This window comes from Acidovorax sp. FG60, from assembly GCF_057808995.1.
The window spans coordinates 1-85,656 of record NZ_JBMDJC010000023.1 but is presented as its reverse complement, the minus strand read 5'-3'; the positions used below and the strand labels follow the sequence as shown (position 1 = coordinate 85,656).

Below are 85,656 nucleotides of genomic sequence, written 5' to 3'. Positions count from 1 at the left end.
CTCATAGCTCAATCCTCTCAGAGAAAAGAGCCTCCTCAAAACCCGGGGCGGTTCAGGGCATAGAAGTAAGTCAGAACTAGCTATCGCGAGAGCGTACTTGTCCCACGGAAGAGAGACATGGAGTGGCTAGTCGCTCAATCGAGCACTGTAGCCTGGGGAGTTAAAAAGATGAGAAAGAAGATCACTGGAAATAGCAATCTGGATGCGTTTTCTCCCGTGTTTGTCAAGGACAAGGGGAAGAGGCTGAGGGTTTATGGATCTGATGAGAGCGAGGCGTTACGCCTGATGAAGGATCTGGAGAAAACCTGCGTTGCACTTTTCAAAGATAAAGATGTCGTCTTCACCTGTACGAAGGGGAAGCGACTGGCCTGCAGTCAGGCGGGGAGAGACCTTTACCGAATTGCCCGTAGCAATTTGCTCGCGCGCATTGAGGAAATATTTCCAGAGTTTCACTTCAACCCGTTTGTGAGGGCTGCCATCGAATCAATAAAAGCAGAGACGGGTGGCTTACAGCCCTATCCAGTAGAGGTTTACGAGTCATTCGGTGAGACGCAATCGATTGCTGACAGGATGAACAGAATCGTGGATCGTCTGCGCAAAACATTGAGCAACGAGAACTTCAAGGACACAATCCAGAACTATGAGAGAGCAGTTAATCAGAACAGAAGGTCCCTTTCACGTTTCGTTGATGCAATCTTTCGGCGGTATGCAAAAGTCTTGGTCATCAGATTGGACCTTTCCTATCTCAAATCCTCCTTGAGACCATTGGATGAGCAGAATCTCAGTTTTGAGGATGTTGCACGGCACCGTGAGAAACTCTTGGTTGATCTGCGAAAGATGTTCAGGGGAAAGATGATCAGTTATGTTTGGAAGCTGGAGTATGGTCCCATGAGGGGTTATCACTACCACACAGTCTTCTTCTTTGATGGGTCGCAATGTATGCAAGACATTGTGATTGCCAAACTCATCGGTGAACACTGGGAGAATGTGGTAACCGAGGGTGGTGGTGCATACTGTAACTGCAACTTAAAAAAGGAGCATTACCGGGTCGTAGGTATAGGAATGATTGAGTACGACAATTGGGACAAGATTAACAATCTTAAAAGCAGAACGCTGGAATACCTTGTAAAGGCTGACTACTACGTCAAATCAATAGCATGCACAAAAATGCGAACGCTAGGAAAGGGCGCTGCACCTAAGCCTGCCACCACACTCAGGGGGAGGCCGAGAGGGCGTGCTCGACCTGAGTTTGGGGTACGCTTCCCAATGCCTGCGTCGCTTGCAACCCTTCGACAACGTTAGTTAATAAAGAGCATCGAAATTGTCTGGGGCGGAGTGCTCCATGTACAGAGAACCCAGTTTTGTATCATTTTTTAGCCATCGACGAACATTTTCCTCGAGATTTTCGTACTTCGGCAGGGCTGTATATTTGGAATTTTTGTAGATTTCCTCAAAGACAGGTTCGGCATGCTTGAGGAGTTGTTTTATGTTTTTCCATCCATCGGGCGCGGGTTTCTTGTCAACAATGGTCGCGAATAAAGCCTCTATTAGAGGTAGCGTAGCGTCTTGATTTTTGGCCTTACCACCTTTTGCGCGATGATATCGTTCCACATCTTTGTGTGCAAGGTGGTCCTGTACCAATTCCCACGAATCGTAACATCCCAAGTAATATTGAGCTTGAGAGTAGTAGAGCAAAGCAGCATCCATTTTTTGTTTTTCATACCAGTAGAGGGTTAATCCCATGTACTTGATGTAAGCCTCAAATTGGTATTTCCTGTCGTACGCTTTGGCCTTCGTTAGGGCTGGGAAGTAGCCGAAGTCATCCGGTGTATTTCCTTTTTCAAAGGTGGCGACGATGCTTGTTACCCTTTCAAAGAGGTCTTCGCCGAATTTGGCTTTAAATTTTTCTGGAAATTCCTCTATTATCTTTTCAAGGGCGTCCGGCATTTGAGGGTTTCTTGTAACAGTCGGATGGAGTAGTTTGGAGATGGATTGCTTTGGATCTTTGGTCATAGCCGCTCCCGGAAAACAGACGCCACTTTCATTTTTGAGGAAGCCGGTGAACTACGAACGCCTCCCAAGCATTCATGAGTTCCCGTCTCTGCTCTAAGAGGTCAGTCCTATGGTAGGCTGCCTCCACCTTGTCTTTGATAGTGTGAGCCAATGACCGCTCCGCAAGGTCACGTGCAACCCCCTTCTCACTACACCAGTCCCGAAAGCTAGATCGGAAACCATGGGCCGTCGCCACCCTTCCAGGGGTGTCGCTGTGAGCCTTGAGCCTGCGCAGAAGCGACGTGATCGCCATGTCGGAGAGTTCGACTTGATCCCGTACCGAAGGAAACACCAGGGTTTCGTGCAGGCCCTTTTGTTCTTCAAGGATGGCCATCACCCGTGGAGACAGCGGGACGCGATGGGGAAACTTTGCCTTCATGCGCTCGGCAGGGATCGTCCAGACTTTGTTCTTGAGATCGACCTCGTTCCAAGTCATCCCACGCGCCTCGCCCGAGCGGCAGGCGGTCAGAATCACAAATTCAAGCAATGTGCGTGTCACCTCAGGTCGGTTGCCCGGCCTGAGGTGTTTCTGCGCGAATTCTGGAATGTCTTTCCAGGGCATGGCGGGATGGTGTTGCGTCCGCACTGCCTTGCCTGGCTGCTGCGCGAGCAGGTGTCCAACGACATCAACGGGGTTTGACTGGCAGTAACCGTGGGCCCAACCCCAGCCAATCACGGCATGGATGCGCTGTTTGACTCGGCTGGCTGTTTCTGCCTTGGTGAGCCAGATGGGCTTAAGTACCTCTGCAACGTCGCCTGGTTGGATCTCTTGCAGAAGTTTGCTCCCCAGCTTTGGGAAGACGTATTCCTGCAAGGTGTTGATCCATTGCTGACCATGCTTGGGGTTCTTCCAGCCAGGAAGAAGGTCTCCATGGAGTGTATGTGCGGCTTCTTTGAAGGTAGGGACCCGTGGTTTGTCTTCGATCTTTGCCTTCTCTTCCAACGGATCCTTGCCTTCGGCCAGTTCAATGCGCATAGCGGTCGCACGCTTGCCCACTTCCGCGATGCTTATCTCTGGGTATGTGCCAAGGCCCGCGTTTCGACGTTTGCCCGAAACGGGGCTGACGTATCGCAGGACCCACTTACCGTGGCCTTTGGTTTTGGAAGGGTGCAGAGCCAGGCCAGTGATGCCGCCGTGGGGAATTGCCGGATCGGTTGGCTTAATGCTCCGGGCTCTGGTGTCAGTGATCGTGGCCATTGGTGATGCTGAATAGTATGCCATTCAGTATGCCATCACATGCCTTTCTTTGTCGGTGGTTTTTGAACTCCGTTGGACGCTAGTTCCATAAAAAACAAAGACTTAGAGTTATTTTTTGTATGCCTCTGGTCATCCTTGAATGCCATCATGGCAGACTCCGTTTCCGCCAAGATAAAGCCCAAGTGATTCATTCACTTGGGCTTTTTTCTTGTGATGCATTCGTCTTGGCGCCTTGTCTGCCGCGCCTGGCGAATTCGCCTGACTCACGCTGCGCTCATTCGTCGATAGACGCGCTCCAGCGGCTGCCCCAATCGCCCCCCTTGTTGCTCACCTTGTCGATCTCGCGCCGATCCCGTTTGGTAGGGCGGCCTTCGTGCAGCGTGGCGGCGGGTTCTGGTGCCAGGCGGCGCAACTCCGCAGCCTTTTCGCGGGTGGCGATGCTATCGGGCGTTTCCTGGTACAGCTGTTGGGCGACAGGTGCCGGGCCGCGCGCTCCGCTCAGGCCCATCACCAGCACCGTACGGGCGACCGGCCCCTGGCGCAGCGCGACGGTATCGCCGCAGCGCAGGTCCCGCGCGGGTTTGGCCAGTTGGCCATTGACGGTGACGCGGCCTTTGCCGATTTCTTCGGTGGCCAGGCTGCGGGTTTTGTAAAAGCGCGCGCACCAGAGCCATTTGTCCAGCCGCATTGTCTCCAGGGTGTTCATGCCGGGGATTGTGCCGCGTGTGCGGGGTTGCCCATGTCAGCCGATGGCGCGGCCAGTGGCAGGCGCACCACGGCGTCCAGCCCTGTCAGTCTGCTGCCCACCATGCGGTTGGTTAAGGCGATGCTGCCACCGAGGGCTTGCACGATCTCATGGCAGATCGCCAGGCCCAGGCCGCTGCCCGCGCGCACGTCGCCGGCCGAAAAGGGCTGAAAGAGGCGTGTCGCCAGTTCGTCGTCGATGCCGGGGCCGTGGTCGCTGATGGTCAGCGCCACATGGTGGCTGTCGGTGCGCAGATCCACCGTGAGTTCACTGCCCTGTGGGGCGTGGCGCACAGCGTTGTGCAACAGGTTGCGGCTCAGCTCGCGCAGCATCCACTCATGAGCCTGCACCCGGGCGGGCTCGGTGTGTATGCCGAAATCCAGGTCGCGCTGGGCGATCAGTGGCGAGATTTCTAGCGCCACGGTACGCAGCATTTCGTCCAGCCGTGTGGTTGGTGGGGTGCTTTGCTGGCGCAGTTGCTCTACCTTGGCGAGGGCCAGCATCTGGTTGGCCAGCTGCGTTGCACGGTCCACGGTGTCGCTGATTTCATGCAGGGCCTGCTGGGGCTCCACGTCGCCGCGCAGGGCGGACTGCACCTGGGTCTTGAGCACTGCCAGCGGCGTGCGCAGTTGGTGCGAGGCATCCCGCACAAAGCGCTTCTGGTGTCGCAGCAGGTGGCGCAGGCGCTGCATGACCTCGTTGGTGGCATCGATGAGCGGCTGCAGTTCGCGCGGGGTGGAGGGAGCCGCGATGGGGCTCAGGTCGCCCTCCCTGCGCCCTTGTAGCTGCAGGCTCAGCTGCCGCACAGGGTGGATGGCCCGCTGCACCACCAGCACCACGGTCAACGCGATCACGGCGACGAGCAGGGCCTGGCGCAGCAGGGTGTTGCGCAGAATCTGCAAGGCCAGGGTTTCGCGCACCTCCAGGGTTTCGGCCACCTGGATCACGGCCATGGTGCGGCCTTCCGAGCTGGCCACGGGCTGCAGCAGCACGGCCACGCGCACATCGCGCTCCCGAAAGCGGTCGTCATAGAAATCCACCAATGCCGCATACGGCGGGCGGGCCGGTATCTGGCCGCGCCATACCGGCAGTTCGGCAAATCCAGAAACCAGGTCGCCTTGCAAGGTGGACACGCGGTAGAACATCTGGCTCTGGTTGTCCGCCTCAAAGGCTTCCAGCGCGGAGTAGGGCACCGTGGCGCGCAACTCTGCCGCTTCGTCGTAGCCCCGCACATCGAGTTGCTCGCTGATGCTTTTGGCCGATGCCAGCAGGGTGCGGTCATAGGCCGTATTGAGCGAGGCCAGGGTCTGCTGGTAGAGGCTGTAGGTGTTGAACCCGATGAACAGCACCACCGGCAGCAGAATGCCCAGCAGCAGGCGCCTGCGCAACGAAGGGTGGCGGCCAGAGTCCGTTGCAGCGCTCATGTGTCGGCCCGTAGCAGGTAGCCCAGCCCGCGCAGGGTCATCAGCGTGAGGCTCGTGCCTGCCAGCTTCTTGCGCAGGCGGTACACCACGACCTCAATGGCCTCGTACTGCACATCCAGCTGGCCGGGGAACACCAGTTCGTACAGCCGCTCCTTCGTTACAGCGTGGCCGGGCTGGGCGAGCAGAGCGTGCATCAGTGCCAGTTCGCGCGGTGTCAGCTCCATCACTTCGCCATTCAGGTAGAGCGCGCCGCTGTCCTTGTCGTAACGGATGGCGCCGATCTGCACGGTGCTGGGCGCCAGCGGCGCCACGGTGGGATCTGCGCTGCGCCGCACCAGGGCGCGCAGGCGCGCCTCCAGCTCGTCCAGGTCAAAGGGTTTGGGCAGGTAGTCATCGGCACCCGCGTTCAGGCCCATCACGCGGTCGCCCACAGTGCCGCGTGCAGTGAGGATGAGCACGGGGGTGCGCAGCCCGCGCGAGCGCGCCTGCTGCAGCACCTGCAGGCCGTCGAGCCCGGGCAGGGTCAGGTCCAGGATCACCGCGTCGGGCTGCCGTGCGGCCCACTGGCTGAGCGCCGCGCGGCCGTCGCCCACGGCGGTGACTTCCATGCCACGGCGTGTCAGGGCGCGGTGCAGCGTGGCTTGCATGGTGGGGTCGTCTTCAACAAGAAGCAATTGCATGCGCGGCACCATAGCACCGTCTCATCGGCCCGGTCGCATGAGTGTTTTCCCTGAGTTCATGGACAGCCGTTTGACAGGCAGGGCGCGCATCATCGAGCGGTTCGCAAACCTTACAAGGAGACACCATGCGTCGCGATACCTTCCTCAAATCAATGGCTGCCATGGCCGCCGCAGGCGTGTTGCCTGTGTCGGCCCAGAGCGCTCCGGCCCTCAAGATGATGATTCCCGCCAACCCCGGCGGTGGCTGGGATTCCACCGGCCGTGCCCTGGGCAAGGCCATGCAGGATGCGGGCGCAGCGGCGTCGGTGTCCTATGACAACAAGGGTGGCGCCGCTGGTGCGATCGGTCTGGCCCAGTTCGTCAATGCCAGCAAGGGCGATCCCAACGCGATGATGGTGATGGGCGCCGTGATGCTGGGCGGCATCATCACCGGCAAGCCGCCGGTCGGCCTGGACAAGGTCACGCCCCTGGCGCGCCTGACCAGCGAATACAACGTGTTCGTGCTGCCCGCCAACTCGCCTTTCAAGACCATGAAGGATGTGGTGGACCAACTCAAGAAGGACCCCGGCAGCGTGAAGTGGGGCGGTGGTTCGCGCGGCTCTACCGAGCACATTGCGGCAGCCATGATTGCGCGCGAAGTGGGCGTGGACCCCGCCAAGATCAACTACGTGGCGTTCCGTGGGGGTGGTGAGGCCACCGCCGCCATCCTGGGCGGCAACGTCACCGTGGGCGGCAGCGGCTACAGCGAGTTTGCCGAGTACATCTCTGCGGGCAAGATGCGTGCGGTGGGTGTCACCTCGGGCTCGCGCCTTAAGGGCGTGAACGTGGCCACGCTCAAGGAGCAGGGCATCAACGTGGAAATCGGCAACTGGCGTGGCGTGTATGGCGCGCCCGGCATCACGGCCGAGCAGCGCAAGGCACTGATCGACGCCCTGTCCAAGACCTTCAAGCACAAGGCCTGGCAGGATGCCATGGAGAAGAACGGCTGGACCCCTGCATGGATGGCGGGTGACGAGTTTGCCAACTTTGTGGACGCCGAGTTCGCCAGCATGCGCGCCACGATGGCCAAGTCTGGAATGATCTGATCTGAGACAAGCAAGCAGGTCAAGGCGCTGGCTGCGCGCCCCTGACAGGGGTGTGCGGCCATGCCGCCGACCGCTCGGTGCGAAAGAAAAACATGACACAACAACATTCATCGCGCTCCAAGCCTTTGCAGACCCTGATCGGTGCGGGGCTGGTGGTGCTGGCGCTGTGCCTGGCCTGGGGGGCCAGTTCGGTCAGCTCTGAGGCTGGCTATGGCGGTGTAGGCCCCAATTTCTTTCCCTGGGTGGTCAGCATTGCCATCCTGATTTGTGGTGTGCTTTGCGTGGTGCACGCGCTGACAGGCGGGTTTCGCGACCTGGAAGAAGGGTCCGGCGACACGCACGCCCACTGGAAGGGCTTCATCTGGGTGTCGGCCGGGCTGCTGCTCAATGCCTTGCTCATCACCACGCTGGGCTTCATCCTGAGTTGCGCACTGTGCTTTGTGCTGTCGGTGCGGGGCTTCAGGAGTTCGGAAGGCGAGTTGGACCTGCGCCTGCAGGCCTGGATCAAAGACTCCGCCATCGGCGTGGCCGTGTCTGCGCCCGTGTTCTGGATGTTTACGCAATTGCTGGCCATCAACCTGCCCGGCCTGACCAATACGGGGTGGCTGTAAAGCCTGCATGTTATGGATACCTTAAACCTTTTGATGCAGGGTTTTGCGACCGCTGCAACACCCATTAACCTGATGTGGGCCTTTGTGGGCTGCATCATCGGCACCGCCGTGGGCGTGTTGCCTGGCATTGGCCCGGCCGTGGCCGTGGCCATGTTGCTGCCCATCACCGTCAAGGTCGAGGCCACGGCCTCCATGATCTTCTTTGCGGGCATCTACTACGGCGCCATGTACGGCGGCTCCACCACGTCCATTTTGCTCAATACGCCCGGTGAGGCCGGGTCCATGGTCACGGCCATGGAGGGCAACAAGATGGCCAAAAGCGGCCGCGCCGGTGCGGCGCTGGCCACCGCTGCCATTGGCTCGTTTGTGGCGGGCACCATTGCCACCATCCTGGTCACGTTCTTTGCGCCCCTGGTCGCGGAATACGCTGTGCGCCTTGGTCCGCCCGAATACTTCATGCTGATGGTGCTGGCCTTCACCACCGTGAGCGCGGTGCTGGGCAAGAGCACGCTGCGTGGCATGGTCGCGCTGTTCGTTGGCCTGGCCATGGGCCTCATTGGTATCGACCAGCTCACCGGGCAAGCCCGCTACACCGGCGGTGTGCCAGAGTTGATGGACGGCATCGAGGTCGTGCTGATCGCCGTGGGCCTGTTTGCCGTGGGCGAAGCCCTGTACAACGTGATGTACGAGGGCCGCACCGACGAAACGCAGAACCGCCTGACCAGCACGCACATGACCAAGGAGGAGTGGAAGCGCTCTTGGCCTGCGTGGATTCGCGCCACGTTCATCGGTTTTCCGTTTGGCACCGTGCCCGCTGGCGGTAGCGAGATCCCGACCTTCCTGAGCTACGCCGCTGAAAAAAAGCTGAGCAAGAACCCCGAAGAGTTCGGCACCACCGGCGCCATCGAAGGTGTGGCCGGCCCCGAAGCCGCCAACAACGCGGCCATCACGGCCACGCTGATCCCGCTGCTCACGCTGGGCATTCCCACATCGAATACCACGGCCATCCTGCTTGGCGCGTTCCAGAACTACGGCATCCAGCCCGGCCCCCAGCTGTTTGACACCAACGGTGCGCTGGTGTGGGCGCTGATCGCGTCGATGTACATCGGCAACGTGATGCTGCTCATCCTGAACCTGCCTTTGGTGGGCCTGTGGGTCAAGCTGCTGAACATTCCCAAGTCATACCTGTACGCGGGCATTCTGGTGTTCTCCACGCTCGGTGTGTATGGCATGCGCCAAAGCGCGTTCGACCTGGTGCTGCTGTACGCCATTGGCCTGCTGGGCGTGGTGATGCGCCGCTTTGACTTCCCGGCTGCGCCGGTGGTGGTGGGCATGATCCTGGGTCCCTTGGCGGAAGCCCAGATGCGCAATGCCGTGGCCATTGGCGAAGGCAAGTGGAGCATCTTCGTGGAGCGTCCAGGCTCGCTGACCCTGATCGTCATCGTGCTGGCCGTGCTGATCGTGCCGCGCCTGCTGCGGCGCTGGGCGGCGCGCAAGCTGGCATTGGTGCAGACCTGACCGGCGCGCAGCGCGCGCCCTTCACCCAAAAAAAACCGCGCTGCAATGGCGCGGTTTTTTGTTTCTTGGGGCACCCGTTGGCACGAATGTTTTTTCAGCATCTGCGCAAGCCAGACACCGGGGGCTGGACGCCCCCGGTGCCCTCCCCACCAAGGTGACTTGCGTGCTCACAAGCCGTGGATCGTACCATAAAATGCGAATAGTTCTTATTTGCAAAGGTGGCGCATGCATTCACTTCCGCAAGAGTTTCTGGCACTTTGCCGCCAATTGGGCGATGTGCAAAAGCGCTGCAGTGCCACGGTGGCAGCCCAGGCGGCACAGATCGATGCCCTCCAGGCCCAGGTGCTGCGGCTGCGTGCCGAGGTGATCGTGCGGGACACGCGCATGGCCATGGCGCAGGATGCGCTGGCGCAGTGGAAAGCGGCCCACCCCAGCCTGCCGCGCCGCAAGGCGATGGCCCGCCACATCAGCATGCTGGCCGAGCGCATTGCCAGTCTGTCGCGCGAATGCCTGCGCTGGCGGCTGGCGGCCGAGGCGCCCGCCCAGCCCGTGCAGCCCGAAGGTAGTCTGGGCGTGGCAGGCCATCCTTCTGCGGCCAAGGGCAAAGGCTGCGCCGAGCCCGATGCCGCGCCGGACGGCACCCTGGACGCCAATCTGGCCGCTGCCGACCTGGTGATCTGCCAGACGGGCTGCATCAGCCATGACGAGTACTGGCGCGTGCAGGACCACTGCCGCCGCACGGGCAAGCCCTGCATCCTGGTGGACCAACCCCTGGCCGTGCGCGAGGCTGAGGCGCTGGCCGCCGTTCAGCCCATGGTGGTTCTGCGCATGACGCGCGCGCAGAGCCCGGTGGGCAATGCACAGGCGACCGACGGGTATGTGGTTCTGGATAAAAATAGCCTCTAGCGCTTGATGATATTGTGCTCATAGCTATAAAAATAGTAGCATCTGGATTTGCAGGTAAATGCGCGGCAGCTGCGCGGTGACAGCGGCGTGACTGTTCTTCGGCCCACCCCGCCGCGCTACCATCCGCAGATGCCTTTGCTCACCGATGACGCCCCCGCACTGCCGCTGGATGCCCAGGGCATCCTGGAACTGGCGGCACGCTCCATGTTTCAGCTGTTCTCCAGCGTCAGCCAGGGCATGTTCCTGGTGGACCGCAGCGGGCGCATCGTGTGGGTGAACGAGGGCTACCAGCGTTTTCTGCCCGACCTTGGGTTCTCTTCGGTGGACCAGTTTGTCGGCCGCACGGTGGAAGAGGTGATCCCCAACACCCAGATGCGCCGCGTGCTGGAGACCGGCCAGCCCGTGCTGATTGACCTGCTCACCAACAAGGCTGGCACCTTCGTGGTCAGCCGCATCCCGCTGCGCGACGATGCGGACCGCGTGATCGGCGCCATCGGCATCGTGCTGTTCGACCACCCCGAGACCACGCTGCAGCCGCTGATCAGCAAGTTTGCCCTGCTGCAGCGCGACCTGGACGATGCCCGGCGCGAGCTGGCCAGCCAGCGGCGGCGCAGCCTGACGGTGGCGGGTGACGGCGAGCGGCGGTCCAAATACACCTTTGCCAGCTTCATCGGGTCGAGCCCCGCTGCGGCCGAGGTCAAGCGCCAGGCACGCCGTGCAGCGCAGTCCACCAGCCCGGTGCTGCTGCTGGGCGAGACAGGCACCGGCAAAGAGCTGCTGGCCCACGCCATCCACGCTGCATCCAGCCGTGCAAGCGGCCCGTTTGTCAGCGTCAACATCGCTGCCGTGCCCGACACGCTGCTGGAGGCCGAGTTCTTTGGCGTGGCGCCCGGCGCCTACACCGGCGCGTCGGCCAAGGGGCGCGATGGCAAGTTCAAGCTGGCCGATGGCGGCACGCTGTTCCTCGACGAAATCGGCGATATGCCCCAAAGCCTGCAGGCCAAGCTGCTGCGCGCGCTGCAGGAAGGGGAGATCGAGCCGCTGGGCAGCAACAAGCTCGTGCCCTTCAACGTACGCATCCTGGCCGCCACCTCGCGCGATCTGGCTGGCCTGGTGCGTGAAGGCAGGTTCCGCGAAGACCTGTTTTACCGCCTGCACGTGCTGCCGGTGCGCGTGCCACCACTGCGTGCGCGGCGCAGTGACATTCCGGCACTGGTCGAGGCTCTGGGCGATGACCTGGCGCTGCGCAACGGCACGCCACCGCCCGAGCTGCTGCCCGAGGCCATGGCCTTGCTCGCTGGCCAGCCCTGGCGCGGCAACATCCGCGAGCTGCGCAACGTGCTGGAGCAGGCCGTGATGCGCAGCGAGGGCCAGTCCATCGACGCGGCGCAGCTCGAACGCATCCTGCGCGAAGCGGGCGTGGAGCCCGCCGCGCCGGTGCAGGACACCACCGCCGTGGTGGTCGAGGCCGAGGACGAGTCGCGCTACCTGCGGCCCCTGGCCGAGCAGGTGGCCGAACTGGAGCAGCGGGCCATCCATGCCGCCATGAAGGCCCATGGTGGCAACAAGCTGGCCACGGCGCGGCAGCTCGGTATCTCACGCGCCACGCTCTATGGACGCCTGGAAAACCCTGAATAAATTTCAGGCAATTGTCTGAAATTTAGACATTTATTGTGTATTGAATTCAGGCATTGCCTCCAGTGTGTGAGGAAAAGCTTCTTTGAAATCAAGCACTTGGCTGTTGGCACAGACTGTGCAATAAAGAAGCATCACAACAGGAGACATCGCCATGCACCGTCGCACTCTGGTCGCCCTCGCTTCCGCAGCCGTTACCGCCGCCACACTTTCCGCCCCCGCATTCGCACAGACCGGCGAAATCCGCATTGCCCACGTGTACAGCAAGACCGGCCCTCTGGAGGCCTATGGCAAGCAGACCCAGACTGGCCTGATGATGGGACTGAACTACGCCACCGGCGGCAGCATGACGGTCAATGGCAAGAAGCTGGTGGTGATCGAGAAAGACGACCAGGGCAAGCCCGACCTGGGCAAGAGCCTGCTGGCCACCGCGTACTCTGACGACAAGGCCGACATCGCCGTCGGCCCCACCGCATCGGGCGTGGCCCTGGCCATGCTGCCGGTGGCCGAGGAATACAAAAAGATCCTGCTGGTCGAGCCCGCCGTGGCCGACTCGATCACCGGCGACAAGTGGAACAAGTACATCTTCCGCACGGGCCGCAACAGCAGCCAGGATGCCATCTCCAACGCCGTGGCGGTGGACAAGGAAGGCGTGACCATTGCCACCCTCGCGCAAGACAACGCGTTTGGCCGCGATGGCGTGAAAGCCTTCAAGGACTCGGTCAAGAAGGCCAAGCTTGCCCACGAGGAATACCTGCCCGCTGCCACCACCGACTTCACCGCCGGTGCCCAGCGCCTGATCGACAAGCTCAAGGACCAGCCCGGCCGCAAGATCATCTGGGTGGTCTGGGCCGGTGCAGGCAACCCCTTCAAGATCGCCGACATGGACTTGAAGCGCTATGGCATCGAGATCTCCACGGGCGGCAACATCCTGCCCGCCATGGCCGCGTACAAGAACTTCCCCGGCATGGAAGGCGCTACGTACTACTACTTCGGCATCCCCAAGAACCCCGTGAACGAAGCCCTGGTGGCTGCGCATTACAAGGAGTTCAAGACTCCGCCAGACTTCTTCACCGCCGGTGGTTTCAGCTCGGCCATGGCGCTGGTCACGGCGCTCAAGGCCACGGGTGGCGACACCAACACCAACAAGCTCATCAAGACCATGGAGGGCATGAGCTTTGACACCCCCAAGGGCAAGATGACTTTCCGCAAGGAAGACCACCAGGCCATGCAGAGCATGTACCACTTCAAGATCAAGGTGGACCCGGCCTTTGCCTGGGGCGTGCCCGAACTGGTGCGCGAGATCAAGCCTGAAGAAATGAACGTGCCGATTCGCAACAAGCGATAAGCCGGTCTTTTCGATGCGTTAGCGAGGCCCGTCGGACAGGATCACCGTCCTGCTCCTTCGGGGTTCATCCCGCAGGGGCGGCCGCCCCTCTTTTTCCAGTGAATTGATGCATGAACCCCCGGATTACACGGGGGCTGGGTCAGACTTTCTCAAAATTATTTGGAGACAAGACAACATGGCTTTCAATTTCATCCGGGCGGCAGCAGCAGGGGCAGCCTTGGCACTGTGCGCCTCGGGCGGCGCGTACGCAGCGGTCAACCTCCCCGCCCTCAAGATCGACAAGACGCAGACCACCGTTTCCGGCCTGTCCTCGGGCGGCTTCATGGCCGTGCAGCTGCATGTGGCGTACTCGGCCACGTTTGCCAAAGGCGTGGGGGTGGTGGCGGGCGGCCCGTTCTATTGCGCTGAGGGCTCAGTCGTCAATGCCACGGGGCGCTGCATGGCCAGCCCCACGGGTATTCCCACCAGCACGCTGGTGAACACCACCAACACCTGGGCCGGCCAGGGCGTGATCGACCCCGTGGCCAACCTGCAGAACTCCAAGGTCTACCTGTTCTCGGGCACGCTCGACAGCGTGGTCAAGACGGGGGTGATGGATGCACTGCGCACCTACTACAACAGCTTCGTGCCAGCGGCCAACGTGGTCTACAAGAAGGACATCGCATCAGAGCACGCGATGGTGACGGACGACTATGGCAACGGCTGCTCCACCAAGGGTGCTCCCTACATCAGCGACTGCAACTTCGACTTGGCAGGCGCCATGCTGCAGCACCTGTACGGCACGCTGAACGCACGCAACAACGCCACGCTGCCCAGCGGCAATTTCATCGAGTTCAACCAGAGCGAATTCATCACCAACCACGGCATGGCCACCACCGGCTGGGCCTATGTGCCCCAGGCCTGCCAGGCGGGTGGCACGGCCACCTGCAAGCTGCATGTGGTGCTGCATGGCTGCAAGCAGAACGTGAACGACGTGCAGCAGCAGTACGTGCGCAACACGGGCTACAACCGCTGGGCCGACAGTAACAACATCGTGATGCTGTACCCGCAGACCAGCCTGGCCGCCACCAACAGCTGCTGGGACTGGTGGGGCTATGACAGCGCCAACTATTCCAAGAAGTCCGGCCCGCAGATGGCTGCCATCAAGGCCATGGTGGACCGCGTGGGAAGCGGCGGAACCACCAACCCGCCGGTGGACCTGCCAGCCCCCACGGGCGTGAGCACCTCGGGCGCCACGGCCAGCAGCATGGCGATTGGCTGGAACGCCGTGAGCGGAGCGGCCAGCTACAACGTGTACCGCAATGGCAACAAGACCAATGCGCTGCCCGTGACTGCCACGAACTTCACCGACACCGGCCTGGCCGCATCCACCACCTACAGCTGGACGGTGCGTGCCGCTGATGGCAACGGCGCCGAGGGCGCCTTGTCCGCCGCTGCATCCGGCACCACGCTGGCCGCATCGGGCGGCGGCACGGGCACCTGCACCACGGCCAGCAACTACGCCCACACCATGGCGGGCCGTGCCTACGTGTATGGCGGCTACACCTTCGCGCTGGGTTCCAACCAGAGCATGGGGCTGTGGAACATCTTTGTGAACAACACGCTGAAACAAACCAGCCCCAACTACTACGTCATCGGAACTTGCCCTTGACGTGAAAAAGGGGGCGGCCGCCCCCTCGACCAACGATGACTACCGTGAAAGTGAACCACCACCCATGAGCACCTTGGCCACCAAGGACTTGACCATCCGCTTTGGCGGCCACGTGGCGGTCAATGCCGTGACCTGCTCTTTCGAGCCCGGCACGCTGACCGCCATCGTGGGCCCCAATGGCGCGGGCAAGACCACGTACTTCAACCTCATCTCGGGGCAACTCAAGGCCACCAGCGGCAGCGTCACGCTGGGCGGGCAGGACCTGACCGGGCAGTCCGTCTCGGCACGCACGCATGCGGGCCTGGGCCGGGCGTTCCAGCTCACCAACCTGTTCCCCAACCTCAGCGTGCTGGAGAACGTGCGCCTGGCCGTGCAGGCCACGCAAGAGGGCAAGCACCGCCGGGGCCTGAACCTGTGGAGCATCTGGAGCGACCACCGTGCGCTGACCGAGCGTGCTGAATCCATCCTGCAGACGGTGGCCATGTACGAGCGTCGCGACACGCCCGTGGCCAGCCTGCCGCATGGCGACCAGCGCAAGCTCGAAGTGGCGCTGCTCATGGCGCTGGAGCCGCAGGTCTACATGTTCGACGAGCCCACGGCCGGCATGAGCCACGACGAGGCGCCCGTGATCCTGAACCTGATCCGCGCGCTGAAGAAGGACAAGACCAAGATCATCCTGCTGGTGGAGCACAAGATGGACGTGGTGCGCGAGCTGGCCGACCGCATCATCGTGCTGACCAACGGCACGCTGGTGGCCGACGGCCCACCGGCCGAGGTGATCGCATCGCCCGTGGTGCAGGAAGCCTACCTCGGTGTGACGAAGGAGGCCGCCGTATGACCACCACCAGCAACAACACGGGCAACCTGCTCGAACTCCAGGGCGTGCACACGCACATCGGCGCGTACCACATCCTGCACGGCGTGGATCTGGCCGTGCCCAAGGGCCAGCTCACCATGCTGCTGGGCCGCAACGGCGCGGGCAAGACGACCACGCTGCGCACCATCATGGGCCTGTGGCATGCGTCCAAAGGCTCGGTCCACTTTGCAGGCAAAGACATCACGGCGCTGAACACCCCGCAGATCGCGGGCATGAACATCGCCTACGTGCCCGAGAACATGGGCATCTTTGCCGACCTCACGGTGAAGGAAAACATGCTGCTGGCCGCCCGCAGCGCGCGCAATGCCGCGCAGATGGACGAGGCACGGCTGCAGTGGATCTTCAAGCTCTTCCCCGCCGTGGAGAAGTTCTGGAACCACCCGGCCGGCAAGCTCAGCGGCGGGCAAAAGCAGATGGTGGCCGTGAGCCGCGCCATCGTCGAGCCGCGCGACCTGCTCATCGTGGACGAGCCCAGCAAGGGCCTGGCGCCCGCCATCATCAACAACATGATCGAGGCGTTCGACCAGCTCAAAAAGAGCGGCGTGACCATCCTGCTGGTCGAGCAGAACATCAACTTTGCCAAGCGGCTCGGCGACACCGTGGCCGTGATGGACAACGGCCAGGTGGTGCATGCAGGCAGCATGGCTGCGCTGGCCGAAGACGAAGCACTGCAGCGCTCGCTGCTGGGGTTGGCACTATGAGTTTTGCACCAGATTTCAAGCCTTTTGGGCTGCTAGCGCTTGATGGTAAAGCGCAATCAGCTATTAAAAATGTAGCAAATGCGCAGATGTCGCCTGCCATGCAAGGAGGCCGCGTATGAGCGCCATCACCCGTGACTTCGACTGGAAGCCCCTGGCCCTGGTGCCCGCGCTCGCGCTGCTGGTGCTGCCCTTCATCGGCTCACCCAGCACCTGGCTCACGCTAACCGTGGCGGGCCTGGCCATGGGCATGATCATCTTCATCATCGCCTCGGGCCTCACGCTGGTGTTCGGCCTGATGGACGTGCTCAACTTCGGCCACGGCGTGTTCATCGCCTTGGGCGCCTTCGTGGCCACCAGCGTGCTGGGCGCCATGGGCGACTACACCCAAAGCGCTGACCTGTGGCGCAACCTGATGGCGGTGCTGCCCGCCATGCTGGTGGCCATGGCCGTCGCCGGGGCGGTGGGCCTGGCGTTCGAGCGCTTCATCGTGCGGCCCGTGTACGGCCAGCACCTGAAGCAGATCCTCATCACCATGGGCGGCATGATCATCGGCGAAGAACTCATCAAGGTCATCTGGGGCCCCGCGCAGATCCCGCTGCCGCTGCCCGAAGCCATGCGCGGTTCGCTGCTGGTGGGCGACGCCGCCATCGAAAAATACCGCCTGATCGCCGTGGCGGTGGGCCTGGTGGTCTTCGGCGTACTGGCCTGGACGCTGTCGCGCACCAAGGTCGGCCTGCTCATCCGCGCTGGCGTGCAAGACCGCGAGATGGTGGAGAGCCTGGGCTACCGCATCCGCCGCCTGTTCGTGGGCGTGTTCGTGGTGGGCTCGGCCCTGGCGGGCCTGGGCGGCGTGATGTGGGGGCTTTACCAGCAGAACGTGATCCCGCAGATGGGCGCACAGGTCAATGTGCTGATCTTCATCGTGATCATCATCGGAGGCCTCGGCAGCACGGGTGGCGCGCTCATTGGCGCGCTGCTGGTGGGGCTGATGGCCAACTACACCGGCTTCCTGGTGCCCAAAGTGGCGCTGTTCTCCAACATCGCGTTGATGGTGGCCATCTTGCTCTGGCGTCCCCAGGGTTTCTATCCAGTTGCCAACCGCTGATGAGGAGTTTCTAGAAATGTTGAACCGACTTCTCTCTGGCGACTACCCGCGCAGCAAGGTGCTGGCGGTGATCCTGGTGGCTATCCTCATCGGGCTGGCGTTTGCCCCGTTCCTATTCCCGGGCGTCAAGGCGCTGTCGGTGGCGGCCAAGGTGCTGATCTTTGTGGTGCTGGTCGCCAGTTTTGACCTGCTGCTGGGCTACACCGGCATCGTGAGCTTTGCGCACACCATGTTCTTTGGCATCGGGGCCTATGGCATCGCAGTGGCCACCACGCGCCTGGGTCCCACCTGGACGGCGCTGGGCGTGGGCATTGGTGGCGCGCTGCTGCTGTCCCTGCTGCTGTCGCTGGCGGTGGGGCTGTTCTCGCTGCGCGTGCGAGCCATCTTCTTTGCCATGATCACGCTGGCGGTGGCGGCGGCGTTCCAGACGCTGGCCTCGCAGCTGTCCGACATCACCGGCGGTGAAGACGGTCTGACCTTCAAGGTGCCCGAATTCCTGTCGCCAAGTTTCGAGCCCTTCGAAGAGCCCTTTCTGGGCGTGACCATCGACGGGCGCCTGATCTGCTACTACCTTCTGTTCGTCACCGCGGTGGCGCTGGTGCTGGCCCTGCTGCGCATCGTCAACTCGCCGTTTGGCCGCGTGCTGCAGGCCATCCGCGAGAACGAATTCCGTGCAGAGGCCATTGGCTACCGCGTGGTGGTGTACCGCACTACATCGAGCGTGCTGTCGGCCCTGTTCGCCACGCTGGCAGGCTGCATGCTGGCGCTCTGGCTGCGCTACAACGGGCCGGACACTTCGCTGAGCTTCGAAATCATGATGGACTGCCTGCTCATCGTGGTGATCGGTGGCATGGGCACCATCTATGGCTCTGCCATCGGGGCGGTGCTCTTCCTGGTGGCGCAAAGCTACCTGCAAGACTTGCTGCGGCTAGGCAGCGAGGCTGCCACGGGTCTGCCCTGGCTGTCGGCATTGCTCTCGCCTGACCGCTGGCTGCTGTGGCTGGGAGTGCTCTTTGTTCTTTCGGTCTATTACTTCCCTACCGGTGTGGTGGGGCGCCTGCGCGCGGCAGCTGCGCGCAAGGCGGGGTGAGTGGCCCCGGCCGCGCCAGACGACCGGCGTGGCCTGGGTGTGTGGGTGAGCTGTGCAACCAGAAGCAAAGAAAAACTCCAGGAGACAAGCACATGAAGATGAACATCAAGAACCCGCGTTTCCGTCCCCTTTCTCGTCCCCTTTCTCGTCCGTTCCTGCCCGCAGCGCTGGCCGCTGCGGTGCTGGCTGCCTGCGGTGGCAGCAGTGGCGACAGTGACGCCCCCAACACCAAGCCCGGCTACCTCGGCACCATCAGCGAGACCACGTACGACGGCGCCAGCAATGACCTGCTCACGGCGGGCCTGGGAGCCACGGGCCTGGCCGCTGCCGCGCCCCCTGCGTTTGCTGATCCCCTCAAGCCCACGGCGGCCGAGCTGCGCCGCACGGCCATCCACACCAACTACCGCGCCATGCTCGACATGACGGCGGCCGGCGGCTACGGCACGCTTTATGGTCCCAATGTGGATGCGCAGGGCAAGGTCACCACGGGCGAAGGCAAGGTTGCGGGCACCGAATACATCGCGTTTGCCGACGACGGCACGGGCCGCAAGAACGTCACCCTCATGGTGCAGGTGCCCGCCAGCTTCGACCCCAAGAAGCCCTGCATGATCACCGCCACCACCTCGGGCTCGCGCGGCGTGTACGGCGGCATTTCCACCGGAGAGTGGGGCCTCAAGAAGGGCTGCGCCGTGGCCTACTCGGACAAGGGCACGGGCGGCGCGCCGCACGACCTCATGAACGACACCGTGCCGCTGATCGACGGCACACGCACCACGGCCGCCGCAGCGGGCAAGGCCGCAGCCTTCAACGCAGGCCTCACGGCCACCGAGCTGGCCGCCTTCAACACCGCCACCCCCAATCGCTTTGCGTTCAAGCACGCGCATTCGGGCCAGAACTCTGAAAAGGATTGGGGCACCACCACCTTGCAGGCCGTGGAGTTTGGCTACTACGTGCTCAACCAGCGCTACGGCGCCACCGACGCAGCGGGCCAGCGCCTCAAGACGCTGACCCCGGCCAACACCATCGTGATCGCATCGAGCATCTCCAACGGCGGTGGCGCGGCCATTGCGGCGGCCGAGCTGGACACGCAGGGCCTGATCAGCGGCGTGGCCGTGTCCGAGCCCGCCATCGAGATGCCCACCAACCCCGGCGTCACGGTGCGCCGTGGCAGCGCCGATGTGGCTGTCACCGGCAAGACGCTGGTGGACTTCACCACCTACGCCAACCTCTACCAGGCCTGCGCGTCGCTTGCGCCCTCGGTCAGCACCAGTCCGTTTGCCGCCGCGTTTGCGGCCGGGTTTGCCAGCGCTGCGTTGCCCATAGCGCCCAACCGCTGCGCGTCGCTCAAGGCGGCAGGACTGCTCGCTGCCAGCACCATGCCCGCGCAGGCCGAAGAGGCATTGCAAAAGCTGCGCGCCTACGGTTGGGAGCCCGAGTCCAACGACCTGCATGCCTCCATGGCCGCGTTTGAAGTGTCCCCCGCCGTGGCCGTGACCTTTGCCAACGGCCTCTCGCGTGCCAGCGTGCAGGACAACCTCTGCGGCTTCAGCTACGCTGCCACGGCGGCAACCGGCGGGGTCACCCCGCTGGCCGCCGCTGCATTGCCAGGCATGTTTGCCACCGGCAACGGCGTGCCTCCCTCGGGCGGCATCAACCTGGTCAACAACCTCGGCAAGCTGGGCCCGGCGCGCGACTTCCTCTCGGTGTCGGACGCCGGTGTCGCCGACTGGAACCTGAGCGGCGCGCTGTGCCTGCGCAACCTCGTCACCGGCAATGACGCCGCTGCCAAGAAGCTGCAGGCTGGTGTGGACGAAACCCGCCGCAACGGCAACCTGCGCGGCAAGCCCGCTGTGATCGTGCATGGCCGTGCCGATGCGCTGCTGCCGGTGAGCCACACCTCGCGCCCATACGCCGCGCTGAACAAGAAGGTCGAAGGCGCCGCCAGCAAGCTCAGCTATATGGAAGTGGTCAACGCCCAGCACTTCGACAGCTTCATCGGCCTGCCCACGGTGCTGCCGGGCTATGACAGCCGCTACGTGCCGCTGCATGTGTACCTGAACCACGCGCTCGACGCCGTGTACGACCACCTCGCCAGCGGCAAGGCGCTGCCCGCCAGCCAGGTGGTGCGCACCGTGCCACGCGGTGGCGCACCGGGCGGCGCCCCGGCCATCACCGCCGCCAACGTGCCGCCGCTGGCTACCACGCCTGCTGCCGCCAACGCCATCGCCATCACGGCGGGCGCCATTGCCATCCCCGACTGACCCAAGGAGCTTTGCCCGACGACACACCGTCACCGCCGCCCACCGGGCACGCGTGGGGGCCATCGGCCCTTGCGCCGCCCGTGGGCGCGGCTGCAAGCAACACAAACAGGGGATGAACCGAATGGACAAGGTCAAGACATGGAGCCGCCGTGCGGCGGCAGCACTGGCGGTGCTGTGGGGCGGGGCCACGGCGCCCTCGCTGCACGCCGCCGAGATTGTGGTGGGGCAGGTGGCACCGCTCACCGGCGTGCTGGCCAGCACTGGCGCACAGATGGTGCTGGGCGGCAAGATCTACTTTGACTGGGTGAACGCCCAGGGCGGCGTGCACGGCGCGACCATCCGCCAGGAGGTGGCCGACGACGCTTACAAGGTGGCCGACACCGTGAAGCTCACCCGCGAGATGCTGGCCAAGCCCGAGGTGGTGGCGCTGTATGGCTTTGCGGGCACGGCCAACATCACCCAGCTGCTGGCAGACGGCGTGTTGCAAGAGGGCGGTGCGGCGCTGGTGGCGCCTTACACGGGGGGCGAATCGCTGCGCAACCCGTTCAACCCCTGGATCTTTCATGTGCGCGCAGGCTATGTCGATGAGACCGAGCACATGGTGCAGCAGCTCACCACCCTGGGCATGAACCGTGTGGCCGTGATGTACCAGGACGACGGTTTTGGCAAGGCGGGCCTGGCGGGGGTGGAGGCTGCCTTGGCCAAGCGCAACCTCAAGCTCGTGGTAGCAGCAGGCTACGAACGCAATACCGACAAGGTCGATGAAGCCGTCAAAGCCATCAAGGCCGCCGATGTGCACGCGGTCATCATGATCGCGGTGAACAAGCCTTCGGCGGCCTTTATCCAGCGCTACCGCGAGCAGGGCGGTGGCGCGCAGCTCTACAACATCTCGGTGGTGGACCCGACCGAGCTGGTCAAGCTCGCGGGCCTTAAGAACGCGCACGGCCTGGGCATCAGCCAGGTGGTGCCGTACCCCTACCGGCCCCAGTTGCCAGTGGTGCGTGAATACCAGTCGCTGCTCAAGAAATACGCCCCCGAGGCCGAGGTCAACTACACCAGCTTCGAGCAGTTTCTGGGCGCCAAGGTGCTGGTCGAGGCCCTGCGCCGTGCCGGGCCCGCGCCCACGCGCGCCAAGGTCGTCAAGGCGCTGGAGTCTCTGCAGAGCTTTGACCTCGGCGGCATCACGCTGGGCTACTCCCCCACCAACCGCATCGGCTCACGGTATGTCGAGGTCACTGTCATTGGCAGCAATGGCCGCCTCATGAAGTGAGCCACCGATCCTTTTTTATTCTTTGTTCCACAAGGTCGCCATCATGTCCCCCACCTCGCGCTACCTCACCTGCGCTGGCTATGAAATCCACACCACGGAGTGGGGTGCGCCCGACGCGCCGGTGGTGATTGCCTGGCACGGCTTGGCGCGCACCGGGCGCGACATGGACCCCCTGGCCGCCCACCTGGCGTCACGCTACCGCGTGATCTGCCCCGACACCCTGGGCCGAGGCCTGAGCCAGTGGGCGCGTGCACCGCAGGACGAATACCGGCTCTCGTTCTACGCGCGCATTGCGGCCGATCTGTTCGACCAACTAGGTGTCGAGAAAGCGCACTGGGTGGGCACTTCGATGGGCGGGGCCATCGGCACCGTGTGCGCCTCGGGTTTGTTCGAGCCGCAGCTCAAGGGCCGCATCCAGAGCCTGCTTCTCAACGACAACGCCCCGCGCCTGGCCGACGCCGCGCTGGAGCGCATCAAGGCCTACGCAGGCCACCCGCCCGCGTTCGACACGGTGCGGGAGCTGGAGGCGTTCTTCCGGCAGGTCTACACGCCCTACGGCTGGCTCAGCGATGCGCAGTGGCGCCTGCTGACCGAGAGCAGCACCCGCCGCCTGCCCGACGGCCGCGTGACGCCGCATTACGACCCGGCCATGGTGCAGCAGTTCACCCACCACACCAACGACTACCTGATCTGGGACCACTACGACGCGCTCGACATCCCCGTGTTGTGCCTGCGTGGCGAAGAGTCGGACCTGGTGCTGCGCGACACCACCGCCGAGATGCTGACCCGGGGCCCCGGCGCACGTGGCCTGGCGCAGGTGGTGGAGGTGCCCGGCTGCGGCCACGCGCCCGCGCTCAATGTGCCGGAGCACTACGCACTGGTGGATGGCTTTCTGGCCCGCGCATCCTGAGCGGACAGCGGGGAGCTGCGCAGCGTTGAACGGGAGGGCGCGGCGCAGTACATTGGGCTCAGTCCACTGAACCCGTTGCCATGAAACCTCTGCTGCTCATCGCCTCGCACCTGCTCACCCTGGTCATCGGGTTTGCGCTGGGTGTGTATGTGCTGCCGATCCTGATCGCGCCCGACGCCCCCACGCTGCAGCAAATCCAGTCAAGCCAGCCCGCTGCGCAATGGACTGCCACGTTCCGCCGTGACCTGAAAGACAGCGACGCCCTGCACTGGGGCGAAGGCGCCGTGTCCATCAGCCCGCAGGCCATCAGCCTAGTGGGCAAGCTGGCCCCGGGGCCGGACTACAAGCTCTACCTGTCGCCCGAGTTTGTCGAGACCGAGGCCGACTTCAAACGCCTCAAGCCCCAGATGCTGCGCGTGGGCGATGTGAAGACGTTCAACAACTTCATCGTCCCGCTGCCGCAGGGCGTGGACCCGGCCAAGTTCAACACGGTGATTGTGTGGTGCGAAACCTTCAGCGAGTTCATCACCGCTGCGAAGTACCAATAACCAGGGGACGGACGAAAGCGGGTGTCACTGGCCGATCTGCGCCAGCGCAGCCTGCAGCCCCGCCAGCCCGCCCACGCGCTGGTTGTTGATGAAGATCTGCGGCATCTGCCGCACCGAAGGCCCGCACTTGGCATAAAACGCCAGGCGCTCGGCCTCGTCGTCGATCTTGATTTCCTCAAAAGGCAGGGAGCGCGACTGCAGCAGCTTCTTGGCCGAATCGCATTGGGGGCAGGCGGATTTGGAGTAAACGGTGATTTGAAAAGTCATGGCCGGAGTTTACGGGTGGGCCATGGCAAGCGCCCGCGCCGGGCTTTCGCCACAACAGCGTTTGTGATGGCAGAATACCAACTGGTTTGTTTTGTGACCAATTGGTAATTTATGCCCTTCTTCCTATCCTGCTTCCGCCGCTGCGCCTGGTTGGGGCTTGCTGTGGCGTTGCTTGCCTTGAGTGGCTGCTCGTCCACCCGCCCGCCCGAGGGCATCACCCCCGTCACCCCATTTGACCTGGCCCGATACGAGGGCCGCTGGTATGAGGTGGCCCGGCTGGATCATTCGTTTGAACGTGGCATGACGGACGTGAGCGCCACCTACCAGCGCCAAGCCGACGGCAGCGTGCGCGTGCTCAACCGGGGTTTTGACACCGGCAAAAACGACTGGCGCCAGGCCGAGGGCAGGGCCCTGTTCACGGGCGATGCCAACACGGCCTCGCTCAAGGTGTCGTTCTTTGGCCCGTTCTACGGCGGCTACCACGTGGCCGCGCTGGATGCCAACTACCAGTGGGCGCTGGTGGTGGGGCCGGACCGCAGCTACTGCTGGATCCTGTCGCGCACCAAGCAGCTGCCCCCTGACGTACGCGAACAACTCATCGCCCGTGCACAGGCGCTGGGTATCGACACCCAGACGCTGATCTGGGTGACCCACGAACGAACCGACCCACAACCATGAGCCTTGCTACGCCACACACCATCGCCGTCATTGGCGCAGGCCTGGCGGGCCTGTCGTGCGCACAGGCGCTGCTGCAGGCGGGTCATACGGTGCATGTGTTCGACAAGTCCCGTGGCCCCTCGGGCCGCATGAGCACCCGCCGCGCTGAAGACGACAACGGCCCCTGGCAGTGCGACCACGGCGCCCAATATTTCACCGCCCGCGACCCGGCCTTTCGCGCCGAGGTGGCCCGCTGGCAGCAGGCCGGTGTTGCGGCTTTGTGGAATGCCCGGCTGGCCAGCTTTGACGGCACCGCCTGGACCACCCCGGCCACCCCGCTAGAACGATTTGTGGGTACCCCGCGTATGACGTCGCCCGCCACATGGCTGGTACAGCACCTGGGCGATCCTGCGCTGGCGCAGTGGCAAACCACCGTGCAGCGGCTGGACCACAGCGAGGGCGGGTGGACCATCACCTCGGCAGAACATGGCCTGCACAGCCCGCGTTACAGCGCAGTGCTGCTGGCCGTGCCCGCCCCGCAGGCCGTGCCCTTGCTGGCCGCCGTGGCACCTGCGGGCGCCGCCTTGGCCGCCAGCGCACGCATGCGTGGCAGCTGGGCTGTGATGCTGCGCTACGCAAGCCCTGTGGCCCTGCCCTGGGAGGGGGCGTTCATCAACACCGGCCCACTGCGCTGGGTGGCGCGCGACAGCAGCAAACCCGGCCGCACGGGGCAAGAAACCTGGCTGCTGCACGCCAGCCCTGAATGGAGCGAAGCCCACATCGAAGACAGCGCCGAGGCGGTCACCACCGCATTGCTCACTGCCTTTGCCGCCCTGGGTGGCCCCGCACCTTTGGCCGCCACCGCCCACCGCTGGCGCTATGCCGACACCGAACCCGCGCTCACGCAGGGCAGCTGGTGGGATGCGCAAATGCGCCTGGGCCTGTGTGGCGACTGGTTGCACGGCGGCAAGGTCGATGGCGCGTGGCTCAGCGGGCGTGCGCTGGCGCAGCAGGTGTTGAAGCCTGCGTAACCAACCCACAGGTCCGCCATGCGCATGCGCAAAAAATCAGACCTTCCGCAAAAGCAGTGCTTGCAATGCGGCCTGCCCTTCTTCTGGCGCAAGAAGTGGGAGAAGGTGTGGGACGAGGTGAAGTACTGCTCGGACCGCTGCCGCAGCGAACGCAAACGCACCGGCAAGGGCGCGGGGGAGGGCGCCACATGAGTACGGTGCTGTTCTGGTTTCGTAACGACCTGCGCCTGCATGATCAGCCCGCGCTGCACGCAGCGCTCACCAGCGGTGCCACCCACCTGCTGCCCGTGGTGTGCCTGCCTGCCTCTGATGAGACCACACCCTGGGGCTTTGCCCGCGTAGGCCCCCACCGCCGCGCCTTCACCGCCGCAGCACTGCGCGGTCTGCATCAGCAGACGCGTGCATTGGGCAACCCGCTGCTCATCTGCCAGGCCCCGCCCACTACCACCCTGCCGCACTTGGCCCAGGCCTTGGGTGCCACCACCGTGGTGTGCGAAGACATTGCCGCCGCCTACGAACAGGCCGAGGTCGCCGCTCTGCGCGCGGCAGGCCTGCAAGTGCGTACCGCATGGCACAGCAGCCTGCTGCACCCGGCCGACATGCCCTGGCCTGCCTCTGGCCTGCCCGGTGTGTTCACTTCGTTTCGCCAAAAGATCGAGCGCGCAGGCATTACCCCCGCTGCACCACTGCCCGCACCCACCAAACTGCTGCCGCCGCCCCAAGTGCCTGCGCCCGTGCTGCAAGCCGTGGGCGCAGAGCAGGGCGCTGCCAGCATCCAGCCACCCGCACCGCCCCAGGGCACCGATGCGCGCTCGTCCTTCCCCTACGGCATGCCTGCTTGCGATGGCAGCGAGGCCGCCGCGCTGGCCCACCTGGCGCAGTACCTGGCCCGCAAGCTGCCGCACAGCTACAAGGCCACGCGCAACGGACTCACGGGGCTGGACTACTCCAGCAAGTTCTCACCCTGGCTGGCCACGGGGGCACTCTCGCCGCGCCAGATCTATGCCGATCTAAAAACCTTTGAGCGCAACCACGGTGCCAACGATGGCACCTATTGGCTGTGGTTTGAGCTGCTGTGGCGCGACTACTTCCGGCTGCTGCACCTGCAATACGGCGCAGCCCTGTATCGGGCGCGTGGGCTGTCTGAACTGCCGCCCACCCGACACAACCTGCGCGGCTTTGACCACTGGTGCAGGGGCGAGACCGGCGAGCCGCTGGTCGATGCCGCCATGCGCGAGCTGGCTGCCACCGGGTATCTGAGCAACCGACTGCGCCAGGTGGTGGCCAGCTACCTGATCTATGACCTGCACAGCGACTGGCGCGCAGGCGCCGCGTGGTTCGAATCGCAACTGGTGGACTACGATGTGTACAGCAACCAGGCCAACTGGCTCTACATTGCCGGGCGCGGCACCGACCCGCGCGGGGGGCGCCGCTTCAACCCCATCAAGCAGGCGCAAGACCACGATGCCGACGGCAGCTACCGCCGCATGTGGGGCACGGCATGACCACGCCTCAGCCCCGCACCCCACAGGGCGCTCATACCTTGCGACTGCTGCTGGGCGACCAGCTCAACCCCGAGCATTCATGGTTTGCCACGCACGACGAAGGCGTGGTCTACGTGCTGATGGAAGTGCGGCAAGAGACCGACTATGTGCTGCACCACTCGCAAAAAATCCTCGCCATCTTTGCCGCCATGCGCGACCTGGCCCGCCACCTGCGCGAGGCGGGGCACCGCGTGCGCTATGTGGCGATTGACGACGCCAGCAACCGCCAGTCCATCCCCGCCAACCTGGCCGCCCTCATGGCCCACTACGGCGCGCGCACGCTGCAGTACCAGCACCCGGACGAATGGCGGCTGGACGAGCAACTGCGCACCTGGGGTGCAGAGCAAGCCTTTGCCGTGCAGGCCGTCAGCAGCGAGCACTTCTACACCACCCGCATCGAAATGGCCGAGGTGTTCCAAGGCCGCAAGCAGTGGCTCATGGAGCACTTCTACCGCCGCATGCGCCAGCGCCACAGCGTGTTGATCGACGAGGCTGGCGAGCCCGAAGGTGGCCAATGGAACTACGACCACGACAACCGCAAGCCCTGGCCCGGCACACCCGCACTGCCGCCCGACGCCCGCCCCACGCACGACCACAGCGCCCTGTGGGCCACCATCCAGGCCGCAGGCGTGCAGAGCTTTGGCAACCCGCAGGCCCATGCACTGCGCTGGCCGCTGAACCGGGCCGAGGCGTTGGCGTGGCTCGACCACTTCGTCACCACCACGCTGCCGCACTTTGGCGCGTATGAGGACGCCATGAGCACACACAGCACGCGGCTCTTTCACTCCCTGCTGTCCTTCGCACTCAACACCAAAATGCTGCGCCCGCACGAGGTGGTGCAGCGCGCCCAAGCCGCTTACCACGCAGGCACTGCGCCCCTGCCTGCCGTGGAGGGCTTTGTCCGCCAGATCCTGGGCTGGCGCGAATATGTGCGCGGCATCTACTGGGCCCACATGCCTGGCTACGACGAGCGCAACGCCCTGGGCCACAGCACGCCACTGCCAGCGTGGTTCTGGACGGGCAAGACCCAGATGCGCTGCATGCAGCACGCCGTGGGCCAGTCGCTGGAGCATGCGTATGCCCACCACATCCAGCGCCTCATGGTCATCGGCAACTTTGCGCTGCTGGCGGGGCTGGACCCTGCCGCCGTGCACCGCTGGTATCTGGGCGTGTACATCGACGCCTTTGAATGGGTGGAAGTACCCAACACTGTGGGCATGAGCCAGTTTGCCGACTGCGGCCTGCTGGCCACCAAACCCTATGTGAGCAGCGCCGCGTACATCGACCGCATGAGCGACTACTGCAAGGGTTGCCACTACGACAAGAATCAAAAAGTGGGTGAGCGGGCCTGCCCCTACAACGCGCTGTATTGGGATTTTTTTGCGCGCAACGAAGGCACGCTGGGTAGCAAATTCCGCCTCGGCATGGTGTACCGCCAGCTGCAAAAGATGCAGGGCCCGCAGCTGGATGCGCTGCGCGAGCATGCGGCCAGCTTGCGCACGCGGCTGGATGCGCTGTAGCCCGCCTGCCGAATCACCCAACGACACCTTCACCGCAGAACCGCGCCATGTCTCAAGCACAACCCGCCGCAATGCCGTTCACTTCTTTGCAATCGCTGCCTGATGGCTACCGCGCCCTCGTCATCGGCTCCACCGGTGCCATCGGCAGCGCCTTCCTCGCCCACCTGCAGGCCGACCCACGCTGCGCCCTGGTCGTGGGCCTGGGCCGCCACACCCACCCGGCGGTCGATCTGGACGACGAAGCCACCATTGCCGCCGCCGCCCAGCAACTCAGGGCCCAGGGCCCGTGGCACTGCATCATTCACGCCGCTGGCCTGCTGCACGGCCCCCACGGCATGCCAGAAAAGCGCCTGGGCCAGTTGAACTACGCGCAGATGGAAGCCACCTTCCGCACCAACACCTTTGGCCCCGCGCTGGTGCTGGCCCACTTTGCACCGCTGCTGCCCAATCAGGGGCGCGGCGTGCTGGCTGTGCTCTCGGCCAAGGTGGGGAGTATTGGCGACAACCGCCTGGGTGGCTGGTACAGCTACCGCGCCAGCAAGGCCGCGCTCAACATGCTGGTCAAAACGGCGTCCATCGAAGTGGCCCGCACCCACCCGCAGGCCGTGCTGGTGGCGCTGCACCCCGGCACCGTCAACTCGGCCTTGTCGGCCCCGTTCAATGGCGCAGAAATCGGCCGTCCCGCTGCAGATGCGGCGGGCGACATGCTGCGGGTGCTGGATGGGTTGCCGGTGGAGGAAACGGGGTGCTTTTACGCCTACAGCGGCGACAAGCTGCCGTGGTGATGGCGACGTGGAGTGCTATGGTTTTGATACCGATGGTGCAATACCAGCGGGCGGTAGCAGCCATTTCAAGCAGTTTCTCGTGATGTAGCTGTTTTCCCGCTAGTACCAGCCTGGGAGGCAGCGACAACGTCTGGGTGCAAGCCCATCGAACCACGTCGCACGGGTGTTTCATGCTTCATCCATGGAGAATGCCGCATGCTTTCACCCACCTCCCGTGACCTCAAGCTGGTCGTCTCCCACACCACAGCCGCTGCCTCTGCCGTGAGTGTGTGGGTGGCGCAGCACTACGGCCTGCCAGTGCAGCAGTGCTACCTGATCCGCCGCAACCTCAATGACAACTACGCCGTGCGGGCCACGGACGGCAGCCGCTATGTGGCGCGGCTTTGTGCCATCCGGCCGCGCGGTGCGTTCAATGTGGATTTTGAAGTTGCGCTGCTGGCCCACCTGCACGCACAGGGTGTGGGCGTGGCCACGCCGGTCCTGGCTGCGAATGGTGCTGCCAGCGTTACCCTGCCGTTCCCTGAGGGGCCGCGTGCGCTGGTTCTGTTTCGCCACTGCGACGGCGTCGTGCCCGATACGCCAGAAGAGCTGCACCTGACTGGCGCCACGCTGGCCCAGATTCACAGTGCTGCGCAAAGCTACGCAGGCCCCGCAAGCCGCTATGTGCTGGACGGCCACCATCTGGCAGGCCGCACGCTGGACTACCTTGCCGCCCATCCTGATCTGTCCCCCACCGTGCTGGATGCCTACCGGCAACTGGTTGGGCGCCTTCTGAGCGAGTTGGCTGATGTTGAGGGCACCCTGACCCGCGTGATGTGCCACGGCGACACGCATGGCTTCAACAACCATGTGACCACCGATGCCGATGGTGTGCAACGCGCAGCCTTCTTTGACTTTGACGACGCCGGGCCAGGGTTCCTGGCTTATGACCTGTGTGTGTGGCTGTGGTCGAACCTGCCGCGCAAGGCCACCATGGAGCCCGACGACGCCTTGCTCAAGCGCTGGCAGCAGTACCTGGCCGGCTACCGCGCAGGGGGCGGCCGTGTCACGGATGCCGACCTCGCCGCCCTGCCGCTCTTCGTGCAATTGAGGCACCTGTGGAACATGGGGGAGGGCGTGGCGCGTATCCACCACTGGGGCGCCAACATGATGTCGGCCGACTGGATCAAGAAGCAGCTCGATGTGATGGCCGCTTGGGCCCGTCTGGAGCTGCCACCCGGCTGATGCGGCAATCTCCTCGTGCAGGCCATCCCTAAATCGCCGGGTAGCTGCCCGTGCCCCCCGGCCACGCTGTCAGCACCTCAAAGCCGCTGTCTGTCACAGCCACCATGTGCTCCCACTGGGCCGAGAGCGACCGGTCCTTCGTCACCACCGTCCAGCCATCGGCCAGCTCCTTGGTCTCGCGCTGGCCTGCGTTCAGCATGGGCTCGATGGTGAAGACCATGCCCGCCTCCAGCCGCAGCCCCTGGCCGCGCCGCCCGTAGTGCAGCACCTGGGGCTCATCGTGGTACACGGTGCCAATGCCGTGGCCGCAGTACTCGCGCACCACGCTGAAGTTCTCGCGCTGCGCCACGGTGGCAATCGCATAGCCCACATCGCCCAGTGTGGCGCCGGGCTTTACCTCGCGGATGCCCGCGCACAGCGCCTCGTATGTGGTGCGCACCAGCCGCTGGGCCAGCACGCTGGGCGTGCCCACGCAGAACATGCGGCTGGTGTCGCCGTACCAGCCGCCTTTTTCCACCGCCACGTCAATGTTCACGATGTCGCCCTTCTTCAGCACCTGCTGGGGCGAGGGGATGCCGTGGCACACCACATGGTTCACCGAGGTCAGCACCGTTTTGGGGTATCCCAGGTAGCCCACATTGGCAGGCCGCGCGCCCTGCATGTTCACGATGTGGTCGTGGCACAGGCGGTCCAGCGCGTCGGTGGTCACGCCCGGCACCACATGCGGCTCGATCATCGCCAGCACCTCGGCCGCCAGCTGCGCGGCCCGCCGCGCCATCACCAGTTCTTCAGCCGAGCGGATCGGCACCCCACGGTCAGCGCGTGCCATCAGTGCGGCTGCTTTCTGGCGCGTGCGGTGGGAGCGTCTGCAGCAGGCTTGCTGTCCAGCTCACCCCGCGCCGCCAGCGCCACGTCCAGCCCACCCGCCAGCTCGGCCCGCACCAGCATCTGGCAAATCTCGCGGTGGTCCAGGTCGGGGTACATCTCGGCCAGCATGCCCACGCGCATCCAGTGCTCGGCCTGGGAGTTGATGGAACGGCTCAGCGCCGTGCTGGCCAGACGCAGGTTTTCGTGCATCTGGTCGGAAATTTTTACTATGCCCATGGGGTGCTGCCTTTAAGCGAAACGTATTTGAATTGTATATGTTTCGCATAATTTGAGAGTGTGCGGCACCCAGGTACCGTCAGTTCAACTTTTGCAACCCTGGTCAACGGTGCCGAGATTGGTCGCCCGACTGCCGGTGCCGCTGGAACAAGCTGCAGATGCGGGAAGGGTTGCCAGTGAGAAGAGTGGGCAGCTTCTACGTTTACACCGATGACCGGCTGCTATCGTGAATGCGGCGTGGTTTGCTATGATTTTGATACTGCATACGCCGATCTATCAAGCGCTAGCAGGCATTTTGGCCAGAACTCCAATGCTGGCTTCGTCAGACATGACTACCGCAGCGTGGAGAGATTGCTGCAAGTACGAGAAGGCGTATTACTCCGTTCCTTCAGATTTCTTGGCACACCATTCAGAGTATGGGAGTTTGGACTTGCTGCTGCGGTACTCGGCCATGAGGTCGAGCTGTCGATCAAAGCCGACTTCTTTACGTTGCAACGACAAGAAGCGGTCCTCTTTCTGCTCTCTGGTTTGAAGATAGGCGACTGAGCGAAAGCCGTTCATCTTCCACTCCCCTTTTCTCAAGGGATAGGGGCCCGGAGTGCCTTTTCGTCTGGGCATGTGGCCAAGTTGAATGAAGGACATCTCGATCATGGTTCCAGCCAGTACCCCAACGATCTCATCTATCGAATCTGCCAGATCCAGATCCTCTTTGCCGTTTTGTAAACATCGAGACACCTCCTGCATCCATTCGTCGTCATAGATCTCTACGGAGTCTCTTACGGATAGCTCAACCGCTTTTAATGTCCGGCCTGCATATTTACGCCAAGTTCCGAGGTGATTGGATTCTTTCAGTGCGTACCACGCACCACTTCCAAAAAGATCTTCGAGCGCAGATTTCACGGAGAGATATTTGGTGTATTCGTTCATGACGAGGCTGCAATGGTTGGTTAGTTCTCTCAACACGCCATTCGACGGGTCGACCCATCGTTCAAGTCGAGCAGTTGTACCGCTAGTTGTTCTGAAGGCAGATGCGACCTTTTTGGACCGTTGAAGATGGGTTCTCGCAGTCGCACTTGTGCAGCCCGACTTCGCGTCATCGCCACCCAATCCCAAACTTCTTAACCCGATAAGCCATCGTCGCCCGGCTAATCCCCAACAACCGCCCCGCCAGCGCCACATTCCCCCCCGCACTCTGCAGCGCCTGCCGCAGCATCTGCTCCTCCGCCTGGTGCAGCGGAGCCACCACGGGCGCAGCGGCTGGCGCTAGCGCCGCACCAGCCCGCGCACTCGCCGCCACAGCCGCCTGTGGGGTTTGCACCGCAGCCCCCACACCCGCCACCCCCTGCGCATGCAACGTCCCCCCGCTGTTGCCCTGCAAGTGCAGCGACATCACTCCGCCGCCGCTTTGTTCACCCCCCGCAAACAGGTGGTGCGGCTCAATCGGCTCGCCATCCGTCGCCAAGATCACCGCCCGCTCAATCAGGTTCTGCAACTCGCGGATGTTGCCGGGGAAGGGGTAGTGAAACATCGCCTTCACCGCCGCCTGGCTAAAGCCCGGCACCTGGCGCTGGTGCTTGCGCTGGTAGTGGGCCAAGAAGTGGCTCATCAGCAGGGGGATGTCGTCGCGCCGGTCGCGCAGCGGGGGCAGGTGGATGGGGAAGACGTTGAGGCGGTAGAACAGATCCTCGCGGAACGTGCCTTCGCGGACGGCCTGGCGCAGGTCCACGTTGGTGGCGGCCACCAGGCGCACGTCCACGCGCACGGTGCGGGTGCCGCCCACACGTTCTACCTCGCCTTCTTGCAGGGCGCGCAGCAGCTTGCCCTGGGCCACCAGGCTGAGCGTGCCGATTTCGTCGAGGAAGAGGGTGCCGCCGTCCGCGCGCTCAAACCGGCCGGGGCGCGATGTGCCTGCGCCGGTGTAGGCGCCGCGCTCCACGCCAAACAGTTCGGATTCGACCAGCGTCTCAGGGATGGCCGCGCAGTTGATGGCTACAAAGGGCTGGCTGCTGCGCGGGCTGATGCGGTGGAGCATGCTGGCAAACATCTCCTTGCCCACGCCCGATTCGCCGGTGAACAGCACGGTGGCGGCGGTGGGGGCCACGCGCTGCAGCATGTGGCAGGCGGCGTTGAAGGCGGATGAGGCGCCGACCATGGTGGCGTGCGCCGTGGCCTCGGCGGCGGTGCCTGCATCGCTGGATGCCGTCGCCTTGCCCGGTGGCACGCCCAGGTAGGTTGTGCGGGCCTTGCCCTGCGCACCTGCAGGCATCGAGGTGGGCAGTGTGGCGGGCGGGGTGCCCACAAAGTCCTGGGCGTTCAGGTAGAACAGGTCTTGCTCGGGGTCATCCCACAGTTCGGCCGATTTGCCCACCACGCGGCAGTGCGCGGCGCCGGAGGAGCGGCAGTCCACCTCGCGGAAGACGATCATGCGGCCAAACAAGGTGCTGACGTAGCCGGTGGCGTAGCCCACCTGCATCCAGCACGCGGGCGATCCGCCCACGCCGTAGGCGGCGATGTGCTCGTCGTCTTCGCTGGAGTTGTGCCAGATGAACTCGCCGTCGTATTCGCCCAGCTCGGCGTTGTAGCGGGCGTGCACCACCTCCACCTGCACCACGCCCTCCAGCGCGTGCAGGCGCGTGCCGGCCATGGCGGCGGCGGTGGGCTCGGCATCGGGCCATTGCTGGCGCACCAGGCGGGCGTCGCGCGCGCCGCTGACGTAGCCCGCGCGGGTGAGCAGGCCACGGGCCTTGTCCAGGCCAATGCTGTCGATCAGCTCGCGCCGCAGCGAGCCCAGGGCCTCGGAGTGCAGCAGGATCATGCGCTGGTCTTGCAGCCAGATGCGCCCGTCGCCGGGCGAGAAGAACAGGCATTCGCTGATGTCGGCCACCGTGGGGTGGGTGTGCTGGCTGATGCCATGGGTGTCGAACCCACCCAGGGCGCGGGGGGCTTCGGCAGGCACGGTGCCCAGCAATGCCTGGCCTTGGCCCACGGCGGTGCGGTGCAGGTCGGCCAGAGAGACGCGGCGCTTCGGCATGGGGGCCTCCGGTTGTGGATCAGAAAGTGATCAAAAAGTGATCATTTGATCAATCTTTGCAGTGCTATTTGTTTATGGATGGTAACTATTTGGTGGCAAAAAGTCGCCCGTGCCAGCCATGTTTTGGCCTAGGGAAAGTCCGTAGCGCTCCCTCTCACAAAGCTCGTTTTTCAAGCGTTTTGGGGCTTGGTGGCAGGCGGGGCTGGTACGCCCGTTGCAATTTGAGGTCACACCGCCGCAGCCATGCGGTGGGTTTTGATTTCAACCAAGGAGCAATGCAATGGGTGTTTCAGAAAAACCAGGCCTGCTGGACAACCGCCTGTGGGCGGGCAAGGCCTTTGATGGTGCGTGGTCCACCGCGCTGAGCACGGCGCGTGATGCGGTGGAGCCCGCTACGGGCCAGGTGTTCAGCCGCGTGGGCATTGCCAGTGCGGCAGACATGCAGGCCGCCATTGGCCGTGCGCAGCAGGCGCAGGCCGCGTGGGCGGCCACGGGGCCGCGCGAGCGTGCAGCCGTGTTCCACCGTGCGGCCAGCATTTTTGAGCAGCACTTTGACGAGCTGGCCATGACAGTCGCCCGCGAAACCGGCGGCATCGTGCCCAAGGGCCAGCACGAGGTGCGCGAGGCCATCACGCTGTGCCACCTGGCCGCAGCCTTGCCCATGCAGGCCCAGGGCCAGGTGCTGCCCAGCACGCCGGGGCGCCTGTCGATTGCGCGGCGCGTGCCGCACGGGGTGGTGGGGGTGATCTCGCCATTCAACTTCCCGCTCATCTTGGGCCTGCGCTCGGTGGCCCCGGCGCTGGCGCTGGGCAATGCGGTGGTGCTCAAGCCCGACACGCGCACGCCAGTGAGCGGTGGCTTCATCATGGCCCGCGTGTTTGAAGAAGCGGGCCTGCCCAAGGGCCTGCTGCAGGTGGTGCCCGGCGATGCCGAGGCGGGCGAGGCGCTGGTGGTGGACGAGCGCGTGCCCATGATCGCCTTCACCGGCTCGCCCACGGTGGGCCGCCGCATTGGCGCGTTGGCCGGGCAGCATCTCAAGAAGGTGTCGCTGGAGCTGGGCGGCGCCAACAACCTCATCATTCTGGAAGACGCCGACCTGGACGCCGCCGCCAGCGCCGCCGCGTTTGGCGCGTGGTTCCACCAGGGGCAGATCTGCATGGCATCCAACCGCATCCTGGTGCACGAGTCGATTGCCGAAGGCATCGTGCAACGCATGGTGGGTAAGGCCACGCACCTGCCCGTGGGCGATGGCGCCAGCGGCCAGGTGGCCCTGGGGCCGATGATCGACGCCAAACAGCTGCAACGCTTCGACAAGCTCATCAAAGACAGCGTGGCCCAGGGCGCCAAGCTCGAAGCGGGTGGCACCTACGAAGGCCTTGGCTACAAGCCCACGGTGCTCTCGGGCGTCAAGCCCGGCATCCGTTCGTTTGACGAAGAGCCTTTTGGCCCGGTGGCCAACCTCGTCACCTTCCGCACCGACGACGAGGCCGTGCAACTGGCCAACACCAGCCAGGGCGGCCTGGCGGCTGCCGTCATCAGCCCTAGCGTGGGTCGCGCCATGGCCATCGGCCAGCGCCTGCGCGCAGGCATGGTCCACATCAACGACCAGACGGTGAACGACGAGTGCACCAACCCCTTTGGGGGCCCTGGCGTGGGTGGCAACGGGGGCAGCGTGGGCGGGCCTGCCGACATTGATGAATACACGCAGTGGCAGTGGATCACCGTGAAGGACGCGCCACCTGCATTCCCGTTCTGACATCGCAAGCCCTCGGTGCGGTTGGGCCGCTCCGAGGGCTTGTGCCCCCCACAAAAATCAGGAGACAACTTTCATGACCCTACACAACAAAACCATCGTCGTCACCGGCTGCTGCTCCGGCATCGGCGCAGACTTTGCCAAGCTTGCCCGCCAGCAGGGCGCCCGCGTGATCGGTGTGGACCGCAATGCGCCCACGCTCACGCTCGACGGCTTTGTGCAGGTGGACCTGGGCGACCCGGCCGCCATCAACGATGCTGTGGCGCAACTGCCTGCCAAGGTGGATGCGCTGGCCAACATTGCGGGCGTGCCCGGCACATCGCCCGCCGAGCTGGTCGGCCGCGTCAACTACCTGGGCCTGCGGCACTTCACACACCGCGTGCTGGAACGCATGGGCGAGGGCGGCTCCATCGTCAATATCTCTTCCATCCTGGGGGCCGAGTGGCCCCAGCGCCTGGAGCTGCACCGCGCACTGGGCGCCACCACCAGCTTTGATGAGGGCGCGAAGTGGCTGGCCGCTCACCCCGTGGCGCAAGACACCTGCTACCAGTACTTCAAGGAAGCGCTGATCGTGTGGACCTACACCCAGTCGCAAAAGATCTTCCTGGAGCGCGGCGTGCGCATGAACTGCGTGGCCCCCGGCCCGGTGTTCACGCCCATCCTGGGCGACTTTGTGCAGATGCTGGGCCAGGAGCGGGTGGAGAAAGACGCCCACCGCATGAAGCGCCCGGCTTTCAGTGACGAAGTGGCGCCGGTGATCGCCTTCCTGTGCAGCGACGCGGCACGCTGGGTGAGCGGCATCAACCTGCCGGTGGATGGCGGGCTCGCCTCCACCTACCTCTGAGCGAAGGGGCCACACATGTCCGCACAACAGCTTGAGGCCATCTTGCAGATGGCCGCGCAAAACCCGCCGCCACCACAAGCCACCCCCGCGCAGCTGCGTGCGTGGTTTGACGCCAGCAACTCGCGAATGCCCCTGGCCCAGGGGCTTCCCATCCAGACGCTGCGCATCCCCAACGGGGCGGGCGGCACCATGGCGGCGGAGCTGCTGAGCACGCCGCAGGCGGACCCCCGCAGGCTGGTCATCTACTACCACGCGGGTGGCTTTGTGTTCGGCTCGCTCACATCACACCGGGCGCTGTGCTCGTACCTGGCGCAGTTCAGCGGCGCACAGGTGCTGAACGTGGACTACCGCCTGGCACCAGAGCACCCGGCCCCCGCAGCACACGACGATGCGCTGGCGGCCTACCAGTGGGCGCTGGCCAACGGCTATGCCGCTTCGGCCATCGCGCTGATGGGTGACTCGGCGGGCGGTAACCTGGCCTTGTCCACGGCGGTGCGTGCCCGCAACCAGGGCCTGCCCCTGCCTGCGGCCATCGTGGCCTTGTCGCCCGCGCTGGACCTGGCGTCCGAAGGTGCGTCCCACCACACGGTGGACGACCCGTTCATCACGCGCGAGCTCATGGGCTTTTTCAACGCCATGTACGTGCCCGGTGGCGCTGTGCGTTCACCCACAGTCACGCCGTTCTACAGCGCCGATCTGCAAGGGTTGCCCCCTGTGCAACTGCAAGTGGGCGGCTGGGAACGCCTGCGCGACGACGCCGTGACCATGGCCGCCCGCTTGAAGGCAGCGGGTGTGGAGGCGGACTGCACCGTGTGGGACGGCATGGTGCATTGCTGGCAGCTGTTTGCGCCCGCGCTGGATGAAGCGCTGGCCTCGCTGGAGCAGGCGGGCCGGTTCATTGCCGCGCACCAGCGCACGGCGATGGCAGCTGCTGCATAGCGCAGCGGCGTCCTCCAACCCCAACCACCCCAAGGGCCGACGCATCGGCCGCGCCCCACCGGCACAGGCCGGGGCGCGAGCCTGCGCGCCACCCAGCCATGCCCTGCGCGGAGCCACAGAAAACCGATCGACATAACAACGAGGAGACAAACGACATGAAAACACTGCAGAGACTGAAAGCATCGCCCCCCAAAACAAGCCGCCTGGCGCTGCTGGCCCTGGCCAGCACGCTGTGCACAGCGGCCTTCGCCACCGAGGGCGGGGGCTCCACCTACCCGCTAGGCACTGAGAACTTCGTGGCAGGCGCTGCGCCGCCGCCCGGGCTGTATGTGCTGGAGTACGTCAACTACTACACCACCAGCCGCGTGAACGATGGCCAGGGCAACGCCGTGCCCATCCCCGGATTCAAGGTGCGGGCCGCCGCCGCTGCCACGCGCCTGATCTGGATCACCCCCCAGCAGGCGCTGGGCGGCCATGTGGCGGCCCACGCCATCTTCCCGCTGGTGGATCTGTCGGTGCGCGCCGGGGGCGCGAGCGATTCACGCACCGGCCTGGGCGATGTGACGGTGGGGGGCTCGGTGGCATGGCACCACTCGCCGCAGCTGCACAGCGTGTTGGGGCTCGATGCCGTGCTGCCCACCGGGGCGTACGACCGCACGCGCCAGGCCAACATTGGCCGCAACTACCTGTCGCTGCAGCCCCTGGGCGTGTTGACCTGGATGGACCCCAGCGGCTTCAACGGCGACGTGAAGGCCACCCTCAACTTCAACCGCACCAACAGCGACACCAACTACCGCTCGGGCCGCGAGCTGATCGTGGACTACGCCGCAGGCTGGGGCCTGGGCAATGGCTGGGTGGTGGGGGTGGGCGGCTACGTGTACCGGCAGTGGAGCGACGACAAGGTGGGCGGTGTGGCGCTGGCGGGCTCGCGTGGCCGCAGCCAGTCCATTGGCCCGTCGGTGCGCTACGCCAACGGCAAGGGCTGGCTCATCACCGCCAAGGTCGAGAAGGAGTTCGGCGTGCGCAACCGCGCCCAGGGCTCGCAGTTCTGGCTCAAGACCACCATCCCTTTCTGAAATTTCAACGAATCGCTGGAGACATATTCCATGACAACCAACATCCCTGAATCCACTGAGGCCGCCGCAGACATTGCGCAGGCCGCATCCCGCACCATCTCGCGCCGTGGGCTGATCGCTGCTGCAGGCGCTGGCAGCCTCGCGCTGGGTGCAAGCCCGCTGTGGGCCCAGGCCGCAGGCGCCGCGCCCGTGCTCAAGGTCGGCTTCATCAGCCCCCGCACCGGCCCGCTGGGCGCGCTGGGCGAAACCGACACCTTCATCCTGGCCCAGGTGCGCAAGACGCTGGCGGCGGGCCTGACCATTGGCGGCGTGAAGTACGCGGTGGAGATTCTGGACCGCGACACCCAGTCCGACCCGGCCCGTGCCAGCCAGCTGGCCAAGGCGTTGATCAACAGCGACAAGATCGACCTCATGCTGACCACCACCACACCCGAAACGGTGAACCCGGTGTCGGATGCGTGCGAGGCGGCGGGCGTGCCCTGCCTGTCTACGGTGATGCCGTGGGAGGCCTGGTACTTTGGCCGGGGCGCCAAGCCCGGCGCGCCATCGCCCTTCAAGTGGACGTACCACTTCTCGTTTGGCGGCGGCAGCTTCACCACGTCGTACACGTCGCAGTTCGCGGCGTTGCCCACCAACAAGAAGATTGGCGTGCTGTACCCCAACGATGCCGATGGCAACGCGATTCGCGCCACGTTGGCGCCTGAGCTGGCCAAGGCGGGCTTCACCGTGGTGGACGCCGGGCCGTATGAGAACGGCACCACCGACTACTCAGCACAGATCGCCAAGTTCAAGGCCGAGCGCTGCGAGATCTTCAACACCTTCCCCATTCCGCCAGACTTCGCCACCTTCTGGCGGCAGGCGGCGCAGCAGGGCTACACGCGCATGGTGAAGATTGCGCAGATCGCGAAGACGGGCCTGGTGCCCTCGCAGGTGGAGGCCCTGGGCCCGCTGGCGCTGAACCTAGGCGCTGGATGCTTCTGGCACAAGAGTTTTCCCTACGCGTCAGCGCTCACAGGCCTCACGGGCGTGCAGCTGGCCGATGCGTACGAGGCCAGCACCGGCAAGCAGTGGACACAGATGCTGGGCTCCACCATGTCGCTGTTCGATGCAGGCACCGAGGCGCTGAAAGCCAGCACCAACCCGCGCGACAAGGCGGCGCTGGCCAAGGCCATCAGCACGCTCAAGGCCACCACCATGCAAGGCCCGGTGGACTTTGCCAAGGGGCCTGTGCCCAACGTGTCGGTGACACCGGTGGTGGGCGCGCAGTGGGTCAAGCCCGCAGCGGGCAGCAAGTTCAAGCTCGACCTCCTCATCACCGAGAACGCCACCGACCGCAACATCCCCGTGGCGGCGGCGCTCAAGTCCTACAGCTGATCTCCATGCGACATCCACAACCCCTTGGGAGCCCGCCAGCGGGCGGGCCACAGCAGCAGCCGTTACTACTGCAGGCGCAGGGCATCGACATGCGATTTGGTGCGCTCAAAGTGCTGGATCAGCTCGATTTTTCAGTGGGCAGTGACGAGGCCGTGGGCATCGTCGGGCCCAACGGTGCGGGCAAGACCACGCTGCTGAACGTGTTGGCCGGGGCGTTTGCGCCAAGCCAGGGCACCGTCTGGTTCCAGGGGGTGGATGTGAGCGCCCGCAGTGCGGCAGACCGCTGCCGTGCAGGCATTGCGCGCACCCACCAGGTGCCTCGACCGTTCCTGGGCATGACGGTGTTTGAAAACGTGCTCACCGGCGCCACGCACGGCGCAGGCCTGCACGCCCGCGATGCGGGCGACCGCGCCATGGAGTGCCTGCGCCTGTGTGGCATGGAGGCGCTGGCCAACCGCCGTGCAGAGACGCTGGGCCTGCTGGGCCGCAAGCGGCTGGAGCTGGTGCGGGCGCTGGCCACCGGCCCCCAGGTGCTGCTGCTCGACGAGATCGGCGGCGGGCTGACCGATGCCGAGGCCAGTGAACTGGTGGACCTGGTGCGCACCCTTCGCAGCCAGCGCATCGCCATCGTCTGGATCGAACACATGGTGCATGTGCTGCTGCAAGTGGCAACGCGCCTGGTGTGCATGGACGGCGGACGGATCATTGCCAGCGGTGACCCGCAGGCCGTGCTGAGCGATGCGACCGTGGTCGAGGCCTATCTGGGCGGGGTGGTCGCATGAGCGCGTTGTTGAGCATTGAGGGCCTGAACGCCCACCACGGGCAGCTGCCTGCCGTGCGCAATGTGTCGCTGCAGGTGCACCAGGGCGACGTCCTGGCCCTGGTGGGGGCCAACGGCGCGGGCAAGACCACGCTGCTGCGCACGCTGGCCGGCGCCCACCGCGCCAGCAGCGGCACGGTGCGGTGGGAGGGCGTGGACATCACCCGCCTGCCCGCTCACCAGCGGGTGGCCGAAGGCCTGGCCCTGGTGCCCGAGGGGCGGCGCCTGTTTGCGGGTATGACGGTGCGCGAAAACCTGCTGGTGGCCCGCGCGGCGGGCCGGCGCGGGCAGTGGAGTTTTGACACCGTGCTGGACGCCTTCCCGCAGCTGGCCCCCAAGCTGAATGCCAAAGCGGGCGAGCTGTCGGGCGGGCAACAACAGGCCGTGGCCATTGGCCGCGCGCTCATGACCAACCCGCGCGTGCTGCTGCTCGACGAGGTCTCGCTGGGCCTGTCGCCCCTGGCCGTGCAGGGCGTGTACGACGCGCTGCGTGGCGTGGTGGGGCAGGGCACTACGCTGGTATTGGTAGAGCAGGATTTGCAGCGCGTGCAGGCCGTGGCCAGCCGCATTGTCTGCATGCTCGAAGGCAGCGTGGTGGCCGATGCGCCCGCCAACCAGCTCACCCGCGCGCAGATCACCGCGTTTTACTTTGGCGCGCAGCGGCCTGAAGCTGCGCCCGGCAGCCACGCCACTGGCAATGCCGATGGCGAAGCTGCCAACAACGCGATCCACTTCCACCTCGCCCACAAGGAGGCCGCATGAACCTTCTCAACCAGATCATCCAGGGCGTTTTGCTCGGTGGTTATTACGCCTTGCTGGCCTGCGGGCTGTCGTTCATGTTCGGGGTGATGCGCATCATCAACCTGGCCCACGGTAGCCTGACCGTGGTGGCCGCCTACCTGTTGTGGCTGCTGGCCGAGCCGCTGGGCTGGCACCCGCTGCTGGCCCTGCTGGCCGTGGTGCCTGCCATGGCACTGCTGGGCTGGCTGCTGCACAAGCTGGTGCTGGAGCGCAGCGCGCGCCTGGGCGCGCTGGTGCCGCTGCTGGCCACGTTCGGCCTGGCCAGCGTGATCGACAACGTGCTGTTCCAGCACTTTGGCGCCGACACGCGGTCGCTGGCCACGTCCATCGGCACGCTGGCGTACGACAGCTGGGAGCTGCCCGGCGGCCTGTATGTGGGGCAGCTGCCTACCATGGTGCTGGTGCTGGCCATCGTGCTGCTGGGCGGCCTGCACGCGATGCTGGCGCACACGGCGCTGGGGCGGCAGATCCGCGCCGCGTCGGAAGATGCCGACACCGCGCGCCTGTTGGGCGTGCGCACCGGCACGGTGTTCGCGGCGGCCTCGGCCATCACCATGGTCACCGTCACGCTGGCGGGCGCATCCCTGGCGCTGCGTGCCACGTTCGATCCGTTCTCGGGCCCGCAGCAGCTGATCTTCGCGTTTGAGGCCGTGATCATTGGCGGCGCCGGGTCGCTGTGGGGCACCTTGCTGGGCGGCGTGGTGCTGGGCGTGGCGCAGAACCTGGGGGCGCAGGTGCATCCCCAGGGGTTTCTGATCGCCGGGCACGCCACCTTTTTGGTCATCCTGCTGGCCCGGCTCTACGCGAGCGGCGCACTGCGCAGGTTCTTTTCCACCCGCCGCAGGGCTGCGCCATGACTGTTCCAACGATCACTATTGTTCCCAACGCACCCACCGGCCAACCCACGTGGGCCATCGAGCGCTGGACGCGCTCGTCCATCGCCTTCGCCAGCGCCACCGTGCTGCCGCTGGCCGTGCTCTGCCTGGGGCCGCTGTGGCTGCAGGCGGGCACGGTAGACCGGCTCACCACGCTGTTCATCTACGTGATCCTGGCCGTGATGTGGAACGCCCTGGCGGGCTACGCCGGGCTGGTGTCGATTGGCCACCAGGCGTTCTTTGGCCTGGGCGCCTACGCCATGGTGCGGCTGGCCGACGCGGGCCTGGGCCCATACCCCGCACTGCTGGTGGGGGCCGTGCTGGTGGCGCTGGCAGCGGTGCCGCTGGCGGCCTTCATGCTGCGGCTGCAGGGCGGCGAATTCGCCATCGGCATGTGGGTAGTGGCCGCGCTGGCGCACCTGTGCGTCAACCTCGACAGCCTGGTGCAGGGCGAGACGGGCACCTCGATGATTGCGCTGCAGCAGTACGCGGCCGACGACCGGCGTGCCTACACCTACTGGGCGGCTCTCGCTGCGATGGCGGGGCTGTGCTGGGCGGTCTTCCTGCTTTTGCGCAGCAAGGTGGGCACGGCCGCGCAGGCGATTCGTGACAACGAGGTGGCAGCCATCTCGCTCGGCGTGCGCGTGGTCGCCATCAAGCGGCTGGTGTTCGTGCTGTCGGCGTTTGGCTGCGCCCTGGCCGGCGGCCTGTGGCTCGCCACGTCCATCAGCTTTCAGCCCAAGACCTATTTCAGCGTGCAGTGGACGGCCTACATGATCTTCATGGTGTTGGTGGGGGGGATAGGCACCATGGAAGGCCCCATCCTCGGCGCGCTGCTTTTCTTTGCGGTAGAGACCGTGTGGGGCGGGCAGGGCGTGCTCTACCTCATCGGCCTGGGCGCCATTGCCATGCTGTTTGCGCTGTTTTTGCCCAAGGGCATATGGGGGGCGGTACAGCAGCGCTGGGATGTGCACCTGCTGTCGGCGGGGTACCGGGTGCGTCTAGGCACGTCGCACACGGTGGATGGAGGTTAGGGCCTCTTCGCACTGGCGAAAAATAGTGTGAACAGAGGCCCTAGTCCACGGCAGGGCCGGGCGCGCGAAGGGCCGCGCAGAGGCGCAACGGCGCGCCCTCAGTCCTCGCCCTGCAAACCCTCGGCGAGCGCCTCAAACACCACCCGGATCCGCCGCGAGGTGCGCAGCTCGCGATGGGACACCAGCCAGATGGGAAAGCGCACTGGCGGCAGGTCGTCCAGCACCCGGACCATGCCCGGCGTCTTGCGCGCGATCTCGGTCATCATGGCGCCGATGCCCATGCCCTGGCACACCAGCGCCCAGTGGGCCACGGTGTGGTCGGAGTAGCAGCTGAAGTTGTCCTCGCTCAGGTTTAGCCCGTGCTGGCGCAGGTACGCCAGGTATTGGCCATTGCGGTCTGAGCCCACAAAGGGCAAGCGTGCGGCCTCCTGTGCGTTGCGTGGATGGCCGTGGGCCCGGACCCAGTCCTCTGAGGCGTAGAAGTAGGCCTGTGCCTCACGGATCAGGCGAGCGATCAGGTCGGGCTGCTCCGGCTTGACGTGGCGGATTGCAATGTCGGCCTCGCGGCGCAGCAGGTCGCTCAGCGCGTTGGACGAGATCACCTCGACGGCAATGCCTGGCTCCCGCGCGCGCAGGCGCTGCACGATGGGCGGCAGCAGGTAGGCGGCCACGGCGTCGGTGGCCGACACCGACACCACGCCCCCTACCGCTTGCGACCGCCCGCTAGCCGCCAAGCCCAGCGCCTCGGCGGCAGCGCCCATGGCGCGGGCGTGTTCCAACAGGTCCAGCCCCGTGGGCGTGAGCACCATGGCCTTGCCCACGCGCTCGAACAGCGTCACCCCCATCTGCTGCTCAATGGCGGCCACTTGCCGGCTCAGGGTGGGCTGGGTCAGGCCCAGCTTGCGCGCGGCGGCAGACAGTGAGCCGGTCTGGGCCGTTTGCAGAAAGGCTTTTAGCTGATTCCAGTCGAGGTTATCCATGCGTAAACGTATATGTTCACTGCAATTTACCGCAGTTTCCTGCGCTTCAATGCATGGATAGCATCCGGGTGTTGCTCCTTCCTGCATTCCACCGCGTCAGCACTTCCCCCGAACCGTATCCATGTCTTTGCCCGCCATTGCTCCCGCCTCCAGCGCTTCTCCCTCTGCGGTCCGTTCGGCTGCGGCGTCCCAAGCGCGGTTTTGGGACCGCATCGCGCCCAAGTACGCAGCCGACCCCATTGCCGACCTGGCGGGGTATGAGGCCACACTGCAGCGCGTGCAGGGCCTGCTGTCCACCCAGCATGACGTGCTGGAGATTGGCTGCGGCACGGGCAGCACGGCGCTGCGCCTGGCGCCTTTCACCCGCAGCTTGCTGGCCACCGATGTCTCGCCCCAGATGATTGCCATTGCCCACCAGCGGCTGGCCGCGCAGCCCTCGCCACAGCTGAGTTTTGCCGTGGCCGACGCCGAGGCCGCGGCCTTTGGGCAGGCGGCGTACGACGCGGTGCTGGCCTTCAACGTGCTGCACCTGACGAGCGACCTCGACGGTGCGCTCAAGCAGGTGGTGCAGGTGCTGCGGCCGGGTGGGTTGCTAATCTCCAAGACGGCTTGCCTTGCCGAGATGAACCCGCTGATTCCCTACCTGGCCGTGCCGCTGATGCGCGCCATTGGCAAGGCCCCGCCCGTGCTGTGTTTTGGCGAACAGCGGCTGCAGTCGGCCATGGTGCAGCAGGGCCTGCAGATCGTCTGCGCCGAGCGGCATGGCACGCGGGGCAAGGACATCCGCGCCTTTGTCGTGGCCCGCAAACCGGGCTGATTTTTCCTCCTCCTTTCACCGCAACGCATGCGGCCCTTTTGGGGACGCAGGGAGTTGTTTTGCCTGCTGGTTCTTGCCGAGCCGTTTTGTTCATTCCCCATTGATCCCAAGGAGCCTGTCATGTCTGTTTCTTCCCATTCATCGCACCGCACCCGCTTTGTTCGCTGGTCTGCGGGGGCGCTGACCCTGGCGCTCTTCGCCGGTTGCGCTTCCACCCTCGACCAGTCGGGCCTGGAGCAGCGTACGGCGCAAGCCATCGGGCGGACTGCCGACCAGTTCACCATCACCGATCGCCAGGAGGAAACCGGTGGCCGGGTCAACTACACCGTCAACACCCGCGACGGCGCCACCTACCGGTGTTACGTGTACGGCGCCACAGGCTTTCAGAAGGCCATGAGCTTTGGGCAAACACCCCATTCCGACGCCATCTGCACAGCCATGGTGGGCAGCAAGAGCGGTAGCAGCAGCCCTGCAGCCGCAGCGCCAGCAGCATCCCCGGCGCCTGCCGCCCGTGGCCGCAATGCCAGCCCCGAGTGCAACGCCTTGCTGAAAGCGGCCGGGCGGTGCTGATGTTTGCGCTCCCACCTTCCACGCAGCCCCGTACGCAGAACGCCATGAGGGGGATCCACACCACCTTGTTGATGGCTGCGGCCTGGCTGCCCCTGGCGGCCAGCGCGGCGGACCTGCGGGTTGCCGTGACCGACGGCCCCGCTGCGCCAGCCACGCTCTACCTGGCCGTGTTTGACTCGGCCGATGCATTTGCCAGCAACCAGGCCGTGGTCTCGCAAAAGATCGAACTGCGCGACGGTGCCGCGCAACTGGTGTTCAGTGGCTTGCCCGCCGGGCGCTACGTGGTCAAGTCGTTTGCCGACGAAAACGGCAACGCCAAGCTGGACACCAACCTGCTGGGCCTGCCCACAGAGCGGTATGGCTTCTCCAACGACGCCCGGGGCCGCATGGGCCCGCCCGGTTTCGACGCGGCAGCCGTGCCGCTGGATGCCGACCACAGCATCACCATCCGCCTGCGCTGAACCCCCTGGAGGCGTCCTCATGTCCATCCATCGCCGTGATCTGGTGCTGCGGCTCATGGCCGCTGGCGGCGGCCCCTTGCTTGCGTCCATGGCATCCCAGGTGCCCCGCACGGCGCATGCGCAAGCGTCGTCCCCCAGCTGGCACGCCCAGTTCGAAGCGTCCCACGCGCCGTGGAAGCCGGCGTTTGCCACTGCGGCGGCAGACATTCCTCTGACAGCAGCCAGGGTGCGCGGGCGCTTCCCGGATGCCGTGGCGGGCACGTTGTACCGCGTGGGCCCGGCGGGCCACGACCTGGGCGGAGAGCGTTACCAGCACTGGTTTGACGGCGACGGGATGGCCCACCGTTTTGTGATCGGCGGCAACACGGTGCACCACCAGGGCCGCTATGTGGCCACCGCCAAGCGGCTGGCTGAAGTCCAGGCGGGCCGCAGGCTGACCGAAGGCTTTGGCACCGTGTTCCCGGGCCGCGAGCCACCCAGCTCGCCCGACAGCATGAACACCGCCAACATCAGCATGCTGCCTGTGGGCGACGATGTGCTGGCGCTGTGGGAGGGCGGATCGGCCACGCGCCTGGACTCCCGCACGCTGGAGACCCGGGGCCTCAAGACCTGGCGCGCAGACCTGGCAGGCGTGCCCTTCTCGGCCCACCCTCGGGTGGAGCCCGACGGCACGATCTGGAACTTTGGCGTGGACGCCCACCACGGCCTGTTGCTGCTGTACGAAATCACGCCTGCAGGGGCGCTGCGCCGCGCCGATGCGTTCCCGCTCAGCCACATGCCCATGGTGCATGACTTTGCGGTCACGGCCGGGCACCTCGTCTTTCTGCTGCCTCCGCTGGTGTACGACGCGCAGCGCCGCGTGGCCGGGGCGAGCGTGCTGGACGCGCACCAATGGCGCCCCGAGCTGGGCATGCGTGTGCTGGTGGTCAACAAGCAGGACTGGAAGCGGCAGCAGATGTTCCACCTGCCTGCGGGCTTCCTGTTCCACCTGGGCAACGCCTGGGAGGAGCAAACCGCCAGCGGCACGGTGATTCATCTCGATTACGCGCGCGCCGCCGACGCATCCGGCGTCCTCACCGACACGCGCGAGGTGATGCGCGCCCGGCTGGCGGGCTCGGCAGGCCCGGTGCTGACGGTGGCCCGCTTGGACTTGCGCACCGGCAAGGCCACGCAGGCCAGCCTGGGTGTGGAGGCGGAGTTTCCGCGCATCGACCCCCGGCGGGTCGGGCAGCGGCACCGCCAGGTCGTCCATGCCACCGGCACCCAGGGCGGCCTGCCGCTGTGGGGCGCCATTGCCTCCACCAACGTAGAGAGCGGCGTGTCGCAGCGCTACCGCTACGGCCCCCACACCATCGTGGAAGAACATGTCTGGGTGCCCGACGCGCGCGGCCCCGGCTGGGTGGTGGGCACCGCGCTGGACTACGCCCGCAAGCAAACCCTGCTGTCGTGTTTTGCCGCCGACGCGCTGGCCGACGGCCCCGTGGCGCAGGCCACGCTGCCGTATGCGCTGCCGCTGGGGCTGCACGGCGTGTTTGTGGCGGCCTGATGCGCCCCCGTGGCGTGCCCCCAGCAGGTTTTTAAAGGCCCTGGCTTGCACCGGCAGGTGGGTCGACTTCACTCAACAAAATGGTCACGGCGAAATGAAAAGATGGCGGTGGGCGGGCTTGTGGTTGTCCGTGTGTCTGGCGGGCTGTGCCACCGTGCCGGGCGTGGTCACCGACATGGCGGGCGGCCGCACGGTGGAACATGCCCTGGCCGGGCAGGGCGCACCGGTGGTGGTGTTCGAGAACGGGCTGGGGGCAAGCCTCGATTGGTGGGCCAAGGTCTGGCCAGACGCCGTGCAGGAGACCACCGCGCTGGCCTACAACCGCGCAGGCTACGGCCACAGCGAGGCATCGCCAGGCCCCCGCGACGGCGCCCATGTGGTGGAGGAACTGCGGGCGCTGCTCAAGTCCCGCAAGCTGCCGCCACCCTACGTGCTGGTGGGCCATTCGCTGGGCGGCTTGTACATGCAGCTCTTTGCGCGCCAATACCCCGGCGAGGTGGCCGCGCTGGTGCTGGTGGACTCCACCCACCCCGACCAGATGCGAGGGGCTGGCAACCCAGACCTGTGGCCGACATGGCTGAAAGTGGCGTTCCGCCTGAGCACCTCTGACGTAGTCAAGCAGGAGTTGGCAGCGCTGGATGCCACGGGGCAACTCGTTGCCAGCCTGCCGGTGGACCCCGCTGTGCCCGTGTTTGTGCTCAGCGCGCTGCGCACCCCGGGGGCTTCACCTGCGCTGGCCGACGATGTGCACCGAAAACGCGCCGACATCGCGCACCTCTATCCTGGCTCCACCCAGGTGTGGGTGGACAGCGGGCACGGCATCCCCCTGGAGAAGCCCGAGGCGGTGGTGCAGGCGATTCGCGATGCGGTGCAGGCCGCCCGCGCGCCCCGCGCTACTGCGCCGGGATGCGCGCCTGCGGCAGGAGGGTTGCCGGGTGCGTGCACACAGGGCGTGCAATTTGGTGGGTAATTGATTGCTATAAATTAGATAGCTAACAATGAATACAGACGGGCGGTAAGCCCCTTTTTGACTCAAAAAACCCGCGTTGCCTGCCCCAAGCCGGTGGTTAGGGCGCACAGGCAAGGGCAGGCCGTGGGCCGTCACTGGCCCCAGAACGCGTCTTCCTGCGCCGGATTGCTGGAGAACAGGCGGACTTCAACGATCTTTCCATCGGCGATACGCAGCAGGTCCACGCCAGCCTGCTGGAGCGTGAGGCCGTCGCGCTCGCCCGCAAACTCAATGCTCACGGCCACCCACTCACCGTTGGCCATGTAGTGGTCGGCCCGGGTGATCGCAAACGTCCCTTTCGACACGGCCATCATCTGGCCGAGCATCTGGCCCACGGCGGCCATGCCACGGTGCGTGCCTGAGAACTGGTTGTGGCCCGGCTGGTGCCAAACCACGTCGGGCGAGATGACGCGGCCGAGGGTGGCCTGGTCGCCGGTTTGTGCGGCTTGGATGTAGGTCTTGGCGATTTCAATGGCGTGCATGGGGATTCCTTGGTGAATTTAGGGCAACGCCCAGTGGGCGCTGTGAGGTCATTGTTGGACAATCAAAGCCCCAGCAGGCTGTGAAAACCGGGCGATTTACTGTCACTTCAGGACAAACCTCTGCACCCCGCCGTTGCTGACCCATGACCGCACGCCACCACAAACCCGCCGCAGCCCGCCACCCCGACATCCAGCACCTGAGCTACCAGCCCGAGGGGCTGTACCCGCTCGACCTGGAGATATTCCGGGTATCGGACCTGCGGCAAAGGGTGGGCGGCGAGGCGCTGGCGTCCACCTACCGCTACGCCTTTCCGACCCTGATCTTTGTGACGCAGGGAACCTGCCTCCACATGGTGGACTTCGAGCATGTGCGCTGCGGCCCGGGGTCGGTGCTGGTCCTGCGGCCCGGCAAAACCCACAGTTTTGGAGACACCCAGGACTGGGACGGGTGGATGGTGCTGTTCCGCCCCGAATTTCTGTGGGCAGCGGCCCCCGCCGCGCAGGCGCAGGCCCCGGTCGACGGGCTGGACGGCCTGCCCACCGCGTGGGCGCTGGGCAGCGACAGCGCGCCGGTGATTGCCCACGCCATTGCGCAGATGCACCAAGACACGCAGACCCACGCCGCATCGCTGCATGCCCATGCCCTGTTGCGCTATCAGCTCTATGCCTTGCTGACGCGGCTGCGCATGGCGCACGAGCAGCAGTCAGCGCAGCGCGTACCGCAGGGGCGCGCGCTGCAGAGATTCAAGGCGTTTGAATTGCTGGTGGAGAAGCACTTTGCCACCTGGCACCAACTGCCCCGGTACGCACAGCAGCTGGGCTGCTCCGAGAAAAGCCTGGTGCGCGCGTCGCTGGAAGCAGCCGGGGTCACGCCCAAGGCCTTCATTTCCGCCCGCATCGTTCTGGAGGCCAAGCGCTTGCTGGCCCACACCACCTGGCCGGTGGCGCGCGTTGCCGAAAACCTGGGCTACAGCGACCTGGCGAACTTCGCCAAGTTCTTCAAGCGCGAGGCCGGGTGCACCCCGACCGAATTTCGCTGCAGGCAGACGGCCCATCAGCAGGGGATGGCGGGGCGCCTGCAGGCAACGGCTTCGCACCCGATTCCCCCACGGCCCACAGCCTGAACGGCCCGGCCGCCGCGCCGGGGCATGCCCTGCCCGAGACACACGGTGCCCGCAGCTGCGCAGCCAGCAAGCAGCAAGCTACCCAAGCAGTTGGATCGTGCGCGGGTCTTTTTCCCCGCCGAAATACTTTTGCAGCACCGCCTCGAACACGCTGCCCGGCGCAGAAGCTTCGCCAAACAGCGTCATGCTGGAGCGCAGCTTGAGGTCGTCTGGCGAGCCCAACACATCCAGCGCAGAAGACGTCTCCAGGTCCAGCAGGATCTGGCAGCACTCACGCAAACGGCCTGCGAGCACCGGGTGCGCCAGGTAAGCCTGCGCCTCGGCCATCGACTGGATGGCATAGCGCTGGGCCATGTCGCTGTGCCCCAGACCATTGATCTGCGGAAACACAAACCACATCCAATGCGTGCGCTTTTTGCCCGCCCGCAGCTCGGCGATCACGCGGGGCCAGACGGGCTCCTGGGCTTGGAGGAAACGGTCGAGAACTGGGGGGAGCGGCATGCTGGATTGGGTGGTGGGCTGGTTGCAGTGGATGGTGACTGCGAACCCGTGGCAGGGCAAGAATTGAATGGTGATGGCAGTGCAGGGGAGGGGGCGCGTGCGCGTGACACGCAGTCAGACCCCATGCCAGAATGAACCGATGAGCACCACCACCACCTCCTTCCAATCCAACGCAGACGGCACCCAGGTCACCACCTACACCTGGGCCCAAACCCCGGGCCAACCAGTGGGCGTTGTTCAAATCTCTCACGGCCTTGCCGAGCATGGCGAGCGCTACGACCGCTTTGCGCGGGCCCTGAACGCCGCAGGCTTCATCGTCCACGCCGTGGACCATCGCGGACACGGGCGCACCGCCGGTGGCAAGCTGGGCGACTTTGGCAGCGCTGGTTTCGGCGGCCTCATTGCCGACGTGGCCCAGTTCGGCGCACTGCTGCGCGAGCAGCACGCCGGCCTGCCGCTCTTCCTGTTCGGCCACTCCATGGGCTCGTTCGCGGCGCAGGCGGCCATCCTGGACCATTCATCCACCTGGTCCGGCGTCATCCTGTCGGGCTCCACCGCCCTCGATCTGTTCGCCGCCGCCATGGCCAATGCCCCTGCCGACGCGCCCGCCGGGCTCGCGGCCTTCAACGCGGGTTTTGAGCACCGCACCGGCTACGAATGGCTGTCGCGCGATGCTGCGGAGGTGGACGCCTACGTGGCTGACCCGTGGTGCGGCTGGGACATGCCGGAGGATGTGATTCCTTCGCTCTTCGCCCCAGCGCCCCGGCTGGCCGATCCCGCGCTGCTCGCGCGCATTCGCAGCGACTTGCCCATCCTCATCGCATCCGGCGACGCAGACCCGCTGGCCACAGGCGGGGCTTTGCTTCAGCAACTGGGGCAGCGGTATCGGGATGCCGGTGTGGCCGATGTGACGGTCAAGCTGTACCCAGCGGCGCGGCATGAGATCTTGAATGAGACGAATCGGGATGAGGTGACGGGGGATATCGTGGCGTGGCTGCGGGCGCGTTCCCGCATTGCGTAGTCACGGCTCCCGTAGCAGCAGTCTGTTGAAGCGGCTCCCACGCCAGTTCATGCGAACAGCTCTGCCACCCTCTCCAGGAATGCCTGCATGTTCAGCTCGGCATCCAGCGTTTCGCGGGTGATAACGTCGGCGTTCCCGTGGCGCACGCCGTACTCAATGCGCAGCTGCATTTGGCCGTCGTCGTCCAGTCCGTTTTCGTAGCCCATGCGGAACATGCGTGATATGTCGCCGCGGCGAGCCAGTGCCAAGAATCGATGCTCGTCAAGGCCCGTGATGGGTGGAAAGCAAAGGCACACCACTTTGATCGCGCCCTCACCAGCCCTGCCGGGCAGAGTGGCCACATGGCATCCGAGGCCGTCCGGGGGGATGCGCGCGGAGCCTGGCAATGTGGAGGCCTTGTCTTGCCACACGCGAGTGAGCTCGGATGCACCATCCGGACCGGCGAACCTGGCCCAAAAGCCGCCTGGGTCTTTGCGCAGGTCCTGGTGCAAGGCTTCGGTCACTTCATAGTGGTGACAGCGCCGCCCACGCGGGTCGGGGGTGTGGGACTGCAGCGATGCAGGAATAGGGCGCAGTGCAGCCCGCCAGGCAGCCATGTCGTTCCAGTGGGCCAGTGGCGGCGTGTGGGCTAGCGTGGCGCGCACGGCCGCCAGGGCCTCGCGCTCCTGAGGGGCGCGCCAGTAGCTGCTGTGCTGCCAGTGGTCCTCCAACTCGCGGGCGATGGCGGCTGCCAGTGGGTTGCCATTGAGGTGGGCGATGACGAGGCGCTGCGCATGCGGGAAGACCTCTTCACGCAGGCTGCGCGAGCCGTCCGAGCCGTCAGGGCGGTCCGACCAGGTGTAGGCGTTGCGGTAGGGAGTACGCACTCTGTCGGCGCTGGCGTCGTTGAGCAGTTGGTCCAGCCCATGCAGGTCAGTGCACAGACCCGCCAGGGGCAAAACCCGACCACATACCAGCGCAAGGACCGCTGGCAATTGCGATAGACGTTCGAGTGTCCACCGGTGCAGGGAGCCCGGGCCGGGCTCGAAGAACGCCATGCCCAGCTCGAAGGCGGTGTCCTGGTGAGGCTCGGGGCCCAGGGCTTGTGCCAGCACAGCGGTGCAAGCGTCATGCCACACACGCAGGGTCAGGTTCAGCACTTCATAGCGCATCAGATTGACGGTCAGCGCCTGGCGCACAGCACCGATCCGTCGGGCGAGGACGATGGGCGCGCCGGGCTGTTCGGGTGGTGCAGCTTCCAGCTCAAAACCGCTGCCAGCCATAGCGCGCGCCAGGGCAGGGGCCAAAACTTCTCGCACCTCGCTCTCGCCGCGCAGCGCGTCTGGCGGGAGCGCCCCCCAGGGCAGCTTTTCGGCGGGCGCCACAGGCGTGGCGGCTTGCGCGAACTCGGTCGGAACCACCCGGCCGTCGGCAGAAAACCTACGCCCAGCGTCGCGTCATACGCCACCAATCCCAGTGCACCGGCAATCTCCACAGCCGTCCGGTATGCGTTCATCTCGTCCACGTTCGGGAGGTCAAACTGCCATGCCGCGCGACGGCAGGCGTTGGCCTGCTGCAAGGGCGTGGTGCGGCCCGCGTCCTTGAAGCGATCCTCGAACCGCAGCGCGAACTCGACAAAGCGCAAGTTCTTGCCATCGGCACGCGCGTGCAGCAACTCGCGCATGGCCTCCAGCGCCGCAAAGTTTTCGGGCAGCGGCAGGGCATGGCGATCGGGGTCGAAGAGGTGAAGGCTAGAGGTCATGGCTGAGCGAAGACAAAGGGTTGGCTCGCGCAGCTTAGCCGGGATCAGGGCCGGGCAGCTTCGCCGCACGAGAGGGACTGCACGCTCGCGTCGCGTGGCAGCATGCCGGCCTCCCGCCCTTCCTGTTCGTGCACTCCCTGGGCTAGTTCGCAGCGCAGGCGGCGATTCTGGACCAAGCATCCACCTGGTCCGGCGTCATCCTGTCGGGCTCTACCGCCCTCGACCTGTTGGCCGCCGGCGTGGCCAACACCCCGCCGATGCGCCCGCCGGGCTCGCGGCCGTCAATGTGGGCTTTGAACACCGCACCGGCTACGAATGGCTGTCGCGCGACGCTGCCGGGGTAGACGCCTACATGGCAGACCCCTGGTGCGGCTGGGACGTGCCGCAAGACGTGATCCCATCTCTGTTTACGCCAGCGCCTCGGCTGAGATGCTAATAATCTATTCTGCTGAGCAGCAATAAACGAAGCGCTAGCCGCGAGAAGTAACTCGGCCTGCATCGGCCTACAACCCAGGGGGACTCTAATGACGAATGATCCAGCCGGCTCGACTTGGAAAAAGTGGGACTTGCACGTCCACACGCCTTCGTCACTGGTCCACAACTATCCCGGCGCCAGCCAGGACGAAGCCTGGGAAGCCTTCCTTCAAGACCTTGAGGCCCTGCCACTCGAGTTCAAAGCCATCGGCATCAATGACTACATCTTTATCGATGGCTACGAGCGAGCGCGCAAGGCGAAGCTTGAGCAAGGCCGGCTCAAGAACATCGACCTTCTGCTGCCCGTCATCGAGTTGCGTCTCGATAAGTTCGCCGGAGTGGTCAAGAAGGAGAAGGACGGAACCTATTCGCAGTCCGGCTGGAACCGCATCAACCTGCACATCATCTTCGACGCGATGGACCCGGCGGTCATCCAGCAGCAGTTCCTCAACGCGCTAACCCCAAGCTACCAACTGATTCCGGACTCCAACGACTTGAAGGGCAAGTGGAATGCCGTAATCACACGGGAAAGCTTGGCCGAGCTCGGGAAGATGATCGTCGACTCGGCGCCGGCCGAGAAAAAGGGGGATTACGCGCCCCACCTGCGGGAAGGCTTCAACAATCTCTGCGTGAGCCTTGAGAAAGTCGTCGATGCCCTCGACAAGCCCTATTTCGCAGGTAAGTTCCTAATTGCAGTCGGTAAGACCGAGTGGGCCAACCTAAAGTGGGATGACCAATCGATTGCCGAGAAGCGCAACATCATCAACCAAGCCGACTTGGTGTTCACTGCCGCGGCCAACCCTGCGGAATACCACGCAGCGCGCAAGAAACTCTCGGAGTCCAACGTTAAGGCCACCTTGCTCGACTGCTCCGATGCCCACGCGCCGAGAGCCTCGCAGGACAAAGACCGAGTTGGCAACTGCTTCACCTGGATCAAGGCCGACGCGACCTTCGACGGTCTCGTCCAGGCCATCACCGAATTCGAGGACCGAGTGTTTGTGGGCGACACGCCGCCCAAGCGGCTATTAGTCGAGGCCAATCGCACCAAATATGCCTCCAAAATCCGCATCAGCCGCAAGGTTGGCACTACGCTCGCCGACACTTGGTTCAACGTGGACATGCCGCTGAGCCACGACTTGGTCGCAATCATTGGCAATAAAGGCAGCGGTAAGAGCGCGATGGCCGATATCGCTGCCCTGGCCGGTGACACCAAAAACTTCAAGAGCTTCTCGTTTCTCAAGGACACGCGCTTTCGCAATCCGAGGAACAAGCTTGCACAGCACTTCGTCGGCGCGCTGGGCTGGCATGACGGCTCGGAATCCGAGCGCCAGCTCGACGAAGATCCCTCAGAGACCAGCGTCGAGCGGGTGAAGTATCTGCCCCAGAGCTACCTCGAGACACTGTGCAACGAGCTCGGCGACGGTGGCTCGGCGACGTTCGACACCGAGCTGCGCAAGATCATCTACACGCACGTCCCGGAGGAGGCCCGCCTAGGCTACACCTCCATGGACGAGCTGCTCGACTTCAAGGTCGCTGAGATCGACAGCGCACGCGAGCAAGTCATCAGAGAAATCTCGAAGGCCAACGCCGAGATCTTGCAGACCGAGCGTCGGCTCACGCCAGAGTTCAAGCAGTCGCTGCAAGAGCAGCTCGATGCCAAGGTCGCTGAGTACAACGCCTTGGTGGCCTCGAAGCCCGAGCCGGTGGAAGACCCCACAGTGGCGGACGCTGCGCAGGAAGAGTCGAAGGCCGCCACCGAGAAGATTCAGGCGATCGAGGAGGAGCTCAAAAAGCTTCGCGAAGAGGAAAAGCTGCTACGCGACAAGAAAGTCGTCGAGGCCAAGCGCCAAGCCGTCCTGAGCCGGATCGCACAGGCTATCGCCAACCACAAAAAGGCCCACGATCTGTTCATCGCGGAGCTGACCCCCATGCTGGCCGAGGCTGGCTCCGATTTGAAAGCTGCCGATCTGCTCGAATTGAAGATCGACACCTCGAAGATCGACGCGATGGCCAAGGCGGCAAAAGAATCGATTGCCGGCGTGGACGCAGCGCTCGCCAATCAAGAACCCACCGGCGTCTCCAAACGGCGCGAGGCGGCCGAGACGTCGATGGCCGAAATCAAGAGCAAGCTCGGCGAGAAGCAGCGCTTGTTCATCATCTTCAAGGACCAGGTCACCAAGTGGGAACAGGCCAAGGAGGAGCTTGTCGGCAACAAGGACAAGCCGCAGTCGATTGAGTGGTTCAAGGCCGAGATTGAGTCGCTCGGCGCCCTGCCCGCCAACCTGGTGGAGCTACGGGAGCGCCGCACCGAACTTGCTAAGACCGTCCACGAGCAGATCGGTAAGACTGTCGATGAATACCGCCGCCTCTATGGCCCGGTGCAAGAGTTCGTCAAGTCCGCCGCGCAAATGGACATGCATCTGCCGTTGGACTTCGATGTGCGCATCGAGGAGTCAAACTTCCAGGAGCAATTCTTCCCCCGCATTAATCGGCAGTCCCGGGGCAGCTTCTCCGGCGTTGACGAGAGCAACCAGTTCATGCGCGGACTGCTTAAGGAGGTCAACTTCGGAGACGTGGACTCGACGCTGAAATTCCTCGAGACCATTGACGACATGCTGCACTTCGACCGGCGCGAGTCCGGCGCTGGCCGCGAGACACGGATCGTCGATCAGCTGCGCAAGGGCGGTGATCCCCAAGATATCCTCGACTACCTCTACGGCATGAGCTATCTGGCGCCGAGGTACTCGCTGACGTTTGACCAACAAGAGATCAGCCAGCTCTCGCCCGGCGAGCGCGGGCTGCTTTTGCTCGTCTTCTACCTGCTAGTGGACAAGGATGACATCCCGATCATCATCGATCAGCCCGAGGAGAATCTGGACAACCAGACCATCTTCAAAGTGCTGGTCAAGTGCATCAAAGCGGCCAAGCAGCGGCGCCAGGTCATCATGGTGACGCACAACCCGAATTTGGCAGTGGTCTGCGACGCCGAGCAAATCATCTGTGCAACCTGCGACAAGGCGACTAACACGTTCAACTACGTCTCGGGCGGCATCGAGTCGCCAGTGATCAAGGCCACCGTCGTCGAAATTCTTGAAGGCACGGAACCAGCCTTTAAGAATAGGAAGCGCAAATACGGTCTTTGATGGCGATGCGCGGGCGCTCTAAGGTGTTCGAATCGTCGTCGTAGGTCACGCTAAACGCCTGACTGACGTCGGTGTTCAGTCGCAGCCTAAACATGCGCTTCTGGCGGCCTCAGCTGCCAAGCAGCCAAAACCCTGAGCATTCAATCTCGCAGGCCACTGACCTGTCTACCGGCCCCGAACCCCTCGCCCCCTCCGCGCAGACCCCGCGATCTGACAAGCGCGTCGGTACGCGCGCAAAGTCAGTTCAGCGCGCTGCATCACGGTGTCTTCCACGGCCGCAGCACGGTGGGCCAGCTCGTCGGCTTGGGCCTGCAGCAGTTCGGCTGGGCTCATGCCCGACGCCTCGCCGGTCAGCAGCGCAATCCCCTCGCTCACATGTCCCATGGTGTAGACATGGAACAGCCCGCGCTCCACCGCGTCCAGCACGCTGCGGTCCAGCATCAGGTGGCGTTGGTTGCGGGCGGGGACCAGCACGCCGTGGGTGCCGTCCAGCCCCGCCGTTGCGCAGGCGCGGAACCAGCCTTCGATCTTTTCGTTGATGCCGCCCACGGGCAGCACCTCGCCGTGCTGGTTGAGCGCGCCGGTCACGGCGATGCCCTGGCGCAGGGGCAGGCCTGACAGGCTGGACAGCAGCGCATACAGCTCGGCGCACGAGGCCGAGTCGCCTTCCACGCCGCTGTATTCCTGCTCGAACACGATGGACGCGTTCAGCGCCAGTGGCGCCACGTGGCTGAACAGGGCGGTGAGGTAGCTGTGCAGGATGAGCACGCCCTTGTCGTGGATGGGGCCGGACATATCGACCTCGCGCTCGATGTTGAGCAGGCCCTCTTGCCCGGCAAAGGTGCGGGCGGTGATGCGAACGGGAAAGCCGAAGCGATAGTCGCCCAGGTCGATCTGCGTCATGGCGTTGATCTGGCCGGTGATGGAGCCTGCCAGCGAGATCAGGCGCTCGCCCTCGGTGATGGAGTCGTGCAGCTCTTCTTCGGGCTGGTTGTGGCGCTGGGTGCGGGCGGCCAGGGCGGCCTGCACATCGGCGGCCTGCACCAGGGTGCCGCCGTGTGCCTTGCACAGGGCGGCGCTTTCAATGGCCAGTGCTTCGGTGTGTGCAAAGCGCGCGCTCTGGCGGCGCTGGTCGTCGGCCTCGCGGTGGGTCTGCTCCAGCACCAGGGCCACGGCCTCGGGACCGAAGTGGGGCAGGCCGCGCTTTTTGCAGACTTGGGCCACCAGGATGGCGGTGGCGTGGTGGGTGGCGGGGGTGGCGGCAAAGTGGTCTGAAAAATCCACCTTCACGCGAAAGCGCCGCGCGGCGTCGGGGTCGGCGTCCTGCAAGGCGTAGTACTCGTCCACCGATCCGATCAGCACGATCTTCACGTCCACGTCCACCGGCTCGGGCTGCAGCGCCACGGCGCCGCCGGGGGCATGGCCGGGGCCGCCGCCTCCTTCTTCGATCTGCAGGCGGCCGCAGCGCAAAAAGCGGCGCAGGCGCTGCCACAGGCCTTCTTCGGCGGCCAGGTCGTGCAGGTGCAGCAGGATGAAGCCGCCGTGCGCCTTGAGCAGGCTGCCCGCGTGGATGCCGGTGTGGTCGGCCTGCACGGTGTCGGCGTCCGATCCATGCTCGATGCTGCCAAACAGCGTGCGCTGGGTGGGGTTGTCTTCCACCACCACGGGCGCGGCGGTGCGGCCGTGGTTGTCTACCACCAGGTTCACCTGGCAGCGGGCCAGCAGGTCGTCGAGCGCGTCCTTGCGGTCGTCTTCGGCATCGGCGCCCTGGTCGCTACCTCGTTCGGCGTCTAAGGGCTCGAACAGGTCGATGTCGCCCAGCACGGCCTTCTCCACCTGGTCGAGCCAGTGGGTGAGCTTGACGGTGTCCTTGATCTGCTTGCGCAGGCCCTGGCGGATGTCGTGCAGGGCGTGTTCCACCAGGGGCTTGATGGTCTGGCGGCGCAGGGCGGCCAGGGCGTCGTCGCGGGTGCGCTCCAGCGGGCGGACGGCTTCCAGAAAGCGGGCGATCTCGGTGCGCAGTTCGTGTTCGGCGGCGTCGATCTCTGCGCGGCGCTCGCGCGGCAGGGCGCGGGCTTCGGCTTCGGTCAGCGCCTGGCCTTTGGGGCCTGTGAGGGTGAACACCATTTGCCCGCCCTCGCGGGTCAGGCGGAACTGGCGCGCCTCGGCAAACGCGTCGAGCACGGCAAAGGCCTCGCCTTCTTGCGCCTGCCAGGTTTTTTCGATGCGCTCCGCCTCGGCCTTGAAGTCGGCGGCGGCCAGGCGTTTGGGGATGTCGGCCTGCAGGTTCTTGGCCATGTCGGCCATGCCTTGGCGTAGCTGGCGGCCCTGGCCCGCAGGCAGGCGCAGTGCGCGGGGCCGGTCGGGCGTGTCGAAGTTGTGCAGGTAGCACAGGTCGGGCGGCACGGCGCGTTCTGCCGCAGCAGTCTGCATGGCCTGGCGCAGCAGCGATGCGCGCCCGCTGCCCACTTCGCCCAGCACGAACAGGTGGTAGTCAGGCTGGTGCAGCCCCAGGCCAAACTGTGCGGCGGCCTGGGCGCGCTCCTGGCCGATCCAGGGCAGGGGCAGGTCTTGCAGCTCGGCCGTGCTGGCAAAGCCCAGCGTGGCGGGGTCAATCGTCAGCCGCAGCTGGTGGGGGGCGAGGGCAGAAGCGGGCATCAGTACAGGTGTTGGGGGAGGGGCAGGTCACCAAAGTTTGCCTGCCATCTCGGAATATGGGTCAAATTGGCTGCTAGCGCTTGATGGATAAGCGCAAGCAGCTATAAAAATAGTAGTAATCGGCGGTCAGTGCGCCACGGGGCACACGCCCTTGGGTGCGCCACCGGCCAGCGCATGGCCGCGTGCATCGGCCAGCGCCGCAGCGGTGGGCACCTCGGTGGGCCAGCCCGCCAGGTGCTGTTGCGCCACGCGGCTCAGCGCCGTGATCCAGTGGCTGTTGTCGTTCAGGCAGGGGATGTAGTGAAACTCCTGCCCGCCCGCGTGCAGGAACGCCTCGCGCACCTCCATGTTGATTTCTTCCAGCGTCTCCAGGCAGTCGCTGGTGAAGCCGGGGCACACCACATCCACCCGGCGGGTGCCCGCCTTGCCCAGCGCCTCGATGGTGGGCTGGGTGTAGGGTTCCAGCCACTTGGCCTTGCCAAAGCGCGACTGGAAGGTGATGCGGTAGCGGTCTTCGCGCAGGCCCAGGCGCTCGGCCAGCAGACGGCCCGTCTTGCGCGATTCGCAGTGGTAGGGGTCGCCAAGGTGCAGCGTACGTTCGGGCACGCCGTGAAAGCTCATCACCAGCTGGTCGGGTTGGCCGTGGGTCTTCCAGTGCGATTCGATGGTGCGGGCCAGCGCGTCGATGTAGCCGGGGGCGTCGTGGTACCGGTTCACAAACCGCAGCTCGGGCACGTTGCGGGTGGCGGCAGCCCAGGTGTACACGGCGTCGAACACGCTGGCCGTGGTGGTGGCCGAGTACTGCGGATACAGCGGCAGGATGAGGATGCGCGTGGCGCCCTCGGCCTTGAGCGCATCGAGCTGGCTGGCGATGGACGGGTTGCCATAGCGCATGGCATGGCGCACCAGCACCGCGTGGCCCGCCTCGCCCAGCCAGCCGCGCAGCAGCGTGGCCTGCTTTGCCGTCCAGTGCGCCAGGGGCGAGCCCTCGGGCGTCCAGATGCTCGCGTACTTGGCAGCCGACTTGGCCGGGCGCGTGCGCAGGATGACGCCGTGCAGGATGGGTAGCCACACGAGTTTGGGGATCTCCACCACGCGGTGGTCACCCAGGAACTGCGCCAGATAGCGGCGCACGGCGGGGGCCGTGGGTTCGTCGGGCGTGCCGAGGTTGCACAGCAGCACTCCAGTGCGTTCGGCCTGGCCGTGGGTGTAAGGGGGTTCGGTGTGGAAGGGTGAGCGCATGCCCCGATTGTGGCAAACGGACCGGCCCTTCGGTGACCGTGGAGTATTCTCTGCAGACCATGCCCGATTCCCCCGCTGAACTGCCCGCTGCCCAGCCCACCGCGCTGCAGCTGGACACCTCCCGCATCCGCGCCATCACCATCGACCTGGATGACACGCTCTGGCCCATCTGGCCCACCATCACGCGGGCTGAACGCGTGCTGCTGGACTGGCTCACGCACCACGCGCCCGCCACGGCAACCTTGTTCTCCAGCACCGAATCGCTGCGCGCCATCCGCAACCAGATGGTGGCGCTGCGGCCTGACCTGCTGCACGACCTGAGCGCGCTGCGGCGCGAGTCCATCCGCCTGGCGCTGACCCAGGCGGGCGACGAGCCCGCGCTGGCCGAACCGGCGTTTGACCTGTTCTTTGCCGAGCGCATGCGGGTGGAGCTGTTTGACGACGCGCACGACACGCTGGCCTTCTTGTCGGCGCGCTACCCGGTGGTGGCGGTATCCAATGGCAATGCCGACGTGCACCGCATCGGCATCGGCCACTACTTTCGCCACAGCATCAGCGCATCGGAGTTTGGCGTGGCAAAGCCCGATGCGCGCATTTTTCACGCTGCCGCCACGGCCGTCGATGTGCTGCCCCACGAGGTGCTGCATGTGGGCGACGACGCCACGCTGGATGCGCAGGGCGCGCTGAACGCGGGCATGCAGGCCGTGTGGATCAACAGCGCCAACCACCCCTGGCCGCACGACGACACACCGCCGCATGCCACGGTGGACAGCCTCACTGCGCTGTGCAGGCTGTTGGCCTGACGGGCTTCCCTCGGTTCGGTTTCTTGCCTCAGGTCAAGGTTTGGGCGTGCGGTGGTTGAAGCCGCTGCCCGATGAAGTCACACTCACCCGTCGCTGAGCGACCCCTCCCACCATGCCCCGTAATCCCCCGCCATTGCCCGCCATCCGCACCATCGGCCTCATGCAACCCATGGCCTGGCTGGTGCTGGCCTGGCGCGACATGGCGCGCGCGGGCTGGATCAGCTTTGCGCATGGCCTGGCGCTCACGCTGTTCGGGGCCGCCATCTTTGCAGTGGCGCACCACCGCTTCTGGCTGCTGGCGGGGGCGCTGTCGGGCTTTTTGGTGGTGGCGCCGGTGCTGGCCACCAGCCTGTATGCGCTGAGCCGCGCGCTGGAGCGCGGCGAGCCCGCCAACCTGGGCGTGGTGCTCAAGACCTGGTTCAACTGGCAGAACAGCCATGTGAACAAATGGGGAAACGACTACTGGTGCATGGTGCAGTTTGGTGCCCTGCTGGCGCTGGCGGCCTCGGGCTGGGTGATGACCTCGGCGGCGCTCATCACGCTGCTGGCACCGGTACCCATCGAAACGCCGCTCGACTTTCTGCGCCACGTGGTCATGGCCCGCGACGGCTGGCTGTTTGAAATCTGGCTGGCGCTGGGCAGCCTGATGGCAGCGCCGATTTTTGCGTCGAGCGTGGTGGCCATGCCGCTGCTGCTGGACCGCCGCGCCACGCTGCTGCAGGCGGTGCTGACCAGCTGGCAGGCCGTGGTGGTCAACCCGCTGCCCATGGCGTTCTGGGCGGCAATCATCCTGGGCTTTACCTTGCTGGGCCTGGGCTCGCTGCTGCTGGGCCTGATCGCCGTGATGCCCATGCTGGGCCACGCCAGCTGGCACGCCTACCGCGACCTGGTGGACGCCTCCAGCCTGCCCGAGCGCGACCTGGCTGCACCCGCTGCGCCAGCGCGCACGCCTGGAGGGGCATCGTGATTTTTGGCTTCACCGAGGCGCAGATCTCGGGCTTCTTCCTCACCTATGGCGTGGGGGCGTTCATCGCCTACATGCTGTTCATCATCGGGCAGCTGGCATGGGAGTCCAAGGCCGGGCGCTTTGGCACTTTTGTGCTGTTTTTGGGCCTGGGCGTGGGGTTTCTGGGGTTCCTGGCCAAGGTGGTGATCCAGTGGTGGCTGGAGAAGTGAGCGGGCCAGAGATCCTCTGAGACCACTGCACGGGTTCTGCAGCAGCCGCATCAGCGCGGCCAAGACCGCAGGCCCAGCTCTTGCGCCAGTTGCCGGTAGTCGGCCAGACTGCGTTGCACAAACTCCTCCAGCGCCGCGCCGGTGCGTGCAAACGGGTACAGGCCGTACTGGCTGCACAGCGCGGCATAGCCGGGGGCGGCCAGCGCATCGGCAAAAGCCGTCACCCAGGCGCGCACGGCGGCATCGGGGGCGCTGGCGGCCATGTACAGGCCGCGCACCGTGGGCCAGACCAGGTCCACGCCCTGCTCGCGCGCCGTGGGCAGGTCGGCCAGGGCGCCGGGCAGGCGGGCCTGGGCCAGCACGGCCAGAAAGCGCAGGGGCGCGCCTTTTTCCAGGGCCTGCCGGGCCTCGGCGGCATCGCCGGTGAAGACGCCGATATGGCCGCCGCGCAGGGCCTTGAGCGCCTCGCCGCCGCCTTCGAATGACACAAAGCGCATGCGCTTGGGGTCCTGCCCGGCGGCACGGGTCAGCAGCGCGGCCTTCATCCAGTCCTGGCTGCCCAGGGTGCCACCGGCGCCAAACACCACGCGGGCCGGGTCCTTGTGCAGCGCGGTCACCACGTCTTGCAGGCGCTGGTGGGGCGAATCGCGGTGCACGGCCACCACGCCGTAGTCGGTGCCCAGGGTGGCGATCCAGCGCACGGCGCTCACCGGGTGCGGGCCAAAGCGGCCCTGTGCGATGTTGAGCAGCGAGCCGCTGGAGAACGCCACCAGCGTGTCCGGCCCGCCCAGCCGCCCGGTGGCGATCTGGTCAAACGCCATGGCACCGATGCCCCCGGGTAGATAGCGTGTGTGCAGCGGTGGGCGTGCGGGGCGCACGGCTTGCACGGCCTGCGTGGCCAGGCCGCAGGTCAGGTCGAACCCGCCGCCGGGGCGGGAGGGGGCGATGCATTCGGCGGGCTCCAGCGATGCGTCGGCCGCCCACGCAGCTGGCGTGTGCGCAGCGCCTGCGGTGCCCGCCAGTGCTGCCAGCCACTGCAGGGCGTGGCGGCGGGGCAGGGTGGGGAGAGGGTGTGGTGCGGACGGCATGCGGGGCGAATTCTGGCGGAATCTGGGGTGCTGCGGGATGGGGGTTTTCAGCCCCGGGGCCACCACAGGATGGCCAGCAGGCCGGGCCCACCCGCGCGTTCTTCGAGTCGCAGGCCGCCCCGGTGCCGCTCGGCAATGGAGCGCGCGATTGCCAGCCCCAGGCCCGAGCCGCCCGCCGCCGCCTGCGAGCCACGCCGGTAGCGCTGGCCCAGTGCATCGCGTTCGCTGGCGGGCAGGCCGGGGCCGTTGTCTTCCACGCTGAGGCTCCAGCCCAGGCCGTCGCCCGCAGCAGACACGGTGACCGTGCCGTGTTCAGGCGTGTAGGCAATCGCGTTGGCGGCCAGGTTGGTGAGCGCCTCGCGCAGCAGGCCGCTGTCGCCCACGGCCATGAACTCGGGCGTGGGCGTGTGGATGCCGAAGTCGATCTGCCGAGCGCGGGCGCGGGGCAGCAGCTCCAGCGCCACGGCGCGCAGCAGCGCGGCCAGGTCGAATGGGGCCAGCTCCACTGCCGCTGTGTCGCTGCGGCCCAGGGCCAGCAGCTGCTGGGTGCTGCGCGTGGCGCGCGCGACTTCGCCGCCGATGGCTTCCAGGGTGTGCTGCACCTGGGTGGCGTCGGCCTCGCGCCGGACGTAGTCGATCTGCATCTGCAGTGTGGTGAGGTGGGTGCGCAGCTGGTGCGAGGCGTCGTCCAGAAACTGCCGCTGCTGGGCCACCAGGTCTTGCGTGCGGGCCATCTGCTGGTTGGCTGCAGCCACCAGGGGGCGGATGTCGGCGGGCAGGTCGGTGTCGGCCATGGGGGTCATGTCGTCGGGGCTGCGCGCCTGCACCTCGCGCGCCAGGCGCGCCAGCGGCCGCAGCGCCACGGCCAGCGTGGCGGCCGTGCCCAGCACCATGAGCGCCAGCACCAGCGTGTCGCGCAGCGCTGCCCGGCGCACAAAGCGGCGCGTGAACTCCAGCCGCGAGCGCGTGCTTTCGGCCACCTGCACCAGCACGCTGCCGGCATCGGCCCCGGGCGCGGCGCCTTCCACCGCGCGGCGGTAGGCGGCCAGCCGCACGGATTCGCCGAAGTAGGTGGCGTCATAGAAACGTGGCACGCCGGGCGTGAGCGGATCGGGTGGCAGGGGCAGGTCGGCGTTGCCCAGCTCCACCAGCCCGTCGGACGAGGCCACGCGGAAGTACACATTGCCGCTGGCCGTGAGTTCAAAAAATTCGAGCATGCTGTAAGGCAGCTCGGCCGACAGGCCGCCCGAGGCGGTGGAGATATTGGCGTCAATGGATTTGAGCGCCCCGAGCAGCGAGCGGTCGTAGGCCGCGTTGGCGGCCTCCAGCGCGTCGTGCCGCGTCATCCACAGCTCCACGCCCGTCACCACGGCCAGCAGCGGCAGCAGCAGCAGGGCCAGCAGCCGCCACAGGCTGGCGCGGCGCAGGCGTTGTATCAAAGACATGGCAGCGGACTCCGCCGCAAAGAACAGGGAGCGGTCCTGAACATGCGCGTGGCCCACGCCAGTGCCACCGTGGAACTGGCTTTGCCAGGCCACGGGTGGCGTCCCCCCTCAGGGGGGAAGACGCGCAGCGTCTCAGGGGGGAGCCACATCATTTGCTTCGAGCGCATAGCCCAGGCCGCGCAGGGTGGTGATGCGCACACCGCTGCCATCGAGCCGCTTGCGCAGGCGGTGCACAAACACTTCCACGGCTTCGGGGTGCACGTCTTCGTCGTCAGAGAACACGCGGTCCAGGATCTGCTGCTTGGAAAACGGCTCGCCGCTGCGCTGCACCAGCACGCGCAGCACGGCATGCTCGCGCGGCGACAGGGCCAGGGGCTCGCCATGCAGCGTGAACTGCTTGCGCGGGTTGTCGTACACCAGCGCGCCACAGGCCAGACGCGGGTGCTCGTTGCCGCGTGCGCGGCGCACCAGGGCATGCAGGCGGGCCTCCAGCTCGGCCAGCTCGAAAGGCTTGGCCAGAAAGTCGTCAGCCCCCGCGTTGAGCGAGCGCACGCGCTCGTCCAGCGAATCGCGGGCCGTGAGGATCAGCGCGGGCAGGCGCTGGTCGCGGTCGCGCAGGCGCTGCAGCACGGCCTGGCCGTCCAGCCCGGGCAGGCCCAGGTCCAGCACCAGCGCATCGTAGTTGTCGTGCTGCTGCAGCGCACGGTCGGCCAGGCGCCCGTCGTTCACCCATTCCACCTGGATGCCCGCATGCTCCAGCGCGCGGCTGAGCCAGGTGCCCAGGTTGTGGTCGTCTTCGGCCAGGAGGATGCGCATGGGTGGATGCTAATGCCGCTGTGCCGTGGCCCGGCCCGCCAGCAGGCTGTTGAAACTGGCGCGCCCCCAAAGCCAGTGCCACCGTGGAGCGGGCTTTGCCCGGCCACCGGTGGCGTCCCCCTCGCGGGAAGACACGAAGCGGCTCAGGGGGGCTTCCTAGTCCGGCTTGATCTGCGCGCGCTTGATGACTTTCTGCCAGCGCGCCTGCTCCGCCGCAATGAACTGCGCAAACTGCGCGGGCGTGCCGCCGATGGCTTCGGCGGCGTCGCCGTTCAGGCGCTTGAGGGCTTCGGGTGCCTTGACGGCCTTCATGGTTTCGGCTGCCAGCTTGTCCAGGTGTTCCTTGGGCAGGCTCGCGGGGGCCAGCATGCCGTACCACTGCGTCATCTCGAAGCCGGGGAAGCCCTGTTCGGCCACGGTGGCCACGTCGGGCAGCTGCGGCAGGCGCTGCGTGGAGCCGGTGGCGATGCAGCGCACCTTGCCGGACTTGATGAACGGAAGCAGGGCCGCAGCGCCCACCGAAGCGGCGTCAAGCCGGCCCGATAGCAGGTCGGTCATCATGGGGCCGGTGCCCCGGTAGGGCACGTGCAGCATGAAGATCTCGGCGGTCATCTTGAGGTATTCAAACGCGAGGTGGCCCGCGCTTCCGTTGCCTGCCGAGCCGTAGCTGAGCTTGCCCGGGTTCTTCTTGGCGTAGGCGATGAACTCCTTGAGGTTCTTGGCAGGCACGTCGGGGTGCACCACGTACAGGCTGGGCACCTTGGCCAGCAGGCTCACGGGCTTGAAGTCCTTGTTGGCGTCGTAGGGCAGTTTGTCGAAGATGTAGGGGTTGACGGCCAGCGTGCCGATGTGGCCCAGGATGAGGGTGTGCTGGTCTTCGGCGCGGGCGACTTCCTGCATGGCGATGTTGCCTGCGGCGCCGGGTTTGTTGTCCACAAACACGCTCTGGCCCAGGGTCTTGCTCAGCTCGGCCGCCGTGGAGCGCGCCACGATTTCGGAGCTGCCGCCCGGTGCAAAGGGCACGACGAAGCGGATGGACTTGGCGGGCCACGCGGCCTGGGCCGACGCGGCAGTGGGCAGCAGGCCGCCCAGGGCCAGGGCGCTGCCTGCGCCCAGCAGGTGGCGGCGGGTGGGGTGGAAGGCGGGGGAAATGTCGTTGTCGAACAGCATGGGTGTCTCCGTGAAAGCCATTGCGGCGTTGCCCGGCGTATGGTGTGCGCAGCGTGCTTTCGGAATGCTGTCAGTCGGCCTGGGGTTTACCCGAGGCACCTCGCATCGACAGAGCGAGGATTACGCCAGTGCCGCTACTGCCGTGCCGCTTAGCACGGCCCCTTCCAGCGTGGCGGGGTAGGGGCAGTCCACATAGTCGCCGCAGGCCGCCAGCCCCGGCAGCACCTGCATGCCGGGCCGCTGCAGGCCAGGGGTGCAGGCAAAGGTGGCGCGTTTTTCCACCACGGTCTGCACGGGCTGCAGGCCAGGCAGGCCCAGCTGGGCGGCGGCCTGCTGCAGCACCTGCTGCTCGATCAAGGCGCGGTCCCCATCACTGGCGCTCACCACAAAGGCCAGCAGCCCGTGCTGGCCGTCGAGCTGGCCCCGGTCGAACACAAACTGCGCCGGGTGGGCAGCGGTGTTGCGCAGCGCCAGCATGGGCAGGGGCAGGTGGGCGCCCAGGGCGTGGGCATAGACGGTGGTGATGGCCTCAAACCGCAGGGCGCTGGTGGTGGCGCTCCAGCGGGCTGCACCGGCCAGGCCCGCCGTGCCTGCCAGGCCTTCGACCAGGCGGCTGGCTTCCCAGGACGGGCAGGCCAGGGTGACGTGGTCGAACGCTCCGGGCTCTTCGGTGCCGTTGGCGGCCACTACCGGCTGCCAACGTCCCCCGGGCAACGGCTGCAGGCGCTGAATGCGCTGGCCGGTGAGGACCTGGCCGCCTTGCTGCTGCAGCCAGCGGGCAGCGGCTTCGGGAAAGAGGGCGCCTAAGTCCACACGTGGCAGCAATAGGTTGGAGCCGCCGCGCCCGCTGAACACGCTGTCCTGCAGCACGCGCAGAAACACCTGGCCGCTGGCCTGGTTGGCAGGGGTGTTGAGGGCCGACACACACAGCGGGTCGATGAACTCGCTCATGAGCCGGGGCGTGAGCGGCGCGCACAGCGCGGCCACCGAAGTGGCGGGCGCGCAGCGAAAGCCGCGCAGCTGCCAGGCCGTGGCTGTGCGCAGCAGTGCCAACTTGTCGCGCCAGCCCCAGCCCTTGGCGCGGGCAATGCCCAGCAGCGCATCGAGGGGTGGGGGCAGGTCGGGCAGTTGCAGGCCCTGGCCATCAGGGAATTGAAGCGTGAGTGGCAGGCGCAGCAGGGCGGTATCGATGTCCACGCCCACCAGCCGCATCAGGCGCAGGCTTTCGGCGTAGGCGCCGATCAGGATGTGCTGGCCGTTGTCGAGCGTGGCGGGCGTGCCATCGGGCAGCGCTCCCGGCACGGCGCGCGCCCGGCCGCCCACGGTGCGCGCGGCCTCGAACACGGTGACCTGGCGGCCTGCCTGCGCATGGGCGATGGCGGCGGCCATGCCCGCCCAGCCTGCGCCGATGACGGCGACCTTCATGGACGCGGGCCCACGGCTACGACATCCGGCCGAGCGCCTGCACCTTCCACGCCAGCCAGAACTTGCGAAGCGGCGTGAGGCGGATGCGCTGGTGCAGCACCTGGAAGTTCTCGTGCTCGATCTCGCGCAGCAGGGTGCGGTAGATGTTGGCCATCATCAGGCCGGGCTTCTGGGCGCGGCGGTCGGCATCGGGCAGCAGGGCGAAGGCCTCGTCGTACAGGCGGTGCGCACGCTCGGCCTGAAAGCGCATCAGCGCGGTGAAGCGGTCGGAATAAGTGCGCTTCAGGATCTCGTGCGCCTTCACGTCAAATTGCTGCAGCTCGCTCACCGGCAGGTAGATGCGGCCCAGCATGGCGTCTTCGCCCACATCACGGATGATGTTGGTGAGCTGAAAGGCCAAGCCCAGCGTGTGGGCGTAGTCGGTGGTGCGCGGGTCGGTCTGGCCGAAGATGCGTGCGGCGACTTCGCCCACGATGCCCGCCACCAGGTGGCAGTAGCCCTTGAGGCCCGCAAAGTCGAGGTAGCGGGTCTGCTCCAGGTCCATCTGGCAGCCGTCGATCACGGCCTGCAGGTGGCGTTGTTCAATGCCATAGTCGGCGGCCAGCGGCATCAGTGCCAGCATCACGGGGTGGGTGGGCTGGCCCGCATAGGCCTTGGCCACCTCGGCCTGCCACCAGGCCAGTGTGGTGCGCGCCACGCCAGGGTCGGAGACTTCGTCCACCACATCGTCCACTTCGCGGCAGAAGGCATAAAACGCCGTGATCGCGGCGCGGCGCGGGGCCGGCAGGAACAGGAAGGCGTAGTAGAAGCTGCTGCCCGAGGCCACGGCTTTTTGCTGTACGTATTGCTGTGGGGTCATGGGGCGCGATTGTCCCATGGCGGACATGGCCCGCGAATGCAACCTGGCAGCTGGTGGAGGCCGCAGTTCCCCAGTTTGGCCTGCCTGTTCTGCGGCAGTTCTGCGGCAGGCCGAAGGGCATCAAAAGGCGATCTGTTCCACGCCCACGTCGCTGGGCCGCTTGAGCGCTTCGCGCATGAAGACGCTCATGGGGAGCGTGCCTTGGTCCGAGTGGAACCATTTTTTGTAGAGAGCCGCCATCTCCCCGGTCTGGATCAGGCGGCGGGTGACTTGGTCTACCAGCTCCTTGAAACGAGGGTCTTGCCTGCGCAGGCCAATGCTGTAGGGCTCTACCGAAAGGCGCTTTTCCAGAAACTGGTAGTCCCCCATGGCCTTGCCCAGCCGGGTCATGGGGCTCCACAGGCCTGCATCGTCTGCAAAAACCGCATCTGCCTCCCTGCGCGTGAGTGCATCCAGCCCCTGTGCAGTGCTGTCTACCGGCACGTAGATGAATTTGCGGTGGTAGGTGCGTTCGTTCGTGGCCAGCAGGCCGTCATTGGTGGTTTTCCGTTCGACGGCAATGCGTTTGCCGTTCAGATCGTCCACCGTCTTGATGCCCGAGTCCTTGCGCACGAGGAAGGCGGTGGTGGCAATGAAGATGTGGTGGCTGAAGGCGACTTCCTTCTGGCGCTCCAGGGTGTTGGTGGTCGTGCCGCATTCCAGGTCCACTACGTTGTTTTTCAGGTCCGCAAGGCGGTTCTTGCCGTCTACCAGTACATAGGTCAGGCGCAGGTCGGGGCGCTTGAGTTCCTTCTTGAGCTCCTCGTAAATCTTGGTGCAGATATCAACGCTGTAGCCACGCACCTGTCCAGTGGCTGGGTCTTTGTAGGAGAAGGGGTGGGATGCCTCGCGGTGCCCCAGTCGCAATTCGCCGGTCTTGGCAATGTGGGTCAGGGTGTCTTGCGCCCAGGCGCCAGGGGACATCCAGGACAGGGGAAGGATCAGTAGCAGGGCTCGCAGCGCAGAGAAGAGGTGCATAGGAAACGGAAAAGGTGACGGGGCCATGCATGCCAGGCGTCGCAGGAAGCGCGCGAGGCTGCACGCCGCGCATTGTGCTGCGGCACCTGCTGTTGTGTCACATTAGCGACAGGTTTGTCAGCATTCCACAACATTCACCGCCAGCCCGCCACGCGATGTCTCCTTGTATTTGACCTTCATGTCCGCGCCGGTCTGCATCATGGTCTTGATGACCTTGTCGAGCGAGACCACATGCTGGCCGTCGCCACGCAGCGCCATGCGGGCGGCATTGATGGCCTTGATGGCGCCCATGGCGTTGCGTTCGATGCAGGGGATCTGCACCAGGCCGCCCACGGGGTCGCAGGTCATGCCCAGGTTGTGCTCCATGCCGATTTCGGCGGCGTTCTCGATCTGCTCGGGGGTGCCGCCCATCACCGCAGCCAGCGCGCCTGCGGCCATGGAGCAGGCCACGCCCACTTCGCCCTGGCAGCCCACTTCGGCTCCCGAGAGCGATGCGTTTTCCTTGTAGATGATGCCGATGGCGCCTGCCGTGAGCAAAAAGGTGGCAATGCCGTCGTCGTTGGCCGGGATGGGGCCTTGCAGGAAGTTGACGTAGTAATGCAGTACGGCGGGGATCACGCCTGCAGCCCCATTGGTGGGCGCCGTCACCACGCGGCCGCCGGCGGCGTTTTCTTCGTTGACGGCCATAGCGTAGAGGTTCACCCAGTCCAGCATCGAGAGCGGGTCGCGCAGCGCGGCCTCGGGCTGCGTGCTGAGCTTGTGGTGCAGCTCGGCCGCGCGGCGGCGCACATGCATGGGGCCGGGCAGGGTGCCGGTGCTGGCGCAGCCGCGCTGCACGGCACCGGCCATGGTCTTCCAGATGGCCATGAGCTGGCGGCGCACCTCGGAGGCGCTGCGCCAGTGTTGCTCATTGGCCGCCATGAGCTGGGCGGGGGTGAGGCCGGTGGCCTGGCACTGGGCCAGCAGCTCGGCCCCCGTGCGGAAAGGGTGGGGCAGGCCTTGGGCATGGCCGGCCGCATCGGGCCCAGCGGTGGCGGCGCTGTTGAGTACACGCTCGCCCGCCGCGTCGATCACAAAACCGCCACCCACCGAGTAGTACTCACGCGCCGCAATCTCGTCGCCCTGCGCGTCGAACGCGTGAAACGCCATGCCGTTGGGGTGCAGCGGCAGGCTTTTGCGGCGAAACAGCAGGTGCTCTTTTTCGACAAACGGCACCACATGCTCGCCCAGCAGCTCCAGCGTTTGCCGGATGCGGATGTCGGCAATGGCAGGCTGGATCTGGTCCGGGTCGATGTGGTCGGGCTCGTGCCCGGCCAGGCCCAGCAGCACGGCCTTGTCGGTGCCGTGGCCCACGCCGGTGGCTGATAGCGAACCGAACAGTTCTATGGTGACGTGGTGCACGGCGGCCAGGCCCACCGTGTCACGCACATGGCAGGCAAACTGCCGCGCCGCGATCATGGGGCCCACGGTGTGGGAGCTGGACGGGCCGACGCCAATCTTGAAGAGGTCGAAAACGCTGACGGACATGGTGGGTGCGTACCGGAAGGGCCCGGGGCCGCAGCGCTTGTGGCGCGGGCTTGGGTTGCGTGATGGGGCCGCACGGGGCGGTTGGTGGCCGCGAGGCTAACCGCGCGCTGCAGCAGCCGGATGCTCGCTATCCCTGCCTTGCGGGATTGCCCCTCATCAGCGTGCAGCGCCCAGCAGGGAAAGCGTTCCTGAACTGATAGCTGCCAGCGATTGATAGATAAGCGCTAGGAGCCAATTTGGCTTGTAATTTTGGCCAAGAAACATGCCGATGTCAGCGCGCCTTGTGGCCCATGAATCTTTCTTACATCACCAGCGCGCGGCCCAGCATCACGCACCAATCCCACGCATGCAGGCGTGGACGGGTGTGCAGGCTGCCGCCTTTGAGGGCGTCCACCTTGTCCAGAATGCGCAGGCCGCCTTGCACCACCAGGCGCAGCTCCCACCCGGCGCGGCCGGGCAGACGGTGCACCAAGGGGGCGCCTATTTGCATGCTGGCGCGGGCCCAGCGGGCGCAGTCGGAGATGAGGCGCACGTTCTCGGGGGTACTTCTGAGTGCCAGCAGCTCGGCCTGGCAGGCGCCATGAACGGCGCAGTCGGCGCGGGGCAGGTAGTGGCGCCCTCGGGGGATGTCCACGGAGAGGTCCTGCCAGAAGTTGATGAGCTGCAGCGCGGTGCAGATGGCATCGCTTTCTTGCAGCGCCTGGGCGTCTGTTACGCCGTACAGGTGCAGCAGCAGCCGGCCCACGGGGTTGGCGGAGCGGCGGCAGTAGTCCAGCAGCTCGGCGCGGTCGGCATAGCCCTCGGCATCACGGGTTTTTTCAACATCCTGGGCAAAGGCGCTGAGCAGGTCTTCCAGCAGTGGTACGGGCAGCTGGTGGCTATGCAGCACCGCTTGCAGCGGCAAGAACACGCTGGCCCAGCGGGGCGAGGGCGGCTGGCCCTGGGCGACGGCCATCAGGTCAGCATGGTAGGCGGCCAGGTCGGCCAGGCGGTCTGCAGCCAGGGCGTCGCCCTCATCCGCAATGTCGTCGGCGGTGCGCGCAAAGCCGTAGATGGCGGCTATGGGCTGGCGCAGGTGCGGTGGGCACAGCACCGATGCGACCGGGAAGTTCTCGTAGTGCGTGACAGGAGCGGCCAGGGCGGCAGACGCATGGTGTGGAGCAGTCTGGAGCGGCTGTGGCGCGGAAGTTGCAGCGGACGCCACTTCAAGCTGGGGAGGGGGGGATCGGTCGTTCACACCCTGGATTGTCGCTTGACAATGCCAAGGGCTTCTCATAGATTACTAACCGGTCAGTCAGTAATCAAAAAACCAATTCAATCAGGGACAAGGAGGCTGGCCGGTAACTGTTACCGCAGTTCCGTTTTCAGCGCAGGCATTCGTGCCTGCGTTTTGCGTGCAGCCCCTGCAACTCCTTGTAGCCCTTCTCTATTCACCGGATTTCCCATGCGCACATCCTCCGCTTCGCGGCCTTTTCAACGGCACTGCCGGACCTTGCTGATGGTGGCCGCCGCTGCTTTGCTGGCCGCCTGTTCCCGCCCCGCGCCGCCCGAAGAGCCGGTGCGCTCCGTCAAGTTGCTGACGGTGGGGGTGGGTGCGCTGCAATCCAGCCTGGAGTATTCGGGTGAGGTGCGGGCCCGCGTGGAGTCGCGCTTGGGGTTCCGCGTGGCGGGCAAGATCGTGCAGCGCCAGGCCGAACTGGGCCAGCGTGTGCGGGCCGGACAGGTGCTGGCCCAGCTGGACCCCAAGGATTACCAACTGGCCACCGACGCCGCGCGCGCACAGTTGGCATCGGCCACCACGCAGCGTGATCTGGCCGCTGCCGACTACAAGCGCTACCAAGCCCTGAAGGACCAGAACTTCATCAGCGGCGCCGAGCTGGAGCGCCGCGACGCGACGCTGAAAGCCGCCCAGGCCACGCTGGACCAGGCCCGCGCGCAGCTGTCATCGCAAGGCAACCAGGCGGCCTACACCACGCTGGTGGCCGACGTGGCGGGCGTTGTCACTGGCATTGACGCCGAGCCTGGCCAGGTGGTGTCGGCCGGGACGCCTGTGGTGCGCATTGCGCAGGATGGCCCCCGCGATGTGGTGTTTGCGGTGCCGGAGGACAAGGTGGGGCTGATCACCCCAGGCTCAGAAGTGGCGGTGCGCGGCTGGTCCGGTGGCGCCAACCTGACGGGCCGCGTGCGCGAAGTGGCCGCCAGTGCCGACGCCGCCACGCGCACTTACCAAGTCAAGGTGGCCATCGACGGTGCCGATGCGCCTGCCCTGGGCTCCACCGTGTATGTCACGCCCAAGGCGCTCAGCCATGCGGGCATTCCGGCTATCAAGCTGCCCACCAGTGCGCTGCGCCAGGAGGGGCAGTCCACGGCGGTGTGGGTGTATGACGCGGCCAGCAGCACGGTGAAGTCGCAGGTGGTGCAGATTGCCACGGCCGATGGCAACGAGGCCGTGGTGGCTGCGGGTCTAGCCCCCGGCATGCAGGTGGTGGCCACGGGGGTGCATGTGCTCTCGCCTGGGCAGAAAGTGCTGATTTATCAGCCAAAAACGGCCTCAGCGCCCGCCAGTAAAGCGCAGACAGCTACCAATCCAGTAGCAATGCCTGCCGCGCCTGCTGCCACAGCAGCGGCACCCGCAGCTTCCACAGCCAACTGAGGCCGGCCATGACGCAAGTACAACCCAAAGAGGGGTTCAACCTCTCCAAGTGGGCGCTCGACCATCCCGCCCTCACGCGCTACCTGATGGTGGTGCTGATGCTGCTGGGCTTTGCCGCCTACTTCCAGCTAGGGCAGGACGAAGATCCGCCCTTCACCTTCCGTGCCATGGTGGTGCGTACCTACTGGCCCGGCGCCACGGCGCAGCAGGTGGCCGAGCAGGTCACTGACAAGATCGAGCGCACGCTGCAAGAGGTGCCCTACGCGGACAAGATCCGCAGTTATTCGAAGCCCGGCGAGTCGCAGATCATCTTTCAGATCAAGGATTCGTCCAAGGCCAGCGAGGTGGCCAACGTCTGGTACAGCGTGCGCAAGAAGGTGGGCGACATGCGCTACACCTTGCCGCAGGGCATCCAGGGCCCGTTCTTCAACGACGACTTTGGCGATGTGTATGGCGTGATCTACGCGCTGGAGTCCGAGGGCTTCAGCTACGCCGAACTCAAGCAGTTTGCCGATGACGCACGCCAGCAGCTGCTGCGTGTGCCCGATGTCGCCAAGGTTGAGCTGTTTGGCGTGCAAGACGAAAAACTGTTCATCGAAATCTCGCAAAAACGCCTGTCGCAACTGGGCCTGGACATGAACCAGGTGCTGGCCCAGCTGGGCCAGCAAAACGCCGTGGAGAGCGCCGGAGCTATTCAGACCCCGCAAGACCAGGTGCAGGTGCGGGTGCAGGGTCAGTTCAACGCGATTGAAGACCTGCGCGCCATGCCGATCCGTGGCCCATCGGGCGCACAACTGCGCCTGGGCGATATCGCCGAGGTCAAGCGCGGCTATGTGGACCCGGCCACCGTGAAGGTGCGTCACCAGGGGCAGGAAGTGATTGCGCTGGGCGTCTCCATGGCCAAGGGCGGCGACATCATTGCGCTGGGCAAGGCGCTGCATGCCGCCACCGACCGCATTGGCGGCACGCTGCCAGCGGGGGTGAAGCTCGTCAACGTGCAAGATCAGCCCAAGGCGGTGGCCACCTCGGTGAACGAATTCGTCAAGGTGCTGATCGAGGCCGTGGTCATCGTGCTTGCGGTGAGCTTCATCGCGCTGGGCCTGCACAAGCGCCCCGGCAAGAACCCGCTGTGGAAGCGCTGGTACATCGATCCGCGCCCAGGGCTGGTGGTGGGCATCACCATTCCGCTGGTGCTTGCCGTGACCTTCTTGGCCATGTGGTACTGGGGCATCGGCCTGCACAAGATATCGCTGGGCTCGCTCATCATCGCACTGGGCCTGCTGGTGGATGACGCGATCATTGCGGTCGAAATGATGGTTCTCAAGCTTGAAGAAGGCTACGACAAGGTGCGTGCCGCTACCTTTGCCTACGAGATCACGGCCATGCCGATGCTGACGGGCACGCTGATCACGGCGGCGGGCTTTTTGCCCATCGGCCTGGCCAAGTCCACTACGGGCGAATACACCTTCGCCATTTTTGCGGTCACCGTGATCGCGCTGGTGCTCAGCTGGTTCGTGTCGGTGTACTTTGTGCCGTACCTGGGCACGCTGCTGCTCAAGGTGCCGCCGCATGTGCTGGCTGCCCAGGCCAACAAGGGCATCACCGACGATCCACACGAAGTGTTTGACAGCCCGTTCTACCGCACCTTCCGCCGCCTGGTGGACTGGTGTGTGTTGCACCGCTGGATCACCATTGGCGCCACGGTACTGACCTTTGCGCTGGGCATTGTGGGCATGGGCAAGGTGCAGCAGCAGTTCTTCCCCGATTCGAGCCGGCCTGAAATTCTGGTGGACATCTGGTTCCCCGAGGGCACCTCATTTGCAGGCAATGAAGAAGTGACCAAACGTGTGGAGCAGCGCTTGCTCTCTGAGCCTGGCGTCAGTTCTGTCAGCACCTGGGTCGGTTCCGGCGTGCCGCGTTTCTATTTGCCGCTGGATCAGGTGTTTCCCCAGAGCAACGTGTCGCAGTTCATCGTTCTGCCCCAGGATCTGAAGGTGCGTGAGTCCCTGCGCGTGAAGTTGCCTGCGCTGCTGGCTGAGGAGTTCCCGGAGGTGCGTGGTCGCGTCAAGCTGCTGCCCAATGGACCACCAGTGCCTTACCCAGTGCAGTTCCGCGTGGTGGGGCCTGATCCGCTGGTGCTGCGTGAGCGCGCCGATGAAGTGAAAGCCCAGCTGCGCAAGAACCCGGACATGCGCGGTGTGAATGACAACTGGAACGAGTCTGTGAAGGTGCTGCGTCTGGAAGTGGACCAGGCCAAGGCGCGCGCTCTGGGTGTCACCAGCCAGTCGATTGCCCAGGCGTCCAAGACTATCCTGTCGGGTACGCAGGTGGGCCAGTACCGCGAGGGTGACAAGCTCATCGACATTCTGCTGCGCCAGCCGCTGGACGAGCGCAACGCCATCACCGACATCGCCAACGCCTACCTGCCCACGGCCTCGGGCAAGTCGATCCCGCTCACGCAGATCGCAAAGCCGGTCTTCACCTGGGAGCCCGGTGTGATGTGGCGCGAGAACCGCGACTACGCCATCACCGTGCAGGGGGATGTGACTGAGGGGCTGCAGGGGGCCACGGTGACGGCGGCGCTGTTGCCTGCTCTCAAAGATATTGAGGCGAAGTGGCGTGCTGCCGGGCAGACCGGCTACCGCATCGAAGTGGCGGGTGCTGTGGAGGAAAGCTCCAAGGGCTCGGCGTCGATTGCAGCCGGCATTCCGGTCATGTTGTTCATCACCTTCACGCTGCTCATGCTGCAACTGCACAGCTTCAGCCGCGCGATGCTGGTGTTCCTGACCGGGCCGCTGGGCCTGGCAGGGGTGGCTGCGGCGCTGATTCTGCTCAACCGTCCGTTCGGCTTCGTGGCGTTGCTGGGGGTGATTGCACTCATGGGCATGATCCAGCGCAACTCGGTGATCCTGATCGACCAGATCGAACAGGACCGAGCGCGGGGCGTGCCTGCGTGGGATGCGATTGTTGAATCGGCAGTGCGCCGCCTGCGTCCTATCGTGCTGACGGCTGCGGCTGCGGTGCTGGCCATGATCCCGCTGTCACGCAGCGTGTTCTGGGGCCCGATGGCCGTGGCCATCATGGGCGGACTGGTGGTGGCCACCGTGCTGACGCTGCTGGCGCTGCCCGCGATGTATGCCGCGTGGTTCCGTGTGAAAAGGCCTGCGCCGGAGGTCCTTGGAGGGGTTTGATTCCCACCCTGCCCGCATCAGGGTAAAATAGAAGGTTGACCGATTTCACACAGGCGGCAGCTGAGGTTGCCGCCTGTTTGTTTGTTGTAGAACCGCGCGGGTGGCGAAATTGGTAGACGCACCAGGTTTAGGTCCTGACGCCAGCAATGGTGTGGGGGTTCGAGTCCCCCCCCGCGCACCACCCATGTGAGACTTTGCGGAACACGGCGCTGCTGCGCTGCAGCCAGCACGATCCACATTCATAAGAGGAATAGCCATGGCCGTTACTGTTGAAACCCTTGAGAAGCTCGAGCGCAAGATTACGCTGAGCGTGCCCGTCACCCTGATCCAGTCCGAAGTCGACACGCGCCTCAAGCGCCTGGCCCGCACGGTCAAGATGGACGGTTTCCGTCCCGGCAAGGTGCCCATGAACGTGGTGGCCCAGCGTTACGGCTACTCGGTGCAGTACGAAGTGCTGAACGACAAGGTGGGTGAAGCCTTTGCCGTGGCAGCCAACGAAGCCAACCTGCGTGTTGCTGGCCAGCCCCGCATCACCGAAAAGGAAGGCGCTCCTGAAGGCCAGGTCACTTTCGATGCCATTTTCGAAGTGTTCCCAGAAGTCAAGATTGCCGATCTGTCTGATGCCGAAGTCGAAAAGCTGTCGGCTGAAGTGACGGACGCCGCCATCGACAAGACCATCGACATCCTGCGCAAGCAGCGCCGCAGCTTCGCCCAGCGCGCCATGGATGCTGCTGCTCAAGACGGCGACCGCGTGACGGTCGATTTCGAAGGCAAGATCGATGGCGAGCCGTTTGAAGGCGGCAAGGCCGAAGACTTCCAGTTCCTGGTGGGCGAAGGCCAGATGCTCAAGGAGTTCGAAGACGCCGTGCGTGGCATGAAGTCTGGCGAAAGCAAGACCTTCCCCCTGGCATTCCCTGCGGAGTACCACGGCAAGGATGTGGCTGGCAAGACCGCTGACTTCCTGGTGACCATCAAGAAGATCGAAGCTGCCCACCTGCCCGAAGTGAATGATGCCCTGGCCAAGTCGCTCGGTATTGCCGATGGCTCCGTGGAAGGCCTGCGCGCCGACATCAAGAAGAACCTGGAGCGTGAAGTCAAGTTCCGTCTGCTGGCCCGCAACAAGCAAGCCGTGATGGACGCCCTGGTGGCCAAGGCTGAGCTGGACCTGCCCAACTCCAGCGTGCAAGCTGAAATCGCCCGCCTGCTGGAAGGTGCCCGCGCTGAACTCAAGCAACGCGGCATCAAGGACGCCGACAAGGCCGAGATCCCTGAAGACGTGTTCCGCCCCCAGGCTGAGCGCCGCGTGCGCCTGGGCCTGGTGCTGGCCGAGCTGGTGCGTGCCAATGAGCTGCAGGCCAAGCCCGAACAGCTCAAGGCCCACATCGATGAGCTGGCTGCCAGCTACGAGAAGCCCGAAGACGTGGTGCGCTGGTACTTCGGCGACCGCCAGCGCCTGGCGGAAGTCGAAGCCGTTGTGATCGAAAACAACGTGACCGAGTTTGTGCTGTCCAAGGCCAAGGTGGTCGAGAAGGCCGTGTCGTTTGACGAACTGATGGCCCAGCAAGGCTGATAGGCTGTCGACTGGGCGGCTTGTTATCGAATTGCCCGGTTGTTGCCGTTACATACAGGGGCTTGTGCTTTCGTGCACAAGCCCCAATTCATTTCTGGGTACAGTACCTGCTTGTCTGGAGAAAAACATGAGCGCATTGGAAACACAAGGCCTGGGCATGGTTCCCATGGTCATCGAGCAGTCGGGCCGTGGCGAACGGTCCTACGACATCTACTCGCGCCTGCTCAAGGAGCGCGTGATTTTTCTGGTGGGTCCGGTCAACGACCAGACCGCCAACCTGGTGGTGGCTCAGCTGCTGTTCCTGGAGAGTGAAAACCCCGACAAAGACATTTCGTTCTACATCAACTCCCCAGGTGGCTCGGTAAGCGCCGGCATGGCGATCTTTGACACCATGAACTTCATCAAGCCTGATGTCTCGACCCTGTGCACCGGCATGGCCGCCAGCATGGGCGCCTTCCTGCTGGCCGCAGGAGCCAAGGGCAAGCGTTTTGCGCTGCCCAACTCCAAGGTCATGATCCACCAGCCTCTGGGCGGCATGCAGGGCCAGGCAACCGAGATTGAGATCCACGCCCGCGAAATCCTCAAGACCCGCGAGCAGCTCAACAAGATCCTTGCCGAGCGCACGGGCCAGCCGCTGGAAAAGATCCAGCGCGACACCGAGCGTGACTATTTCCTGTCGGCTGATGAGTCCAAGGAATACGGTTTGGTCGATCAGGTGATCAGCAAGCGCTCCTGATAGCCAGAGGGTCAAACAGCGGCGTTTTCCTTTGGGGAAGACGCCGTTTTTTATTTGGTTATCATCCCGACAACTTTCCGTAACAAGCAAGGCATTGCCCCCATGGCCGAGAAAAAAGGCTCTTCCAGCGAAAAAACCCTTTACTGCTCTTTCTGCGGCAAAAGCCAGCATGAAGTGAAGAAGCTGATCGCCGGTCCGTCGGTCTTTATCTGCGACGAGTGCATTGACCTGTGCAACGAGATCATTCGCGATGAGCTCCCGGCTGGCGACCTGGCGCGCGAAGGCCGCAGTGACCTGCCCACCCCCGTAGAGATCAAGACCAACCTCGACAACTATGTGATTGGTCAGGACGTGGCCAAGCGCACGCTGGCGGTGGCGGTGTACAACCACTACAAGCGCCTGCGCCACAAGGACAAGGCCCACAAAGACGATGTGGAGCTGTCCAAGAGCAACATTTTGCTGATTGGGCCCACGGGTTCGGGCAAGACGCTGCTGGCGCAGACCCTGGCGCGCATGCTGGACGTTCCCTTTGTGATGGCCGACGCCACCACGCTGACGGAAGCCGGTTATGTGGGCGAAGATGTGGAGAACATCGTCCAGAAGCTGCTGCAAAGCTGCAACTATGAGGTGGAGCGCGCTCAGCGCGGCATCGTCTACATCGACGAGATCGACAAGATCTCGCGCAAGTCGGACAATCCCAGCATCACGCGTGACGTTTCGGGCGAGGGCGTCCAGCAGGCGCTGCTCAAGCTCATCGAAGGCACGATGGCCAGCGTGCCGCCGCAGGGCGGACGCAAGCACCCGAATCAGGACTTCCTGCAGATCGACACGACCAACATTCTGTTTATCTGTGGCGGTGCGTTTGCGGGACTGGAGAAGGTCATCGAGAACCGCACCGAAGCGTCGGGCATCGGGTTTGGCGCATCGGTCAAGAGCAAGAAGCAGCGTTCGCTAACAGAGGTGTTCACCGAGATCGAACCCGAAGATCTGATCAAGTTCGGCCTGATTCCTGAGCTCGTGGGGCGCATGCCCGTGGTGACGGCTCTGGCTGAACTCAGCGAGGATGCGCTGGTGCAGATCCTGACGGAGCCCAAGAACGCGCTGGTCAAGCAATACAGCAAGCTCCTGGCCATGGAAGGTGTGGACCTCGAAATCCGTCCTGCCGCGCTTAAGGCCATTGCTCGCAAGGCCTTGGCCCGCAAGACCGGAGCCCGCGGCCTGCGCTCAATCCTGGAGCAATCGCTGATTGGCACGATGTTCGACTTGCCCAATACAAGCAACGTTGAAAAAGTGGTGGTGGACGAGTCCACCATCGAAGAAAACAAGCCGCCGCTGCTCGTTTATCGCGAAGCGGCCAAGAAGGCGTGAAGGAGTCTGCGATGCCCGCATGGACACGCCGGAATCCTTCACACCGTCTGAGATGACCGGAGCGGGCGCGTTGGTGTCGCCCATTGAACCATCAACCCTTGTGCCAGCGCGGCTTGCGCGTAAGGGTTGAAAATCCCCACATGTGGACCCATTTCCACAGAGCACTTTGAGGATTTCCATGTCCGGACATACCCCCCTGCCAGCCACCCCTATCGATCTACCGCTGTTGCCTTTGCGTGATGTGGTGGTGTTTCCCCACATGGTCATCCCGCTTTTTGTGGGGCGTCCCAAGAGCATCAAGGCCCTTGAGTTGGCCATGGAGGCCGACCGTCGCATCATGCTGGTAGCACAGAAAGCTGCAGCCAAGGACGAGCCTTCGGTGTCGGACATGTTCGATGTCGGCTGCGTCTCCACCATCCTGCAGATGCTCAAGTTGCCTGACGGCACCGTGAAGGTGCTGGTCGAAGGCCAGCAGCGCGCTCTGGTGACGTCCATCGAGGACGCTGAGACCCATTTCACGGCCACCGTCACGCCGGTAGAAGCCACACCCGAGGCCAACAAGCCCAGCGAGATTGAAGCACTGCGCCGTGCTGTGATGCAGCAGTTTGACCAGTACGTCAAACTCAACAAAAAAATTCCCCCGGAGATCCTCACATCGATCTCCAGCATCGACGATCCAGGCCGTCTGGCCGACACCATCGCCGCGCACCTGCCGCTCAAGCTCGAGAACAAGCAGGTGGTGCTGGACCTGTCGGATGTGAAGGCGCGCCTTGAAAACCTGTTCGAGCAGCTTGACCGCGAGGTGGACATCCTCAACGTGGACAAGAAGATCCGTGGGCGTGTGAAGCGCCAGATGGAGAAGAACCAGCGCGACTTCTACTTGAACGAGCAGGTCAAGGCCATTCAGAAGGAGTTGGGCGAAGGCGACGAAGGCGCGGACATCGAGGAGATCGAGAAAAAGATCAAGCTCGCCAAGATGCCTGCCGAGGCACGCAAGAAGGCTGATGCAGAACTCAAGAAGCTCAAGCTGATGTCGCCCATGTCGGCCGAGGCCACCGTGGTGCGTAACTACATTGACGTGCTCACGGCGCTGCCTTGGAGCAAGAAGACCAAGATCAAGCACGACCTGGTCAATGCCGAAGGCGTGCTCAACGAAGACCACTTTGGCCTGGACAAGGTAAAGGACCGCATCCTTGAATATCTTGCGGTGCAGCAGCGCGTGGACAAGGTGAAGGCTCCCATCCTGTGCCTGGTGGGGCCACCTGGCGTGGGCAAGACCTCGTTGGGGCAATCCATTGCGAAGGCCACGGGCCGCAAGTACGTGCGCATGGCCTTGGGTGGCATGCGCGACGAAGCTGAAATCCGTGGGCACCGCCGCACGTACATCGGCGCGCTGCCTGGCAAGGTGCTGCAGAGCCTGTCGAAGGTGGGCACGCGCAATCCGCTGTTTCTGCTGGACGAAATCGACAAGCTGGGCACGGACTTCCGAGGCGACCCGTCGAGTGCGCTGCTGGAGGTGCTGGACCCCGAGCAGAACCACACCTTTGGCGATCACTACGTCGAAGTGGACTTCGACCTGAGCGACGTGATGTTCGTCGCCACGTCGAACTCGATGAACATTCCGCCGGCCCTGCTCGACCGCATGGAAGTGATCCGCCTGTCGGGTTACACCGAGGACGAGAAGACCAGCATCGCCATGAAGTACTTGCTGCCCAAGCAGCTCAAGAACAATGGCGTGAAGGACGAAGAACTGCTGATCACCGAGCCTGCCGTGCGAGACATGGTGCGCTACTACACGCGGGAAGCCGGCGTGCGTTCGCTGGAGCGCGAGTTGTCCAAGATCTGCCGCAAGGTGGTCAAGGGTCTGCAGCTCAAGAAGCTCGAACCCCAGGTCGTTGTCACCGCCGACAACCTGCCTGACTTCCTGGGCGTGCGCAAATACACCTACGGCCGTGCCGAGGCGCAGAACCAAGTGGGCCAGGTGGTCGGTCTGGCCTGGACCGAGGTGGGCGGCGATCTGCTGACCATTGAAGCCGCCGCCATGCCCGGAAAGGGTGTGATCACGCGCACCGGTTCTTTGGGTGATGTGATGAAGGAGTCGGTGGAGGCTGCCCGCACGGTGGTGCGCAGCCGCTCGCGCATTCTGGGCATCAAGGACGAAGCGTTTGAGAAGCGCGACATCCACATCCATGTGCCAGACGGGGCAACCCCTAAGGATGGTCCGAGTGCGGGCGCTGCGATGACGACGGCGTTTGTTTCGGCCCTCACGGGTATTCCCGTGCGCGGCGATGTTGCCATGACCGGTGAGATCACGTTGCGCGGTGAAGTTACCGCCATTGGTGGCCTCAAGGAAAAGCTGCTGGCGGCTCTGCGCGGCGGCATCAAGACGGTGCTGATCCCCGAAGAGAACGTCAAAGATCTGGCCGAGATTCCGGACAACGTGAAGAGCGGGCTGGAGATCGTGCCTGTGCGCTGGATCGACAAGGTGCTGGAAGTGGCCTTGGAAACCAAGCCTGTGCCCTTGACGGATGAGGAAGTGGCGGTCGTGGCTGCGCCCTCGACGGACAAGGCCGTTGCAGCGCCGTCCGCGACTGATGGCCTGAAACATTGACGCAAATTTTTTTGAGAACCCCAAAAAATGCGCTACAATTCATTCCATCGCAGCAAACGTTGTACAATGTGAGGCTTCGGTAAAATGCGGGAATAGCTCAGTTGGTAGAGCGCAACCTTGCCAAGGTTGAGGTCGAGA

The 85,656-nt window shown here is 65.0% G+C and carries 75 protein-coding genes and 1 tRNA gene; 50 read left to right on the top strand and 26 right to left on the bottom strand.

Annotated features, from left to right (window positions below; all coding sequences use genetic code 11):
* The first annotated feature begins 168 nt into the window (after nucleotides 1-168).
* Entirely contained in the window at nucleotides 169-1,302 is a 1,134-nt protein-coding gene (locus ACODS0_RS24145; protein ID WP_488837656.1) for a YagK/YfjJ domain-containing protein, read from the top strand.
* On the opposite strand, the gene ACODS0_RS24140 is transcribed toward ACODS0_RS24145, so the two are convergent.
* The 5 genes from ACODS0_RS24140 to ACODS0_RS24120 all read right to left on the bottom strand — a co-directional run bounded on the left by ACODS0_RS24140 (nucleotide 1,303) and on the right by ACODS0_RS24120 (nucleotide 6,099).
* Complete coding sequence (locus ACODS0_RS24140; protein ID WP_488837654.1) at nucleotides 1,303-2,013, bottom strand: hypothetical protein; 711 nt, start codon at nucleotides 2,011-2,013, stop codon at nucleotides 1,303-1,305.
* 28 nt (nucleotides 2,014-2,041) lie between these two features.
* Nucleotides 2,042-3,250, bottom strand: a complete 1,209-nt coding sequence (locus ACODS0_RS24135) for a tyrosine-type recombinase/integrase (RefSeq protein ID WP_488837653.1) — start codon at nucleotides 3,248-3,250, stop codon at nucleotides 2,042-2,044.
* A 274-nt stretch (nucleotides 3,251-3,524) separates the two neighbouring features.
* On the bottom strand, nucleotides 3,525-3,956 hold the full coding sequence (locus ACODS0_RS24130; protein WP_055400419.1) for an RNA-binding S4 domain-containing protein: 432 nt from the start codon (nucleotides 3,954-3,956) through the stop codon (nucleotides 3,525-3,527).
* On the bottom strand, nucleotides 3,953-5,419 hold the full coding sequence (locus ACODS0_RS24125; protein WP_055400421.1) for a sensor histidine kinase: 1,467 nt from the start codon (nucleotides 5,417-5,419) through the stop codon (nucleotides 3,953-3,955). Before ACODS0_RS24125 ends, ACODS0_RS24130 begins: the two co-directional genes overlap by 4 nt.
* Nucleotides 5,416-6,099: a response regulator gene (locus ACODS0_RS24120; RefSeq protein ID WP_488837650.1), complete on the bottom strand. Its 684-nt coding sequence runs from the start codon at nucleotides 6,097-6,099 to the stop codon at nucleotides 5,416-5,418. The genes ACODS0_RS24125 and ACODS0_RS24120 overlap by 4 nt, the downstream gene beginning before the upstream one ends.
* A gap of 125 nt (nucleotides 6,100-6,224) precedes the next feature.
* Between ACODS0_RS24120 and ACODS0_RS24115 the strand changes: the two genes are divergently transcribed.
* The 15 genes from ACODS0_RS24115 to ACODS0_RS24045 all read left to right on the top strand — a co-directional run bounded on the left by ACODS0_RS24115 (nucleotide 6,225) and on the right by ACODS0_RS24045 (nucleotide 23,615).
* A complete protein-coding gene (locus ACODS0_RS24115) occupies nucleotides 6,225-7,184 on the top strand; it encodes a Bug family tripartite tricarboxylate transporter substrate binding protein (protein WP_121419547.1) in 960 nt (319 codons plus the stop codon).
* A gap of 92 nt (nucleotides 7,185-7,276) precedes the next feature.
* On the top strand, nucleotides 7,277-7,795 hold the full coding sequence (locus tag ACODS0_RS24110; protein ID WP_055400468.1) for a tripartite tricarboxylate transporter TctB family protein: 519 nt from the start codon (nucleotides 7,277-7,279) through the stop codon (nucleotides 7,793-7,795).
* A gap of 12 nt (nucleotides 7,796-7,807) precedes the next feature.
* Entirely contained in the window at nucleotides 7,808-9,313 is a 1,506-nt protein-coding gene (locus tag ACODS0_RS24105) for a tripartite tricarboxylate transporter permease (RefSeq protein ID WP_055400425.1), read from the top strand.
* A 225-nt stretch (nucleotides 9,314-9,538) separates the two neighbouring features.
* Nucleotides 9,539-10,219: a DUF2325 domain-containing protein gene (locus tag ACODS0_RS24100; protein ID WP_488837647.1), complete on the top strand. Its 681-nt coding sequence runs from the start codon at nucleotides 9,539-9,541 to the stop codon at nucleotides 10,217-10,219.
* A 129-nt stretch (nucleotides 10,220-10,348) separates the two neighbouring features.
* Nucleotides 10,349-11,857, top strand: a complete 1,509-nt coding sequence (locus ACODS0_RS24095; protein WP_121506992.1) for a sigma-54 interaction domain-containing protein — start codon at nucleotides 10,349-10,351, stop codon at nucleotides 11,855-11,857.
* A 151-nt stretch (nucleotides 11,858-12,008) separates the two neighbouring features.
* Nucleotides 12,009-13,202, top strand: coding sequence for a substrate-binding domain-containing protein (locus ACODS0_RS24090; protein WP_121419552.1), 1,194 nt, complete (start codon nucleotides 12,009-12,011; stop codon nucleotides 13,200-13,202).
* Nucleotides 13,203-13,377: 175 nt separating this feature from the next.
* Nucleotides 13,378-14,853, top strand: coding sequence for an extracellular catalytic domain type 2 short-chain-length polyhydroxyalkanoate depolymerase (locus ACODS0_RS24085; RefSeq protein ID WP_488837644.1), 1,476 nt, complete (start codon nucleotides 13,378-13,380; stop codon nucleotides 14,851-14,853).
* A 64-nt stretch (nucleotides 14,854-14,917) separates the two neighbouring features.
* Entirely contained in the window at nucleotides 14,918-15,691 is a 774-nt protein-coding gene (locus ACODS0_RS24080) for an ABC transporter ATP-binding protein (protein WP_487256542.1), read from the top strand.
* A complete protein-coding gene (locus tag ACODS0_RS24075) occupies nucleotides 15,688-16,431 on the top strand; it encodes an ABC transporter ATP-binding protein (RefSeq protein WP_121506991.1) in 744 nt (247 codons plus the stop codon). Before ACODS0_RS24080 ends, ACODS0_RS24075 begins: the two co-directional genes overlap by 4 nt.
* Nucleotides 16,432-16,546: 115 nt before the next feature.
* Entirely contained in the window at nucleotides 16,547-17,536 is a 990-nt protein-coding gene (locus tag ACODS0_RS24070; protein WP_488837642.1) for a branched-chain amino acid ABC transporter permease, read from the top strand.
* Nucleotides 17,537-17,552: 16 nt separating this feature from the next.
* Nucleotides 17,553-18,626: a branched-chain amino acid ABC transporter permease gene (locus ACODS0_RS24065; RefSeq protein WP_218299295.1), complete on the top strand. Its 1,074-nt coding sequence runs from the start codon at nucleotides 17,553-17,555 to the stop codon at nucleotides 18,624-18,626.
* A gap of 92 nt (nucleotides 18,627-18,718) precedes the next feature.
* Nucleotides 18,719-20,887: a D-(-)-3-hydroxybutyrate oligomer hydrolase gene (locus ACODS0_RS24060; protein WP_488837640.1), complete on the top strand. Its 2,169-nt coding sequence runs from the start codon at nucleotides 18,719-18,721 to the stop codon at nucleotides 20,885-20,887.
* A 121-nt stretch (nucleotides 20,888-21,008) separates the two neighbouring features.
* A complete protein-coding gene (locus ACODS0_RS24055) occupies nucleotides 21,009-22,157 on the top strand; it encodes an ABC transporter substrate-binding protein (RefSeq protein WP_488837660.1) in 1,149 nt (382 codons plus the stop codon).
* Nucleotides 22,158-22,200: 43 nt separating this feature from the next.
* A complete protein-coding gene (locus tag ACODS0_RS24050; protein WP_121419559.1) occupies nucleotides 22,201-23,067 on the top strand; it encodes an alpha/beta fold hydrolase in 867 nt (288 codons plus the stop codon).
* 80 nt (nucleotides 23,068-23,147) lie between these two features.
* Nucleotides 23,148-23,615, top strand: coding sequence for a DM13 domain-containing protein (locus tag ACODS0_RS24045; RefSeq protein WP_094287412.1), 468 nt, complete (start codon nucleotides 23,148-23,150; stop codon nucleotides 23,613-23,615).
* Between the two features lie 24 nt (nucleotides 23,616-23,639).
* Here the strand turns inward: ACODS0_RS24045 and ACODS0_RS24040 are convergent, their stop codons facing one another.
* Nucleotides 23,640-23,882 (bottom strand): glutaredoxin domain-containing protein, encoded by a 243-nt coding sequence (locus ACODS0_RS24040; protein ID WP_055400446.1) that lies wholly within the window; start codon nucleotides 23,880-23,882, stop codon nucleotides 23,640-23,642.
* 111 nt (nucleotides 23,883-23,993) lie between these two features.
* Here ACODS0_RS24040 and ACODS0_RS24035 point away from each other — a divergent pair, with 111 nt between their 5' ends.
* The 7 genes from ACODS0_RS24035 (at nucleotide 23,994) to ACODS0_RS24005 (ending at nucleotide 30,643) form a co-directional block, all read left to right on the top strand.
* Nucleotides 23,994-24,560: a lipocalin family protein gene (locus tag ACODS0_RS24035; RefSeq protein ID WP_488837637.1), complete on the top strand. Its 567-nt coding sequence runs from the start codon at nucleotides 23,994-23,996 to the stop codon at nucleotides 24,558-24,560.
* A complete protein-coding gene (locus tag ACODS0_RS24030; protein WP_488837635.1) occupies nucleotides 24,557-25,570 on the top strand; it encodes an NAD(P)/FAD-dependent oxidoreductase in 1,014 nt (337 codons plus the stop codon). The genes ACODS0_RS24035 and ACODS0_RS24030 overlap by 4 nt, the downstream gene beginning before the upstream one ends.
* An 18-nt stretch (nucleotides 25,571-25,588) precedes the next feature.
* Nucleotides 25,589-25,762 (top strand): DUF2256 domain-containing protein, encoded by a 174-nt coding sequence (locus ACODS0_RS24025; RefSeq protein WP_488837633.1) that lies wholly within the window; start codon nucleotides 25,589-25,591, stop codon nucleotides 25,760-25,762.
* The gene (locus ACODS0_RS24020; protein ID WP_488837631.1) at nucleotides 25,759-27,075 is read left to right on the top strand and encodes a DASH family cryptochrome; all 1,317 of its coding nucleotides are present in this window, start codon (nucleotides 25,759-25,761) and stop codon (nucleotides 27,073-27,075) included. The genes ACODS0_RS24025 and ACODS0_RS24020 overlap by 4 nt, the downstream gene beginning before the upstream one ends.
* A complete protein-coding gene (locus ACODS0_RS24015) occupies nucleotides 27,072-28,634 on the top strand; it encodes a cryptochrome/photolyase family protein (protein WP_488837629.1) in 1,563 nt (520 codons plus the stop codon). Before ACODS0_RS24020 ends, ACODS0_RS24015 begins: the two co-directional genes overlap by 4 nt.
* Before the next feature lie 47 nt (nucleotides 28,635-28,681).
* The gene (locus tag ACODS0_RS24010) at nucleotides 28,682-29,419 is read left to right on the top strand and encodes an SDR family NAD(P)-dependent oxidoreductase (RefSeq protein WP_488837627.1); all 738 of its coding nucleotides are present in this window, start codon (nucleotides 28,682-28,684) and stop codon (nucleotides 29,417-29,419) included.
* 195 nt (nucleotides 29,420-29,614) lie between these two features.
* Entirely contained in the window at nucleotides 29,615-30,643 is a 1,029-nt protein-coding gene (locus ACODS0_RS24005; RefSeq protein ID WP_488837625.1) for a phosphotransferase enzyme family protein, read from the top strand.
* A gap of 28 nt (nucleotides 30,644-30,671) precedes the next feature.
* Here the strand turns inward: ACODS0_RS24005 and map are convergent, their stop codons facing one another.
* From map to ACODS0_RS23985, 4 genes are all read right to left on the bottom strand, one after another.
* On the bottom strand, nucleotides 30,672-31,472 hold the full coding sequence (map, locus tag ACODS0_RS24000) for a type I methionyl aminopeptidase (protein ID WP_488837623.1): 801 nt from the start codon (nucleotides 31,470-31,472) through the stop codon (nucleotides 30,672-30,674).
* On the bottom strand, nucleotides 31,472-31,747 hold the full coding sequence (locus ACODS0_RS23995; RefSeq protein ID WP_094287431.1) for a ParD-like family protein: 276 nt from the start codon (nucleotides 31,745-31,747) through the stop codon (nucleotides 31,472-31,474). Before ACODS0_RS23995 ends, map begins: the two co-directional genes overlap by 1 nt.
* Nucleotides 31,748-32,122: 375 nt before the next feature.
* On the bottom strand, nucleotides 32,123-32,674 hold the full coding sequence (locus ACODS0_RS23990; protein ID WP_488837620.1) for a hypothetical protein: 552 nt from the start codon (nucleotides 32,672-32,674) through the stop codon (nucleotides 32,123-32,125).
* 166 nt (nucleotides 32,675-32,840) lie between these two features.
* Nucleotides 32,841-34,778 (bottom strand): sigma 54-interacting transcriptional regulator, encoded by a 1,938-nt coding sequence (locus tag ACODS0_RS23985; RefSeq protein ID WP_488837618.1) that lies wholly within the window; start codon nucleotides 34,776-34,778, stop codon nucleotides 32,841-32,843.
* A gap of 280 nt (nucleotides 34,779-35,058) precedes the next feature.
* On the opposite strand from ACODS0_RS23985, the gene ACODS0_RS23980 reads away from it, so the two are divergent.
* The 9 genes from ACODS0_RS23980 (at nucleotide 35,059) to ACODS0_RS23940 (ending at nucleotide 44,294) form a co-directional block, all read left to right on the top strand.
* On the top strand, nucleotides 35,059-36,534 hold the full coding sequence (locus ACODS0_RS23980; protein ID WP_488837616.1) for a benzaldehyde dehydrogenase: 1,476 nt from the start codon (nucleotides 35,059-35,061) through the stop codon (nucleotides 36,532-36,534).
* Nucleotides 36,535-36,607: 73 nt separating this feature from the next.
* On the top strand, nucleotides 36,608-37,375 hold the full coding sequence (locus ACODS0_RS23975) for a coniferyl-alcohol dehydrogenase (RefSeq protein ID WP_121419575.1): 768 nt from the start codon (nucleotides 36,608-36,610) through the stop codon (nucleotides 37,373-37,375).
* A gap of 15 nt (nucleotides 37,376-37,390) precedes the next feature.
* The gene (locus ACODS0_RS23970) at nucleotides 37,391-38,314 is read left to right on the top strand and encodes an alpha/beta hydrolase (protein ID WP_488837614.1); all 924 of its coding nucleotides are present in this window, start codon (nucleotides 37,391-37,393) and stop codon (nucleotides 38,312-38,314) included.
* Nucleotides 38,315-38,469: 155 nt separating this feature from the next.
* Complete coding sequence (locus tag ACODS0_RS23965) at nucleotides 38,470-39,390, top strand: SphA family protein (RefSeq protein WP_488837612.1); 921 nt, start codon at nucleotides 38,470-38,472, stop codon at nucleotides 39,388-39,390.
* A 30-nt stretch (nucleotides 39,391-39,420) separates the two neighbouring features.
* A complete protein-coding gene (locus ACODS0_RS23960) occupies nucleotides 39,421-40,764 on the top strand; it encodes an ABC transporter substrate-binding protein (protein ID WP_488837610.1) in 1,344 nt (447 codons plus the stop codon).
* Nucleotides 40,765-40,769: 5 nt separating this feature from the next.
* Nucleotides 40,770-41,546, top strand: coding sequence for an ABC transporter ATP-binding protein (locus tag ACODS0_RS23955; RefSeq protein WP_488837609.1), 777 nt, complete (start codon nucleotides 40,770-40,772; stop codon nucleotides 41,544-41,546).
* Nucleotides 41,543-42,346, top strand: a complete 804-nt coding sequence (locus ACODS0_RS23950) for an ABC transporter ATP-binding protein (RefSeq protein ID WP_488837607.1) — start codon at nucleotides 41,543-41,545, stop codon at nucleotides 42,344-42,346. The genes ACODS0_RS23955 and ACODS0_RS23950 overlap by 4 nt, the downstream gene beginning before the upstream one ends.
* Complete coding sequence (locus ACODS0_RS23945; protein ID WP_488837605.1) at nucleotides 42,343-43,242, top strand: branched-chain amino acid ABC transporter permease; 900 nt, start codon at nucleotides 42,343-42,345, stop codon at nucleotides 43,240-43,242. The genes ACODS0_RS23950 and ACODS0_RS23945 overlap by 4 nt, the downstream gene beginning before the upstream one ends.
* Nucleotides 43,239-44,294 carry a branched-chain amino acid ABC transporter permease gene (locus ACODS0_RS23940; RefSeq protein WP_488837603.1) on the top strand — a complete coding sequence of 352 codons (1,056 nt, stop codon included), beginning with the start codon at nucleotides 43,239-43,241 and terminating at the stop codon, nucleotides 44,292-44,294. Before ACODS0_RS23945 ends, ACODS0_RS23940 begins: the two co-directional genes overlap by 4 nt.
* Before the next feature lie 98 nt (nucleotides 44,295-44,392).
* On the opposite strand, the gene ACODS0_RS23935 is transcribed toward ACODS0_RS23940, so the two are convergent.
* Entirely contained in the window at nucleotides 44,393-45,274 is an 882-nt protein-coding gene (locus ACODS0_RS23935) for a LysR family transcriptional regulator (RefSeq protein ID WP_488837601.1), read from the bottom strand.
* Between the two features lie 121 nt (nucleotides 45,275-45,395).
* On the opposite strand from ACODS0_RS23935, the gene ACODS0_RS23930 reads away from it, so the two are divergent.
* The 5 genes from ACODS0_RS23930 (at nucleotide 45,396) to ACODS0_RS23910 (ending at nucleotide 49,638) form a co-directional block, all read left to right on the top strand.
* Nucleotides 45,396-46,091, top strand: coding sequence for a class I SAM-dependent methyltransferase (locus ACODS0_RS23930; RefSeq protein ID WP_487262399.1), 696 nt, complete (start codon nucleotides 45,396-45,398; stop codon nucleotides 46,089-46,091).
* Between the two features lie 120 nt (nucleotides 46,092-46,211).
* On the top strand, nucleotides 46,212-46,661 hold the full coding sequence (locus ACODS0_RS23925; protein ID WP_488837599.1) for a hypothetical protein: 450 nt from the start codon (nucleotides 46,212-46,214) through the stop codon (nucleotides 46,659-46,661).
* Between the two features lie 44 nt (nucleotides 46,662-46,705).
* Nucleotides 46,706-47,122, top strand: a complete 417-nt coding sequence (locus ACODS0_RS23920) for a DUF2141 domain-containing protein (protein WP_488837597.1) — start codon at nucleotides 46,706-46,708, stop codon at nucleotides 47,120-47,122.
* Nucleotides 47,123-47,147: 25 nt separating this feature from the next.
* A complete protein-coding gene (locus tag ACODS0_RS23915; protein WP_488837658.1) occupies nucleotides 47,148-48,668 on the top strand; it encodes a carotenoid oxygenase family protein in 1,521 nt (506 codons plus the stop codon).
* 94 nt (nucleotides 48,669-48,762) lie between these two features.
* Nucleotides 48,763-49,638 carry an alpha/beta fold hydrolase gene (locus ACODS0_RS23910; RefSeq protein ID WP_488837595.1) on the top strand — a complete coding sequence of 292 codons (876 nt, stop codon included), beginning with the start codon at nucleotides 48,763-48,765 and terminating at the stop codon, nucleotides 49,636-49,638.
* A 131-nt stretch (nucleotides 49,639-49,769) separates the two neighbouring features.
* Here ACODS0_RS23910 and ACODS0_RS23905 read toward each other — a convergent pair whose 3' ends face one another.
* Complete coding sequence (locus ACODS0_RS23905; RefSeq protein WP_488837593.1) at nucleotides 49,770-50,159, bottom strand: nuclear transport factor 2 family protein; 390 nt, start codon at nucleotides 50,157-50,159, stop codon at nucleotides 49,770-49,772.
* A gap of 143 nt (nucleotides 50,160-50,302) precedes the next feature.
* Here ACODS0_RS23905 and ACODS0_RS23900 point away from each other — a divergent pair, with 143 nt between their 5' ends.
* Nucleotides 50,303-51,283, top strand: coding sequence for a helix-turn-helix transcriptional regulator (locus ACODS0_RS23900; RefSeq protein ID WP_488837591.1), 981 nt, complete (start codon nucleotides 50,303-50,305; stop codon nucleotides 51,281-51,283).
* 78 nt (nucleotides 51,284-51,361) lie between these two features.
* Here ACODS0_RS23900 and ACODS0_RS23895 read toward each other — a convergent pair whose 3' ends face one another.
* Nucleotides 51,362-51,784: a DUF1810 domain-containing protein gene (locus ACODS0_RS23895; protein ID WP_488837590.1), complete on the bottom strand. Its 423-nt coding sequence runs from the start codon at nucleotides 51,782-51,784 to the stop codon at nucleotides 51,362-51,364.
* A 139-nt stretch (nucleotides 51,785-51,923) separates the two neighbouring features.
* Here ACODS0_RS23895 and ACODS0_RS23890 point away from each other — a divergent pair, with 139 nt between their 5' ends.
* Entirely contained in the window at nucleotides 51,924-52,805 is an 882-nt protein-coding gene (locus tag ACODS0_RS23890) for an alpha/beta hydrolase (RefSeq protein WP_488837588.1), read from the top strand.
* A 47-nt stretch (nucleotides 52,806-52,852) separates the two neighbouring features.
* Here ACODS0_RS23890 and ACODS0_RS23885 read toward each other — a convergent pair whose 3' ends face one another.
* The gene (locus ACODS0_RS23885; protein WP_488837586.1) at nucleotides 52,853-54,067 is read right to left on the bottom strand and encodes a hypothetical protein; all 1,215 of its coding nucleotides are present in this window, start codon (nucleotides 54,065-54,067) and stop codon (nucleotides 52,853-52,855) included.
* The gene (locus ACODS0_RS23880) at nucleotides 53,968-54,546 is read right to left on the bottom strand and encodes a hypothetical protein (RefSeq protein WP_488837584.1); all 579 of its coding nucleotides are present in this window, start codon (nucleotides 54,544-54,546) and stop codon (nucleotides 53,968-53,970) included. Before ACODS0_RS23880 ends, ACODS0_RS23885 begins: the two co-directional genes overlap by 100 nt.
* A gap of 524 nt (nucleotides 54,547-55,070) precedes the next feature.
* On the opposite strand from ACODS0_RS23880, the gene ACODS0_RS23875 reads away from it, so the two are divergent.
* Nucleotides 55,071-58,163 (top strand): TrlF family AAA-like ATPase, encoded by a 3,093-nt coding sequence (locus ACODS0_RS23875; protein ID WP_488837582.1) that lies wholly within the window; start codon nucleotides 55,071-55,073, stop codon nucleotides 58,161-58,163.
* A gap of 165 nt (nucleotides 58,164-58,328) precedes the next feature.
* On the opposite strand, the gene ACODS0_RS23870 is transcribed toward ACODS0_RS23875, so the two are convergent.
* Nucleotides 58,329-60,821: a Lon protease family protein gene (locus ACODS0_RS23870; protein WP_488837580.1), complete on the bottom strand. Its 2,493-nt coding sequence runs from the start codon at nucleotides 60,819-60,821 to the stop codon at nucleotides 58,329-58,331.
* Nucleotides 60,822-60,947: 126 nt separating this feature from the next.
* Entirely contained in the window at nucleotides 60,948-62,063 is a 1,116-nt protein-coding gene (hemH, locus tag ACODS0_RS23865; protein ID WP_488837578.1) for a ferrochelatase, read from the bottom strand.
* Between the two features lie 59 nt (nucleotides 62,064-62,122).
* Between hemH and ACODS0_RS23860 the strand changes: the two genes are divergently transcribed.
* The 3 genes from ACODS0_RS23860 to ACODS0_RS23850 all read left to right on the top strand — a co-directional run bounded on the left by ACODS0_RS23860 (nucleotide 62,123) and on the right by ACODS0_RS23850 (nucleotide 64,042).
* Nucleotides 62,123-62,866: an HAD-IA family hydrolase gene (locus tag ACODS0_RS23860; protein WP_488837576.1), complete on the top strand. Its 744-nt coding sequence runs from the start codon at nucleotides 62,123-62,125 to the stop codon at nucleotides 62,864-62,866.
* 112 nt (nucleotides 62,867-62,978) lie between these two features.
* Entirely contained in the window at nucleotides 62,979-63,833 is an 855-nt protein-coding gene (locus ACODS0_RS23855) for a DUF2189 domain-containing protein (RefSeq protein ID WP_488837574.1), read from the top strand.
* On the top strand, nucleotides 63,830-64,042 hold the full coding sequence (locus ACODS0_RS23850) for a DUF2788 domain-containing protein (RefSeq protein ID WP_015014900.1): 213 nt from the start codon (nucleotides 63,830-63,832) through the stop codon (nucleotides 64,040-64,042). Before ACODS0_RS23855 ends, ACODS0_RS23850 begins: the two co-directional genes overlap by 4 nt.
* 50 nt (nucleotides 64,043-64,092) lie before the next feature.
* On the opposite strand, the gene ACODS0_RS23845 is transcribed toward ACODS0_RS23850, so the two are convergent.
* From ACODS0_RS23845 to hpnC, 9 genes are all read right to left on the bottom strand, one after another.
* Nucleotides 64,093-65,130: a tripartite tricarboxylate transporter substrate binding protein gene (locus tag ACODS0_RS23845; RefSeq protein ID WP_488837572.1), complete on the bottom strand. Its 1,038-nt coding sequence runs from the start codon at nucleotides 65,128-65,130 to the stop codon at nucleotides 64,093-64,095.
* A 47-nt stretch (nucleotides 65,131-65,177) separates the two neighbouring features.
* Nucleotides 65,178-66,575: a sensor histidine kinase gene (locus tag ACODS0_RS23840; RefSeq protein WP_488837570.1), complete on the bottom strand. Its 1,398-nt coding sequence runs from the start codon at nucleotides 66,573-66,575 to the stop codon at nucleotides 65,178-65,180.
* A gap of 132 nt (nucleotides 66,576-66,707) precedes the next feature.
* Nucleotides 66,708-67,391, bottom strand: coding sequence for a response regulator (locus ACODS0_RS23835; protein WP_063463203.1), 684 nt, complete (start codon nucleotides 67,389-67,391; stop codon nucleotides 66,708-66,710).
* Nucleotides 67,392-67,547: 156 nt separating this feature from the next.
* Nucleotides 67,548-68,561 carry a Bug family tripartite tricarboxylate transporter substrate binding protein gene (locus ACODS0_RS23830; protein WP_488837568.1) on the bottom strand — a complete coding sequence of 338 codons (1,014 nt, stop codon included), beginning with the start codon at nucleotides 68,559-68,561 and terminating at the stop codon, nucleotides 67,548-67,550.
* A 120-nt stretch (nucleotides 68,562-68,681) separates the two neighbouring features.
* On the bottom strand, nucleotides 68,682-69,986 hold the full coding sequence (gene hpnE, locus ACODS0_RS23825; RefSeq protein ID WP_488837566.1) for a hydroxysqualene dehydroxylase HpnE: 1,305 nt from the start codon (nucleotides 69,984-69,986) through the stop codon (nucleotides 68,682-68,684).
* A gap of 16 nt (nucleotides 69,987-70,002) precedes the next feature.
* Nucleotides 70,003-70,845 (bottom strand): presqualene diphosphate synthase HpnD, encoded by an 843-nt coding sequence (hpnD, locus tag ACODS0_RS23820; protein WP_488837564.1) that lies wholly within the window; start codon nucleotides 70,843-70,845, stop codon nucleotides 70,003-70,005.
* A gap of 120 nt (nucleotides 70,846-70,965) precedes the next feature.
* A complete protein-coding gene (locus ACODS0_RS23815; RefSeq protein WP_216845919.1) occupies nucleotides 70,966-71,862 on the bottom strand; it encodes an amino acid ABC transporter substrate-binding protein in 897 nt (298 codons plus the stop codon).
* A gap of 117 nt (nucleotides 71,863-71,979) precedes the next feature.
* The gene (locus ACODS0_RS23810; RefSeq protein WP_488837561.1) at nucleotides 71,980-73,389 is read right to left on the bottom strand and encodes an L-serine ammonia-lyase; all 1,410 of its coding nucleotides are present in this window, start codon (nucleotides 73,387-73,389) and stop codon (nucleotides 71,980-71,982) included.
* Between the two features lie 301 nt (nucleotides 73,390-73,690).
* On the bottom strand, nucleotides 73,691-74,626 hold the full coding sequence (gene hpnC, locus ACODS0_RS23805) for a squalene synthase HpnC (protein ID WP_488837559.1): 936 nt from the start codon (nucleotides 74,624-74,626) through the stop codon (nucleotides 73,691-73,693).
* A 207-nt stretch (nucleotides 74,627-74,833) separates the two neighbouring features.
* Here hpnC and ACODS0_RS23800 point away from each other — a divergent pair, with 207 nt between their 5' ends.
* The 7 genes from ACODS0_RS23800 to lon all read left to right on the top strand — a co-directional run bounded on the left by ACODS0_RS23800 (nucleotide 74,834) and on the right by lon (nucleotide 85,518).
* Complete coding sequence (locus ACODS0_RS23800; protein ID WP_370449711.1) at nucleotides 74,834-76,042, top strand: efflux RND transporter periplasmic adaptor subunit; 1,209 nt, start codon at nucleotides 74,834-74,836, stop codon at nucleotides 76,040-76,042.
* Nucleotides 76,043-76,050: 8 nt separating this feature from the next.
* Nucleotides 76,051-79,233, top strand: coding sequence for an efflux RND transporter permease subunit (locus ACODS0_RS23795; RefSeq protein ID WP_121419598.1), 3,183 nt, complete (start codon nucleotides 76,051-76,053; stop codon nucleotides 79,231-79,233).
* A 94-nt stretch (nucleotides 79,234-79,327) separates the two neighbouring features.
* A tRNA-Leu gene (locus tag ACODS0_RS23790) sits at nucleotides 79,328-79,414 on the top strand.
* Between the two features lie 75 nt (nucleotides 79,415-79,489).
* Nucleotides 79,490-80,803 carry a trigger factor gene (gene tig / locus ACODS0_RS23785; RefSeq protein ID WP_055399519.1) on the top strand — a complete coding sequence of 438 codons (1,314 nt, stop codon included), beginning with the start codon at nucleotides 79,490-79,492 and terminating at the stop codon, nucleotides 80,801-80,803.
* A gap of 127 nt (nucleotides 80,804-80,930) precedes the next feature.
* Nucleotides 80,931-81,539 (top strand): ATP-dependent Clp endopeptidase proteolytic subunit ClpP, encoded by a 609-nt coding sequence (gene clpP, locus ACODS0_RS23780; protein WP_055399521.1) that lies wholly within the window; start codon nucleotides 80,931-80,933, stop codon nucleotides 81,537-81,539.
* A 102-nt stretch (nucleotides 81,540-81,641) separates the two neighbouring features.
* Entirely contained in the window at nucleotides 81,642-82,907 is a 1,266-nt protein-coding gene (gene clpX, locus ACODS0_RS23775) for an ATP-dependent Clp protease ATP-binding subunit ClpX (RefSeq protein WP_010460566.1), read from the top strand.
* Nucleotides 82,908-83,085: 178 nt separating this feature from the next.
* Complete coding sequence (lon, locus tag ACODS0_RS23770; RefSeq protein WP_488837555.1) at nucleotides 83,086-85,518, top strand: endopeptidase La; 2,433 nt, start codon at nucleotides 83,086-83,088, stop codon at nucleotides 85,516-85,518.
* Nucleotides 85,519-85,656 lie beyond the last annotated feature (138 nt).

What these genes read in the sequence shown, in the direction of transcription:
- ACODS0_RS23800 (WP_370449711.1), top strand. Translation starts at nt 74,834, where the DNA reads ATGCGCACATCCTCCGCTTCGCGGCCTTTTCAACGGCACTGCCGGACC.
- ACODS0_RS23965 (WP_488837612.1), top strand. Translation starts at nt 38,470, where the DNA reads ATGAAAACACTGCAGAGACTGAAAGCATCGCCCCCCAAAACAAGCCGC.
- ACODS0_RS24075 (WP_121506991.1), top strand. Translation starts at nt 15,688, where the DNA reads ATGACCACCACCAGCAACAACACGGGCAACCTGCTCGAACTCCAGGGC.
- hpnD (WP_488837564.1), bottom strand. Translation starts at nt 70,845, where the DNA reads ATGACCCCACAGCAATACGTACAGCAAAAAGCCGTGGCCTCGGGCAGC.
- ACODS0_RS23860 (WP_488837576.1), top strand. Translation starts at nt 62,123, where the DNA reads ATGCCCGATTCCCCCGCTGAACTGCCCGCTGCCCAGCCCACCGCGCTG.
- ACODS0_RS23810 (WP_488837561.1), bottom strand. Translation starts at nt 73,389, where the DNA reads ATGTCCGTCAGCGTTTTCGACCTCTTCAAGATTGGCGTCGGCCCGTCC.
- ACODS0_RS24085 (WP_488837644.1), top strand. Translation starts at nt 13,378, where the DNA reads ATGGCTTTCAATTTCATCCGGGCGGCAGCAGCAGGGGCAGCCTTGGCA.
- hpnE (WP_488837566.1), bottom strand. Translation starts at nt 69,986, where the DNA reads ATGAAGGTCGCCGTCATCGGCGCAGGCTGGGCGGGCATGGCCGCCGCC.
- ACODS0_RS23945 (WP_488837605.1), top strand. Translation starts at nt 42,343, where the DNA reads ATGAACCTTCTCAACCAGATCATCCAGGGCGTTTTGCTCGGTGGTTAT.
- ACODS0_RS23835 (WP_063463203.1), bottom strand. Translation starts at nt 67,391, where the DNA reads ATGCGCATCCTCCTGGCCGAAGACGACCACAACCTGGGCACCTGGCTC.
- ACODS0_RS23920 (WP_488837597.1), top strand. Translation starts at nt 46,706, where the DNA reads ATGAGGGGGATCCACACCACCTTGTTGATGGCTGCGGCCTGGCTGCCC.
- ACODS0_RS23935 (WP_488837601.1), bottom strand. Translation starts at nt 45,274, where the DNA reads ATGGATAACCTCGACTGGAATCAGCTAAAAGCCTTTCTGCAAACGGCC.
- ACODS0_RS24015 (WP_488837629.1), top strand. Translation starts at nt 27,072, where the DNA reads ATGACCACGCCTCAGCCCCGCACCCCACAGGGCGCTCATACCTTGCGA.
- ACODS0_RS23875 (WP_488837582.1), top strand. Translation starts at nt 55,071, where the DNA reads ATGACGAATGATCCAGCCGGCTCGACTTGGAAAAAGTGGGACTTGCAC.
- ACODS0_RS24095 (WP_121506992.1), top strand. Translation starts at nt 10,349, where the DNA reads ATGCCTTTGCTCACCGATGACGCCCCCGCACTGCCGCTGGATGCCCAG.
- clpP (WP_055399521.1), top strand. Translation starts at nt 80,931, where the DNA reads ATGAGCGCATTGGAAACACAAGGCCTGGGCATGGTTCCCATGGTCATC.
- ACODS0_RS23815 (WP_216845919.1), bottom strand. Translation starts at nt 71,862, where the DNA reads ATGCACCTCTTCTCTGCGCTGCGAGCCCTGCTACTGATCCTTCCCCTG.
- ACODS0_RS24065 (WP_218299295.1), top strand. Translation starts at nt 17,553, where the DNA reads ATGTTGAACCGACTTCTCTCTGGCGACTACCCGCGCAGCAAGGTGCTG.
- ACODS0_RS24145 (WP_488837656.1), top strand. Translation starts at nt 169, where the DNA reads ATGAGAAAGAAGATCACTGGAAATAGCAATCTGGATGCGTTTTCTCCC.
- ACODS0_RS24055 (WP_488837660.1), top strand. Translation starts at nt 21,009, where the DNA reads ATGGACAAGGTCAAGACATGGAGCCGCCGTGCGGCGGCAGCACTGGCG.
- ACODS0_RS23845 (WP_488837572.1), bottom strand. Translation starts at nt 65,130, where the DNA reads ATGCCGTCCGCACCACACCCTCTCCCCACCCTGCCCCGCCGCCACGCC.
- ACODS0_RS24040 (WP_055400446.1), bottom strand. Translation starts at nt 23,882, where the DNA reads ATGACTTTTCAAATCACCGTTTACTCCAAATCCGCCTGCCCCCAATGC.
- ACODS0_RS23925 (WP_488837599.1), top strand. Translation starts at nt 46,212, where the DNA reads ATGTCTGTTTCTTCCCATTCATCGCACCGCACCCGCTTTGTTCGCTGG.
- ACODS0_RS24105 (WP_055400425.1), top strand. Translation starts at nt 7,808, where the DNA reads ATGGATACCTTAAACCTTTTGATGCAGGGTTTTGCGACCGCTGCAACA.
- ACODS0_RS23990 (WP_488837620.1), bottom strand. Translation starts at nt 32,674, where the DNA reads ATGAACGAATACACCAAATATCTCTCCGTGAAATCTGCGCTCGAAGAT.
- ACODS0_RS24080 (WP_487256542.1), top strand. Translation starts at nt 14,918, where the DNA reads ATGAGCACCTTGGCCACCAAGGACTTGACCATCCGCTTTGGCGGCCAC.
- lon (WP_488837555.1), top strand. Translation starts at nt 83,086, where the DNA reads ATGTCCGGACATACCCCCCTGCCAGCCACCCCTATCGATCTACCGCTG.
- ACODS0_RS23955 (WP_488837609.1), top strand. Translation starts at nt 40,770, where the DNA reads ATGCGACATCCACAACCCCTTGGGAGCCCGCCAGCGGGCGGGCCACAG.
- hemH (WP_488837578.1), bottom strand. Translation starts at nt 62,063, where the DNA reads ATGCGCTCACCCTTCCACACCGAACCCCCTTACACCCACGGCCAGGCC.
- ACODS0_RS23880 (WP_488837584.1), bottom strand. Translation starts at nt 54,546, where the DNA reads ATGACCTCTAGCCTTCACCTCTTCGACCCCGATCGCCATGCCCTGCCG.
- ACODS0_RS24090 (WP_121419552.1), top strand. Translation starts at nt 12,009, where the DNA reads ATGCACCGTCGCACTCTGGTCGCCCTCGCTTCCGCAGCCGTTACCGCC.
- ACODS0_RS23885 (WP_488837586.1), bottom strand. Translation starts at nt 54,067, where the DNA reads ATGGCTGGCAGCGGTTTTGAGCTGGAAGCTGCACCACCCGAACAGCCC.
- ACODS0_RS23840 (WP_488837570.1), bottom strand. Translation starts at nt 66,575, where the DNA reads ATGTCTTTGATACAACGCCTGCGCCGCGCCAGCCTGTGGCGGCTGCTG.
- ACODS0_RS24010 (WP_488837627.1), top strand. Translation starts at nt 28,682, where the DNA reads ATGTCTCAAGCACAACCCGCCGCAATGCCGTTCACTTCTTTGCAATCG.
- ACODS0_RS23905 (WP_488837593.1), bottom strand. Translation starts at nt 50,159, where the DNA reads ATGCACGCCATTGAAATCGCCAAGACCTACATCCAAGCCGCACAAACC.
- tig (WP_055399519.1), top strand. Translation starts at nt 79,490, where the DNA reads ATGGCCGTTACTGTTGAAACCCTTGAGAAGCTCGAGCGCAAGATTACG.
- ACODS0_RS24020 (WP_488837631.1), top strand. Translation starts at nt 25,759, where the DNA reads ATGAGTACGGTGCTGTTCTGGTTTCGTAACGACCTGCGCCTGCATGAT.
- ACODS0_RS24140 (WP_488837654.1), bottom strand. Translation starts at nt 2,013, where the DNA reads ATGACCAAAGATCCAAAGCAATCCATCTCCAAACTACTCCATCCGACT.
- ACODS0_RS23900 (WP_488837591.1), top strand. Translation starts at nt 50,303, where the DNA reads ATGACCGCACGCCACCACAAACCCGCCGCAGCCCGCCACCCCGACATC.
- ACODS0_RS23975 (WP_121419575.1), top strand. Translation starts at nt 36,608, where the DNA reads ATGACCCTACACAACAAAACCATCGTCGTCACCGGCTGCTGCTCCGGC.
- ACODS0_RS23940 (WP_488837603.1), top strand. Translation starts at nt 43,239, where the DNA reads ATGACTGTTCCAACGATCACTATTGTTCCCAACGCACCCACCGGCCAA.
- ACODS0_RS23795 (WP_121419598.1), top strand. Translation starts at nt 76,051, where the DNA reads ATGACGCAAGTACAACCCAAAGAGGGGTTCAACCTCTCCAAGTGGGCG.
- ACODS0_RS24025 (WP_488837633.1), top strand. Translation starts at nt 25,589, where the DNA reads ATGCGCATGCGCAAAAAATCAGACCTTCCGCAAAAGCAGTGCTTGCAA.
- ACODS0_RS24110 (WP_055400468.1), top strand. Translation starts at nt 7,277, where the DNA reads ATGACACAACAACATTCATCGCGCTCCAAGCCTTTGCAGACCCTGATC.
- ACODS0_RS24115 (WP_121419547.1), top strand. Translation starts at nt 6,225, where the DNA reads ATGCGTCGCGATACCTTCCTCAAATCAATGGCTGCCATGGCCGCCGCA.
- ACODS0_RS23970 (WP_488837614.1), top strand. Translation starts at nt 37,391, where the DNA reads ATGTCCGCACAACAGCTTGAGGCCATCTTGCAGATGGCCGCGCAAAAC.
- ACODS0_RS23995 (WP_094287431.1), bottom strand. Translation starts at nt 31,747, where the DNA reads ATGGGCATAGTAAAAATTTCCGACCAGATGCACGAAAACCTGCGTCTG.
- ACODS0_RS24135 (WP_488837653.1), bottom strand. Translation starts at nt 3,250, where the DNA reads ATGGCCACGATCACTGACACCAGAGCCCGGAGCATTAAGCCAACCGAT.
- ACODS0_RS23890 (WP_488837588.1), top strand. Translation starts at nt 51,924, where the DNA reads ATGAGCACCACCACCACCTCCTTCCAATCCAACGCAGACGGCACCCAG.
- ACODS0_RS24100 (WP_488837647.1), top strand. Translation starts at nt 9,539, where the DNA reads ATGCATTCACTTCCGCAAGAGTTTCTGGCACTTTGCCGCCAATTGGGC.
- ACODS0_RS23930 (WP_487262399.1), top strand. Translation starts at nt 45,396, where the DNA reads ATGTCTTTGCCCGCCATTGCTCCCGCCTCCAGCGCTTCTCCCTCTGCG.
- ACODS0_RS23950 (WP_488837607.1), top strand. Translation starts at nt 41,543, where the DNA reads ATGAGCGCGTTGTTGAGCATTGAGGGCCTGAACGCCCACCACGGGCAG.
- ACODS0_RS24070 (WP_488837642.1), top strand. Translation starts at nt 16,547, where the DNA reads ATGAGCGCCATCACCCGTGACTTCGACTGGAAGCCCCTGGCCCTGGTG.
- clpX (WP_010460566.1), top strand. Translation starts at nt 81,642, where the DNA reads ATGGCCGAGAAAAAAGGCTCTTCCAGCGAAAAAACCCTTTACTGCTCT.
- ACODS0_RS24045 (WP_094287412.1), top strand. Translation starts at nt 23,148, where the DNA reads ATGAAACCTCTGCTGCTCATCGCCTCGCACCTGCTCACCCTGGTCATC.
- map (WP_488837623.1), bottom strand. Translation starts at nt 31,472, where the DNA reads ATGGCACGCGCTGACCGTGGGGTGCCGATCCGCTCGGCTGAAGAACTG.
- ACODS0_RS23830 (WP_488837568.1), bottom strand. Translation starts at nt 68,561, where the DNA reads ATGCTGTTCGACAACGACATTTCCCCCGCCTTCCACCCCACCCGCCGC.
- ACODS0_RS24035 (WP_488837637.1), top strand. Translation starts at nt 23,994, where the DNA reads ATGCCCTTCTTCCTATCCTGCTTCCGCCGCTGCGCCTGGTTGGGGCTT.
- ACODS0_RS24030 (WP_488837635.1), top strand. Translation starts at nt 24,557, where the DNA reads ATGAGCCTTGCTACGCCACACACCATCGCCGTCATTGGCGCAGGCCTG.
- ACODS0_RS24050 (WP_121419559.1), top strand. Translation starts at nt 22,201, where the DNA reads ATGTCCCCCACCTCGCGCTACCTCACCTGCGCTGGCTATGAAATCCAC.
- ACODS0_RS23895 (WP_488837590.1), bottom strand. Translation starts at nt 51,784, where the DNA reads ATGCCGCTCCCCCCAGTTCTCGACCGTTTCCTCCAAGCCCAGGAGCCC.
- ACODS0_RS24060 (WP_488837640.1), top strand. Translation starts at nt 18,719, where the DNA reads ATGAAGATGAACATCAAGAACCCGCGTTTCCGTCCCCTTTCTCGTCCC.
- ACODS0_RS23855 (WP_488837574.1), top strand. Translation starts at nt 62,979, where the DNA reads ATGCCCCGTAATCCCCCGCCATTGCCCGCCATCCGCACCATCGGCCTC.
- ACODS0_RS24120 (WP_488837650.1), bottom strand. Translation starts at nt 6,099, where the DNA reads ATGCAATTGCTTCTTGTTGAAGACGACCCCACCATGCAAGCCACGCTG.
- ACODS0_RS24005 (WP_488837625.1), top strand. Translation starts at nt 29,615, where the DNA reads ATGCTTTCACCCACCTCCCGTGACCTCAAGCTGGTCGTCTCCCACACC.
- ACODS0_RS24125 (WP_055400421.1), bottom strand. Translation starts at nt 5,419, where the DNA reads ATGAGCGCTGCAACGGACTCTGGCCGCCACCCTTCGTTGCGCAGGCGC.
- ACODS0_RS23870 (WP_488837580.1), bottom strand. Translation starts at nt 60,821, where the DNA reads ATGCCCGCTTCTGCCCTCGCCCCCCACCAGCTGCGGCTGACGATTGAC.
- ACODS0_RS23980 (WP_488837616.1), top strand. Translation starts at nt 35,059, where the DNA reads ATGGGTGTTTCAGAAAAACCAGGCCTGCTGGACAACCGCCTGTGGGCG.
- ACODS0_RS24130 (WP_055400419.1), bottom strand. Translation starts at nt 3,956, where the DNA reads ATGAACACCCTGGAGACAATGCGGCTGGACAAATGGCTCTGGTGCGCG.
- ACODS0_RS23910 (WP_488837595.1), top strand. Translation starts at nt 48,763, where the DNA reads ATGAAAAGATGGCGGTGGGCGGGCTTGTGGTTGTCCGTGTGTCTGGCG.
- ACODS0_RS23985 (WP_488837618.1), bottom strand. Translation starts at nt 34,778, where the DNA reads ATGCCGAAGCGCCGCGTCTCTCTGGCCGACCTGCACCGCACCGCCGTG.
- ACODS0_RS23960 (WP_488837610.1), top strand. Translation starts at nt 39,421, where the DNA reads ATGACAACCAACATCCCTGAATCCACTGAGGCCGCCGCAGACATTGCG.